Annotated in this window: 95 protein-coding genes, 2 tRNA genes and 1 rRNA gene; 45 read left to right on the top strand and 53 right to left on the bottom strand. The window is 71.0% G+C overall.

Annotated features, from left to right (window positions below):
- Window positions 1-3: 3 nt before the first annotated feature.
- Window positions 4-2,040 carry a M23 family metallopeptidase gene (locus ACS5PV_RS24030; RefSeq protein ID WP_455397863.1) on the bottom strand — a complete coding sequence of 679 codons (2,037 nt, stop codon included), beginning with the start codon at window positions 2,038-2,040 and terminating at the stop codon, window positions 4-6.
- 443 nt (window positions 2,041-2,483) lie between these two features.
- Here ACS5PV_RS24030 and ACS5PV_RS24025 point away from each other — a divergent pair, with 443 nt between their 5' ends.
- Window positions 2,484-3,071: a HupE/UreJ family protein gene (locus ACS5PV_RS24025; protein WP_455397862.1), complete on the top strand. Its 588-nt coding sequence runs from the start codon at window positions 2,484-2,486 to the stop codon at window positions 3,069-3,071.
- 32 nt (window positions 3,072-3,103) lie between these two features.
- Here the strand turns inward: ACS5PV_RS24025 and ACS5PV_RS24020 are convergent, their stop codons facing one another.
- Both ACS5PV_RS24020 and ACS5PV_RS24015 read right to left on the bottom strand, forming a co-directional pair.
- Window positions 3,104-3,934: a class I SAM-dependent methyltransferase gene (locus ACS5PV_RS24020; RefSeq protein ID WP_455397861.1), complete on the bottom strand. Its 831-nt coding sequence runs from the start codon at window positions 3,932-3,934 to the stop codon at window positions 3,104-3,106.
- A 69-nt stretch (window positions 3,935-4,003) separates the two neighbouring features.
- Window positions 4,004-4,480: a MucR family transcriptional regulator gene (locus tag ACS5PV_RS24015; protein ID WP_455397860.1), complete on the bottom strand. Its 477-nt coding sequence runs from the start codon at window positions 4,478-4,480 to the stop codon at window positions 4,004-4,006.
- Between the two features lie 386 nt (window positions 4,481-4,866).
- On the opposite strand from ACS5PV_RS24015, the gene purU reads away from it, so the two are divergent.
- The 5 genes from purU to ACS5PV_RS23990 all read left to right on the top strand — a co-directional run bounded on the left by purU (window position 4,867) and on the right by ACS5PV_RS23990 (window position 10,574).
- A complete protein-coding gene (gene purU, locus ACS5PV_RS24010) occupies window positions 4,867-5,733 on the top strand; it encodes a formyltetrahydrofolate deformylase (RefSeq protein WP_455397909.1) in 867 nt (288 codons plus the stop codon).
- 189 nt (window positions 5,734-5,922) lie between these two features.
- Window positions 5,923-7,200, top strand: coding sequence for a glycine cleavage T C-terminal barrel domain-containing protein (locus tag ACS5PV_RS24005; RefSeq protein ID WP_455397859.1), 1,278 nt, complete (start codon window positions 5,923-5,925; stop codon window positions 7,198-7,200).
- Window positions 7,201-7,220: 20 nt separating this feature from the next.
- Window positions 7,221-8,114: a bifunctional methylenetetrahydrofolate dehydrogenase/methenyltetrahydrofolate cyclohydrolase FolD gene (folD, locus tag ACS5PV_RS24000; RefSeq protein ID WP_455397858.1), complete on the top strand. Its 894-nt coding sequence runs from the start codon at window positions 7,221-7,223 to the stop codon at window positions 8,112-8,114.
- 79 nt (window positions 8,115-8,193) lie between these two features.
- A complete protein-coding gene (locus tag ACS5PV_RS23995) occupies window positions 8,194-9,147 on the top strand; it encodes a LysR family transcriptional regulator (protein ID WP_455397857.1) in 954 nt (317 codons plus the stop codon).
- 59 nt (window positions 9,148-9,206) lie between these two features.
- Window positions 9,207-10,574, top strand: coding sequence for an MFS transporter (locus tag ACS5PV_RS23990; protein WP_455397856.1), 1,368 nt, complete (start codon window positions 9,207-9,209; stop codon window positions 10,572-10,574).
- Between the two features lie 14 nt (window positions 10,575-10,588).
- Here ACS5PV_RS23990 and ACS5PV_RS23985 read toward each other — a convergent pair whose 3' ends face one another.
- Window positions 10,589-14,917: a diguanylate cyclase domain-containing protein gene (locus ACS5PV_RS23985; RefSeq protein ID WP_455397855.1), complete on the bottom strand. Its 4,329-nt coding sequence runs from the start codon at window positions 14,915-14,917 to the stop codon at window positions 10,589-10,591.
- 319 nt (window positions 14,918-15,236) lie between these two features.
- Here ACS5PV_RS23985 and ACS5PV_RS23980 point away from each other — a divergent pair, with 319 nt between their 5' ends.
- Window positions 15,237-16,928 carry a methyl-accepting chemotaxis protein gene (locus tag ACS5PV_RS23980; RefSeq protein ID WP_455397854.1) on the top strand — a complete coding sequence of 564 codons (1,692 nt, stop codon included), beginning with the start codon at window positions 15,237-15,239 and terminating at the stop codon, window positions 16,926-16,928.
- 115 nt (window positions 16,929-17,043) lie between these two features.
- Complete coding sequence (locus ACS5PV_RS23975) at window positions 17,044-18,810, top strand: ATP-binding protein (protein WP_455397853.1); 1,767 nt, start codon at window positions 17,044-17,046, stop codon at window positions 18,808-18,810.
- A 53-nt stretch (window positions 18,811-18,863) separates the two neighbouring features.
- Here the strand turns inward: ACS5PV_RS23975 and ACS5PV_RS23970 are convergent.
- Window positions 18,864-18,940 (bottom strand) — tRNA-Pro (locus tag ACS5PV_RS23970).
- Between the two features lie 89 nt (window positions 18,941-19,029).
- Window positions 19,030-19,106 (bottom strand) — tRNA-Pro (locus ACS5PV_RS23965).
- 218 nt (window positions 19,107-19,324) lie between these two features.
- On the opposite strand from ACS5PV_RS23965, the gene ACS5PV_RS23960 reads away from it, so the two are divergent.
- Both ACS5PV_RS23960 and ACS5PV_RS23955 read left to right on the top strand, forming a co-directional pair.
- Window positions 19,325-20,983: a histidine kinase famiy protein gene (locus tag ACS5PV_RS23960; protein WP_455397852.1), complete on the top strand. Its 1,659-nt coding sequence runs from the start codon at window positions 19,325-19,327 to the stop codon at window positions 20,981-20,983.
- A 93-nt stretch (window positions 20,984-21,076) separates the two neighbouring features.
- Window positions 21,077-22,456, top strand: a complete 1,380-nt coding sequence (locus ACS5PV_RS23955) for an esterase-like activity of phytase family protein (protein WP_455397851.1) — start codon at window positions 21,077-21,079, stop codon at window positions 22,454-22,456.
- A gap of 180 nt (window positions 22,457-22,636) precedes the next feature.
- Here the strand turns inward: ACS5PV_RS23955 and ACS5PV_RS23950 are convergent, their stop codons facing one another.
- The 6 genes from ACS5PV_RS23950 to ACS5PV_RS23925 form a co-directional block, all read right to left on the bottom strand.
- Window positions 22,637-22,855: a DUF333 domain-containing protein gene (locus tag ACS5PV_RS23950; protein ID WP_455397850.1), complete on the bottom strand. Its 219-nt coding sequence runs from the start codon at window positions 22,853-22,855 to the stop codon at window positions 22,637-22,639.
- 87 nt (window positions 22,856-22,942) lie between these two features.
- Window positions 22,943-23,665 (bottom strand): ABC transporter ATP-binding protein, encoded by a 723-nt coding sequence (locus tag ACS5PV_RS23945; protein ID WP_455397849.1) that lies wholly within the window; start codon window positions 23,663-23,665, stop codon window positions 22,943-22,945.
- Window positions 23,666-23,669: 4 nt separating this feature from the next.
- Window positions 23,670-25,724, bottom strand: a complete 2,055-nt coding sequence (locus ACS5PV_RS23940; RefSeq protein WP_455397848.1) for a branched-chain amino acid ABC transporter ATP-binding protein/permease — start codon at window positions 25,722-25,724, stop codon at window positions 23,670-23,672.
- A gap of 77 nt (window positions 25,725-25,801) precedes the next feature.
- The gene (locus ACS5PV_RS23935) at window positions 25,802-26,674 is read right to left on the bottom strand and encodes a branched-chain amino acid ABC transporter permease (RefSeq protein ID WP_455397847.1); all 873 of its coding nucleotides are present in this window, start codon (window positions 26,672-26,674) and stop codon (window positions 25,802-25,804) included.
- Window positions 26,675-26,737: 63 nt separating this feature from the next.
- The gene (locus tag ACS5PV_RS23930) at window positions 26,738-27,952 is read right to left on the bottom strand and encodes an ABC transporter substrate-binding protein (RefSeq protein ID WP_455397846.1); all 1,215 of its coding nucleotides are present in this window, start codon (window positions 27,950-27,952) and stop codon (window positions 26,738-26,740) included.
- 292 nt (window positions 27,953-28,244) lie between these two features.
- Window positions 28,245-29,237, bottom strand: coding sequence for a hypothetical protein (locus tag ACS5PV_RS23925; protein ID WP_455397845.1), 993 nt, complete (start codon window positions 29,235-29,237; stop codon window positions 28,245-28,247).
- 184 nt (window positions 29,238-29,421) lie between these two features.
- On the opposite strand from ACS5PV_RS23925, the gene ACS5PV_RS23920 reads away from it, so the two are divergent.
- Complete coding sequence (locus tag ACS5PV_RS23920) at window positions 29,422-30,072, top strand: carboxymuconolactone decarboxylase family protein (RefSeq protein WP_455397844.1); 651 nt, start codon at window positions 29,422-29,424, stop codon at window positions 30,070-30,072.
- A gap of 119 nt (window positions 30,073-30,191) precedes the next feature.
- Here the strand turns inward: ACS5PV_RS23920 and bcsN are convergent, their stop codons facing one another.
- The 12 genes from bcsN to ACS5PV_RS23860 all read right to left on the bottom strand — a co-directional run bounded on the left by bcsN (window position 30,192) and on the right by ACS5PV_RS23860 (window position 47,402).
- Window positions 30,192-31,190 (bottom strand): cellulose biosynthesis protein BcsN, encoded by a 999-nt coding sequence (bcsN, locus tag ACS5PV_RS23915; RefSeq protein WP_455397843.1) that lies wholly within the window; start codon window positions 31,188-31,190, stop codon window positions 30,192-30,194.
- Window positions 31,187-33,130 (bottom strand): hypothetical protein, encoded by a 1,944-nt coding sequence (locus ACS5PV_RS23910; RefSeq protein ID WP_455397842.1) that lies wholly within the window; start codon window positions 33,128-33,130, stop codon window positions 31,187-31,189. Before ACS5PV_RS23910 ends, bcsN begins: the two co-directional genes overlap by 4 nt.
- Window positions 33,115-34,341, bottom strand: coding sequence for a glycosyl hydrolase family 8 (locus ACS5PV_RS23905; protein WP_455397841.1), 1,227 nt, complete (start codon window positions 34,339-34,341; stop codon window positions 33,115-33,117). Before ACS5PV_RS23905 ends, ACS5PV_RS23910 begins: the two co-directional genes overlap by 16 nt.
- A complete protein-coding gene (locus ACS5PV_RS23900) occupies window positions 34,338-36,983 on the bottom strand; it encodes a cellulose biosynthesis cyclic di-GMP-binding regulatory protein BcsB (protein ID WP_455397908.1) in 2,646 nt (881 codons plus the stop codon). Before ACS5PV_RS23900 ends, ACS5PV_RS23905 begins: the two co-directional genes overlap by 4 nt.
- The gene (bcsA, locus tag ACS5PV_RS23895) at window positions 36,973-39,408 is read right to left on the bottom strand and encodes a UDP-forming cellulose synthase catalytic subunit (RefSeq protein WP_455397840.1); all 2,436 of its coding nucleotides are present in this window, start codon (window positions 39,406-39,408) and stop codon (window positions 36,973-36,975) included. The genes ACS5PV_RS23900 and bcsA overlap by 11 nt, the downstream gene beginning before the upstream one ends.
- A gap of 745 nt (window positions 39,409-40,153) precedes the next feature.
- Complete coding sequence (ssb, locus tag ACS5PV_RS23890) at window positions 40,154-40,735, bottom strand: single-stranded DNA-binding protein (RefSeq protein WP_455397839.1); 582 nt, start codon at window positions 40,733-40,735, stop codon at window positions 40,154-40,156.
- A 297-nt stretch (window positions 40,736-41,032) separates the two neighbouring features.
- Window positions 41,033-42,322 carry an O-acetylhomoserine aminocarboxypropyltransferase/cysteine synthase family protein gene (locus ACS5PV_RS23885; protein WP_455397838.1) on the bottom strand — a complete coding sequence of 430 codons (1,290 nt, stop codon included), beginning with the start codon at window positions 42,320-42,322 and terminating at the stop codon, window positions 41,033-41,035.
- A gap of 25 nt (window positions 42,323-42,347) precedes the next feature.
- Window positions 42,348-42,707, bottom strand: a complete 360-nt coding sequence (locus tag ACS5PV_RS23880) for a response regulator (RefSeq protein WP_048449488.1) — start codon at window positions 42,705-42,707, stop codon at window positions 42,348-42,350.
- 268 nt (window positions 42,708-42,975) lie between these two features.
- Entirely contained in the window at window positions 42,976-44,148 is a 1,173-nt protein-coding gene (locus ACS5PV_RS23875; RefSeq protein ID WP_455397837.1) for a sensor histidine kinase, read from the bottom strand.
- 244 nt (window positions 44,149-44,392) lie between these two features.
- Window positions 44,393-45,670, bottom strand: coding sequence for an O-acetylhomoserine aminocarboxypropyltransferase (locus tag ACS5PV_RS23870; protein WP_455397836.1), 1,278 nt, complete (start codon window positions 45,668-45,670; stop codon window positions 44,393-44,395).
- A gap of 242 nt (window positions 45,671-45,912) precedes the next feature.
- Window positions 45,913-46,185, bottom strand: a complete 273-nt coding sequence (locus tag ACS5PV_RS23865) for a hypothetical protein (RefSeq protein WP_455397835.1) — start codon at window positions 46,183-46,185, stop codon at window positions 45,913-45,915.
- Window positions 46,186-46,406: 221 nt separating this feature from the next.
- A complete protein-coding gene (locus tag ACS5PV_RS23860) occupies window positions 46,407-47,402 on the bottom strand; it encodes a Gfo/Idh/MocA family protein (RefSeq protein WP_455397834.1) in 996 nt (331 codons plus the stop codon).
- Window positions 47,403-47,536: 134 nt separating this feature from the next.
- Between ACS5PV_RS23860 and ACS5PV_RS23855 the strand changes: the two genes are divergently transcribed.
- Entirely contained in the window at window positions 47,537-47,782 is a 246-nt protein-coding gene (locus ACS5PV_RS23855) for a hypothetical protein (RefSeq protein ID WP_455397833.1), read from the top strand.
- Window positions 47,783-47,835: 53 nt separating this feature from the next.
- On the opposite strand, the gene ACS5PV_RS23850 is transcribed toward ACS5PV_RS23855, so the two are convergent.
- Complete coding sequence (locus tag ACS5PV_RS23850) at window positions 47,836-48,279, bottom strand: DMT family transporter (protein ID WP_455397832.1); 444 nt, start codon at window positions 48,277-48,279, stop codon at window positions 47,836-47,838.
- A gap of 169 nt (window positions 48,280-48,448) precedes the next feature.
- Window positions 48,449-50,323 (bottom strand): adenylate/guanylate cyclase domain-containing protein, encoded by a 1,875-nt coding sequence (locus ACS5PV_RS23845; RefSeq protein WP_455397831.1) that lies wholly within the window; start codon window positions 50,321-50,323, stop codon window positions 48,449-48,451.
- Window positions 50,324-51,117: 794 nt separating this feature from the next.
- Between ACS5PV_RS23845 and ACS5PV_RS23840 the strand changes: the two genes are divergently transcribed.
- A complete protein-coding gene (locus ACS5PV_RS23840) occupies window positions 51,118-52,806 on the top strand; it encodes a methyl-accepting chemotaxis protein (RefSeq protein WP_455397830.1) in 1,689 nt (562 codons plus the stop codon).
- Window positions 52,807-52,848: 42 nt separating this feature from the next.
- Here the strand turns inward: ACS5PV_RS23840 and ACS5PV_RS23835 are convergent, their stop codons facing one another.
- The 9 genes from ACS5PV_RS23835 to ACS5PV_RS23795 all read right to left on the bottom strand — a co-directional run bounded on the left by ACS5PV_RS23835 (window position 52,849) and on the right by ACS5PV_RS23795 (window position 62,461).
- Entirely contained in the window at window positions 52,849-53,436 is a 588-nt protein-coding gene (locus ACS5PV_RS23835; protein ID WP_455397829.1) for a hypothetical protein, read from the bottom strand.
- 156 nt (window positions 53,437-53,592) lie between these two features.
- Window positions 53,593-53,862, bottom strand: a complete 270-nt coding sequence (gene minE, locus ACS5PV_RS23830; protein ID WP_455397828.1) for a cell division topological specificity factor MinE — start codon at window positions 53,860-53,862, stop codon at window positions 53,593-53,595.
- Complete coding sequence (minD, locus tag ACS5PV_RS23825) at window positions 53,859-54,674, bottom strand: septum site-determining protein MinD (RefSeq protein WP_455397827.1); 816 nt, start codon at window positions 54,672-54,674, stop codon at window positions 53,859-53,861. The genes minE and minD overlap by 4 nt, the downstream gene beginning before the upstream one ends.
- Window positions 54,675-54,793: 119 nt before the next feature.
- Window positions 54,794-55,498 carry a septum site-determining protein MinC gene (gene minC, locus ACS5PV_RS23820; protein ID WP_455397826.1) on the bottom strand — a complete coding sequence of 235 codons (705 nt, stop codon included), beginning with the start codon at window positions 55,496-55,498 and terminating at the stop codon, window positions 54,794-54,796.
- A gap of 74 nt (window positions 55,499-55,572) precedes the next feature.
- Window positions 55,573-56,400: a tellurite resistance TerB family protein gene (locus ACS5PV_RS23815; RefSeq protein WP_455397825.1), complete on the bottom strand. Its 828-nt coding sequence runs from the start codon at window positions 56,398-56,400 to the stop codon at window positions 55,573-55,575.
- A gap of 397 nt (window positions 56,401-56,797) precedes the next feature.
- Window positions 56,798-58,651, bottom strand: a complete 1,854-nt coding sequence (locus ACS5PV_RS23810; protein WP_455397824.1) for an ABC transporter ATP-binding protein — start codon at window positions 58,649-58,651, stop codon at window positions 56,798-56,800.
- Between the two features lie 121 nt (window positions 58,652-58,772).
- Window positions 58,773-59,702: an ABC transporter permease gene (locus ACS5PV_RS23805; RefSeq protein ID WP_455397823.1), complete on the bottom strand. Its 930-nt coding sequence runs from the start codon at window positions 59,700-59,702 to the stop codon at window positions 58,773-58,775.
- Window positions 59,668-60,627 (bottom strand): ABC transporter permease, encoded by a 960-nt coding sequence (locus ACS5PV_RS23800; protein WP_455397822.1) that lies wholly within the window; start codon window positions 60,625-60,627, stop codon window positions 59,668-59,670. Before ACS5PV_RS23800 ends, ACS5PV_RS23805 begins: the two co-directional genes overlap by 35 nt.
- Window positions 60,628-60,637: 10 nt before the next feature.
- Window positions 60,638-62,461 (bottom strand): peptide ABC transporter substrate-binding protein, encoded by a 1,824-nt coding sequence (locus ACS5PV_RS23795; RefSeq protein WP_455397821.1) that lies wholly within the window; start codon window positions 62,459-62,461, stop codon window positions 60,638-60,640.
- A gap of 297 nt (window positions 62,462-62,758) precedes the next feature.
- Between ACS5PV_RS23795 and ACS5PV_RS23790 the strand changes: the two genes are divergently transcribed.
- The 10 genes from ACS5PV_RS23790 to ACS5PV_RS23745 all read left to right on the top strand — a co-directional run bounded on the left by ACS5PV_RS23790 (window position 62,759) and on the right by ACS5PV_RS23745 (window position 72,349).
- Window positions 62,759-64,177 (top strand): M20 family metallopeptidase, encoded by a 1,419-nt coding sequence (locus tag ACS5PV_RS23790; RefSeq protein WP_455397820.1) that lies wholly within the window; start codon window positions 62,759-62,761, stop codon window positions 64,175-64,177.
- A gap of 114 nt (window positions 64,178-64,291) precedes the next feature.
- On the top strand, window positions 64,292-64,525 hold the full coding sequence (locus ACS5PV_RS23785) for a DUF4160 domain-containing protein (protein ID WP_455397907.1): 234 nt from the start codon (window positions 64,292-64,294) through the stop codon (window positions 64,523-64,525).
- Window positions 64,512-65,024: a DUF2442 domain-containing protein gene (locus ACS5PV_RS23780; protein ID WP_455397819.1), complete on the top strand. Its 513-nt coding sequence runs from the start codon at window positions 64,512-64,514 to the stop codon at window positions 65,022-65,024. Before ACS5PV_RS23785 ends, ACS5PV_RS23780 begins: the two co-directional genes overlap by 14 nt.
- 84 nt (window positions 65,025-65,108) lie before the next feature.
- On the top strand, window positions 65,109-65,465 hold the full coding sequence (locus tag ACS5PV_RS23775; RefSeq protein ID WP_455397818.1) for a tRNA-binding protein: 357 nt from the start codon (window positions 65,109-65,111) through the stop codon (window positions 65,463-65,465).
- Window positions 65,466-65,589: 124 nt separating this feature from the next.
- Window positions 65,590-66,216 (top strand): urease accessory protein UreG, encoded by a 627-nt coding sequence (gene ureG, locus ACS5PV_RS23770; protein WP_455397817.1) that lies wholly within the window; start codon window positions 65,590-65,592, stop codon window positions 66,214-66,216.
- Between the two features lie 42 nt (window positions 66,217-66,258).
- Window positions 66,259-66,999 (top strand): hypothetical protein, encoded by a 741-nt coding sequence (locus ACS5PV_RS23765; RefSeq protein WP_455397906.1) that lies wholly within the window; start codon window positions 66,259-66,261, stop codon window positions 66,997-66,999.
- A gap of 383 nt (window positions 67,000-67,382) precedes the next feature.
- Window positions 67,383-68,609, top strand: a complete 1,227-nt coding sequence (locus tag ACS5PV_RS23760) for an MFS transporter (RefSeq protein ID WP_455397816.1) — start codon at window positions 67,383-67,385, stop codon at window positions 68,607-68,609.
- A complete protein-coding gene (locus ACS5PV_RS23755) occupies window positions 68,606-69,442 on the top strand; it encodes an alpha/beta fold hydrolase (RefSeq protein ID WP_455397815.1) in 837 nt (278 codons plus the stop codon). The genes ACS5PV_RS23760 and ACS5PV_RS23755 overlap by 4 nt, the downstream gene beginning before the upstream one ends.
- Before the next feature lie 167 nt (window positions 69,443-69,609).
- On the top strand, window positions 69,610-71,043 hold the full coding sequence (locus ACS5PV_RS23750; RefSeq protein ID WP_455397814.1) for a hypothetical protein: 1,434 nt from the start codon (window positions 69,610-69,612) through the stop codon (window positions 71,041-71,043).
- Between the two features lie 118 nt (window positions 71,044-71,161).
- Window positions 71,162-72,349 carry a TAXI family TRAP transporter solute-binding subunit gene (locus tag ACS5PV_RS23745; RefSeq protein ID WP_455397813.1) on the top strand — a complete coding sequence of 396 codons (1,188 nt, stop codon included), beginning with the start codon at window positions 71,162-71,164 and terminating at the stop codon, window positions 72,347-72,349.
- Between the two features lie 177 nt (window positions 72,350-72,526).
- On the opposite strand, the gene ACS5PV_RS23740 is transcribed toward ACS5PV_RS23745, so the two are convergent.
- The 7 genes from ACS5PV_RS23740 to ACS5PV_RS23710 all read right to left on the bottom strand — a co-directional run bounded on the left by ACS5PV_RS23740 (window position 72,527) and on the right by ACS5PV_RS23710 (window position 79,920).
- Window positions 72,527-73,516 carry a branched-chain amino acid ABC transporter permease gene (locus tag ACS5PV_RS23740; protein ID WP_355285731.1) on the bottom strand — a complete coding sequence of 330 codons (990 nt, stop codon included), beginning with the start codon at window positions 73,514-73,516 and terminating at the stop codon, window positions 72,527-72,529.
- Between the two features lie 25 nt (window positions 73,517-73,541).
- Window positions 73,542-74,429, bottom strand: a complete 888-nt coding sequence (locus tag ACS5PV_RS23735) for a branched-chain amino acid ABC transporter permease (protein WP_455397812.1) — start codon at window positions 74,427-74,429, stop codon at window positions 73,542-73,544.
- 81 nt (window positions 74,430-74,510) lie between these two features.
- The gene (locus ACS5PV_RS23730; protein ID WP_455397811.1) at window positions 74,511-75,716 is read right to left on the bottom strand and encodes an ABC transporter substrate-binding protein; all 1,206 of its coding nucleotides are present in this window, start codon (window positions 75,714-75,716) and stop codon (window positions 74,511-74,513) included.
- Between the two features lie 210 nt (window positions 75,717-75,926).
- Window positions 75,927-77,159: an ABC transporter substrate-binding protein gene (locus tag ACS5PV_RS23725; RefSeq protein WP_455397810.1), complete on the bottom strand. Its 1,233-nt coding sequence runs from the start codon at window positions 77,157-77,159 to the stop codon at window positions 75,927-75,929.
- On the bottom strand, window positions 77,159-77,908 hold the full coding sequence (locus ACS5PV_RS23720; protein WP_455397809.1) for an ABC transporter ATP-binding protein: 750 nt from the start codon (window positions 77,906-77,908) through the stop codon (window positions 77,159-77,161). Before ACS5PV_RS23720 ends, ACS5PV_RS23725 begins: the two co-directional genes overlap by 1 nt.
- Complete coding sequence (locus ACS5PV_RS23715) at window positions 77,901-78,707, bottom strand: ABC transporter ATP-binding protein (RefSeq protein WP_455397808.1); 807 nt, start codon at window positions 78,705-78,707, stop codon at window positions 77,901-77,903. Before ACS5PV_RS23715 ends, ACS5PV_RS23720 begins: the two co-directional genes overlap by 8 nt.
- Before the next feature lie 130 nt (window positions 78,708-78,837).
- Window positions 78,838-79,920 (bottom strand): acyltransferase family protein, encoded by a 1,083-nt coding sequence (locus ACS5PV_RS23710; RefSeq protein WP_455397807.1) that lies wholly within the window; start codon window positions 79,918-79,920, stop codon window positions 78,838-78,840.
- Between the two features lie 255 nt (window positions 79,921-80,175).
- Between ACS5PV_RS23710 and ACS5PV_RS23705 the strand changes: the two genes are divergently transcribed.
- Window positions 80,176-80,889, top strand: a complete 714-nt coding sequence (locus ACS5PV_RS23705; protein ID WP_455397806.1) for a DUF4142 domain-containing protein — start codon at window positions 80,176-80,178, stop codon at window positions 80,887-80,889.
- 501 nt (window positions 80,890-81,390) lie between these two features.
- On the opposite strand, the gene modC is transcribed toward ACS5PV_RS23705, so the two are convergent.
- Window positions 81,391-82,485, bottom strand: coding sequence for a molybdenum ABC transporter ATP-binding protein (modC, locus tag ACS5PV_RS23700; RefSeq protein WP_455397805.1), 1,095 nt, complete (start codon window positions 82,483-82,485; stop codon window positions 81,391-81,393).
- Between the two features lie 13 nt (window positions 82,486-82,498).
- A complete protein-coding gene (gene modB, locus ACS5PV_RS23695) occupies window positions 82,499-83,188 on the bottom strand; it encodes a molybdate ABC transporter permease subunit (RefSeq protein ID WP_455397905.1) in 690 nt (229 codons plus the stop codon).
- Window positions 83,189-83,344: 156 nt separating this feature from the next.
- Between modB and ACS5PV_RS23690 the strand changes: the two genes are divergently transcribed.
- The 4 genes from ACS5PV_RS23690 (at window position 83,345) to ACS5PV_RS23675 (ending at window position 86,639) form a co-directional block, all read left to right on the top strand.
- A complete protein-coding gene (locus ACS5PV_RS23690) occupies window positions 83,345-84,022 on the top strand; it encodes a glutathione S-transferase family protein (protein ID WP_455397804.1) in 678 nt (225 codons plus the stop codon).
- Window positions 84,023-84,252: 230 nt separating this feature from the next.
- Entirely contained in the window at window positions 84,253-85,017 is a 765-nt protein-coding gene (locus tag ACS5PV_RS23685; protein ID WP_455397803.1) for an HpcH/HpaI aldolase family protein, read from the top strand.
- Between the two features lie 22 nt (window positions 85,018-85,039).
- Window positions 85,040-85,654 (top strand): alpha/beta hydrolase, encoded by a 615-nt coding sequence (locus tag ACS5PV_RS23680; RefSeq protein ID WP_455397802.1) that lies wholly within the window; start codon window positions 85,040-85,042, stop codon window positions 85,652-85,654.
- Window positions 85,655-86,177: 523 nt separating this feature from the next.
- Window positions 86,178-86,639, top strand: a complete 462-nt coding sequence (locus ACS5PV_RS23675; protein ID WP_455397801.1) for a hypothetical protein — start codon at window positions 86,178-86,180, stop codon at window positions 86,637-86,639.
- 117 nt (window positions 86,640-86,756) lie between these two features.
- Here ACS5PV_RS23675 and ACS5PV_RS23670 read toward each other — a convergent pair whose 3' ends face one another.
- On the bottom strand, window positions 86,757-87,077 hold the full coding sequence (locus ACS5PV_RS23670; RefSeq protein ID WP_455397800.1) for a hypothetical protein: 321 nt from the start codon (window positions 87,075-87,077) through the stop codon (window positions 86,757-86,759).
- Window positions 87,078-88,338: 1,261 nt separating this feature from the next.
- On the bottom strand, window positions 88,339-88,803 hold the full coding sequence (locus ACS5PV_RS23665) for an outer membrane protein assembly factor BamE (RefSeq protein ID WP_455397799.1): 465 nt from the start codon (window positions 88,801-88,803) through the stop codon (window positions 88,339-88,341).
- A 291-nt stretch (window positions 88,804-89,094) separates the two neighbouring features.
- On the opposite strand from ACS5PV_RS23665, the gene ACS5PV_RS23660 reads away from it, so the two are divergent.
- From ACS5PV_RS23660 to ACS5PV_RS23610, 11 genes are all read left to right on the top strand, one after another.
- Window positions 89,095-89,646, top strand: coding sequence for a ubiquinol-cytochrome C chaperone family protein (locus ACS5PV_RS23660; protein WP_455397798.1), 552 nt, complete (start codon window positions 89,095-89,097; stop codon window positions 89,644-89,646).
- A gap of 159 nt (window positions 89,647-89,805) precedes the next feature.
- A complete protein-coding gene (locus ACS5PV_RS23655; protein WP_455397797.1) occupies window positions 89,806-90,327 on the top strand; it encodes a YceD family protein in 522 nt (173 codons plus the stop codon).
- 141 nt (window positions 90,328-90,468) lie between these two features.
- Window positions 90,469-91,503, top strand: a complete 1,035-nt coding sequence (gene plsX / locus ACS5PV_RS23650) for a phosphate acyltransferase PlsX (RefSeq protein WP_455397796.1) — start codon at window positions 90,469-90,471, stop codon at window positions 91,501-91,503.
- 30 nt (window positions 91,504-91,533) lie between these two features.
- Window positions 91,534-92,511 (top strand): beta-ketoacyl-ACP synthase III, encoded by a 978-nt coding sequence (locus ACS5PV_RS23645; RefSeq protein WP_455397795.1) that lies wholly within the window; start codon window positions 91,534-91,536, stop codon window positions 92,509-92,511.
- Window positions 92,512-92,642: 131 nt separating this feature from the next.
- On the top strand, window positions 92,643-92,960 hold the full coding sequence (locus ACS5PV_RS23640; RefSeq protein WP_099954785.1) for an integration host factor subunit alpha: 318 nt from the start codon (window positions 92,643-92,645) through the stop codon (window positions 92,958-92,960).
- 41 nt (window positions 92,961-93,001) lie between these two features.
- Window positions 93,002-93,547, top strand: coding sequence for a MerR family transcriptional regulator (locus tag ACS5PV_RS23635; RefSeq protein WP_455397794.1), 546 nt, complete (start codon window positions 93,002-93,004; stop codon window positions 93,545-93,547).
- A 353-nt stretch (window positions 93,548-93,900) separates the two neighbouring features.
- The gene (locus ACS5PV_RS23630; protein ID WP_455397793.1) at window positions 93,901-94,350 is read left to right on the top strand and encodes a hypothetical protein; all 450 of its coding nucleotides are present in this window, start codon (window positions 93,901-93,903) and stop codon (window positions 94,348-94,350) included.
- 199 nt (window positions 94,351-94,549) lie between these two features.
- A complete protein-coding gene (locus tag ACS5PV_RS23625; protein WP_455397792.1) occupies window positions 94,550-95,041 on the top strand; it encodes a 4-aminobutyrate aminotransferase in 492 nt (163 codons plus the stop codon).
- Between the two features lie 368 nt (window positions 95,042-95,409).
- Window positions 95,410-97,362 (top strand): PrkA family serine protein kinase, encoded by a 1,953-nt coding sequence (locus ACS5PV_RS23620; RefSeq protein WP_455397791.1) that lies wholly within the window; start codon window positions 95,410-95,412, stop codon window positions 97,360-97,362.
- A gap of 114 nt (window positions 97,363-97,476) precedes the next feature.
- Window positions 97,477-98,793 carry a YeaH/YhbH family protein gene (locus tag ACS5PV_RS23615; RefSeq protein ID WP_455397790.1) on the top strand — a complete coding sequence of 439 codons (1,317 nt, stop codon included), beginning with the start codon at window positions 97,477-97,479 and terminating at the stop codon, window positions 98,791-98,793.
- 140 nt (window positions 98,794-98,933) lie between these two features.
- The gene (locus tag ACS5PV_RS23610; protein WP_455397789.1) at window positions 98,934-100,514 is read left to right on the top strand and encodes a SpoVR family protein; all 1,581 of its coding nucleotides are present in this window, start codon (window positions 98,934-98,936) and stop codon (window positions 100,512-100,514) included.
- A 14-nt stretch (window positions 100,515-100,528) separates the two neighbouring features.
- On the opposite strand, the gene ACS5PV_RS23605 is transcribed toward ACS5PV_RS23610, so the two are convergent.
- Entirely contained in the window at window positions 100,529-100,879 is a 351-nt protein-coding gene (locus ACS5PV_RS23605) for an ATPase inhibitor subunit zeta (RefSeq protein WP_455397788.1), read from the bottom strand.
- A 156-nt stretch (window positions 100,880-101,035) separates the two neighbouring features.
- Between ACS5PV_RS23605 and ACS5PV_RS23600 the strand changes: the two genes are divergently transcribed.
- Window positions 101,036-101,527 (top strand): YciE/YciF ferroxidase family protein, encoded by a 492-nt coding sequence (locus tag ACS5PV_RS23600; protein ID WP_455397787.1) that lies wholly within the window; start codon window positions 101,036-101,038, stop codon window positions 101,525-101,527.
- A gap of 43 nt (window positions 101,528-101,570) precedes the next feature.
- Window positions 101,571-101,984: a VOC family protein gene (locus ACS5PV_RS23595; protein ID WP_455397786.1), complete on the top strand. Its 414-nt coding sequence runs from the start codon at window positions 101,571-101,573 to the stop codon at window positions 101,982-101,984.
- On the opposite strand, the gene ACS5PV_RS23590 is transcribed toward ACS5PV_RS23595, so the two are convergent.
- The 5 genes from ACS5PV_RS23590 to ACS5PV_RS23570 form a co-directional block, all read right to left on the bottom strand.
- A complete protein-coding gene (locus ACS5PV_RS23590) occupies window positions 101,981-102,988 on the bottom strand; it encodes a glucokinase (protein WP_455397785.1) in 1,008 nt (335 codons plus the stop codon). The genes ACS5PV_RS23595 and ACS5PV_RS23590 overlap by 4 nt on opposite strands.
- Before the next feature lie 69 nt (window positions 102,989-103,057).
- Entirely contained in the window at window positions 103,058-104,020 is a 963-nt protein-coding gene (locus ACS5PV_RS23585; protein WP_455397784.1) for a 3-hydroxyacyl-CoA dehydrogenase family protein, read from the bottom strand.
- Window positions 104,021-104,096: 76 nt separating this feature from the next.
- Complete coding sequence (locus ACS5PV_RS23580; protein WP_455397783.1) at window positions 104,097-105,125, bottom strand: cyclase family protein; 1,029 nt, start codon at window positions 105,123-105,125, stop codon at window positions 104,097-104,099.
- A complete protein-coding gene (locus ACS5PV_RS23575; protein WP_455397782.1) occupies window positions 105,122-106,366 on the bottom strand; it encodes an ABC transporter substrate-binding protein in 1,245 nt (414 codons plus the stop codon). Before ACS5PV_RS23575 ends, ACS5PV_RS23580 begins: the two co-directional genes overlap by 4 nt.
- A gap of 138 nt (window positions 106,367-106,504) precedes the next feature.
- Window positions 106,505-107,188: a histidine phosphatase family protein gene (locus ACS5PV_RS23570; protein ID WP_455397781.1), complete on the bottom strand. Its 684-nt coding sequence runs from the start codon at window positions 107,186-107,188 to the stop codon at window positions 106,505-106,507.
- A gap of 74 nt (window positions 107,189-107,262) precedes the next feature.
- Here ACS5PV_RS23570 and ACS5PV_RS23565 point away from each other — a divergent pair, with 74 nt between their 5' ends.
- Both ACS5PV_RS23565 and ACS5PV_RS23560 read left to right on the top strand, forming a co-directional pair.
- On the top strand, window positions 107,263-107,664 hold the full coding sequence (locus ACS5PV_RS23565; protein WP_455397780.1) for a PaaI family thioesterase: 402 nt from the start codon (window positions 107,263-107,265) through the stop codon (window positions 107,662-107,664).
- A gap of 94 nt (window positions 107,665-107,758) precedes the next feature.
- Entirely contained in the window at window positions 107,759-109,210 is a 1,452-nt protein-coding gene (locus tag ACS5PV_RS23560; RefSeq protein WP_455397779.1) for an MFS transporter, read from the top strand.
- Between the two features lie 4 nt (window positions 109,211-109,214).
- Here the strand turns inward: ACS5PV_RS23560 and ACS5PV_RS23555 are convergent, their stop codons facing one another.
- Window positions 109,215-110,288, bottom strand: a complete 1,074-nt coding sequence (locus tag ACS5PV_RS23555) for an NAD(P)H-dependent flavin oxidoreductase (RefSeq protein ID WP_455397778.1) — start codon at window positions 110,286-110,288, stop codon at window positions 109,215-109,217.
- Window positions 110,289-110,643: 355 nt separating this feature from the next.
- On the opposite strand from ACS5PV_RS23555, the gene ACS5PV_RS23550 reads away from it, so the two are divergent.
- Together ACS5PV_RS23550 and ACS5PV_RS23545 are read left to right on the top strand one after the other, a co-directional pair.
- Window positions 110,644-112,164 (top strand): DEAD/DEAH box helicase, encoded by a 1,521-nt coding sequence (locus ACS5PV_RS23550; RefSeq protein WP_455397777.1) that lies wholly within the window; start codon window positions 110,644-110,646, stop codon window positions 112,162-112,164.
- Between the two features lie 557 nt (window positions 112,165-112,721).
- Window positions 112,722-113,066, top strand: a 16S ribosomal RNA gene (locus ACS5PV_RS23545); the annotation flags it as partial.

Genomic DNA, 113,066 nt, shown 5'->3' with positions numbered 1-113,066 from the left:
CCCTCAGCGCATCGCTTCGCGCTGCGCCAGGGTCGTCGGCGCGCCCGACTTCTGGATCAGCCCGTCGATCTGGTCGCGCTGGCGGCGGAACTCGGCGAGCAGCCGGCCGTCGAGCTCGCGGCCGCGGGGCACGCGGATCTTCATCGGATCGACGAAGTGGCCGTTGATGATCACCTCGTAGTGCAGGTGCGCGCCGGTCGAGAGGCCGGTCGAGCCGACATAGCCGATGATTTGGCCCTGGCGCGCCTTGGCCCCGGCGCTGACGCCGCGACCGAACCGGGACATGTGGTTGTAGGTGGTGACGTAGCCGTTGGCGTGCTGGATCTCGACCCGGCGCCCGTAGCCCGAATCCCACTCCGCCTTGATGACGGTGCCGTTGCCGGCCGCGAAGATCGGGGTGCCGATGCGGATCGACCAGTCGACGCCGGTATGGAGCTTGGCGTAGCCGAGCACCGGGTGGCGGCGATAACCGAAGCCGGAACTCATGTTGCCGTCGGCGACCGGCTTGCGCAGCAGGAACTTCTTCAGCGAACGGCCGGCCTCGTCGAGGTAGTCGACGCTGCCGTCGTCGGGCGACTGGAAGCGGTAGATCCGTCGCGACTCGCCGCCGAGGTTGAGGGCCGCGAACAGGATGTCGGGCCGCTCGGCCGAGCCGCCGGATTCCTCGTCGTAGGTGTAGAACAGCTCGATGCCGTCGCCGGTGGCGACGCGGCGCTGGAAATCGACGTCGTAGCCGAAGATCCGCACCAGGTCCTCGACCGTCGAGCGCGGCAGGTCGTAGCGCGCCGCGGTCTCGTAGAGGCTGGCATAGAGGCGCGCGCCCGTGCCCTCGTCGTCGTCGTCGGCCTCGGGCTTCGCCGCCGGCTTCTGGGCCACGCCCTCCGGCACCGGGGGGGCCACCGACACGAAGGCGCCGCGGTCGTTCATCGCGGCGATCGCCTCGACGCCGGACTCGCCGTAGAGGATCACCCGGGTGAGCTGGCGCGGGTCGCCGGCCCGGGGCCCGGGGCCGACCTGGAGCCGCATCTGCTGGCCCTCGCCGATGCCGGCCCGGACCCGGGTGCCGAGCGCCGCCAGGATCGGGCGGATCTGCTCGTCGAGCCCGCCATTGGCCCGCAGCACGCCCTCCAGGGTCTCGCCGCGCTTGATCGCGACGTCGCGCTCGTCGACCAGCGGTGCGTCGCGCTCGCGCTCCATCTTGGCGAGGTCGGTGACGTTCTCGCGCATCACCCGGACCTCGATCGACTTGAACGGGCCGGACGCGCCGCCGAAATCGCCGCCGCCGTCGAGGCCCGGCAGGGCCGCCATGCTGCGCAGCGTCCGCGAGAGCATCAGCTGCGGGGCGATGGGCAGCGCGGCGCGCCGCCCGGCCTCGGCGGCGAGCCGCCGCTCCTCCTCGATCTGCGCCGCCACGTCCTCGTCCGAGAGGGCGGGAGCACTCGCCGGCACCGCGAGGTCGCCGAGGTCGCGCTTGACCACCGACACCTCGGCGTCGGGTGCCTCGGCGGCACCTTGCGCCTCCGGGGCGCGGTCGGTGCCCGGATCGGTGAAGAACCGCATCGGGTCGAACGAGGGGATGTCGGTCGCCGCCATGCCGGCGGTGGCCGAGAGCGCGGTGGCGATCCGCACGAAGGGCCGGACCTTGATGATCTCGCGCTCGCCCGCCCGGAGCGTCACGGGAGCCTTGAAGCTCTGCTTGGCCAGCGCCACCATCGGGTTGCGCACCAGCCGGTCGCCCTTGCGGGCGAGGTTGGTGCCGCCCTCGCTCGCCACCGGCCGGGGCGCCACGGTCACCGCCTGGGGCAGTTCGGCGAAGGTGACCTCGCCCTGGAGCGAGACCCAGATCGCCGAGCCGATCAGGGCGGCGCCGGTCATCCCGGTGAGCACGCAGGCGGTGAGCCAGCGCAGGTTGACGTCGCGCCGGTCGGACCGCGGTGAGGCGGCGCCCGACAGGTCGAGCGGCGGCTCCCGGCCCGGATCGGCGGACCGGCCGCGGGGCGCCTGCTGGGATCCGACCGGGTCGAGCCGCGCGCGCTTCACCGTCTCTCCTTCGCTCAACCGTGCCAGAGCCGCCGCGGCGATGCCACGACGGCGAAGAGGACGCTTCGGCTCGCTTGTCCTTGAGCCCCGCGACCATGCGTGGCGCAGGCAGGGAAATCAACGGCGGGCAGGAGGCGCATCCCCAACCGGCCGTGCGCGTCTGGACGCCCGGCCCGTCGGATCTCGCTCCCGTGTCTCCGGCGCCAGCATGTCAGGATTGAGGCGTGTCAGGATCGAGGGGTGGGCCCGGCTCCGCGCGGCGCTCGATTTGCCGCATGGCCGGCGCCGGGACCCGGACCACTTCTCGGGAGGAGGGCGCAAAACGTCGATCCGCGGGCGTTTCCGGCAGCGCGGCGGTTTCCTCGGCGGCGCCTCTTGCACTAGGGTTTCCTGTACCACGGTTTCCCACGCCACGGTTCGCTGCCCCTTTCCGGGAGTTCCCCATGACGCGTCGTCACGCCGGCCTCGCCGCCGCCCTGCTGCTCCTCTCCTCGCAAGCCGCCTTCGCGCATCCCGGCCACGGCGACGCCGCCGGTCTGGCGCACGGCTTCGCCCATCCCTTGAGCGGGGCGGACCACCTGCTCGCCATGGTGGCGGTCGGGCTGCTCGCGGCGGCCCGGGGCGGGCGGGCGCTCTGGGCGGTGCCGCTGGCCTTCCTCGGCATGATGGCGGTCGGCGGGGCGCTCGGCGCCGCCGGGATCGCGGTGCCCTTCGTCGAGGCCGGGATCGGCCTGTCGGTGGTGGCCTTCGGCCTCGCGGCGGCCCTCGGCGCCGGCCTGCCGCTCGCCGCGGCGATGGCCCTCGTTGGCGCCTTCGCGGTGTTCCACGGCTACGCCCACGGCGCCGAGATGCCCGAGACCGCCTCGGGCCTGACCTACGGCATCGGCTTCCTGGCGGCGAGCGCCCTGCTGCACCTCGCCGGCATCGGGCTCGGGCTCGCCACCGGCCGCGTGGCACAAGGGCGCGCGCTGCCCTTCGCCGGGGCCGCGGTGGCGGTGGCGGGCGTGGCGGTTCTGGCCGGAACCCTCTGAGAGCCTTATGACCGGGGCCGCGAAGGCTCCGGTCACCCCGGGTTGACGGCCGTCGCGAGCCAGCAGGCGCCGTCGAGGCGCACCGGTCCCCGCGCCGGCATCGCCGCGCGCAGGGCCGCCAGGGCCCGTTCGCGCAGGCGCGGATCCTCGATCTCGCGCAGGAGCCCGGCGATCGGCCCGACGGTGGCGGAGAAGCGCGCGGCCTCCTCCCCGTCGGCGCCGATCTCCAGGGGGCGGTCGACGGGCACGACCGCGGCCTTCGCGAAGCCGGCCCCCTCGAGCAGGGCGACCAGGGCCCCGCCATCGGCGAAGCGGAACGGTCCCGGGCCGCCCGGGGGCGAGGGCGTGGGCTCGGGCACCACGCTCAGCACCGCGGCGCGGGGTACGCCGACCCACGGATTCTCGGCGAGCGCGCGCCAGCACAGGATCGCCAGCCGTCCTCCCGGCCGCAGGGCCCGGCGGATGTTGGCGAAGGCCGCCCGCGAATCCTCGAAGAACATCACTCCGAAGCGCGACAGCGCAACGTCGTGCTCCGGGGCGAACGGATGGGTCTGGGCGTCGGCCTCGGTCCAGGCGACGGGAGCGCCGGCGGCCGGCCGGGCGCGGGCCCGGGCCAGCATCGGCCGGGACACGTCGACCGCCGTGACCGCGCCGCCGGATCCGGTGCGCGCGGCGGCCAGCAGGGCGGTCTCGCCGCAGCCGCAGCCGATGTCGAGCACCCGCTCGCCGGGCCGCAGGGCGGCACCGTCGAGCAGGGCCGAGGTCAGCGGCGCGAAGACCCGGTCGAGCTCCGCCTGCATGTCGGCCCAGCGCGTGCCGACATCGCCGTTCCAGTACTCCGTCTGGGTGATCGGCTCCGGCATCGGCGCGCCCTCGTCCCGTGGTCTCGTCCCGACGCTACAGCCTGCGCGAGACCGGGGACAAGGGGGCTTTCAGGTCGCCTTCCGCGGCCGTCCGCGCCGCGCGGGAGGCGCGTCCGGGGCGTCGTCGTCCTCCGCTCCGCGCAGGCGGCGCCGGCCGAGGCCGCTGTTCTTGGCCAGCTCCGAGCGCTGCGAGGCGTAGTTCGACGCGACCATCGGGTAGTCGCGCGGCAAGCCCCATTTCTCGCGGTACTGGTCCGGCGTGAGGCCGCGGCCGGCGAGATGGCGCTTGAGCGTCTTGTAGGGCTTGCCGTCCTCCAGGGAGATGATGTGGTCCGGCGTCACCGTGCGGCGGATCGGGATCGGCGGCTCGGGCTTCGGCGGCTCGGGCGCGGGCGGCGCCATCAGCTGGGTCAGGGTCGAGTGGACCGCGCCGATCATCGGCGGCAGCTCGTTCGGCGGCACCGCATTGTTGGACACGTAAGCCGTGATGATCGCGGCGCAAAGATCGACGACGCGGTCACCAGAGCCATTCTCCTCGACATTCATCGCCCAACCCCGTCTGCATTCGTGTTGAAGAATGCATGATGACGACCAAACGTCAAACAGACTGCGCATCGACCGCGGCTAATCCTGTGGGCGTAATCTGTGTTGCTCAGTCAGTTGGGAGGAGGGCAAGCTAACTTATGTTTATGAGGCGGGCTACGCTCTTCGATGTAGGAGGGCGCCGCGGCGCCTGCGGGCGCGTGTCCCTGCGTGCCACGTCCTCGGCTCCGCCGCTGCGATATCCGATTCCAGAATAATGCGTATCTGAAAATAGCTACTGGCCAATATCGCCGTCGTCGATATCCTGGGTCAATCAAGAAGCATAAATCCAGATGAAGGCATTGCAATCTGCGAAGCCGCAGGTTGCGGGAGGACGGTCCGTGTCAAATATAAGTCGATTTGACTCAGCGCGTTATATTCTGACATTATCATGCCGTGACAAATCCGGCATTGTCGCCCGAGTCTCGGCCTGCTTATACGATCAGGGCGCAAACATCGTCGAGGCAGAGCAATTCGAAGATGCGGAAAGCGGTCGTTTCTTCATGCGTATCGAATTTACGGCCGACATCGATGCCGTCATGACGTTGAGGCGTGCTTTCGCGCCGGTCGCCGCGCATTTCGACATGCACTGGCTGCTTCGCGACAAGACGGAGCGCAAGAAAGTCGTATTGTGCGTCTCCAAATTCGATCACTGCCTCGGCGACCTGCTTTACCGGCACAGGCTCGGCGAACTTGCCATGGATGTGGTTGGAATCGTCTGCAACCACCCGCGCGACGCCCTGAGCGTGAGCTTGATCGGGGAGATCCCGTTCCACCACCTGCCGATCGACAGGGGCAACAAGCCGGAGCAGGAGGCCAGGATCAAGGCCATCGTGACCGAGGCCGGGGCCGACCTCGTGGTTCTCGCCCGCTACATGCAGATCCTGTCCGACGACCTGTCCGCCTTCCTCTCGGGCCGGTGCATCAACATCCATCACAGCTTCCTGCCCGGCTTCAAGGGCGCCAAGCCCTATCATCAGGCCCATGCCCGGGGCGTGAAGCTGATCGGCGCGACGGCCCACTTCGTCACCGCCGACCTCGACGAGGGCCCGATCATCGAGCAGGACGTCGAGCGCGTCACCCACAGGGACACGCCCCACGATCTCGTGCGCAAGGGCCGGGACATCGAGCGCCGCGTCCTCTCCCGGGCCGTGAGCCTGTTCTTGCAGGACCGCGTGATGCTCAACGGCGAACGGACCGTCGTCTTCGCCAACTGAGTGTCTCTCACGAAACTCCCGGTCACCGGCGCCGCTCGACGTGGCGGCGCCGGCGCAGCGGGAGTTTCGTGAGGTGCACTGAGCGTCGCGCCAAGGTCACCCCGACCGGCCCGCCTGTGATCTGCCGCCGACCAGGTGAGATCCCCGGCAGCTTAGAGCCGGCAATTCCAAAAACCCCGAGGAAACACCATGCTGCCGCCCGACCTGCGCAAGGTACCCGAAGGCTATTTCACCAGCCGCTGGGGGATGCCCGAATACACCGACTGGATCGACGAGAGCATGTCCTGGAAGGAGACCTGCTCGATCGGCGACTGGTCGTTCCTGTGGGAGCGCCGCTTCAAGGGGCCGGATGCCCTCAAGCTGTTCAGCGACACGTCGATCAACAGCTTCGCCAAGTTCGACGTGCTCCAGTCGAAGCACGTCACGCACACCAACCAGGATGGCAAGGTCATCGCCGAAGGCATCCTGACGCGCCTGTCCGACGACGAGTACATGCTGTTCGGGCGTGGGACGTTCTGGGTCGATCACGTCCGGCGGAACGGCAACTACGACGTCACCTCGGAGGCGGACGACTGGTTCAATTTCCAGGTCGCCGGGCCGACGTCGCTGGCACTGCTCGAGACGGCATCCGGCGCCAACCTGCGCGACATCAAGTTCATGCGCTCCGGCGAGATCGAGATCGCCGGCTGCCGGATGCTGGCCCTGCGCCAGGGCATGTCCGGTGAGATCGGCTTCGAGCTCCAGGGGCCGATCGCCGACGCGCCACGGGTGTACGAGCACCTGATCTCGGTCGGCCAGGAGTTCGGTCTCAAGAAGCTCGGCGGCAGGGCGGCGTTCATCAATCACCTGGAAGCCTGCTTCCCGACGATCGTCACCGATTACCTGCCCGGCATCTTCGGGCCCGAGATGGCGGGCTACCTGGCCGAGTTCCGGGCCGCCATGCCGGCCTTCGCCTCGACGTTCAACGTGGCCGGCAGCTTCGAGGCCGACGACATCAGCGCCTGGTATCGCAGCCCGGTCGAGCTCGGCTGGGGCAAGAACATCAAGTTCGATCACGACTTCATCGGGCGCAAGGCGCTCGAGGACGAGGTCGCCCACCCGCGCCGCGTGATGCGGACGCTGGTCTGGAACGGCGACGACGTCGCCGATGTCTATGCCTCCCTGTTCCGCAAGGATCAGAAACCGTATCAGTTCATGGAGATGCCCCGCGACCAGCGCGGGTTCATGTACGCCGACAAGGTGCTTCTGGGCGACCGTGAAGTCGGCGTCGCAACCTCGCGCGGCTACAGCTACTACTTCAAGGAGATGCTCTCCCTCTGCGTGATCGACGTCGCTCATGCGGAGATCGGCACGGATGTCGCGGTGGTCTGGGGCAATCCCGGCGACCGCCAGAAGGTGATCCGCGCCAAGGTGGCTCCCGCCCCCTACAAGCAGGACAACCGGCGCGCCGACCTGTCCAAAGTCTAGATCCCACGTCTGGTTCGATCATGCCTGCCCACATCATCGACGGGACGGCGCTTGCCGCCGCACTTCGCCAGGACGTCGCCGACGGCGTGGAGGCCCTCCTCGCCCAGGGTGGTTCCCGCCCCGGTCTCGCGGTCGTGTTGGTCGGCGACGATCCGGCCAGCCACGTCTACGTCGCCAGCAAGGTCCGCCAGACCGAAGCGGTGGGGATGCGTTCGATCCGGCACGATCTGCCGGCCGACATCGACGAGGGCACGGTGCTCGCCCTCGTGAGGAACCTGAACCGGGACCCCGCCATCGACGGGATCCTGGTCCAGTTTCCCCTGCCGGCCCAGATCGATCCGGCCAGGATCGTCGATGCGATCGCGCCTGAGAAGGACGTCGACGGCTTCAACCCGCTCAATGTCGGGCGCGTCGCGAGCGGTGCTGCCAACGGCCTCGTGCCCTGCACGCCGCTCGGCGTCATGCGCCTGATCCGCTCGGTGCGCGAGGATCTCGCCGGTCTGGGAGCGCTGGTGGTGGGTGCGTCGAACGTGGTCGGGCGTCCGATGGCGCGGCTCCTGCTGCAGGCGGGCTGCACCGTCTCGATCGCGCACCATCTGACGACGGATCTCGCCCGGCGGACGCGCGAGGCCGACATCCTGGTGGTGGCGACCGGCGTGCCCGGCCTGATCCGCGGCGAGGCGATCAAGCCCGGCAGCGTCGTCATCGATGTCGGGATCACCCGGGTCGCGCTCCCGTCCGGCAAGACCCGCCTCGTCGGCGACGTGGTCTTCGACGAAGCCGTGGAGGTTGCCGGCGCCATCACGCCGGTTCCCGGCGGCGTCGGCCCGATGACGATCGCCCAGCTGCTGGCGAACACCCTGACGGCGGCGCGGAGGCTCCGGACCCATGTGGGATCACGCTCTTGCGCCTGACGCCCTGGCGGCGGGCGCTCCCCCGTCCGTCCGCGTGCTAGCCTCCCGGGGCACCATCCCTGATAGCAGGATCGGCTCGATGGATATCCGGCGGCTGGATCTCAACCTCCTGCTGATGCTGGACGTGCTCGAACGGGAGAGAAATCTCTCGGCCGCGGCCCGCCGCCTCGGCATGAGCCAGCCGGTGGCCAGCGCCAGTCTCGCCAAGCTGCGCGCCTTCTTCGGCGATCAGCTGTTTCTCAGGACGGGACGCGGCATGCGGCCGACGCCGTTCCTGGAGGAGATCATCGGTCCGGTCAGGGCCGTCCTGGAAGCCATCGATCGGGACATCCTGCGCAAGCCGACCTTCGACGCCGCCCGCAGCGAGCGCGTGTTCACGGTCACGACGTCGGATATCGGCGTGCTCGTCTTCGTTCCGCCGCTCCTGCGCTGCCTGCGGGCGCAGGCCCCGAAGGCCAGCCTGCGCTGCGTGACCATGCATCACCGCGAGCTCGGCGACGCCCTGGATCGGGGCGACGTCGACGTCGCCATCGGTTACTTTCCCGACCTGTCGTCGCCGAGCATCGCCGAGGACGATCTCGTCGAGCATCCGTTCACCTGCATCGTGCGTCGGGATCACCCGACGATCGGCTCGACCCTGAGCCTGGAGCAGTTCCTGGCGGCCGATCACCTGGTGGTCAACGAACAGGGTCGCAGCCAGGAGATCGTCGAGCGCCGGATGCGCGAGTTGCGGCTCGAACGGCGCGTGCTGCTGCAGATGAACCACTTCATGAGCGTGCCGCAGCTGATCGCCAACAGCGACATGGTGGCGATCGTGCCCGCCTCGCTCGGGGCCTGGTACGCCGGAGCCGGCCTGAAGATGGTCCCGCCTCCGTTCGCGGTTCCCGATATCCGGCTCAAGCAGTTCTGGCACAGACGGCGCGAGAACGACCCAGCAATTCGCTGGTTGCGCGGCATCATCAACCAGCAGCTGCGCGGCCGGGATCCCCTGCTCGCGATGACGCCCGACTATGCCGGACTGATCGACGACTGATCGCATGCTCCCGTCGAGCAGGTTCTGCGGCGCAAAAAATTCACCTGGGAGGAAAAATCATGAATGCTGCACCTGTCACGTCGGGCACCGGCCCGGCGGTCGATCTCGGCTTGCTCGTCGACGACGGGGCGTGGACCCGTTCGCGCAAGCAGGTCCTGCTGCTCTGCGCGCTCGCCATCATTCTCGACGGGCTCGACAACCAGATCCTCGGCTTCGCCATCCCGTCGATGATGGCGGAATGGGGCGTGACCCGGGGTGATTTCGCCCCGGCGCTCGCCCTCGGCTACGTCGGCATGACGGTCGGCACGCCGCTGGGCGGCGTTCTCGGCGACCGGATCGGCCGCAAGATCGCGCTGGTCGGGTCCGTCATCCTCTTCGGGCTTGCAACAGCCGCGATCGCGCTGGCGCATGGTCCTTCCGACATCAGCCTGTACCGCTTCATCGCCGGCCTCGGCCTCGGCGGAGCCCTGCCGGCCGCGACCACGCTGATCGCCGAGTTCACGCCGAAGCGCCGGCGCAGCCTGTCGGTGATGCTCGGCATCGTCTGCATCCCGATCGGCGGCATGATCGGAGGCCTTCTCGCGGCGCAGTTGCTGCCCGCTTACGGCTGGCGCAGCCTGTTCGTGGTCAGCGGGCTGGCGCCGATGCTGGTCGCCGTGATCCTGGCTTTCGCCCTGCCGGAATCGCCGCAATACCTCCTGCGCCGGGGTGCCGACCGGCGGCGGCTGGAGGCGTCGGTGCGCGCGCTCGGCGTCGCCGTGCCGGCGGGAAGCGATTTCGTCGACCAGCGTGACGCGGCCGTCGCCCGGGCGTCGTTCGGAGCCTTGTTCGAGAGGGATTACCGGCGCAGCACGTTCGCGCTGTGGGTGGCGTTCTTCTTCTGCCTTCTGCCGGTCTACGTCCTCTATGCCTGGGCCCCGACGCTGCTGACCAGCAAGGGGATCGACGTCAAGCTGGCGAGCCTCGGCCTGTCGCTCTTCAACTTCGGTGGCGTCGCGGGCTGCATCGCCGCGGCGTGGGCGATCGCGCGATACGGCTCCCGGATCGGGATCCTGACCATGGCGGGCGCCGCGGCCCTCGGGGCCGCGATCCTCTCCCTGGTCCCGCTCTCCGCCTCCAGCCAATCCGTGCTGATGCCGCTTCTCTTCGTCGAAGGGTTCTTCCTCCTGGGCGCGCAGGGCTCGTTGTATGCCCTGGCCACGCATGTCTATCCGACATCGATCCGCTCGACGGGGGTCGGGGCCGCGGCCGGCTTCGGGCGGGCCGGTGCGATCGTCAGCGCCTATATCGGCTCGGCGGCCCTCGGTTACGGGTCGGCGGCCTTCTTCGGCGTGATCGTGACCTGTCTGGTTCTGACCTTCATCGCCGTCGGCGTCGTCAACCTGCACGCTGCATCGCTGCGGCGGCACGGCTACGGCCATGCCTGACGACTCGTGAACAGTCACGCGTTCTTCCGGACCCGCCCGCCGTCGACCGTTGCGGCCCCCGCTTCCCCGGGGGCTGCGCCACGGGCACCCGCCTCCGGTGACCACGTCGAGAGGAGCCGCGGCACCCGCGATCCGGCCATCGGCCTCGCATACAGGTAGCCCTGGGCGTAGTCGCATCGCATCGCCCGCAGCCGCCGCGCCTGCGCCTCGGTCTCCACCCCCTCGGCCGTCACCTGCATCCCGAGGCTGCGGCCGAGGCCGATGACGGCAGCCACGATCGCCGCGTCGTCCTCGTCCCGCTCCAGGTCGCGCACGAAGCTCTGATCGACCTTGATGTGGCTGACCGGGAACTGCTTCAGGTGGGTGAGGGAGGCGAAGCCGGTGCCGAAATCGTCGAGCGTCACCATCACGCCCTGGTCGTGCAGGCGCCGGAGCGTGCCCGGGACGCTCTCCGAGCCGTGGCCGAGGAACACCGTCTCGGTCACCTCCGCCTCGAACAGCGCGGCGGGCACGCCGAACGACGCCAGCGCCTCCAGCATGCTGCCGGCGAGATCCGGCTTCTGGAACTCCGCCGAGGAGACGTTCACCGCGACGCGGCCGAAATCCAGGCCATCGTCGCGCCACGTGCGCATGTCGCGCAGGATCTGCCGGAGCAGGCTGTCGCTGAGCGCCGTCGCGATCTCGGGGTCCTCAAAGACGCTCCCGAAGTAGCCGGGCGTCAGCAGGCCCTTGTCGGGATGCTGCCAGCGCGCGAGCGCCTCGAACCCGGCGATCCGACCGGTCCCGAGGCACACCTTCGGCTGGTAGAAGGGCACGATCCGGCCTTCTGCGAGCGCGGATCTGACCTCGTCGGCGATGGCGATGCGCGTCTCCGTCGCGGCGCGCAGGCCGAGATCGAACACCACGGCGCGCGAGCGGCCGAGCATCTTCGCCCGGTGGAGCGCCATGTCGGCCGCCTTCAGCATCTCGGGCGCATCGCGATGGTGATCGGGGTAGCCCGCAAGACCGATGCTGGCCCTGCACGAGAGCGTGCGCCCGCGGTGCTCGAACGGCTGGCGCAGGCGCTCGATCAGGACCTGCGCGTGGTTGGCCGCGTGCTCCAGCCGCAGCGGCTCGGTCAGCAGGATCGCGAACTCGTCGCCGCCGAGCCGGGCCACGAGGTCGGCCGCCCGCAGCCCGTCGCCGAGCCGCCGCGCGGTCTCGCACAGCACGGCGTCGCCCGCATCGTGACCGTGCGTCTCGTTCACGTCCCGCAGCCGGTCGAGGTCCACCAGCAGCAGGCTGACGCAAGACCCGCCCTCCTCGGCGGCGGAGACGGCCTGCTCGAAGCGCTGGTGGAACAACTTCCGGTTCGGCAGTCCGGTCAGCGCGTCGTGGTTTGCGGCGCGCCAGGCCTTCTCCTCGGCGAGCTTGCGCTCCGTGATGTCGAGGGTGATCCCGACGATGCGCTCCTGGCCGACCCACTCGGCCCAGCCGCTGAGCCAGATCGTGCGGCCCGCGGCCGTGACGTAGCGGTACTCCAGGTGCTCGTGATGCTTGCCGCCCTCGAAGAAGGCCTTCACCGCCGCCCGGTCCTCGGGATGGACGCGGTCGAGGAAGACCGAGAACGGCTCGGTTCCAAGGCCGAGGAGCTTCACGCCGTTCTCCGATCGGTCGGCCGGGTCCGGGCAGGAACTCCGCTCCCAGGCCACCATGCGGCCGGCCCGCAACGCGAGCCGAAGCCGCTCCTCGCTGGCGCGCAGCGCCAGGTCGGCGCGCCGCTGCTCGGTCATGTCGTGCATCGCACCGACCACGCGCACGACGCGGCCGTGCGCGTCCCGGATCATGAAGCCGCGGTCGAGCACGTCCGCGAAGCTGCCGTCCCCCCGGGCGAACCGGTAGGTGTCGCTCCACAGGTCGCCCTGCCCGTCGACGACCTCCCGCAGCGAGGCCGTCACCCGCCGGCGGTCCTCCGGGTGGATGGCGTTCCTCCACCACGCGCCCGTCCGGTCGATCTGCGCCTCGCCGTAGCCGAACAACGCCTGCGCCCTCTCGCTCCAGGTGATCGTGTCCGTGGACAGGTCGTGGTCCCAGGCCGCGTCCTGCGTGGCCATGAGGGCGAGCCGGTAGCGCTCCTCCTGCGAGCGGATCAGCTCGCCGGCCCGCCTGCCGTCGTGGATGTCCGTGGTCGTCCCGACCCATTCCTGGATCTTTCCGGCCGCATCCGTCAGCGGCACCACTCTGGCGAGGAACCAGCGGTACTCCCCGTCCGAGCGCCGCACCCGGAACTCGCAGGTGCCGGGCGAGCGCGAGGCGACGATCTCCCGCCAGCGCGCCGACACGCGATCGAGGTCCTCGGGATGGAGGCACCCGGCCCAGCCGAAACCCCGGGAGGCGCCGGGCGCCTGGCCGGTATAGGTCTCCCATCCGCTGATCTCGATCAGCGCGCCGTCCGGCTCGGCGCGCCACACCATGGTGGCGGTCGCGTCGATCAGGGCCTTGTAGCGCCGGGCCGTCGTCTGCAGGTCCGTCTCCAGCCCCACCTGCGCGGTGACGTCGCGCGAGATGATCAGCATCAGCCCCCGGGTGCTGCCGTGGTCGCGGAGCCGGTTCAGGCTCACGTCCCACCATTTCGGCTCGCCCCTGGCGGTCCGGCAGAAACCCCGGAACCGGGCCGAGCCGGCCTCCCGCGCCTCCTCGACGGCGCTCAGGGCCGCCGCGTGGTGCTCGCCCTGCCAGAGGTCGACCCAGGCCCGGCCGAGATACGGCGAGACGTCGTCGATCTGCATCGCGCGCAGCCCGCCCGTGCTGAGGAACAGCAGGCCGCCGCCCTGGTCGATCAGCGTCACGCAATCCGTGCAGGTCTCCAGGATGTCCCTGAGAAGCTCGCTGACGAAGAGCGGCTCGGGCCGGATCAGGCCCATCGGCTGATCCGGGGCCGGCGGCGGCTTGCGGTCGGCGACGAGCGCGACGCGGGCGTCGCCGTTCGCGTGGAACCGGAAGGTGTTCCGTCCGTCGGCCTTGGCCCGGTACAAGGCCTGGTCGGCACGGGCGAAGAGCTGGTCGGGGTCGTCGCCGTCCTGCGGCGCCAGCGCGATGCCGACGCTGACCCCGATGCCGGCCGGATAGCCGTTGAGGTCGACGGGCGGGACCATGGCGGCGATCAGCCGTTCGGCCAGCCGCTGCGCGTCCGCCGCACGCCCTTCCCCGGTCTGGACGATCACGAACTCGTCGCCGCCCAGGCGCGCCACCGTGTCCTCGGCGCGCAGGACGGCCTTCAGCCTCTCGGCCACCACGCAGAGCAGCGCATCGCCGGCCTGGTGCCCGAGCGTGTCGTTCACCAGCTTGAAGCGATCGAGATCGAGGCACAGGAGCGCGAACCCGCCCGCGTTGCGCCGGCAGCGGGCGATCTCCCGCTCCAGGCTCTCGCGAAAGTGCAGGCGGTTGGGAAGGCCGGTGAGCGGGTCGTGACGGGCCAGCAGCACGGCCTTCTCCTCGGCCGCCTTGCGCTCCGAGATGTCGCGCAGCACCGCGACGTATCCGTCGGGCCGGCCCGTGCTCCTGGAGCGGGTGAGGCAGAACGAGATCTCGACCCAGACCCAGGACCCGTCCCGCCGGCGGTAGCGCTGCTGCGTGAGGGCCTGGGACGAGAGACCCTGCCGCAATTCGCCGAGCAGACGCGCGTATCCGTCCGCGTCGTCCGGGTGCACGAAATCGAGCGGTCTCGTGCCGACGAGCTCCTCGGGCGCGTAGCCGAGCAGCCGCTCGCAGGCGGGCGAGACGTAGCGGCGCGTCCCGTCGAGATCCGAGCGGACGATCATGTCGGTCGTGTTGTCGGCCAGGAGCCGGTACTCCGCCTCCCTCAGGCGCGCGTCGCGCTCCGCCCGGTTGAGGCGAAGCTGGGCGACGACGACCTGGGCGAGGTCGGAGAGCTGGCGGGCCTGCTCGGGCGAGAAGGCGCGCGTCGCCGTGTCGATGATGCACAGGGTGCCGACGCGGATGCCCGGGCTGAGCACCAGGGGAGCGCCGGCGTAGAAGCGGATTCGCGGCTCATCCGTGACGAGCGGGCTTTCCGAGAACCGGTGGTCGCGCGCGGCGTCCTCCACCACCATCACGTCGTCGCGCAGGATGGCGTAGGTGCAGAACGAGATCGCCCGCGGCGTACCCTCGGCCTGCCACCCGCACCTCGCCTTGAACCATTGCTCGCTCTCCCCGACGAGGGAGACGAGCGCGATCGGCACGCCGAAGAGCGCCTGGGCCGTGCGGCAGATCGCGTCGAACTGCGGCTCGGGCGGCGAGTGCAGCACGTCGAGGTCGTGCAGGGCCGTCAGCCGTTCGGCGTCGTTCGGGGGCAGCGGGTACATTCTCGCCTCATCGCGCCCATTCGAGGGCCGGATTGCCGGCAGGCTACAATCCGGATCTTAACAGGCGCTGCTCGCCCAAGCAGGAATTCGGCGCTCACCGAGGATGTAACAGTATGATCTGTCTCGTTCGAGCATAAAATGTGTACGCGAGACAATGCGGCTCGTTTCTGGCACTTAACGGTGAGGTGGGCTCGTTTTTAACTGCCTAACGCATAGGCATCATTAACGTGCCTTTAATCGCGGACGGGCGCCTATCGGACGGACCACTGTGCTCGGGGGCAGTACAGGGTCTCATTCCCCGGTCCCGTCCAGGTGCGCGATGCGCGTATTCAACAACCTCAACCTGCTGGCGAAGCTTGCAATCCCGGCCGTGCTGCTCGTCGTGGTGTCCGCCGGCCTCGTGGTGCTCGCGCGCGCCAGCCTCGCGACGCTGGAGCGGAACACGCAGCGCATCGTCGATGTGAGCGCGGCGCGTCTCGTCACCGCCCTGGACCTGGGAGCGGCCATCGACGAGGCGACGATCCACGAGAAGAACGTCATCATCGAGACCGACGAATCCCGGATGGCCGACCAGCACGCCGGCTACCAGGAGGCGAAGCGGTCCGCCTTCGCGCAGATCGACCGGCTGATCGCGATGGCCGACACCGCGGAGCGCCGGTCGGCGAACGAGGCCATCAGGGGCCTGTTGCAGACCTTCTTCTCGGCGTCGGAGCGTGCCGTCGCCCATGGACTGAAGAACGAGAACACGGTGGCTGCGCGGATCTCGAACGGTGAGGGGCGGGTCGTTCGCGTCGATCTCGCGAAGGCCGTGAGGAACCGCGTCGAGGCGAACCGGCGCGACCTGGATCTCGCCAAAGGCAATGCGGCGCAGGTCGCGGCCGCGGCGTCGCAGACGCTCACCCTCGTGGCGACCGTCGGGTTGCTGCTCGCGATCGGGGCGCTCGGATCGGTCGCGGTGTTCGGCGTCGCACGGCCGCTGACCGCGATGGCCGGCACGATGGAGCGCCTCGCGGCCGGTGACCTCGACGTCGCGGTGACCGGCATTGCGCGCCGGGACGAGGTCGGCACGCTGGCCCGCTCGCTCCAGGTATTCAAGGACAACGCCGTCCAGGCCCGCGCGATGGCGGCGGACCAGGAAGCGGAGAACGCGGCCAAGATGCGCCGGGCCGAGGCGCTCGACGGCCTCACCAAGGGGTTCGAGCGCAGCGTCTCGGCGCTCACGCACGGCCTGTCCGCGGCGGCCACCGAGATGGAGGCGACCGCGACCGCGATGGCCGGGACGGCGGACCAGACGACCCAGCAGAGCATGAGCGTCGCCGGAGCCGCCCAGCAGACATCGACCAACGTCCAGACGGTGGCGGCCGCGAGCGAGGAGATGGCGGCTTCGGTGCAGGAGATCGTCCAGCAGGTCAGCCAATCGGCCCGGATCGCCGACGCGGCCGTCGCCAAGGCGGCCCACACGGACACCACCGTGCAGCGCCTGACCGCCACCGCCGATCGCATCAGCACGATCGTGTCGGTGATCTCCGGCATCGCCGCGCAGACCAACCTGCTCGCGCTCAACGCGACGATCGAGGCGGCCCGCGCCGGTGCCGCGGGGCGAGGCTTCGCGGTGGTGGCGAGCGAGGTGAAGGAACTCGCCGGGCAGACGGCGAAGGCCACCGACGAGATCGGGGTGCGGATCGGGGAGATCCAGGGTGCGACCCAGGAAGCCGTTCGCGACATCCAGGAGGTCGGCAAGATCATCGGCGAGATGTCCAGCTACACGGCCAGCATAGCTGCGGCCATGGAGGAGCAGGGAACCGCCTCCCGGGAGATCACCCGCAACGTGCAACAGGCGGCCTGCGGCACGGAGCAGGTCACCGCCAGCATCTCCGGGGTGCGCGAGGGGGCCGGCCAGACCAGTGCGGCGGCCTCGCAGGTCCTGAGCGCCGCCCAGGAGCTCGCCCGCCACTCCGACAGCCTCAGCCAGGAGGTCGCCTCCTTCCTGATGCGGGTCAAGGCAGCCTGACCCGTCACGGGGCGGCCCTCGCCGCGAGCGCCGCCTCGACGGCGGCCAGACGAACCTCGCGGCGTTCCAGGACCTCGCGGAGAGATTCAGGACGCAGCTGCCTCTCTGGCACCGGGTGATCCTCGTCGACACCGAAGGCCACGTGGTCGTCCGCACCGGCATGCCGCTCGGATCGCCGGTCCCGCCGGTGACCGACGCGACGAGCTACCGCCGGGTCCTCGCGACCGGCGAGCCCGTCATCGGCAACCTCGCCGGGCCGGGGCCGGCGGATAACGGCGGCCCGCCCCGGGCGAGCTTCCGGGTGCCGGTCCTGCGCGACGGCAAGATCCGTTTCGTCCTGACGGGGGTGGTGTCGATCGAGCGCCTGTCGGCGCTCCTCGACTATCCCGGCCTCGACCCTGCGTGGCGCCCCTATCTCGTGGACGGCTCCGACAGGGTCGCGGCGAACCTGCGGATGCCGGCGAGGGTCGGAAGCTCCGCGATGCCGCCCACCATCGCGGCGCGCGAGGCCGGTTCGGTCGGTGTCTACGATGCGACCGGCCCCGATGGCGAGCCGCTGGTCACGGCCTTCCGCAAGTCCGATCGGACCGGCTGGTCGGTGCACCTCGCCATCCCACTCGCGCTCTACACCCGGCCCCAGACCCGCGCCGTCGCGATGGTCGGCGTCGCCGCCGTGACGGCCCTCGGCCTGAGCGGCCTCTTCGCCCTCCTTCTGCGGCGGGAATTGCGATCACAACGCCGGAAGACGCTCCAGCAGGAGCGGGCCATACGCATGGATGCGCTCGGGCGGATGACCGGCGGCGTGGCGCACGACTTCAACAACCTGTTGATGGTGATCTCGGGCAACCTGGAGATGCTGGGTCGCCGCCTGTCCGAGCCGCGATTCGCCGAGCCGAGACTCGAGCGCTACGTGACGGCGATCCGCAAGGCGGCCGAGCGCGGGACCGGCCTCACTCGCGACCTCCTGGCCTTCTCGCGCGGGCAGGGCACGCAGGCCGAGATCGTGGACCTGAACGGCCGCCTCGGTGCCGCCCTCCCGATGATCCAGCAATCCGTCGGCGGCGAGATCCGTGTCGAGACCGATCTCTCGCCTGGACGGCACGCCGTGAGGCTCGATCTGCTTCAGTTCGACCTCGCTCTGCTGAACATCGCCGCGAACGCGCGCGACGCGATGCCGGATGGAGGACGCCTGCGGATCGCGACCCGCCTTGTCCCGGTTCCCGGCTCGACGCGCGCGGGCATCGCGCTGTCGATGACTGACACGGGGAGCGGCATTCCAAAGGAGGCGCTCCCGCACGTGTTCGAGCCGTTCTTCACGACCAAGGAGGTGGGCAAGGGGACCGGCCTGGGGCTTTCCCAGGTCTACGGCTTCGTCAAGGCCGCCGGCGGCGTCGCCGACATCGAGAGCCGGACGGGACAGGGAACGACCGTCACGCTCGTCCTGCCGCTTGCCCCCGAGGGCGTGCCGGTGCCGACCCCCTCCGCGGACGTGTCGGCCCCGATCGGCACGGCGTCCGGATCGATCCGCGTCGTCCTGGTGGACGACAACGAGGAGGTGAGGGGTGTCACGGCCGCGTTCCTGGAAGAGGCCGGCATGCGGGTCGAGCAGGCGAGCAGCGCTCAGGCGGGACTGGCGTTGCTGGATGAGACCGCCGCCGACGTCCTGGTCAGCGATCTGGTGATGCCCGGCACGATGGACGGCCTCGCCCTGGCCAACGAGGTGCGGCGGCGCTGGCCGGCCCTGCCGATCATCCTGGTGTCGGGTTACAGCACGTCCGCTGCGGCCGCCACGGAACAGGGATACACCCTGTACATGAAGCCGTTCGACGTCATCGAGCTCGTGCGAGCAATTCGAGGAAAGCTCGATGTCGTTCGGCGATGACGGAGCCTGAAGCCGAAGGATTCTCGGGAAGACGCCCTCTCCCGAGGGAGAAATGGTCGGAGTGGCAGGATTTGAACCTGCGACCCCCACGTCCCGAACGTGGTGCGCTACCAGACTGCGCTACACTCCGACGCGCCCGAAGGCACGGGTCTCATATCGATCAAACATCCTGGGTTAGATGCTCGATGCTCTCGGGATGACTCAGGCTCGCGAGAGCGCTGGTCGGAGTGGCAGGATTTGAACCTGCGACCCCCACGTCCCGAACGTGGTGCGCTACCAGACTGCGCTACACTCCGAACGGCCGGCCGTGGCCGACGACCGGGCTTATAGCGAGGGCATCCGGGGGCCGCAAGGCCGTTCGTGCGTGATGGCCGAGTTTCTTGAGCCGGCCCGGTTCGGCGCCCCGGGCGGGGGAGGCGGGATAGGTCTTGCGCGATTCGCTCCCGCCCCCCATTGTCCCGCCATCAGGACGGTCGACACCGGCGGGGTGGCGTATGGCGAGCCGGGTGGCGGCGTGAGCGAGGACGATCAGGCCGGGGTGCCGGAGCCGGGGGTGAGCCACTCCGCGGAGGCGCCGTCCCTGGCGCACCTGAAATCCGCGACGATCCGCAAGCCCGGTCTCGACGACCGCGGCAGCGTGTTCTTCGCGGCGATCGAGATGACCCGGATGCCGATGATCCTGACCGATCCGCGGCAGCCCGACAATCCGATCGTGTTCGCCAACCGGGCGTTCCAGGACCTCACCGGCTACACGCAGGCGGAGCTCGTCGGCCGCAACTGCCGCTTCCTGCAAGGGCCGGAGACCAGCCGCGAGACGGTGGGCGAGCTGCGCCAGGCCGTGGAGGAGCGCCGGGCGATCGCGACCGAGATCCTCAACTACAAGCGCGACGGTTCGCCGTTCTGGAACGGCATCTTCATCGGCCCGGTCTTCGACGAGGCCGGCGAGATCGTCTACTTCTTCGCCTCGCAGCTCGACGTGACCCGGCGGCGGGTGTCGGAGCAGGCCTTCCGCCAGTCCCAGAAGATGGAGGCGATCGGCCAGCTCACCGCCGGCCTCGCCCACGACTTCAACAACCTGCTCCAGGTCGTTTCCGGCAACCTCGAACTTGCGCGCAACGGCGTGACGAGCGAGCGGGCGCAGCGCCAGCTCGCCAACGCCGCCGGCGCGGCGGAGCGGGGCGCCAAGCTGACGAAGCAGCTCCTGTCCTTCGCCCGCAAGGCGCGGCTGGAGCCGCGCTCGCTCAACCTCAACGCCCTGGTGCTCGCCTTCGCGGAGGTGGCCGAGAGCACGCTCGGCAGCACCGTCTCGGTGCGCCTCGACCTGACGCCGCGCCTGCCGGCGATCACGATCGACCGCACCAACCTCGAGATGGCGCTCCTCAACGTGCTCATCAACGCCCGCGACGCGATGCCGGCGGGCGGCACGGTGACGATCTCGACCGCCTCGGTGCATCTCAACGGCAACGGCCGGGCCCGCGCCCTGCCGCCCGGCGACTACGTGGCGCTGCGGGTGCGCGACGAGGGGGAGGGGATGCCGCCCCACGTCGCCGAGCGGGCGACCGAGCCGTTCTTCTCGACCAAGGGCCCCGGCAAGGGCACCGGCCTCGGGCTCGCGATGGCGCACGGCTTCGTGCAGCAATCGCGCGGGCGGCTGGAGATCGAGAGCCGGCCGAATGGCGGCACCACCATCACGATGCTATTTCCGGCCGGCCACGGCGCAGCGGTCGAGGAGAAGCCGGCCGAGCACAAGTCGGTGCTGCGGGGCGGCGACGAGACCGTGCTCGTCGTCGAGGACAGCGACGACGTGCGGGCGCTCGCCCGCGAATACCTCGAGAGCCTGGGCTATCAGGTGCTCGCCGCCCGCGACGGCGAGGAGGCGCTCGGCATCCTGGAGCGCGAGGAGCGGATCGACCTCCTGTTCTCCGACATCGTCATGCCGGGCGGCGTCAACGGCCTGATCCTGGCCGACCGGGCCCGGAGGATGCGGCCGGACCTGCCGGTGCTGCTGACCACCGGCTACAACGAGGACCTGGTCGCGGAGGGACCGGCGACCCCGACCATGGACGTGCTCGGCAAGCCCTACCGCAAGGCCGAGCTCGCCGACCGGATCCGCGCCGCCCTCGACCGCGGCGCGAGGCCGATGCCGGCCCCGGGCGAGCCGCATCACGGTTGACGGCCCGGGGGGCGATCTCCCGGCGGCACTGTCGTCACTTCGCTGACATGGGTCCTGCGCCAGAACGGCCGCGCCCCTTCCCGCGAGGACCCTATGCCGCGCCGTTCCCTGCTCGCCCTCACGCTGCTCCTGTCGGCCGCACCCGCCGCCTTCGCCCAGGCGCCCCAACCGTCGCAGGCGGAGACCGCCCCGCGGACCTTCCCGGCGACGCTCGCCGGCCACGCCGTCCTGCCGGCGGAGAGCTACCTGCCGACGCCGGAGGACGCGCCGAAGGACCTCGCGACGCCCGGCAAGTTCACCACCGGCCGGCGGGTCGAGGCGGTCGGCACCGTCGAGGTCCTGTCGATGGGACGCCCGACCAGCCTCAAGCTGCCGCTCAAGGGCCAGCCGCTCCAGGGCCATTCCGGCATCAAGCATAGGCCCGACGGCACCTACTGGGTGCTGACCGACAACGGCTTCGGCACCAAGGCCGGCTCGCCCGACGCGATGCTCTACCTCAACCACTACCGGATCGACTTCGGAGCCGGCGGCGTCGAGCGGCTGGAGACGATCTTTCTGCGCGATCCCGACCGGAAGGTGCCGTTCCGCATCGTCAACGAGGCGACGGACAGCCGCTACCTCACCGGCAGCGATTTCGACCCCGAGAGCTTCCAGTTCGTCGGCGACCAGATCTGGATCGGCGAGGAGTTCGGCCCGTTCCTGATCAAGGCCGACCGCACCGGCAAGGTCGAGGCGGTGATCGAGACCCTGGCCGACGGCAAGCCGGTCCGCTCCCCCGACAACCCGGCGGTGACGACGCCGGCGGCGCCCGGCGGCGCGATGGTCTTCAACGCGCGCCGCTCCAAGGGCTTCGAGGGCATGGCGGCGTCGCCCGACGGCAGCCGGCTCTACGCGCTCCTCGAAGGCCCGCTCTGGGACGTCGACGCCAAGGCGTTCGAGACCCGCGACGGGCGAGACGTGCTGCGCATCCTCGAATTCGACACCAAGGCCGAGACATGGACCGGCCGCTCGTGGCTCTACCCGCTGGAGCAGGCCGGCAACGCCATCGGCGACTTCAACATGATCGATGCCACTACCGGCCTGATCATCGAGCGCGACGACGGCGAGGGCACCGCCGACCGCGCCTGCCCGGCGGGCGAGAAGAGGCCGGACTGCTTCTCGGTCCCGGCGAAGTTCAAGCGCGTCTTCAAGATCGAGATGACCGACGCCAACCAGGGCGGCCCGGTGCGCAAGATCGGCTCCATCGACCTGATGCGCATCGCCGATCCGAACAAGAAGGCGCGCAAGCCGCTCACCGACGGGGCGCTTGCCTTCCCCTTCTGGACCATCGAGAACGTCGACAAGGTCGACGACACCCACATCGTCGTCGGCAACGACAACAACCTGCCGTACTCGGCGAGCCGCGACCCGCACCAGGCCGACGACAACGAGTTCGTGCTGCTGGAGGTGGGCGAGTTCCTGAAGGCGAAGTAGCGGGAAGGCGCCCCGCATCTCGCGAAAGGTGCGGGGCGACCGGCTGACAACATCCGATGTCGCCTTGGTTCCTGTCAGAGTTGCGACGCCAGACTCGATGCCCTGCCGGTCACTCCGCTGCGCGGCCCCGGAATAACCAGCAGGGACGTCAAACCGTTCGGGGGTGAAACGAACGCGCTTTCAGCGCTTCGCCTTGTTCGCCTCGCGAAACAGCTGCCACTCCTCGACCACGCGCCCGTCGGGCAGGTGGCAGTAGCCCGCCTCGCCCTTGGCCTCCTTGCGCATCTCCAGGCGGCCGCCGACGGAGGTGCAATAGGCCGAAGCCGGGTTTCCGAGAGCCCGGGCCTGTGGAATCGCCGCGGTCACGGTGAGCAGTGCGGCGGCGAACAGCGACCTCATGGTACTCTCCCGAACCCGTCCGCGGTGGAGGATGGGAGCGCGCGATGAACCGACGGTGACGCAAGGGCGCCCCGCCGGTCCGAGGCTTCAGTGACCGCCACCCAGATACGCCGCCCGCACCTGCGGATCGTTGCGCAGCTGCGCCGCCGGGCCCTGGAAGCGGATGCGGCCGTTCTCCAGCACGTAGGCGTGGTCGGCCACGCCCAAAGCCGCCATGGCGAACTGCTCGACGAGGAGCATCGTCACCTGCTCCTCCTTCAGCCGGCGGATGATGCGGAACACCTCCTCGACGAGCTTCGGCGCCAGGCCCATCGAGGGCTCGTCGAGGAGCAGGATCTCGGGGCGCAGCATCAGGGCCCGGCCCATGGCGAGCATCTGCTGCTCGCCGCCCGACAGGGTGCCGGCGAGCTGGGTCCGGCGCTCGCGCAGGCGCGGGAACAGGGTGTAGGCCCGCTCCCGGTCGGCGTTGACGTCGCCCTTCGGCCGTGAGCCGGTGAGGCGCGGGAAGGCGCCGAGCGTCAGGTTGTCCTCGACCGAGAGGGTCGGGAAGACGCGCCTACCCTCGGGCGAGTGGGCGAGCCCGGTGCGGGCGACGTCGTGGCTCTCCAGGCCGCCGATCTCGCGCCCGTTGAGCTTGATCGAGCCGGCGCGCGGTCGGATCATGCCCGACAGCGCCCGCATCGTGGTGGTCTTGCCGGCTCCGTTGGAGCCGATCAGGGTGACGACTTGGCCCTTCGGCACCGTGAAGGTGAGGCCGTGCAGGACCTCGATCTGGCCGTAGCCGGCCGACAGGCCGCTGACGTCGAGCATCTCTCTACTCCGCGGCGTCGGCAACCGGGCTGCCGAGATAGGCTTCGATGACCTTGGGGTCGGACTGGACCTCGCGGGCGCCGCCCTCCGCGATCTTGTGGCCGAAATCGAGCACGCTGACGCGGTCGCACAGGCCCATCACCACGTCCATGTGGTGCTCGATCAGGATCACCGTGATGCCGGCGTCGCGGATCTTGCGGATGATGAGGGTGAGCTCGGCGATGTCGGGCGCCGTGAGGCCGGCGGCCGGCTCGTCGAGGAGGAGGAGCACCGGATCGAGCGCGAGCGCCCGGCCGATCTCGAGGAGCCGCTGCTTGCCGTAGGGAAGGTTGCGCGCCTCGACCTGGGCGAGCGAGCCCAGGCCCACGAAGTCCAGGATCGCCATCGCGCGGGCCCGGGCCTCGCGCTCCTCGCGCCGGCGGCGCGGGGTGCCGAGGATCGCGTCGAACAGCGTGCCCTGGAAGCTGTGGTGCAGGCCGACGAGCACGTTCTCGAGCGCCGTCATCTCGCGGAAGAGCTGGACGTTCTGGAAGGTGCGGGCGACGCCCGACAATGCGATCTCGGACGGCGTGCGGCCGTCGAGGCGCTTTGCGGCATCCGTGCCGGTCGCGAGCGAGACGCCGCCGGCGGTCGGCTTGTAGATGCCGGTGAGCACGTTCATCATCGTGCTCTTGCCCGAGCCGTTGGGGCCGATCAGCCCGTGGATCGTGCCCGGCCGCACCGCGAGGTCGACCTCGTTGAGGGCCTTGAGGCCGCCGAACTGCATCACCGCGCGCTCGACCCTGAGCAGCGGGTCGGCGCCGGAGCGGCCGCCCTGGCGGATCAGCGCCTCGCCCGACGCCGTGAGCTCCTGGGTCGCCCCGGTATGGTGCGGGCGCAGGAAGGGCAGCTTTTCGCGCAAGAAGCCGACGATGCCGTCCGGCAGGTAGTAGACCACGAACAGGATCAGCAGGCCGAAGACGGTGAGGCGGAAATCGGTGACCGATTCCATCGCCAGCGTCGCCGGGAAGAAGGCGAGGCACAGCGCGCCCGGGATGAGCAGCGTCATCCGGTTGTCCTTGCGGCGGATAAAGGCGAGGCCGACCACGATCACGGCGAGCGCGGCGATGATCCCGGCCATGATCCGCACGAGGCCGATATCGGCCAGGATGTTCGGCATCATCACGATGATCGCGGCGCCGATCAGGGGACCTGCGCGCGACTTGCGCCCGCCCATGGTGACGGCGAGGAGGAACAGCACCGTCAATTCGAAGCCGTAGGAGTTCGGCGCGACGTAGCGCTCCGACCAGGCGAACAGCGCGCCGGCGAGCCCCGCGAGCGCCGCCGAGATCACGAAGGCGTAGACCTTGTAGCGGTAGACGCTGACGCCCATGCAGTCGCAGGCGATCGGCGAATCGCGAAGCGCCTCGAAGGCGCGGCCGAAGGGCGAGCGCACCACCCGGTTGACCACCAGGATCGTCGCGAGCAGGCAGGCGCAGACGAGGTAGTAGAATTCGAGCTTGCGGCCGGCGGCGCCCCAGGGCGCCTGCATGCCGATGAGCGAGAAGTCGAGGACGCGGGCCGGCGGCAGGGTGATGCCGAGCGGGCCGTTGGTCAGATCGGTCATCTCGTTGATGAAGATCTGGATGATGGTGCCGAAGGCGAGCGTCACCATGGCGAGGTAGGGCCCGCTGACCCGCAAGGCCGGAATCGCCAGCAGCAAGCCGAAGGCCGCGGTGACGCCGATGCCGGCGAGGAGCCCGACCCAGAGCCCGAGCTTGAACTTGAGGAACAAGACGGCGGCCGCGTAGGCGCCGATGCCGAACAGGCCGGCATGTCCCAGCGAGACCTGGCCGGTATAGCCGACGACGATGTCGAGGCCGAGGATCAGGATCGCGTAGATCGCGATCACCACCAGCAGGTGGATGTAGTACTGGCTGGTGACGACGTGCGGAAAGGCCGCCAGGAAGACGACGAGGCACACGGCCCCGAGGAGGCCGACGTAGCGGCCGAGCCCGGCTTGAGGGACCGGCGGGGCGGTTTGCCGGGCAAGGGCCGGCGCGGAGGCGGACTGCGCCATGATGGAGAAGGACCCTGGATGGAACGGGAAGCGTGAAGACCGCTCCCGCAACCGGGAGCGGCGCTAGGCGAAGAGACTCAGACCTTCTTGATCACGGCCTTGCCGAACAGGCCGACCGGGCGCACCGCCAGCACGGCGAGGAGCAGGATCAGGCCGGGCACGTCCTTGTAGCCGGTCGAGATGTAGAAGCCGGTCAGCGTCTCGGCGACGCCGAGGATCAGCCCGCCGACGATCACGCCGAGGCCGGATTCGAGGCCGCCGATGATCGCGACCGCGAAGGCCTTGAGCGCCAGCACCGAGCCCATCGTGGCGCCGGTGAGCGTCACGGGCGCCACGAGCACGCCGGCGAAGGCGGCGGTCATCGCGCTGATCGAGTAGGACAGGGTAATGACCTTCTGGGTGTTGATGCCCATCAGCCCGGCGGCGTCGATGTCGTTCGAGGTCGCCACCACCGCCTTGCCCCAGATCGAGCGGCGGTTGAACAACTCGACCGCGAGCATCATCAGGAGCGCGCCGGCGACGATCATCAGCTCCATCGGCAGGATGCGGACGCCACCGAGCGTCAGCGCCTGCTCCGGCAGCGGCGAGGGAAACTTGAGGTCGTCGCGGCCCCAGATGTTCTCGGCGACGTTCTTGAAGATGATGCCGAGCGCGATGGTGGCCATGATCCACCCGTACTCGGACTTGATCTTCACGGCCGGCCGCACGCCGAGGCGCTCGACGATCGCGCCGAGGGCGAAGCCGAAGACGAGGACGAGCGGCAGCATCAGCCAGTAGCCGGTGAACGGCACCAGCGTCAGGCCGAACAGGGCGCCGAGCATCAAGGCCTCGCCCTGGCCGAAATTCAGGGTCTTCGAGGTCGCGAAGGTGAGCTGGTAGCCGAAGGCGATCGCGGCGTAGATCATGCCGACGGCGACGCCGCTCGCCACGAGCTGAAGGAAGATCTGCATGAGGGGAAGGCTCGTCTCGACGGGCAAGCCCCGCGCGTCATGCGCGGGGCTCAGGTTGCGGCCTCAGTTCGAGGCCTTCTCCTTGACGCGGACGACGCCGGCGTTCTTGGCGTCCTCGTCCTTGGCGTAGACGATCTTGCCGTCCTGCACCTTGCCGAATACCACCATGTTGCGGCTGATCGCGTTGTGGTCCTTGGCCGTGAACGGCTTGTCGTAGGTGGTGACCACGCCCTCGACCTTGGTGTTCAGGTTCTCGAGCGCGGCGCGCACCTTCGCGCCGTCGGTGGAGCCGGCCTGCTTGATCGCGGCGGCGAGCAGGTAGACCGAGTCGTAGCCCTGCGCGCCCGCCACCGGGGTCGGGATCTTGTTGACCTTGAAGGTGGCGTAGTACCCGTCGAGGAAGGACTTGCGCTTGGGCAGCGTCTTATCCTCGATGAAGGTCTGGGGCATGATCACGCCGTTGCCGTTCGTCCCGGCGATATCGATGAAGCTCTGCATCGAGGCCGGCCACGAGGTGATCATCGGCACCTTCCAGCCGAGCTTGGCCATGCCGTTGGCGATCTGGGCCAGTTCCGGGCCGATGCCGTAGGCGAGGATCACGTCGGCGCCCGCCTGCTGCGACTTCAACAGCTGGGGCGTCATGTCGACGTCCTTGATGTTGAACTTTTCCACCGCGACCGGCTTCACGCCCTTCGCCTTGAGGTACTTCTCGAGGTCCTCGCGGCCGAGCTGACCGTAATTGGTCGAGTCGGCAAGGATCGCGATCTTCTTGAAGCCCTGTGCGATCGCCTCGTCGGCCATCATGCCGGCCTGCAGCACGTCGTAGGCCGAATTCCGGAACACGTAGTTGTTGTCGTAGTCCGGCGGGTTGAACTGCTCGGTGATGACCGTCCCGGTGGCGACGTTGTTGATCACCGGGATCTCGGCTTCCTGGTAGAAGCGCTGGGCGGCAAGCGCCACGCCGGTGTTGATGAAGCCGAGGGTGGCGACCACCTTCTCCTTGTTGATCAGCTCCTGGGCAACCTGGGCGCCGACCTCGTTCTTGGCCTCGTCGTCGCGCTCGACGAGCTGGATCTGCCGCCCGAGCACGCCGCCGTTCTTGTTGATCTCGTCGGCGGCGAGCCGCACGCCGTCGCGCATCGACACGCCCATCGACGAGGAGCCGCCGGTATAGGGGCCGGTCACCCCGATCTTGATCGGGTCGGCCGCCAGGGCCGGGGCCGCGAAGGCGGTCGCGCAGGCGAGCGCCGCCGCGAGCGCGGTCAGGGATGAGCGCATCTGGATTCCTCCGGGGACCGTTTCTTGCCGTCCCGCCCTTGGCGGGCGCGGATCGGGGTGCCGGATAGAACCGGGATCGGCAGCGCTTGTCGAGCGCGTCTTTCGATCTAGAGGGCGGGCCGGAGGTGGGGTGGAGTGCCGAGGCCTCGGATTTTCGAACCGAGACAAGCGCGATCGAGGCCGCTACCGACCACACCCTCACGTCATCCCGGGTTCTCGCCTTCGGCGAGCCCGGGATGACGTGAGGGTGTGAAATCCGTCAGCGGCTCGACAGGTCCGGGGCGCGTCGCCCTCAATCCTTCGCCGGCTCGTCCTTGCCCGGCACCTGCGTGATCCCGCCGATCACCCGCACCGGGCGGTTGCCGTCTGGCGGGGTCTTCCAGCCGCCATCCTTGGTCTCGGGGGCCTTGGGCGGCGCGGCCTCGGCCGCCTTGGCGGGCGAAGCCTCCTTGGCGGGCGGGGCCTTGGGTTCGGCCTTGGGCGCCAGGGGCGGGACGAGGGCCGCGGGCGCCTCAGTCTCGGCCGGCTTGCTGCGCGCGGCGGTCCGGCGCGGCGCTTCGGGCTTTGCACCCTCGGGTGCGGTCTCGCGGCGCGGCGCGGCGCCGGTGCGGCCGGCCGGGCTGTCGGGGTTCATGCCGAGCGGGTTCGGCCCGGCGGTGCGGGGCGCCGGCGCGGTGCGGGCGGGCGCCTCGTAGGAGGGCGCGCCCGGCGGGGAGGCGGGTTGCGGCAGCGGGCGGGCGGCGACGCGGCGTTCCTCCGGGCGCTCGCCCACCGGCGGCAGCGGCTCGCCGCGGGAGAGCGGCACGGGGGCGTAGGTCCCGCCGTCGCGCCAGCCGTTGTCCCGCGGCGCGCGCTCGCGGAACGCCTCCTCGCGCGGCCAGGAGGGGCGGGCCTCGGACTCGGTCCAGCCGTAGCCGGGGCGACGGCCGCCAGGGATGCTTCCGGGGGGAATCAGCGGCGCCTCCAGGCGCTCGCGGTCGAGGATGCGGCCGGTGCGGGCGTCGACGACGAGCTGCACCCGGTTGCCCCACGGGCTGTCGGCCTCGACCCGGTAGGTCTCGCCGTCGAAGCGCGGATGGCTCATGCCGGTGAAGCCGGCCCGGCCGAGGCGGAACACCACCGCCCGCGGCGGCAGGATGGCATCGTCCTCGTCCTCGATGACGACCCGGTAGCCCTGCGCCCGCGCGGGCGCGACCGCCCCCGCCAGCAGCGTGGCGGCGAGCGCAGCCAGCAGGGCCGCGCCCGTCACGGACCGCGGTCCCGTCTTCGACGGCAGTGCAGTCATCGTCCCGCATTCCCTTGTTTCCGGGGTCGTGCCGGGTGCGTGCACCCCGCATTCCCCTCGTGCTCGGACGAGAATCTGTTAACCGCGGGATTGAGGCGGGATTGCGGGAGCGCGGCCGTCGCAGGCAACCGCCTTTCGGGTAAGGATCGACCGGCGAGCGATCGCCAATCCCGGAGGAAACCCCATGCCGCGCCAGAACCTCAAGCCGCGCCTGCTGCCCGCGCTTCTCGTCGCCCTCCTGCCGGGCACCGCGTTCCTGGCGGGCGCTGCCTTCGCCGGGGACCGCCTGCCGACGATCCCGCCCGCCCAGTACTCCCCCGAGCAGAAGCAGGCGGGGGACGCCTTCGAGACCGCCCGCAAGACCCCGGTCTTCGGCCCGTTCGAGCCGCTGATGCACTCGCCCGAGGTGATGACCCTGGCGCGCGCGATGGGCGACTACCTGCGCTACAAGCCGAAGATCGGCACCACGCTCTCGGAGCTGGTGATCCTGGTCAATGCCCGCCACTGGACGCAGGACTACGAGTGGTACGTCCACGCGCCGATCGCCCGGAAGGTCGGCATCGCGGAGGAGACGATCGCGGCGATCCGCGACGGCCGTCGCCCGGCCGGCCTGCCGCAGGACCAGGAGACCGCCTACGACTTCACCAGCGAGCTGTTGCAGAACAAGCGCGTCTCGGACGCGACCTTCGCGCGGGCGGAGACGCTGTTCGGCAAACCGGGCGTGGTCGATCTGACGGCGGTCAGCGGCTACTACACCTTCCTGGCGATGGAGCTGAACGTCGCCCGCTACCCGCTGCCGAAGGACGGCACGCCGCTGCCGCGGTTGCCGGAGTAGGGCTTCCGTCCGCCCGGTCCGGATCCCGGGTCACGGGCTCCTGCCCTCCCGGGCGAGCCCGGGATCCGGCGGGAGAGGGGGCTTGCGGTGCCGTCTCCCCGTCGTCCGACGATCCCGCCTCATCGTCCCGGGCCGCGATCCGGCGGCGGCCGGTAGGCTTCTGGCGGCAGGTCGCGCGACAGGGTCTCGCCGGCGCCGCGGCCCGGGGCCGGGCTCGGCGTCGGGGTGGCGCCCGGCGGCTCGGGGGCTTGGGGGCCGTCGGTGATGTAGCGCTGCGACCCGCTGCGGGGCGCGGCCTCGGGCGGCGGAGCCTCGGGTGGACGCGCCTCGGGGGTGCGGGGCGCGAGGTAGCGGCGCCCGCCCTCGGCCGGCGGGACCGGGACGGTCGGGCGAGGCGGGACGGGCTCCGCCCGGGGCTGCGGCTGCGGGCGCTCCGGCGGGGGCGCCGGACGGGCCTCCGGCGCAGGCGCGGGAGCGGGGCGGGGTGCGGGCTTTGCCACCCGACGACGCGGAACCGGGCGCGGTGCGGCGACCGCCCGGACCGCGCCGTCGCCCGGCAGCGCGATCGTCAGGTGCTGGACCGCCGCCACGAGGTCGTCGAGGCTCGCCTGCGCGGTGCGGCAGAGCCGGATCCGCAGCGACAGGGCGCGGCGCCCGGCACCGGGCTCGGCGGTGCCGAACGCCCCGTCGCGGGACGCCATTTGCGCCCCTCGCCGCGGCCGCTCGAACCATTGCCAGGCGTAGAGGCAATCGGCCCCGAGCGCGAGGCCGATCGGACCGTAGGCGTTGCGGCGCGGCACTGCCTGCACCCGCATGACCTCGCCGGGAAAGCGCACGGCGATCTCGCCGGCGATGCCGAACTCGCTCGGCTTGGCGAGCCGCGGCGGGAAGGCGAGGAGCAGGTCCCCGGTCTCGTTGCGCAGGGCGATCTCGGCGTGGTTGCGCCCGTCGCCGCCCTCGTAGGTGATGCGCTGGTCGAAGCCGTCGCGGTGGCGCGTTTCGATCACCGCGGCGACCCGGCCGGCACCCGGGAGCCGCAGGGCCGGTGCGGGCTGCGCCAGGGCGCTGCCCGCGCCTACGACCAGCGCGAGGAGGGCGATGCAGAGGCGGGTGTTCACGGATAGCCCTTCTCGGCGGGAACCGCCCGTTCCGAAGTCGTGCGGGCCGGCACCGAGAAGCGGACGCTCTCGGGGGCGACGGAGCGGGTGCGCTCGCCCTCCTGGTCCTGCCACAGCGTTCCGGGCGGCGGTCCGGTCAGGCCCTCGGGCTTGTCGAGGCCGTTATAGCCCGGCAGCAGCGTGTAGCCGTAGCGCTCGTAGGGCATCGCCCCGGCGCCGGGCACCCGGCGGGCGACCAGCGGCGGCGCCGGCACCACCGGCTCGCGGGCGTAAGCTCCCGCGGGTGCCTGACCGACCCCGGCCGCGGGATAGCGCAGGGGATTGTCGAGGGGCACCGCCAGGGGGAACTCGCCGCGCTGGACCGCCGGCGGCACCGCCTCGGTCCGGCCGCCGGCGCCCGGGGCGTCGGGCCGCGGCACCCGGCCGTAGGAGGGCGGCGGCTCGGGCCGCACGGTGTTGGCCGCCGCGGGCGCGGCCCGGCCGGTCCCCGCAGTCGTCGCCTGCGCGGCGCAGGGCAGCGGCGGGCCGCCCTGGCTCTCGCGGAACAGGAGCTCGACCACCTTCGGAAACAGGCCGTCGTAGCGGTTGACCACCTCGAGGTAGGGGCGCTGGCGCCGCAGGCGCTGGAGCGTCAGGGCGTAGCCGAACACCGTGCTCTCGCTCGGCATCCAGGCCACCGCGCGCTGGAACCATTCGAGGGCGGCGTCGAACTGGCAGGAATTGTAGGCGTACCAGGCCAGGCCCTGCGCGCCCTCGCCCGACGTCGTGGCGTTGACGACGCGCGCGTAGCGCTCGATCCGCGCCGGCTCGATGTAGGGCGGGCTCGCCAGCGTCAGCTTGCGCTCCAGGAGGTCGACGAACAGGAGTTCGTTGCCGACGAAGCGCTCGCGCCAGGCATACGCCACCTCCTCGGCCTCGCGCATCATGTTGAGCTCGCGCAGCGTGTGGGCGAGGCCGTGCGCCACCATCGCGTCGCCGCCGCGGGCGATCGCCATCTTGAACCACTCCAGCGCCTCGCGGAACTGGCGCCGCTTGTAGGCGTACCAGCCGAGCAGCCCGGTCTGGCTCGGCTCGGCGATCTTGCGGGCATAGGCCTGGAAGGCGGTGAGGTCGGGCAGCGTCGGGGTCTGGGCCGGCTCGTCGTGCAGGAAGGCGGCGATCCGTGCCCGGGTGATGTCGAGGCGGATCGGCTCGAACTCGGAGGCGCCGGATGGGTCCTGCCTCCCCATGGCGATCAGGCGCTCGGCCTGCTCCATCTTGATGTGGGCCATCGCCTTCTGGATCGTGGCGAGGCGCGCGCCGGTATCGGCGTTGCCGTCCAGTACCGACTTGTAGAGGTTGAACGCGTCCTCGCCCGCCCCCGTGGCGGCGAGGTCGTCGGCGATGGTCCAGATGCTCTCGACGTCGGCCGGATCGAGGGCGCCCGGATCGGCGCGGTAGAGCGCCACCACCTCCTCCGGGTTCCGGCCTGCCGCCGCCGCGATGCTGGAACGGAACTCCGCCCGGCGCAGCTTGCGCCCGAGCTCCTCCGAGGGCTGCCAGGACGGGTCGATCGAGCGGCGGGCATTGATCGCGGCGCGCAGGTCCTGGAGGCGGCCTGCGGTGAACAGGTCCCAGAGCGGCGCCTCCTCGGGCGGGCTCGGCTGGAGGCTGTCGAGGTCCGGCGGCTCGGTCCAGCCCGGATAGAGCCGCTTGAGGCGGGCGATCTCGGCCCGCATCCGGGCGGTCTGCTTCTGCGAGGCGTAGTAGCGCAGCGCGCTCTCGTCGACCATGCCGGGGGTGCGGGAGGTCTCGGGATCGACCATGATCGCCGGCGCGCGCACCCCGTCGCCGTAGACGACCCGCGGGATTGCGGTCTCGGGCGCCTGGGCAAGCGCGGGGCCCGCGGACAGGAGGAGCGCCGCGACGAGGGGCAGGATCTGTCTCACGACTTGAGGCATGACGGGGTGCGCATCCGGGCCGCGACCAGGGCGAGGAGGTGGAGCGTCGTCGGGTAGTAGTTCTGCCCGTCCTGCACGCGGCGCAGGGCGTCGGGGAAGGGCGTGCCGTCCTGCGCGCAGGCGACGAGGGCGGGGAGCGCGGTGTAGCCCGGCTCGGTCAGCCACTCGACCGGGCGGCCGTCGCGGGTGTCGACGATCGGCAGGCGCTCGCGGTCGATCCCGCCCCACAGGGTTCGGAACGCGGCAAAGTCCTCCGGCCGGCCGACGCCCGCCCAGGCGAGGTAGAGCGGGATCCGGATGGCGTTGTAGGAGAACAGCGGCGGGAAGCCGTCGGCAGGGCGCAAGCTCTCGTCCTTGGCGGAGATCCACTCGGTCGGCAGGCCGCTCGGGCCGAAGCGCGAGCGGCGCAGGACCTCGACGCCGCTGCGGATCACCGCGGCCCAGTCGTATTCGGGCGCCACGAGGCCGAGACGCTGGAAGGCCGGGAAGACCCAGTACGACAGGTTGACGAGCGGCCCGTCGGCCCGGTCGCGGGCGGCGAAGCCTGCGACCGCCGGCAGCACTAGGGGGCCGGGGCCGGCGCGAAACAGGATCGTCTTGCGCCCGAACTCGACGGCGAGCCGCCGCGCCGCCGTGCGGTAGGACGGCTCGCCCCAGGCCTCCGCCGCCTCGGTGAGCGCCCAGGCGACGAGGATGTCGCCGTCGGTGGCGTTGTTCATGTCGGCGACCGCCGGGCGGTGGTCCGGCGCCCAGCGCCAGGCCAGCAACTCGTCGGAGCGCACCATGAGGTTGGCGCGGGTCCAGCCCCAGATCCGCTCGAAGGTGGCCCGGTCATTGGCCGCCACGGCGAGCAGCATGCCGTAGCCCTGGCCCTCGCTGTGGCTGATGAAGCCGTTGGCGGTGTCGACGACCCGGCCCTTCTCGGTCACGAACCGGGCCCGGTAGGCGCGCCAGCCGGGATCGTCGCCGAGGCTGCCGGCGAGCGCCGGCCCGGCGGCGCGGCCCGGCGCCTCGTCGGGGGTGGCCGGCGGCAGGCTCGGCACGGCGGTGGCGGGGGGCACGGGGGTCGGCTCCTGTCCTTGCGCGACCGAATCCGGCGCGCCCTCGGACGCCGGAACGGATTGCGGCGCCCGCGGCGCCTGCGCCCAGGCGGGCATCGCCGCGAGCAGCAGGGCCGCGACGGCGAGGGCGGGGAGGGTCCGGCGGCTCATCGGTTCCTCCGGCCGAGCTGGCGCACGAGGCTCGTCGTCGCGAGCCCGAGGCAGAGCGCCATCGCGAGCGTCATCGCCACGTAGGCGCCGGGATTGAGGGAGAGCCAGGCCGCCGAGACCAGCCGCAGGTTCGAGAGGGCTCGCGCTTGCGTCTCGATCAGCCCGACGCGCTTCGGCTGCACGGTGGTGAGGCTGCCGTCCGAGGCGTCGAGGAAGGCGGCCTGGCCGGAGAGGGCGGTCCACACCACCGGATCGACGAGGCACGAGACGGACGCCCTGAGGATCGAGGCGTTCGGGGCGGTCACCAGCACGGTGCCGTCCCGGACCTGCCCGCCGGCGCCCTGCGCGATGATGAGCGAGGCGCGGGGATTGAGCGGCACCGCCTCCGGCGCCGGCCCGCCGGCGAGGCTGAGCGCGAGGTCGCGGGTCTCCGCCGCCCGCTGGACCAGGCCGGTCCAGGCATTGGCGAGCACCGCCGGGACGACGTTGAGGCCGCGCGCCGACTCGTCCCAGCGCGCGACGAGGTCGGCCTCGCTGTCGGCGGGCGCCTCGGCGGGATCGGGCGTGGGCGCCTGCGGCGTGGCTTGCGCGGCGACTTGGACTGGCTGCGCGGACCCTTGGACCGGTTGCGCGGAGGCGGTGCGCAGGGGCGTGGTGAGGGCCGGCAGGGCGCAGCGCATCGGCAGGTTGCGACGCAGGCGGTCGAGGGTGACGACGCCCTCGGCCCCGAACGGGCCGGGGGTGGCGACGGTCTCGGCCCGGCCCTCCCAGATCCCCCGGACCTGCGCCGGATCGAGGCCGACGGCCTCGAGGGCGGCCGGGGTGAGCGCCCGGACCGGGGCGACGATCAGGTGGGCGCCGCCCGCCTCGCGCTCGTCGCCGCCGACCTCGAAGTCGATCACCCGGCCGGCCGCGATGGCGAGGCGCGCCGCCAGGGTCGCGGCCGCCGAGGCCGAGTCGCGGTCGGGAGTGGGCAGGACGAGGCGCGGGCGCGGGGCGCCGGTCGGGAGGTTCGGCGCCAGGAACGGCACCGCGCCGGCCTTCACGGCGGCGAGATCGGGGCTGCGCACCGCGCGGGCGAGCGCCGGGACGTCGATCCGGGTGCGGTCGAGGAACAGGAAGCGGGCGCGCTTGGCCCCCGGGGCCAGGGTGTCGCAGGTGCGGTCGGCGGCGGTGGGCAGCTGCGCGCTGATCTCGACCCGGTTCAGCCCCGGCCGCCACAGGCTCAAGGGCAGCGGGATCGCGCTGTCGGTGAACACCTCGCCGCGGCTGTAGGGCAGGGGGACGCTGGCGGCGTTGCGGCCGTTGATGTCGACGACGATCCGGGCGCTCGGCTCCAGCCCGGCGGCGTAGCCGCCGGCGAGGTGCAGCATCACCTTGCCGTAATCGGCCGGGACGAAATCGGCGGGAAACCGCACCGCGAAGCCGACCCGCAGCAGCCGGCCGCTGAACTCGCGGCTCGCGACCCCGAGCTGCTCCAGGGTCAGGCTCTCGCCGCCCTGGACGGGGTAGCCCCGGGTCAGCTCGACGAGCCGCGTCCCCGCCGGCGTGCCGGATTCGTCGCCCGCGGCGGCGAGCATCGCGGTCGCCTGGCGCACGTCGGCCGCGCTCGTGCCGGTGACGACGAGGACGGGGGCGCGGCTGCCGCGCGGCGCCAGCACGGCGACCCGCGGGCCGGTGATCGGGCCCAGCTCCTCCAGCCCCTCGGTGCTGCGGATCTCGGCGGCGGTGCCGACGACGAGGGTGAGGCCGGTGCGGCCGGAGAGGGCGGAGCCGAAGCTCACCGCCGGGCGGGCGAGGCGCCCGACCAGGGCGACCGCCTGCACCGCGCCGATCATCCGCTCGAGCCGCTCCGGGCTCGGCCGCTCGGTGAGGAGCACGCCGATCGGCAGCGCCCCGCTCTCGTCGGGCTCGAGCGCCGCCAGGGTCCTGAGGTCGAGGTCGGCCGCCTGGCCCACGACGAGGCCGGAGCGCGACGGGTCGATCTGGGTCCACAGCTCGTAGGTGGCCTCGGTCGAGCAATCGACCCGGTGGCGCTGGCTCGCGGCGAGGGCCACCGCGTTGTAGCCGGGCCTGAGCACGCCCTCGGGGAGGGGAAACTCCACCACCTTCACGGCGCCGGGGGCCTGGATCCGGGTCCAGCCGACCCGGGTGCCGTTGACGCTGCCCGACAGCTCGGAGGATTCCGGCGCCACCGAGATCGCCGAGAGGTAGGAGACGCGCAGCTTCGCGGCTCCCCGCGCCTGCGCCTCGGTCACGTAGACGGGAAATTGCAGCGACGCTTCCTCGCCGGCGAGGCGGTAGCCGCCCGTGCCAGCGGGAAACCGCCGCGCCGCCTCGATGGCCGCCACCACCGCCACGCCGCGGCGGGCGGGGTTGGGCTCGGATTGGGCCTGCGGCGCTTGCTGGGCCTGCGGCGCTTGCACCCCCTGTCCTGTCGAGCGCGGCGGGGCCGGGCGCAGGGGCTCGCCGGCAGGCGGCAGGGTCAGGCGCTCGCTCGGGCCGGTGCCGAGGAAGCTCTGGGCGAGGGTTGGGGTGGCGGACAGGCACAGGACGAGTGCCGCCACGGCGCCCGCCTCGGCGAGAGCCCGGCTGGTGAAAGCGGCGATGCGGTGCAGGATCATCGCCGCCTCACGCCGCATCGGTGCGCCGGCCGCGGGCGGCCAGTGCACGATCGTTCTCGAAGTCGAGCATCAGGCGCACCCAGTCGCCGTCGGCCTCCGCCTCGTCCTCGGTCCGGGCGTGAGGCTGTGCCTGGGCCTGGGCATTGGCTTGCGCCTGGGTCCGGACCGGGATCGTCGGCCGCGCGGGCGGCGCGAAGGGCAGGTCGACCGGCGGGGGCGGCGCGGCCGGTTCGTCGTAGGGAGGAGCCGCCTCCGGTGCCTCGACCGGAACCGGCCGGCGCACCTCCCCGGCGAGCGCGTAGCGCAGGGCGCGGACCGGCTCGGCAAAGCCCCACCAGACGAATTGCAGCGTGCCGGTGAACAGGTCCTTGTGGCGCCGCCGGCGCAGCTGGAACCGGCGCATCGCCTCGGCGTCGCCGTACATCAGCCCGGCGAGCGCGACGTAGTCCTGCGGGCGCAGGGTCGCGAAGGCGAGACGGCAGACCGCGTCGGCACCGGAGCGCGTGACCGGCCCGAGCACCACCGGCAGGGCGCCGGCGGGGCGGGCGCCCGCCACCGGCACCACCGCGAGCGTGCCGGGGACCGGGCGGTGGCCCGCGCCGGCGGCGAGGAGGGCCGCCGGCATCCGCACCGTGCAGGCCTCCGCCGAGACCCGCTCGATCGCCACGTCCACGGCGCGTCCCCCGAGGGTGAGCTGGCCGCGCCGGGCGATCGCCAGGGACGGCGTGCGCTCGATCTGGCGGCGCTCGGCGCAGACCCCGAGCGCCGCCCCGGCGGTGAGCAGGTTGAACAGGTTCCACAGCCCGACGACCAGCATCAGGTTGGTGACGCCCGGCTCGAACAGGTAGCGCCAGGCCGCGACCGCGCAGCCGGTCAGGAGCAGGCCGTAGACGGCGAAGAACGGCAGCGCCAGCGCCGACAGGTGGTCGTGGTCGAGCGTCGCGCCCTTGTTGGTGACGTTGAAGGTGGGTTTGCGCGGCGACCACATCACCGAGACGATCGCCTTCGACAGGTACAGGCCCTGGACGTACTCGTACAGCTCGGAGACGAACGGCCAGCGGAACTTGCCGTAGACGTAGTTCTGCATCATCAGGTTGATGACGATGTAGGTCGCCGTGTAGGCGATCGACTCGTCGACGCTGGCGACGAAGATCTTCAGGTCGAAGAAGATGTGCAGGAGCGGCGCGAACATGAAGGCGAGCCGCGGGATCGGAAAGAACCAGAACGTCATGCTCGACAGGTAGGCGAGCTTCTGGATCGGCTTGAGGCCGCGCTTCAGGGCCGGGTTCTTCAGGATCAGGATCTGGAACATGCCCTGGCACCAGCGCGAGCGCTGGCCGATGAAGTCGGCGAGCGTGTCGGGCTGGAGGCCGGCGATCAGCGGCTTGTCGACGTAGGCGCTGGTCCAGCCGCGGGAATGCAGCTCGAAGGCGGTCTCGCAATCCTCCGTGATGGTGATGCCGGCGAAACCCCCGGCCTCGTCGAGGGCGGTGCGGCGCAGGAGCGCCGCCGAGCCACAGAAGAACGAGCCGTTCCACTTGTCGAGCCCGGCCTGCGTCACCGCGTAGAACATCTCGTTCTCCGACGGCATCCGCTCGAAGGTCTTGAGGTTGCGCTCGATCGGGTCCGGGTTGAGGAAGGCGTGGGGGGTCTGGACCAGGAAGAGCTTCGGATCCTCGGAGAAGTAGCCGACGGTCTCGGCGAGCAGCGAGCGGAACGGCACGTGGTCGGCGTCGAGCACCAGGACGAGGTCGCCGGTCGCGGCGGAAAGCCCGTTGTTGAGGTTGCCCGCCTTGGCGTGCTCGTTGCGGGCCCGCGTCAGGTAGCGGGCGTCGAGGTCGCGGCAGAGCGCCTGCAATTCGCCCCGGCGGTCCTGCGCCGCCCGCGCCTTCTCGGGGTCCGGGTCGGCGCATTTCTGGTCGGTGCCGCCGTCGTCGAGGAGCCAGACGGTCAGCTTCTCGGCCGGGTAGTTCATCTGGCGCGCGGCGGCCAGCGTCATCGCGAGGATCGCCGCATCCTCGTTGTAGCTCGGCACGAACACGTCGACGGAGGGCAGGTCGGCCGCCGGCACGGCGGCGGGCGGGCGGCGGCGCAACGGCTCGGCGTTGATGATCAGGCTGACGAACAGCACGAAGACGCAGTACAGCTCGCACAGGAGCAGCAGCAGGCCGAAGCCGAAGCTGACCGGGTCGCCCGGCGAGGGCAGCGTGTCGGTCACCCGCCACAGGATGTAGCGCAGCACCACCAGGCTGCCCATCGCCAGGAAGACGAAGCGCGTCCGCGGCCCGTCGAAGACCAGCCACAGCCCGGCCATCGCCGCCATCGCGGCGAGGCTCATCGCGAGCTGGTTCTGGGTGCCGACGGGCTGGCTCAGGAGGACGAGGCCGGCCGCCGTCGTCCCCATCCAGGCCAGCCATCGCAACACACGCACCACGCCCGCCACCTCAGAATCGCCGTATCACCTACGCCATAGGAATATGTCGGTTTCTCGTTACGAGAACCTGCTTTTTTTCGATGGCGGTAGATCGATCGGGCGGCGAAGATCGCATCATCCCCGTCTCAAAATGCCACACTTGATTATGGATTGGCTCGACAAGGTTTCGAATTCTTGCGCTGACCTGAAACGATAAGGCCAAGTTTCCTAGGAATATTTTGTCATAACGTGGCGCAGAGAGCGGAAATCGCTCAGTCGTGATTGCCCGCTGGGGACGGCGTGGCGCAGATGTCGACAGCGTCATCCCCGTTGAATGCCGCCGGTGACATGATGCGGGAGCGACGAGCGACTGCCGTGCGGGGATGGGACGAACGGGAGATTGCGCTTTCTCAAGGTCATCCCGGCGGTGCCGTGCGCAACCCGGAATTGGAAAGGTGTTCAGGGTGTGGATCGGCACCGCCGGCTTCCGGAGGCCGTTCCGAGAGCCTGTCTGATCGGCTCTTGCAGGATTGCCACTCTCCGCGTCATTCCGGGCTCCGGTTTCGCGGCCCCGGAATGACGCGGAGAGTATCAAGACTGTCGAGACAACAGGCACAGGCGCTCACCACCGTACGCGCCGAGCCGGTGATCGGTCCAAGTCGACCGATAGCTCGCCCCGACAGCCCGCTCCTCAAAACGCCGGCACCGCCCGATCGCATGGCGACCGGACGGTGCTCCCTGGTCTCAACCCTTCGCCGTATCGCCGGCGAGCGCCCTAGAACGGGATGTCGTCGTCCAGGTCGTCATAGCGCTTCTGGTTGCCGCCGCCGCCGGAGGAGGCCGGGCGCCGCTCGCCGCCGGAGGACGAGGAACGTCCGCCGCTGCTACGACCACCGCCGCCACCGCCACCGCCGTAATCGCCGCCGCGGCTGATCTGGCCGCCGCCCATTCCGCCGCCCATGTCGTCGGCGCCCATCTCGGCCATGCCGCCCTCGGACCCGCCGCCGCGGCCGTCGAGGATCGTCAGCTCGCCGCGGAAGCGCTGGAGCACGATCTCGGTCGTGTACTTCTCGACGCCGGACTGGTCCTGCCACTTGCGGGTCTGGAGCTGGCCCTCGACGTAGACCTTCGAGCCCTTGCGCAGGTACTGCTCGGCGACGCGGGCCAGGTTCTCGTTGTAGATCACGACCGAGTGCCACTCGGTCTTCTCCTTGCGCTCGCCGGACGCCTTGTCCTTCCAGGACTCGGACGTCGCGAGGCGCAGGTTCACCACCGGATCGCCGGAGGCCAGCCGGCGGGTCTCGGGGTCGCGCCCGAGATTGCCCACCAGGATCACCTTGTTCACGCTGCCCGCCATCACGCTCTCCTCTCGTTCCATCTCACTCGGGCGCATGCCCGGCCGACGCCGCGGAACCGCTTCGGTCGCGCGAGTTGGGCCGAACAGGCCGGGACCGGCAAGGGGAGGGGGCCGCTTGTGCCCGAAACACACATCGCCGGGGCCGGGGCGTGTTCTACATTTGTTCGGGCCATGAGGCAAGCGCCGCCCGGGATCGGTCCGGACGGCGCGGGGGCTCGGTGTCTCTCGTAAAATTCCCGATCACCGGCGTCGCCCGACATGGCAGCGCCAGCGCAGAGGGAGTCCTGTGAGGTGCGCTCAGCCGAGCGCGTCGAGCGACTGCGCCACGTCGGCGATGAGATCCTCGACCGATTCGAGCCCGATCGACAGGCGCACGGTGTCGGGGCCGACCCGGGCGGCCTCCTTGTCGGCGGCGGGGAGCTGGCGGTGGGTCGTGGTCGCCGGGTGGATCGCCAGGGACTTGATCTCGCCGATGTTGACGAGGTGCGAGATCAGGTTGAGCCCGGTGATGAATGTCTGCGCCGCCGCCTCGCCGCCCTTGAAGCCCACCGTGAAGATCGAGCCCGCGCCCATCGGCGCGTAGTGGTTCGCCACCGCTTCGCCAGGCTGGCCCGGCAGCGACGGGTAGCTCACCCAGGCCACCTTCGGATGGTCCTTGAGGAAGGCCGCGACGGCTCGCGCGTTCGCGCAGTGGCGTTCCATGCGCAGGGGCAGGGTCTCGGTGCCGGTGAGCGTCAGGAAGGCGTTCATCGGCGACAGGCCGGGGCCGAGGTCGCGCAGGCCGAACAGCCGGCAGGCGGTGGCGAAGGAGGTCTCGGGGAAGCGCTCGGAGACGACCAGGCCCTCGTAGTCGGGCCAGGGCTCGTTGATGAGGTTGTAGCGACCGGTCGCCTTCCAGTCGAAGCGGCCGGCATCGCAGACGATGCCGCCGATCACCGTGCCGGAGCCCGACAGGAACTTCGAGGTCGAGTGGACGACGATGTCGGCGCCGTGCTCGATCGGCCGGATCAGGGCCGGGGAGGCGAGCGTGTTGTCGACGACGAGCGGCAGGCCGTGCCGGTGCGCCACCGCGGCGACGCCCTCGAGGTCGATGACGGTGCCGCACGGGTTGACGATCGATTCGCAGACGATCGCCCGGGTCTTGTCGGTGATCGCGGACTCGAAGTCCTCGGGCGTCAGGCCGCGGGTGAATTGCGGCACGAGGTCGTAGCGCCCCTCCAGCCGGCGCATCAGCCCGAGCGAGCCGCCGAACAGCCGCGAGGAGGCGACGTAGGCGTCGCCCGACTGCATCAGGGTCATCAGCACGAGCAGCATCGCCGACTGGCCGGAGGCCACCGCCACCGCGGCCTTGGCGCCCTCCAGCGACGCGACCCGGCGCTCCAAAGCCGCCACGGTCGGGTTCGAGCCGCGGGAATAGGAGAAGCCCGTCGCCCGCATGGCGAAGATGTCGGCGGCCTGCTCGTTCGATTCGAACACGAAGCCGTTGGTGAAGTAGATCGGCTGCGCCCGGGCGCCGGTGGCCGGATCGGGGGCGGTGCCGGCATGGACCGCCCGGGTGGCGAAGTGCAGCTTGGTCGGATCGGTCATCGGGGTCGTCCGTGGAAGGGTCGGCTCAGGCGGCGCGGCGCACGGTGTCGTGGAGGGTGCGCACCAGGGCCGAGGGCGCGTAGGGCTTGGGGATGAAGCGCGCGCCCGGCGGCATGTCGTGCGGGCCGGGGCTGCCCATGCCGGAGACCACCAGCACCGGGATGCGCGGCCAGCGCCGGGAGACCAGGCGCGCGAGGGCAAAGCCGTTCATCGAGCCGAGCGGCATGTCGACGTCGGTCATCAGCACTTCGACGTCTGGCCGGCTCTCCAGCACCTTCAGCGCCTGGTCGGCGTGGGGCGCCTCCAGCACGGTGAAGCCGGCCTCCGCCAGGGTGTCGGCGGCCTCCATCAGCAGGAGGCCGTCATCCTCGACGAGGAGCACCACCGGCGCAGCGTCGCAAGACGCGTCCTGTGCGTCCTGTCGGGAGTCGTCCTGACGGGACGCCTGATCGTATCGGTCCAGGTCGGATGTCATCGCGGGCAATGCGGGCGGGAGCCAATGGTTGCGGCCGAAGCGTGCTGCCTATGGGTCCGCATCCCGTGGGTCAAGCGTGGCCGGGGAACGGCCGGGACGGCCGCGCGGTCGCATCCGGAGGACCATTCACGCCGTCTCGTCCAGGGGATTGCTCACGCCGTCCCGTCCAGGGGACCGCTCACGCGGTCCCGTCCTGCATCGCCGCGAGCGGCGCTTCGAGCTCCATCACCGCGCCCCCGGGGGGAAAGCGCAGGCTGACGCGGCCGCCGAAGCTGTGCACCAGGCTGCGCTCGATCAGCCGCGAGCCGAACCCGCCCCGGACCGGCGGCGCGACGGCTGGACCGCCGCTCTCGCGCCAGCACAGGCGCAGGACGGCCTGCGCGTCGTCCCCGGCGAGCTCCCAGGTGACGGCGACCCGGCCCGCCGGGCTCGACAGGGCGCCGTACTTCGCCGCGTTGGTGGCGAGCTCGTGCAGCATCAGGGACAGGGTCAGGACCGGGCGCGGCCCGAGGCTGACGGGGGGGCCGGCGGCGGAAAAGCGGCCGGTCACGGCGTCGAGGTGCGGCGCCATCGCGGCCTCGACCACCGCTGCGAGGTCTGCCTCCGCCCAGGCGCCGCGGATCAGCACGTCGTGCGCGTCGGACAGCGCCATCAGGCGGCCGTTGAACGCCTCCATCGCCGTGTCGATCGAGGTGGCGCTGCGCAGGGTCTGGGCTGCGACCGCCTGGACCAGTGCCAGGGTGTTCTTCAGCCGATGCGCCATCTCCTGCATCAGCAGCGCCTGCTGCTCCTCGGCGCGGTGCGCCTCGGTCACGTCGCGGGCGACCGCCAGCAGGCGCTCCGGCGCCCCGTCGAGCCCCTGGATCGGCGACACTACCACGTCCCACCAGCGCGGATCCTGGCCGCCCGAGGGGGCGCGGAAGCGGCCGGTACGCCCGGCCCGCGCGGCGGCGAGCGCCACCTCGGCGGCGGTCCGGTCGCCGGGCTCGGCCCAGGACGCCGCCCAGATCGTGCCGATCACGGCCTCGTCGGGCCGGCCCGCCGCGGCGCGGCCGCCCTCGCTCAGCCACTGCACCGTGCCGTCGAGGGCGAGGACCTGGATGCTGTCGCGGCTCGCCGCGAGCAGCCGGGCGGTGAAGGCCTCGCTCGCCCGCAGCCGCGCGTTCAGCTCCTCGGCGGTGGCGAGGCGCGCCTCCCATTCGGCGGCGGGGGCGGCCCCGGCCGGCCGACCGGGCGCGGCGTGGACGGCGCGCAGCAGGGCGCGCAGCCGGGCGGTCTCCTCGCGGATCGCGCGCTGGCGCGCGGTCTCCTCGCAGGAGGCGCGTTCGGCGTTGCCGTCGTGGGCGACCATCGCACCAGCCTCCAGACCCGTCCGGGCGGCATCCGTTCCGGCCGGCGCGAGTCGGCTCGCCCGGCGCCGAAACTGGACGAGGCCAGTAGATCACGGGAGCAGGCTTGGCTGCAATGCTTGGAGAAATTTTTCCCTGTCCGCCCTGCCACAGCGGCAGGTCGGCCGGCCGCGCGGATCGTCGCGGCCGCCAAGGGCGTCTAGATTATTCTCGTCGCCGAAGCGGCGACCGCTTCGGCGGGAGGCTTCAGGACAGGGCCTGGTCGAGGTCGGCGATCAGGTCGCGCGGGTCCTCGATGCCGATCGACAGGCGTACCACCTCCGGCCCGGCGCCGGCCCGGGTCTTCTGCTCGTCGGTGAGCTGGCGGTGAGTGGTCGAGGCCGGATGGATCACCAGCGAGCGCGTGTCGCCGATATTGGCGAGGTGCGAGAACAGCTTGAGGTTCGACACCAGGGCCACGCCGGCCTCGTAGCCGCCCTTGAGACCGAAGGTGAACACCGCGCCGGCGCCGTGCGGGCAGTAGCGCTTGTGCAGCTGATGGTAGCGGTCGGTCTCGAGGCCGGGATAGCTCACCCAGGCCACCGCCGGATGGCGGCTGAGGTGCTCGGCCACGGTCTTGGCGTTGTCGGAGTGGCGCTGCATCCGCAGCGGCAGGGTCTCGATGCCGTTGATGATGAGGAACGCGTTGAACGGCGACAAGGCCGGCCCGAGGTCGCGCAGGCCGAGCACCCGCACGGCGATGGCGAAGCCGAAATTCCCGAAGGTCTCGGAGAGCACCATGCCGGCATATTCCGGCCGCGGCTGCGACAGCATGGGGTAGCGCGCGTCGCCGGCCCAGTTGAACGAGCCGCCGTCGACGATGAGGCCGCCGATCGAGTTGCCGTGGCCGCCGAGGAACTTGGTGGCCGAGTGGACGACGATGTCGGCGCCGTGCTCGAACGGGCGGATCAGGTACGGCGTCGCCATGGTGTTGTCGACGACGAGCGGGATGTTGTGGCGCTTGGCCACCTGGGCGATCGCCGCGATGTCGGTGATGACGCCGCCCGGATTGGCGATCGACTCGATGAAGATCGCCTTGGTGCGCGGGGTGATCGCCGCCTCGAACGAGGCCGGATCGTCGGTGTCGGCCCACACCACGTTCCAGCCGAAGTTCTTGTACGAGTGGTTGAACTGGTTGATCGAGCCGCCGTACAGCTTGTTGGCCGCGATGAACTCGTCGCCCGGCTGCATCAGGGCGTGCATCACCAGGAATTCGGCGGCGTGGCCGGACGCCACCGCGACGGCGGCGGTGCCGCCCTCGAGCGCGGCGATGCGCTCCTCCAGCACCGCGTTGGTCGGGTTGGTGATGCGGCTGTAGATGTTGCCGAAGGCCTGGAGACCGAACAGCGAGGCGGCGTGGTCGACGTCGTCGAACACGAACGAGGTGGTCTGATAGATCGGCGTCGCCCGCGCGCCGGTGGCGGCGTCCGGCGCCGCGCCGGCATGGATCGCGAGGGTGTTGAAGCCGGGCTGGCGGTCGGTCATGGCGTCCTCGTGGCGTCCTCGGGCGTCGGTCTCTTGCCGACGTGCTTAGGACCCGCGGGGGCCGAGGGTCAAGCAGGGACGCCCGTCGATCGCCACAGTACAGACCGGCGATTCGCTGCGCCGCCGTGGCTGTGATCCGGGCCGGAGAAGCAACGGCTACGAGACGGCCCGAACCGACAAGATCGTTCTACCGGATCAGCAGAACAGACGGACGACGAAACCTCGCCCGCGTGGCCACGACCTCAGCGGTAATGGCGGTGCCGACGGTGATGGTAATGGCGGCGGCCCGGCAGGCCGGTGCGGTAGGCGCGCCGGCCCGGATCGATGCCGAGCACGCCGTTGACCCCGCCCACGGCCCCGCCGACCGCGCCGCCGACGATGCCGCCGATCGGCCCGCCGACCCGGTTGCCCTCGCGGGCGCCGCGGTCGATGCCGCCGGGAATGCCCTGAGCCTCGGCGGCGCCGGCGAGCGTCAGGGTAGAGAGCGCGAGGGCGGCGATCAGGGAAAGTCGCATGGGGCGATGGGGGTCCTCTGCCGGGCGCGCCGCGGAGTGTCCGGCGGCTTGCGCGATGCCTCTCAACGCTCCGCTTCGCCGAAGGATCCGGCTCGCACGGGCGCCGGGGAGAGCGCGCCTCTAAGCAGATTTCGCAAAAGTGGCCGCCGGTTTTGCGACAAAAATCTGCGACAAATCACGAAGCTAAGCAGACTTGCGTTGGCCTGCCAACGCAAGTCTGCTTAGCAGCCGGCGAGGACCGCCTCGACGATCTCCTGCACCTCCAGCGCCTCCGCCAGGGTGGCGAGGGCGTGGGGCTCGCCGCGGGTCATCCGCACCACGCCCTCGAGCTGGCGCCGCAGGGCGATCGGGCGGGCGCGCTCGTTGGGGATCGCGTCGGGCGCGGGCGCGAAGCTGCCGTCGGGGCCTTGCCGCTCGGCGATCGCCCAGTCGCGCAGGCGGACGGTGCCGGCCTCGCCCTCCAGCGTCCAGGTGTTGTGGTCGTCGAGCGCGGTCTCGCCGACCCGGCCGCGCAGCACCACCGGCACGGCGCCGGCCTGGAAGACGGCATCGAGCGCCCGCTCGGACCGGCCGGGCTCGGGAAACCGCGCCTGTCCGCTGAGCCCGTGCAGGGGGCCGAGCAGGCGGCGGCTGAGGAACAGGAAGTGCGACACCACCTCGCGGGTGAAGCCGCCCTCCCGCGGTCCGTCGAGCCAGCCCGCGGCGTCGGCCTGCCATCCCCGCGGCCAGCGCGCGAAGGCGACCTCGATGGTGAGGCGGCGGGGCGTGCCGACCGCGCCCTCGGCGATCCAGCGTGCCAGGGTGGCGACCCCGAGCGAGGAGGCGAACGGGAAGTTCACCGCCCCGCGCGAGCCGGCCATCGCCACGAAGGCGCGCGCCTCGTCGAGATCGACGGCGAGCGGCTTCTCGCAGAACACGCTCCGCCCCTCGGCGAGAGCAACCCGGGCGTGGCCGAGATGCGAGGCGGGCGGGGAGGCGATGTAGACGCACTCGCTCGCGGCCACGACCGCGGCGGCGTCCGCCACCACGGGCAGGGTGGGGAAGCGCGCGGCGATGCGCGCCCGCGCCGCCGGGTCCGGATCCCACAGGGCCGCGACGCGGACCGGGGCCTCGTCCTGTCCCAAAATGTCCTGTCCCATGACGGCGTCGAGCATGCGCTCGCCCATGATGCCGGCGCCGATGATGCCGAGGGCGAGGGGTTGGGTGGGCTGGGGCATCGGGGATCCCTGGAGAGCGACAGGCGCCCGTCATAAGGCCGAACAGGGCCCGGGGGAAACGCAGGCCGGCACGCCGCTCGCAGCCTCACCTCGCGCGGGGGGAAGAGTGTCCCGCCCCGGGAGAGATCGTTCACATGTGGCACAGTGCCGTCGGCTTCCTCGCCGTCGCGACCGCGGTCGCGCTGATCGTCCGGCATTTCGGCGCGCCGCGCGCCGTGATCTACGGCTTCCTGATCACTGGGCTCGGCGCCTCCGCGGCGACGGTGCTGCTCGCCGACATCAACACCGTCGACCCGGGCGCCAGCCGCGCGCCGGCCTTCACCGCGCAGACGCCGCCGGTTCCGGGCCGCGACGCGCGCGACCCGCGCGGCTGGCGCTGAAGGCCCCAAGCGGATCTCGCGAACGCGGTTGCCGGCTCTGCGAGAAGGTCGGCTCAGTTGAGCGAGATCAGCGCCACCCCGGCGATCATCAGGCCGCAGCCGAGGATGCGCCCGAGCCCGGCCGGGTGCTGGGCGAAGCCGACCCAGCCGTAATGGTCGAGCAGCACCGAGGTGACGAGGCCGGCGGTGACGGTGAGCCCGGTGAAGAGCGCGGCCCCGAGCCGCCCGGCGAGGAAGATCATCGCCAGCACGTAGGCGCCGCCCATCGCGCCGCCGAGCCAGGCCCACCACGGCGCCTGGGCGAGCCGCGACGCCCCGGGCCAGCCGAGCCCGACGAAGGGCGCGGCGGCGAGGTAGACCACCGCGTTAGCGGCCGAGACCGTGAGGGCGACCAGCACCGGCTGGCCCAGCGTCCTGTCGAGCGTAGCGTTCGCTCCCGCCTGGACGGTGTTGAGCGCGCCGGCGAGGATGGCGATCAGGCTGATGAGGGCTGGCATGGGCGGAGGGCTCCGTGGGAGCCTCGTCAACATCTCGGAACGGGCATCGGTCCCACGGGCCGCGTCATACGAAATCCGATCGATCGCTTCGCGATGCGGATTTCGGCTTCGCTCAGGCGCCGCGCTGGCGTGCCGATACGAGTTCCGAACGGATCGTCCGGAGCTCGTATCACCGCTCCGGCAGGCCGGCGCGCCGCAGGCCGTCGTAGATCCGCTCGCGCTGGGCGAGGAAGGTCGGGTCGGTCGAGGTCAGGCTGCGGTAGCGCGCGACGGTGTAGCCGGGCCGCAGCTCCAGGAACCGGGCGAGGGCCGCCCGCGCCTCCCCGTCCCGGCCGAGCCGCGCGAAGGCGCAGGCGAGATAGAGGTGGGGAAAGTCGAAGAGCGGGTTCACCGCCGCGGCGCGCTGCAACGGGGCGATCGCCGCCTCGTCCCGGCCGAGATGGAGCTTGGCGAGGCCGTCCCGTGCCAGCCAGGCGCCGAGCAGCGGATCCTTCGGGCTCAGGCGGATCGCGGCCGCGATGTCGGCTTCCGTTTCCTGCGCCTGGCCGAGGAAGATGTGGATCAGGCCGCGATAGGCATGCGCCCGGGCAAAGCTCGGGTTGAGGGCGAGCACCCGGTCGAAGGCGGCCAGTGCCTCGTCGTAGCGGGCCCGGGCGCGCAGGGTCTCGCCGCGCAGGTAATGCGCGAAGGGATGAGTCGGATCGCCCTGGAGCACGGAGGTGACGGCCTGCTCGGCGGTGTCGAGGTCGGCTTTTCGCTCCGTCGTCCAGCCGTTCAGCACCCCGTCGACCAGCACCTCGGCGAGGCCGAGCCGGGCGTGGATATTGCCCGGATCGAGGGCGAGCGCGCGCTCGAACAGCGGCCGGGCGCCGGCGTGGTTCTCCCGCGCGAAGGGCCGGTTGAGCAGGGCCTGGCCGCGCATGACGAGGTCGACCGCGTCCGCCGGGTGGCCGGCGCGCGCTTGCGTCTCGGCCTCCAGCAGGCGGATGCCGAGCGTCCGCCCCACCTGCGCGACCAGGGCGTCCTGCGCGGCGGCGAGGTCGGCGCGGGCCCCGTCGTAGCGGTCGGCCCACAGGGCGGCCCCGGTCTCGACGTCGGTGAGCTGCACGGCGAAGCGGACCTGCTCGGCGCTCTGGCGCAGGCTGCCCTGGACCACGTAGCGCACGCCGAGCTCCCGGCCGACCGCCCGCGGCTCGACCGGGCGCCCGCGATAGGACTGGGCGGTGCCGTGGGCGATGACGAAGGTGCCGGGCGCGCGGGCGAGGTCGGCGGAGAGGTCCTCGGCGAGCTGCTCGGCGAGGTAGTCCTGCTCCGCGTCGCCGCTCTGGTTGGCGAATGGCAGGACGACGAGCGACAGCCGCGGCCGCGCCGAGGGCGCGTCCTCTCCGCGCTCGGAGGCCAGGTATGGCCAGGCGAGGGCGAGGCCCGCGAGGACCAGGGCGGCGAGCGCCCCGAGGGCGGGCCGGAGGACGCGGGCCAGTCGGGGCGCGCGCGCTTCCGGCGACGGCACGGCGTAGACCCGGATCGGCCGGGCGATGTTCTTGAGCCGCTGGGTGCCGAGATCGACGAAGCGCAGGCCCGCCATGTCGCGCACCTGCCGGTAGGCGGCCTCCGACAGCCGCAGCGCACCGGGCTCGGCCGCCGCCTGGAGGCGGGCCGCGATGTTGACGCCGTCGCCGAACAGGTCGCCCTCGTGCACCATCACGTCGCCGAGATGGATGCCGATGCGCAGGCGGAACCGCCCGGCATCGCCCTCGGCCTCGGCCAGCGCCTGCTGGATCGCCACCGCGCAGGCGACCGCATCCGTCACGCACGCGAACTCGGCGAGCACGCTGTCCCCGGCGGTGTTGGCGATCCGGCCGCGTCGCGCCGAGATCAGGCGGTCGACGATCCGCCGGGTGGCCTGGAGCGCCCGCATCGCGCCGCTCTCGTCGGCATGCATCGCCTTGGAATAGCCGGCGATGTCCGCCGCGACGATCGCGGCGAACCGGCGTTCCGGAACCGGCCACTCCGTCGCGGCGGATCGTTGCCTGCGCTCGGTCATGACCACCCGTCCATGCCGGCCCGGTCCGACGGCCGCCCCGCGTGGGCGGACGGCGTCCGGCGAGGGGGCAGGCGAGGGAAGAGGCAAGTCGAAGCGTCTTGCGAGACGATATCAATCATTCCGACGATCATCGAAAACGACCTCCATTGACGTCTCCGAGCCCGTTCGACCCGAAATCCTAAGGCAGCCCCGACGATTCGGACGGTCCCGACCGACACCGGCGACGCGAGCCGAGCCAGCCGCATCGATCGCGACCCCGTCCGGCATGGGGCGCGGCGCATCGGCCAGGTGGGCGGTTAGCAAACCGGTAATTCAGGAAGATTGCTTCCCGGAAACACGTCGCGCCGACCGGCGACATGGCGAAAGCTTGCCGCGGTGGCGCGCCGGAGCATCATCCCGGGACTCACCGGAGGCGGGAACCCGGGATGACATCGAGGGTGTCAGTGCGGTCTGCGCGCACGCGGAAGCGGCCCTGACGGCACTGCCGCGAACCGTGATCGCAGGGCGATCGGGGGGGCGCGCCCGGTCAGCGTTGGCGCGACCTGTGACGCACTCCGAAAGCAACCGCGAGCCCGTCCTGCGGGGCCCCTCGGGGCCGCCCAGCAGATACACCCCCGATCCGGAATATCGTCCTACGCGCCGACCGATCGTGGTGCAGGTCGACCGTTGGTTCCCTTGGTGCAGAGAAACATCTCGCCTGTCTCTCTTGTGCACGACAAATCTTTCTTAACGCGCTGACCCTACGTCTCTGAGCGTTCCAGTCTTCGGTCTCCCTGGGGGAAACGAGTCCCAAGATGTTCAGGTTCAGCATCGGAAGCAAGCTCGCCTTGGCGTCCACGGTGACCGCGCTGTTCGCCGCCGGCGCCATCGGCAACCAGTGGTCCAGCAACGTCGAGGTCCGCGGCGCGAACGAGGCGGTGGCGCGCGAGGCGACGATCCTGCGCGGCATCTCGCAGGCGCAGCTCGCGGTCACCCGGATCCAGCTGAGTCACAAGACCGTCGAGCTGGCACGCAACGCCGCGGCGGCCGACGCGGCCGTGATCGCGGCGCGCGACGCGGCCGAGGCCGCCGCGGCGGGCCTCGAGCGGCCGATCGCGATCGCCCTCAAGCCGGAGGTCCTGCGCGAGAGCGAGCGCAACCTCGGCGACCTCGCGGCTGCGGTGAGCAAGTATGCGCAGGTCGGCCGGGCCGACCTCTACGGCCGGCCGGTCGACGCCGCGGCGGCGGGCGCCGCCCGCGACGAGATCGCCGCCCTGACGCGGCGCGCCGAGTCGGCGATCGGCGAATCGGTGGCGAATGCCAACCGCTTCACCCAGGAGGCGATGGAAGCGGCCTCCGAGCGGATCGCCGCGGCGACGCGGGTCGGCCTGCTCGTCGGGGCGGCGATGCTGCTGAGCCTGCTCGGCGCGGCGGTCGCGCTGATGCTCAACATCCGGCGGCCGATCACCCGGCTGGTCTCGGTGCTGGAGCGGATGGCCTCCGGCGAGATCGACGCCGAGATCGCCGAGAGCCGGCGCGGCGACGAGATCGGGGCGCTCGGCCGCGCCGTCGACAGCATCAAGGCGATGGTGGCGCGCAAGGCGGCCGAGGATGCCGAGCGCCGCCAGATCGCCGATGCGGCCGCGGCCGCTTCCCGCCAGCGCGCCATGATGGAGCTCGCCGACAGCTTCGAGGCCGAGATCGGCGGCATCGTCGGCTCGGTCTCGGCCTCCGCGACCGAGCTTCAGGTCACCGCACGCTCGATGAGCGCGACCGCATCCGAGACGGCGGCGCAATCGTCGAGCGTCGCCGCGGCGGCCGAGGAGGCGGCGGCGAATGTCGGCACGGTGGCGGCGGCGGCCGAGGAGCTCGGCGCCTCGATCTCCGAGATCGGCCGCCAGGTGTCCGGATCCGCCGGCCTCGCCCAGCGCGCGGTGGCGGAGGCCGACCAGACCACGCTCTTCGTGCAGGCCCTGAGCCAGACCTCGGCCAAGATCGGCGACATGGTCGGCCTGATCTCCAACATCGCCAGCCAGACCAACCTCCTGGGCTTGAACGCCACGATCGAGGCGGCGCGCGCCGGCGAGGCGGGCCGCGGCTTCGCGGTCGTCGCCGCGGAGGTCAAGGAACTCGCCAACCAGACGGCCCGGGCGACGGAGGAGATCGCGCGTCAGATCGGCGAGGTCCAGGGCGTGACGACGCAGACCGTGGGGGCGATCGGCGCGATCACCTCCCTGATCCGCGTGATCGACGGGGTCGCCGCCTCGATCGCCGCGGCGGTGGAGCAGCAGGGGAGCGCCACCCAGGAGATCGTCCGCAACGTCTCGCAGGCCTCGATCGGCACGAGCGCGGTGACCGGCAACGTCGCGGGGGTGGCCCAGGCCTCCGAGACGACCGGCCTGGCGGCGACCCAGGTGCTCGCCTCGGCGTCCGACCTGTCGCGCCAGTCGGTGCACCTCTCGGGCGAGGTCCGCCGCTTCCTGGCGACGGTCCGGGCGGCCTGACCGACTTCGGGTGTGAGCGGCGAACGGAGCGCGCCCGACGCGTCAGGCCTTCGGCTCGCCGTCCCCGGGCGGGGTCTCCGGCGGCGCGTCGGGCGACGGGGCGTCTGGCGGGGGCGCCTCGGGGGAGGACGGGGGCGCGGGCGGGACGTGGTCCTTGCGCCACTGGGCGAACAGGCTCTGGAGCACCGCGACGGTGTCGCGCACCGCCTTGGCCTCGTCGTCGACCGAGACGCCCTCCGAGACGGAGTTGCGCGTGGTCAGCACGGCGCGCTCCTCGATCTCGCTCAGGCGCTCGAGGAAGTCGGGGCGCGACGCCAGGAGGTCGAGGGCGTCGCCCATGGCGGTGGCGAGCGTCGTGGCGAGGAGCCCCGCGGTCGCGACGTCGCCGACCGAGGCCTCGTAGGGCTCGGGCGCCTCGTCGTCCTCGTCCTCCTCGGCGGCGGCCTGGAGGCCCTCGACCAGGGCCTCGACCAGCTCGACCGCGGTGTCCTCCGGCACGGCGAGCCGCACCGCGACCTCGATGTCCTCGCCGCTGAAGCCGGCGGTGCCGAGGGTCACCTGGAGGATGCCCGGCCGGCGCAGGCTGAGTGCCATCAGGGTGTTGGCGTAGATGGTGGGCGCGTCCGGCATGACCTCGACCTCTTCCGGGCAGGCGCTGGGATCCCGCCGCCTGCCCGGGCTATATCGTGCCCTGGGGCATTGTCCGACGAAATGGGTACCGGTTCGTCGGAAGAAAATGCGGCCACCGAAGGTCTGAGCACCAGGGGCGACCGCGGGAGGATGCGGTCACGCGCTGGCGAGCCGGACGACCTTGTTGTCGGGTAGTTCGATGTCGACGCCGAGGGTCGAGACGGCGTCGCCCCGCTCCATCGTCACCTTCACCTTGTCCTGGTCGATGGCGACGTGCTTGGCGATCACCGCCAGGATCTCCTCGCGCAGGATCGCCACCAGGTCGGAGCGGCCGAACGCCGTGCGCTCGTGCGCCAGCAGGATCTGGAGCCGCTCGCGCGCTATCGGCGCCGTGCCGCGCCGCGACAGGAAGTTCAGCAGGTTCATGCCGCCCTCCGGGTGAACAGCTTGCCAAGCAGCGAGCGCTTCTCGCTCGGCACGGTCATCGCCACGGTCTCGCCCTTGAGGCGGCGCACGGCGTCGGCATAGGCCCGAGCCGGCGCGCTCTGGGGCGCGTTCAGCGTCACCGGGCTGCCGAGGTTCGAGGCCTTCAGAACCTCCTCGCTCTCCGGGATCACGGCGAGCAGCGGGATCGACAGGATCTCCAGCACGTCGTCGATCTTCAGCATCTCGCCGCGCTCGGCCCGGTTGGGGTCGTAGCGGGTCAGGATCAGGTGCTTCTCCAGCCGCTCGCCCTTCTCGGCGCGCTCGGTCTTGGAATCGAGGAGCCCGATGATGCGGTCCGAATCGCGTACCGAGGAGACCTCGGGGTTCGTCACCACGACCGCGATGTCGGCGTGGCGCATGGCCAGCGTGGCGCCGCGCTCGATGCCGGCCGGGCTGTCGCAGATCACCCAGTCGAACTTCTCGCGCAGCTCGCCGACGACGCGGGCGACGCCCTCGTCGGTGAGCGCGTCCTTGTCGCGGGTCTGCGAGGCGGGGAGCAGCGACAGGGTGTCGAGGCGCTTGTCGCGGATGAGGGCCTGGGGCAGCTTGGCGTCGCCCTGGACGACGTTGATGAGGTCGTAGACGACCCGGCGCTCGGCGCCCATGATGAGGTCGAGGTTGCGCAAGCCGACGTCGAAATCGACGACGCAGACTGTCTGTCCGGTCCGGGCCAGGGCCGCGCCCAGGGCCGCCGTCGTGGTGGTCTTGCCCACCCCTCCCTTGCCGGATGTCACCACGATGACTTTGGCCATTGGTCCCCCTTAACCACGATGCTTGGAAGTCGCGGCCGGCGCGGCCGCTGCGTGTGTTTTCTCTGTTCTCGCCCCGACCGCGGATCGTTGCCGCGGGGCCCCCGGGGCGGAAAGGGCGGTCAATCGAGGGCGGCGGTGCGCATCGCGTCGCCGTCGAGCCAGACCTGGACGGCGCGGCCGCGCAAGCTCGGGTCGATGTCGTCGGCGATGCGGTAGAGGCCGTCGATCGCGAGCAGTTCGGGCTCGAACTTGCGGCAGAAGATGCGCGCCCCAGGCGAGCCGGCGGCCCCCGCGATGGCGCGGCCGCGCAACGCCCCGTAGATGTGGATCGAGCCGCCGGCGATGATCTCGGCGCCGGAGGCCACCGAGCCCATCACGGTCACGTCGCCCTCGGGGAAGAGGATCGCCTGGCCGGAGCGCACCGGGCTCTCCAGCATCAGCGACTTCGCGCCCGTCACCCGCTCGACCGGGGCGGCGGCCGGCGCCTCGCCGGGCATCGCCACCTCGCCGGAGGGCCGGCCGCCGTTCAGCGGCGGCGGCATCCCGGGCCCGAGCGCACCCGCCCCGGCGCCCTCGATCCCCATGATGGGAATCTCGCGCTGGTTGAGGGCGGCCACCAGCTCCTGGAGCCCGTCCCGGCTCGGGGCGAGCGCCGTCACGTCGAGGATCACGGCGCGGCCGGCGAAGAACGCCGGAGAGCGCTTGGCAAGGGCGTCGAGGTCGGCGAGCCAATCCTCGATCGGCGCCTCCGGGGCCAACACGATCGCCAGGAACGAGCGGCCACGGAAGCGAATCGGCGGGCGGGTTTGGGTCTGGCTGGTCACGTCTTTACGACTCGTTACCAGCCCATCAGGCGCGCCGGATGGTTAGCGAATGGTTAACGAGCGTAACGAAGTCTTCATCTTTGCGAAGACGCCGCCGCGAGCGTGGCTTCGATGTGGCGCGCGTATCCCGGATCGAGCCCGAGCCGGCGGGCGAGGTGGTCGAGATAGGCCCGCTCCTGCGGCGTGTCGACGGTGACCGCCATCAGGGAGGCGGCGTAGATCTCGCTCGCCTGCTCTGGGCCGCGAGCGAGCCGCGCCACCGCCTCGACGTCGACCGGCGCGCGCAAGGCGTCCATCAGGAAGGCCTTGTCGTCGGCATCGAGCGCGTGGCGGTCCATCTCGCCGAAGATGCGGCCCTGCTCGTCCGCGTCGATATGGCCGTCGGCCTTGGCGGCGGTGATCATCGCGATCAGGAGGGCGCGGGCCCGGTCCTGCTCGTCGGCCGGGGAGGACGGGGCGAAGCGCGTGCCGCCGAGCATCCGGGCCGCCTCGTCGGCGGAGGGGATGAAGCCGCTGGCGCGGGGCGGGGCGGCACTCTGGCTCCGATTCGTCTGGGCTTGGTTCGCCTGCCAGCTCTGGTAGGCCTGATAGGCGAGGGTGCCGATCAGGGCGAGGCCGCCGAGACGGCCGGTGGAGCCCAGGCCCGAGCCCATGCCCGACCCCATGCCCGGCGCGCCGAAGCCGGAGCCGAACCCGCCATGGCCGCGGCGCCCGCCGAGGACCAGCGAGGCGAGGCCGCCGAGGATCGCCGCCTTGCCGCCCCCGCCGCCCAGCGAGCGGGCGACCTGCTCAAGGGGAGAGGGCGCGTGGCCGTGCGGGGCCTGGCCGGGATAGCCGCCGGAAGATCCGCCTCTGGGGCCGCCGCCGAGGAACTGGTCGAGCAGGCGCTTGGCGTCGAACATCGGGGCTCCCTCCGGCACGAGCCGACGAGATGGGGCGTGCGCGCCCTCCCGCAAGGGCAGAGGCGGCGGAGCGGCAGCTGCAAACGCTCCATGCACAGGGCTGCCCGTGGGAAAGAGAGTGACGCGGGTCTCCCCTCTCCCCGCGGGCGGGGAGAGGGCTGCTGACCCCTTGTCGGGTCAGCAGCGAGCCCGGAGGGGCGAGGGTGAGGGGGTGCTTCCGACAGAGTCTCACTCGTCGAGACCCCCTCACCCTCGCTTCGGCTTCGCCTTCGCTTGCCGTGTCCCCTGAACGGCGACACGGCCCTCTCCCCGCCCGCGGGGAGAGGGGATTTTCCGCGCTATTTCTTTCCCCGGACGCCATTCGCCATGCGGGGCATCAAGAAGGCTGCGCCGGGGTTCACGCCACCGCTGCCATCCCGCCGGCCGGCGCCTCCCATTCCGGCCCCCAGACCTGCACCACGTGGCCGGGTGAGACCTCGCGGTAGAGGCGCTCGGGCGGCACGTAGTCGACCGGACGGATCGGGCTCTTGATCTCGTCGCTGCGCACCGCGTGGAGCTGGCGCCGGCGGCCGGGATCCGGGACCGGCACGGCGGCGATCAGCTTCTTGGTGTAGGGGTGCTGGGGCGCGCCGAAGATCGCCGCGCGCGGGCCGATCTCGACGATCTCGCCGAGATACATCACGGCGACCCGGTGGCTCACCCGCTCGACCACCGCCATGTCGTGCGAGATGAACAGGTAGGCCAGGCCGAGCGAGGCCTGGAGGTCGAGCATCAGGTTCACCACCTGCGCCTTCACCGACACGTCGAGGGCCGAGACCGACTCGTCGGCCACGATCAGCCGCGGCTCCAGCGCCAGCGTGCGGGCGATGCAGATGCGCTGCCTCTGGCCGCCGGAGAATTCATGCGGGAAGCGGCTCGCCATCTCGGGCTTCAGCCCGACCCGGCGCAGGAGGTCGGCGGCGCGCTCGCGGGCCTGCGCCCGGGAGCACAGGCGGTTGATGAGCAGCGGCTCGGCGATGGCCGCGCCCACGCTCATGCGCGGATCGAGGCTCGCGAAGGGGTCCTGGAAGATCATCTGCATCCGCCGGCGGCAGGCGCGCAGGTCGGCGGGCGAGAGGCCGAGCACGTCCTCGCCGTCGAGGAGCACCTTGCCGGCGACCGGCTCGATCAGCCGCAGCACCGAGCGGCCTGTCGTCGACTTGCCGCAGCCCGATTCGCCGACGAGGGCCAGGGTCTCGCCGGCGCGCACCGCGAAGGAGACGTTCTCGACCGCGTGGACCCGGCCGCGCACCCGCGAGAGCAGGCCGCCGCGGATGTCGAAGCGGGTGGTCAGGCCCTTCACCTCCAGCACCGGCCGCTCGCCCTCGCGCACGGTGTCGGGGAGCGGCAGGGCGGCTTCCGGCTCGCCGGTGGCGCGGTCGACGATCGGGAAGCGGGCGGGATGCGGCTGCCCCTTCATCGCCCCGAGAGTCGGCACGGCGGCGAGCAGCGCCCGGCTGTAGGGGTGGGCCGGGCGACGGAAGATCTGCTCGGTGGCCCCCGTCTCGACGGCGCGCCCGTCGACCATCACCACGGTGCGGTCCGCGATCTCGGCCACCACCCCCATGTCGTGGGTGATGAACAGGACCGACATGCCTTCCTCCTCCTGGAGGAGCTTGATGAGGTCGAGGATCTGGGCCTGGATCGTGACGTCGAGCGCGGTCGTCGGCTCGTCGGCGATGAGGAGCTTGGGCCGGCACGCCAGCGCCATCGCGATCATCACCCGCTGGCGCATGCCGCCGGAGAAGCGGTGGGGGTAGTCGTGCACCCGCGAGGCGGCGGCGGGGATGCGCACCTTGTCGAAGAGGCGCACGGTCTCGGCCTCGGCCGCCGCGCGCGACAGGCCGCGATGCAGCCGCAAGGCCTCGCCGATCTGGAAGCCGACCGTGAGCACCGGGTTGAGGCTCGTCATCGGCTCCTGGAAGATCATCGCGACGTCGTCGCCGCGGATCCGGCGCATCTCGGCGTCCGGCAGGCGCAGGAGGTCGCGGCCCTCGAGCAGCACCCGGCCGCCGGTGCGCGTCGCGTCGCGGGGCGTGAGCCGCATGATCGACATCGCGGTGACGCTCTTGCCCGATCCGGACTCGCCGACCAGCGCCACCGTCTCCTTGGGGCCGATCTCGAACGAGACGCCGTGCACCACCGGGCGCCAGGCCTGCTCGGAGCGGAACGCGACGGTGAGGTCCTGGACCGAGAGGATCGGGGTGGTCATGGGCGTCCCTGATTGGATGTCGGTCGAAAGGTGGGCTCGGGCCTTCGCACACGCTCCCCTTTCCCGGATCTCCTTCCGCTGGCGCTTCAGTCGTCCGGGAAAGGGTGGAGAGGTGCGGGGGTCAGAGCACCCGCCGCGGGTCGAGGGCGTCGCGAAGCCCGTCGCCGATGAAGTTGATCGACAGGACGGTCAGGAAGATCGCCGCACCCGGAAACAGCGCCCAGTGCGGCGCCACGTCGAGGTGGTCCTTGGCGTCGTAGAGCAGCCGGCCCCAGGTCGGGATGTCGGGCGGGAAGCCCAATCCGAGGAACGACAGCGTCGATTCGGCGATGATCGCGGACGACACCTCGATCGTCGCCGCGACGATCACCGGGCCGATCGCGTTCGGCAGGATGTGGCGGGTGACGAGGTGCCAGGCGGTCGCCCCCTGCGAGCGCGCGGCCTCGACGAACTCCTTCTCGCGCAGGGACAGGAACTGCGCCCGCACCAGCCGCGCCACCGGCATCCAGCGCAGGCCCCCGATGACCGCGACAATCATCACGAACACGCCGCCCTCGACCCCGAAGACCTGCTTCAGCTGATCGCGAAAGAGGTAGATGACGAGGAGCAGGAGCGGCAGCTGCGGCAGCGACAGGAACAGGTCGGTCAGCCACATCAGGAACGGGTCGAGGAAGCGGCGCGACATGCCGGCGAGCGCCCCCACCACCACGCCGACGAAGGTCGCGACGACCATCGCGGCAAAGCCGACGGCGAGCGAGATGCGGCCGCCATAGATCATCCGCGCCAGCAGATCCTGGCCGAGGTCGTCGGTGCCGAGCGGGTGGGCCCAGGACGGGCCCTGGAGCGTCGCCGCGAAGTCGATCTCGTCGATCGCCACCGGCCAGACCCAGCCGCCGACGAGGACGGCCAGCACCAGGAAACCCAGCACGCCGACGCTGACGACCGCGAGGCGGTGGCGGCGGAAGCGCCGCCAGGTGTCCCGCCCCGAGGCCGCCGGAGCCGGCGCCGGGGCCGCCTCAGCGGTAGGAGATGCGAGGGTCGAGCCAGCCATAGAGGAGGTCCGCGACGAGGTTGAACAGGACGACGAGGCAGGCGAACACGAAGGTGACGGCCATCACCACCGGCGTGTCGTTGGCGAGCATCGCGTTGATGAGGAGCGAGCCGATGCCGGGGATGCGGAAGATCTGCTCGGTGACGATGGCGCCGCCGAACACCGCCGGGATCTGGAGCGCGACGAGCGTCACGACCGGGATCAAGGCGTTGCGGGCGATGTGGCGGACCGTGACGGTGCCGTCCGACAGGCCCTTGGCCCGGGCGGTGGTGACGTAGTCGAGGCGGGCGACGTCGAGCACCGAGGCGCGGACGTAGCGGGTGTAGGAGGCGGCCTGGAAGAAGCCGAGCACGCAGACCGGCATGATCGCCTGCCGGACGTGCTCCCAGTACCAGCGCCAGCCCGTCGCCGCGACGTCGGCCTGGTAGACGAAGGGCAGCCAGTCGAGGGTGAGGCTGAACAGCAGGATGAACAGCAGGCCGGTGAAGAAGGTCGGCAGCGAGAAGCCGATGAAGGCGAGCGTGTTCGCCACCTGGTCGAAGACCGAGTAGGGCCTGAGCGCCGCCAGGATGCCGACCGGCACGGCGATCAGCAGCGCCAGGACCTGCGACGAGCCGACCACGAACAGGGTGGTCGGCAGGCGTTGCAGGATCAGCTCGTCGACGTTGACGCGGCTGGCGAAGGAGAAGCCCCAGTCGCCCTGGAGCATCGCCGTCAGCCAGTGCAGGTAGCGCACCAGGATCGGGTCATCGAGGCCGAACTTCAGCCGCAGCGCCTCGCGCACCTCCGGCGGCACGTTGGGGTTGGTGGCCAGTTCCCCGAACGGATCGCCCGGCGCCAGCGCCAGCACGGTGAACAGGATCAGGCTGATCCCGATGAGGCTCGGGATCGCGATCAGCAGGCGGCGGAGGAGGTAGGCGCCCATCAGGTGACCTTTACGCCTGCTTGTACCACTCGGCCAGGAAGGTCAGCGAGTTGTCCCAGCCGGTCGAGGGCGCCTGGAGCTTGCCGGTGATGGCCGAGACCTGGGCGCGGTGGAGGAGGGGCAGGACGTAGTCGGCCACCGTCAGGTCGTTCATCTTGATGAACCAGGCGGCCCGCTTGACGAGGTCGAGCTCTCCTTGCGCCGCGCGGTAGGCGGCATCGACGTCCGGGTTCTGCATCCGGCAGATGTTGCGGCCCTGCCACTTGTTGGCCTTGGTGGCGGCCTCCCAGGAGACGTATTGCAGGGCAAACACCGCCGGGTCGGCCTGCGTCATGTTCCAGGTGTACATCTCCATGTCGGCGTAGAAATGCGGATAGGTATCCGGGTTCGCGACATCCGAGGAGAAGAACACCGAGCCCGGAACCGACTTCAGCTCCATGTCGATGCCGGCCTTCTGCGCGGCCTGCTTGATGATGGCCTGGGTCTTCTGGCGCGGCGCGTTGATCGAGGTCTGGAAGACGAATTTCAGCTTCTTGCCGTCCTTGGCACGGATGCCGTCGCCGCCCTTCTTCCAGCCGGCGTCTTCGAGGATCTGCGCCGCCTTGTCGGGCTCGAAGGCGAACGAGGTGTTCTTCGACACGAAGGGCGCCGGGCCGTTGAACACGTTGGCGGTGGCCCGCCCGGTGCGGCCGTAGATGTATTGCTGGATCGCCGCCCGGTTGACGAGCAGGTTCATCGCCTTGCGCACCGCCGGATCCGAGAAGGCCGGGTGCTTGGTCTTGAGCGAGGCGCGCTCGCCGTCGACCTCGACGTTCGGGTCGGTGGCGTTCAGCAGCAGGAATTCGAGGTTGCCGCCGTAATCCATCTTGACCCGGCCCTTGCCCTCGGCCTCGAGCCGCTTGAGGATCTCGTCCTCGACCTGCATGTTCCAGGCATAGTCGTACTCGCCGGTCTGGAGCACCGCGCGGGCGGCCGAGACCGCGTCGCCGCCGCCCTTCATCTCGATCGAGTCGAAGAACGGCCGGTTCGGCACGTGGTAGTCCGGGTTGCGCACGCCGCGCAGGATGTCGCCGGGGCGGAACTCGCTGAACTTGTAGGGCCCGGTGCCGACCGGCGCGAGGTTGGCCGGCGCGTCGCGCGACTTGTCGCCGGTGTAATCCGCGAAGACGTGCTTGGGGATGACCATCCCGGCGCTCGACACGAAGGCGTCGGCCCAGAACGGCGTCGGCTGCTTGAACAGGATCTTGACGGTGAGGTCGTCGACCTTCTCGACCTTGATGTCGTTGTAGCTGCCGCCGGTGGTCGCGGCGGTCGCCGGGTTGGCGGCATACTCGGCGGTGAACACGACGTCGTCGGCGGTGAAGGGCTTGCCGTCGTGCCACTTCACGTTCGGCTTCAGCTTCCAGGTCACCGAGCGGCCGTCGGACGCGACGCCGCCATTCTCCTTCGACGGGATCTCGGCCGCGAGGATCGGGAAGAGGTTGCCGTCGGCGTCCCAGGCCGCGAGCGGCTCGTAGAAGATGCGCGAACCCTCCTGGTCCTTGGTGCCGATGGCGAAGTGCGGGTTGATCAGGGTGGCGGCCTGCCAGAACAGCAGCTTCAGAGGCCCGCCGCCGCCCGCCTTGCCAGGCGCGTAGGCGTCGCGCAGGGGGTTGGCCGCGAAGGCGACGCCGTTCTGCGCCAACATCATCCCGGCCATCGGGGCGGTGAGGCCGAGCGCCAGCATCCGCCCGACGAAGCCGCGCCGCGACAGGCGCCCGTCCTTCACCTCGCCGATCAGGGTGCGCAGCTCGTGCTCGGTGGTGTCATGCTCGGTCACGCCACGCTCGGTCATCGACAAACACCCTTCTGGCTGGCCTCTCACGGCCGTCAGCATCGCGCCCGCCGCAGATCGTTACAAGCGGTCCGGCGAAAATCGGCACCGGACGGAGACCCGGCGCGGCGATCAAAGCAAGGCGTGGGCCATTCGTGCACGAACGAGACGGCGCGCGAGCCATTCCCGCCGAGCCATTCCCGCCATGCGCGCCCCATCCGCTCCCGCCGCGCTTGAGCCGGCAAGCCTCCTGCATGAGGCTCGCGTGCAAGGCGGCCCGCCGGAGGGCCGCACGGGAAGGAATCCCGGGAGGAGCCCATGGACAACCGCAACGCCGTCTGGCGCCAGGTCGACGCCCACAAGGACCGGCTGATCGCCCTCTCGGACGAGGTCTGGGGCACGCCGGAGGTCTGCTACACGGAGGAACGCTCGGCCGCGGCGCACGCCGCCGAGCTGCACCACCAGGGTTTTCGCGTCACGCAGGGCGCCGCCGGCATCCCGACCGCGGTGATCGGCGAGGCCGGTGAGGGCGGGCCGGTCATCGCCTTCCTCGGCGAGTACGACGCGCTGCCGGGCCTGAGCCAGGAGGCGGGCGTCGCCTCCCATGCGCCCATCGAGCAGGGCGGCCACGGCCACGGCTGCGGGCACAACCTGCTCGGTTCGGCGGCACTGCTCGCCGCGACTGCGGTAAAGGACTGGCTGGTGGAATCCGGCCTGCCGGGCCGCGTGCGCTATTACGGCTGCCCGGCGGAGGAGGGCGGCGCCGCCAAGGCCTTCATGGTGCGCGAGGGCCTGTTCGAGGATGCCGACGCCGCCGTGACCTGGCACCCGTCGAGCTTCTGGGAGGTCTCACCGCCGCTCTCGCTCGCCAACACCCGGGCCGACTTCGTGTTCACCGGCCGGGCCTCGCACGCGGCGGCCGCCCCGCATCTCGGGCGCTCGGCCCTCGACGCGGTCGAGCTGATGAATGTCGGCGTCAACTATATGCGCGAGCACATGCCGAGCGACGCGCGGGTGCACTACGCGCTCCTCGACACCGGCGGCATCGCGCCGAACGTCGTCCAGGCCCATGCCCGGGTGCGCTACTCGATCCGCGCCCGCGACCTGCCCGGCATGCGCGACCTCGTCGCCCGCGTGCGCAAGATCGCCGAAGGCGCCGCGCTGATGACCGAGACCCGGATGGAGATGCGCATCGTCAGCGCGGTCTCGAACCTCGTCGGCAACACCCCGCTGGAGGAGGCCCTGCACGGGGTGATGGAGGATCTGGGCACGCCGCACTTCGACGAGGCCGACCGCGCCTTCGCCCGCGAGATCCAGGGCACGCTGACGCCGCAGGACATCGCGGCGGTCTACCGCACCATCGGGCTGCCGGTGACCGACGCCCCGCTCGCCGATTTCCTGGTGCCGCTCGATGCCCGCCGCAACCCGGCGATCGGCTCGACCGACGTCGGCGACGTGAGCTGGGTCGTGCCGACGGTGCAGGCCCACGCCCCGACGGTGGCGGTCGGCACGCCGTTCCACACCTGGCAGGTGGTGGCGCAGGGCAAGACCCCCGCGGCCCACAAGGCGATGGTCCAGGTGGCCAAGGCCATGGCGGCTCTGGGTGCGCGGCTCGCCACCGACGCATCCTTGCGCGAGGCCGCCAAGGCGGATCTCAAGGCCCGCACCGGGCCGGAGGGCTACGTCTCGCCGCTGCCGGCGGAGGTGCAGCCGCCGCTGACGATGTCGGTGGGGTGAGGAGGTCGGCTCGCCGGGCAGCTCGACGTCGAACTGGAAGGCCGCAAATGCATGCTGGCCCTTGCGTGAGTGCATCATGTGCACTAAACCTCTCTTGCGCAAGGAAGGCGACGCCTGCCGACCTTCCACCGGTTCGACGGCTTCCGGATCGAGGTGAGATCCCGGGACCACGACCCGCCGCACTTTCACTTGATCGGCCCGGATTTCCACGCTCTCGTCGATATCCGGACCCTTCGGGTGATCGAGGGGCCCTATTCTCGTCCGGCTCTCGCTGAAGCCGTCGCTTGGGTCGCGGGGCGGACTGAGGCGCTGCTCGCCGAATGGAGGCGTCTCAATGAGCGAGACTGAGATCGTTACGGTCGGCCGGCGCCTGCCGAAGCTGGCCACCGTCGCGCCCACGGGCAAGCCGTTCACCGTGAGCGTCACCTGGGTCGAGGGCGAGCGCGTCGGCCGGACCGACAGCGTGGACCTCGCTCCGGTGATCGTCACCTTCAAAGTCTTCCGGCCCCTGCGCGACGGTACGGTGCCCTTCGAGACCGTCGAGGTCGGCGAGTGGGGGGCGACGCTTGCCTGGGCAGGGTATCCTGACCTTGAGATCGGCGCAGAGTCCGTCGAGGAACTGGCGGCCGAGACCATGACGAACCACGACTTCGCCGCCTTCCTGAAGCGGAACCGGCTGACCCTCGACGCCGCGGCCGCCCATCTCGGCATCGCGCGCCGTCTCGTCGCCTACTACGCCAAGGAGCGCGAGATTCCCCGCTACATCGCCCTGGCCTGCCGCTACCTCGACGGGCAGATCGACAGGGGCCCGGGCGATGGCGGCAGGGCCGTGAGCGAGGCGGCCTGACACCTCGACGTTCGGATCGTCGCCGAGCCCTCCCTCATCACCGCTCGCACGAGCGTCGTTCCCGCTCTCCAGCCCGGACACCCCATGGACGAGACCCCACCGCCGGCCCCGATCGCCATCGACGACTTCCTGAAGCTCGACGTGCGGGTCGGCACCATCGTCGAGGCGGCGCCGATCCCGCAGGCGCGCCGGCCGGCCTACCGCCTCGTCATCGATCTCGGCGAGGCGCTCGGCTTGAGAAAATCCTCCGCCCAGGTGACGGTGCATTACGCGCCCGAGGCCCTGATCGGCCGGCAGGTGCTCTGCGTCGTCAACCTGCCGCCGCGCCAGGTCGGACCGGTGCGCTCCGAGGTCCTGACCCTCGGGGTGCCGGACGGGGAGGGTGCGGTGGTGCTGATTGCCCCCGAGCGGCCGGTGCCGAACGGCGGGCGGCTGTACTAGAGCGCTTCACGATCGCGTTGCAATCGCGAAGCTCTCTAGGTCTTTGATTGTGCCGCATACCCGCGACGAACCGGTATTCATTGCGTCAGAAAACGCTCCAAGCTTCACGGAGACCGAGCACACCATGACATCCAGCCACGGGCCCCTGCGGGTCGGCATCGGCGGCCCGGTCGGGTCGGGCAAGACCGCCCTGATGGAGGGCCTGTGCAAGGCCCTGCGCGAGCGCTACGACCTCTGCGCCATCACCAACGACATCTACACCAAGGAGGATGCGCGCCTCCTCACGGTGGCCGGCGCCCTGGCCGAGGAGCGCATCATGGGCGTCGAGACCGGCGGCTGCCCGCACACGGCGATCCGCGAGGACGCCTCGATCAACCTCGCGGCGGTGGCCGAGATGCGCCGGCGCTTCCCGGCCCTCGACCTGGTGCTGCTCGAATCCGGCGGCGACAACCTTGCTGCCACCTTCTCGCCGGAGCTCGCCGACCTGACGATCTACGTGATCGATGTCGCCGGCGGCGAGAAGATCCCGCGCAAGGGCGGGCCCGGCATCACCCGCTCCGACCTCCTCGTCATCAACAAGACCGACCTCGCGCCCCTCGTCGGCGCCGATCTGGGGGTGATGGAGGAGGACACCAAGCGCATGCGGGGCCAGCGTCCCTACGTGTTCGCATCCCTGCGCCACGGCGACGGCGTCGAGGCGGTGGCGCGCTTCGTGGTGGAGGCAGGAGGTCTAGAGGCAAGCGGGCTGTAAGTGCTCCTCGATCTCCTGCACTAGCTCGTCCAGCCGGCCTCGCTGCCGGCGCGGCGCCTCGGCTATGCCGGCGACAGCGTGCGGCTCGCCGCGCGCTCGCGGCGCTGTCGGGCCGCCTGGGCGCCGCACCTGGCGCAGGCGAAGGACGGGGTGCGGGCGGCGATGGCGGATCTGCCCAGGCAGGACACCGCCGTGGTGCTGGGTTCGGGCCTCCTCGACGACGTGCCGATCGACGACCTCGCCCGCGCGTTCCGGCGGGTGGTGCTGGTCGATGCGGTGCATCCCTGGCGCGGGCGGCTCCGGGCGCGCGGCCGCCCCAACGTCGTACGCCTCGTCCACGACCTGAGCGGCACGCAGGACCTGCTGCTCGGCCGCGGCCGGGATTTTTGCCCGGTGCTGCCGCCGGTCTGCCGCGAGGCCGACCTCGTGATCTCGGCCAACCTCCTGTCGCAGCTGCCGATCCTGCCGGTGGCGCGGCTCGAGGCGGCGGGCCGGCTCGGGTCCTGGATCGACCCGGACGCCTTCGGGGCCCGCATCGTGGCGGCCCATCTCGACGCGCTCGCGGGGCTGCCCGGGCGCATCTGCCTGGTGACCGACCGCGACGAGGCGGAGGAGGACCGGGACGGACGGGTGCTGGAGCGGATCGATCTTCTCTACGGCGTCGATCTGGGGCCGGCGGTGCGGGAATGGGAGTGGGTGCTGGCGCCGTTCGGCGAGGCGGCGCGGGACCGCCGGCTGGTGCACCGCGTCGCGGCCTGGCCGGACTGGCGGCCGGGGGCATGACACCAGGGCATGACGGCGCGCGGCCAAGGCGGCTTCGCGCCGGGCGGCGAGGCGTCTACGGTCGGACCTTCGAAGTGCTCGAGCGGCGCGGGCCTCTGCGCCGGGAAGGCCTGTCGCTTCAACACGCCGGGTCGCGCGCATCGCCTCTCCCCGCGGGCGGGAGAGGGCCGTGCCCCCGTTCAGGGGGTGCGGCGAGGCGGTAGCCGACGGTGAGGGGGTGGTGCCGGCTGTGGCTCCTCCTGAAACACCCCCTCACCGTCGCTCCGGCTTCGCCTCCGCTAGCCGTGTTCCCTGGACGGGAACACAGCCCTCTCCCCGCCCGCGGGGAGAGGGGGGAAGTGTGCGCCTCGATGGCGATCCTTATGAGGGGGAGGAAACCCAGGATGACCCGCGACGGCAGCGCGGCGACCGCCGACGAAGCACCGGCCGAGGCCCATTGGCGGCGCAACCTCGCGGTCTGCGTGTTCGGCTCCTTCACCACCATCGTGGCGATGACCCTCCTCCTGCCGTTCCTGCCGCTCTACGTCGAGGAGCTGGGCGTCAAGGATCAGGCGGCGATCGTGCAATGGTCCGGCGTCGCGTTCGGGGCGACCTTCTTCAGCGCCGCGCTCGTCGCGCCGCTCTGGGGACGGCTCGCCGATCTTTACGGCCGCAAGCTGATGCTGATCCGGGCGAGCCTCGGCATGGCGGTGGCGATGTCGCTGATCGGGCTCGCCGGCAACGTCTGGCAGCTCGTGGGCCTGCGGCTGCTCGCGGGGCTGCTGGGCGGCTACGCCTCGGGCTCGACGGTGCTGGTGGCCACCCAGACGCCGAAGGACCGCTCGGCCTGGGCGCTCGGCACGCTGGCCTCCGGCATCATGGCGGGCAACCTCGTCGGGCCGCTCGTCGGCGGGGTGCTGCCGCCGGTCATCGGCATCCGCGCCACGTTCTTTGCCGCCGGCGCGGTGATCTTCCTCGCCTTCCTGGCGACGCTCTTCCTGATCCGCGAGGAGCCGCGCCCGCCGAGATCCGCGCGGGGCGGCGGGGGCTTCTCCAGCATCCCCGACAAGGGCCCGGCGCTCGCCATGCTGGCGACCGGCATGCTCCTGATGCTCGCCGTGATGTCGGTCGAGCCGATCATCACCGTCTACGTCGCCGAGCTGACGCCCGATCCGGCCCGCGTCACCCTGATCGCGGGGCTCGCGATGTCGGCGACCGCCCTGGGGAGCATCCTGTCGGCGCCGCGTCTCGGGCGCCTCGCCGACCGGATCGGCCCCTGGACCGTGATTACCGCGAGCCTGACCGCCTCGGCGGTGCTCCTCGTGCCGCAGGCCCTGGTGACGAGCGAGTGGCAGCTCGTGGCCTTGCGCTTCCTGATGGGCCTGGCGCTCGGCGGCCTCCTGCCCTGCATCGCCAGCGTGATCCGCCACTCGGTGCCCGACCGGGTAGCCGGGACGATGCTGGGCTATTCGACCTCGTCGCAATATGTCGGGCAGGTGGTGGGGCCACTGCTCGGCGGATTCATCGGCGGGCATGTCGGCATGCGGGCGGTCTTCCTCGGTACGGCGGTGCTGATGGCGCTGGGTGCGGCCGGCACCGCCCTGGCGCGACCGAAGGGGATGAGGGCGTGAGCGACAGCGACTTCGTGCGGCGGACGATCGACATCGGCGACCCCGCCGAGGGGCACCTCGCCGCCCTCGACTTCGGGCCGGCCGACCGGTCCCTCGACGCGCTGCTGCTCCACGCCAACGGCTTCAACGCCCGCACCTACCGCAGCCTGCTGGCGCCGCTCGCCGACCTGCACGTGCTGGCCTACGACCATCGCGGCCACGGCCGCACCACCCTGCCGGCGGAGCCCGCCGGACGGAGCGACTGGCAGGACGTCACCGACGACCTTCTCGCCCTGATGGACCGGCTCGACGCGCCGCCGCTCGTGCTGATCGGCCACTCGATGGGTGGCACCGCCGCTTTGCTCGCCGCCGCGGCGCGGCCGGGGCGAGTGCGACGCCTCGTGCTCCTCGATCCGGTGATCCAGCCGCCGGAGCGCCGCGGCCAGGGCCATGCCGGCCTCGCCGAAGGAGCCCTGAAGCGGCGCAGCGACTTCCCGTCCCGGGAGGCGGCGCTCGCCGCCTATCGCGGGCGCGGCGCGTTCCGCACCTGGCCCGAGGCGCCGCTCGCCGACTACGTCGCGGACGGGTTCCGGGAGGTGCCGGGCGGCGTCACCCTCGCTTGCACCGGGGCCTGGGAGGCGTCGAGCTATATGGCGCAGGGCCACGACCCCTGGGCGGCGCTCGCCCGCCTGTCCTGCCCGGCTGAAATCCTGCGGGGCGAGACCGGCAGCACCTGCGCGCTCACCGAGGATCGCGGGTCGGTGACGGTCGAGACCGTGCCGGGCACCACCCATTTCCTCCCCTTCGAGACCCCCGAGCGGGTTCGGGCGGCGATCCGGCGGGCACTCGCCTGACCCGAAAGGGGAGGGCTTCCCTTACGCCTCTCGGAGAGGGTGCGCCGCGCCGGGCACCCCCATCGCCCAGATAGCTCCCGGGTGCCCCGACGGCCCAATGTCGGCCGCAAGGAGACGGTGCGGCTTTCCTCGCGGAGACCCGCCCGCTCGTGCCGGAGGGGCGCGTCATGAAATTCTGGCTCGGCCTGGCAGGATGCCTGGCACTGGGAGGGGTCGGCGCGACGCTGACGATGGAGAGCGGCCCGCCGCCTGCGGGGCCGGCGCCGGTAACGCCTCCGCCGGCCACCCCGGCCTGGACCGATGTCAGCGACGCCGACCGGGCCGGCGTGCCGCGCCAGATGCAGGCGCGCGTCATCCTGGCCCGGCAGGCGGGCGATCCGGCGCGGCCGGCGGCGGACGACCAGGCCATTCAGGCCCCGACACCGAAAGCGCCCGAGCCCACGCGGGCCGGCGCGGACACCCGGGCCCTCGACGAGGTCCGGCGACGGGCCGAGGGGCGGGTGCGGCAGGCCGAGGCCGAGGCGGACACCGCCCGGCGGCGCCTGGAGCAGGAGGAGGCGCGCGCCAACGCCCTGTCCGACGCCGCGATGACGGCCCGCCGCGACCTGATCGCCGCCCGGGCCGAGGTCGAGGAGTTGCGGGCGCGGACGGCCCAGGCGCCCGAGCCGGACGGCGCCATGCAGGCCAGGACTGCCGCCGAGGAGGCGCGCCGGGCCGCCGAGGAGGTCGCCGACGAGCGCCGGCAGGCGCTGGCGGAGGAGCGGGCGCGATCCGAGCAGATGGCCGCGGCGCTCGCCGAGGCGCGCCGGCGCGTCGCCGTGCTGGAGACCGCGGCCGAGGCCGCGCAGTTCGCCCACCAGGCGCAGGCCCAGGCCGCGTCGCGGGAGCGGGCGATGATGCGGGCGGGGCTGCGCCGCCTGGCCGTCGCCCTGCGCGCCGCCCAGGTCGCCGAGGCCGAGGCGGTCGCCCGCGAGGCGCAGACCGCCGGCGCCCGCGACCGGGCCGAGCAGGGCCGGCTCGCCGCCGAGCGCCTGGCCGCCGAGACGCGCGGGCGCCTCGCTCGCCTCAGAGCCGGCCGCGACCGCGCCGACGAGGCCGGTCTGGAGGCCAGGGCTGCGAAGGCACCGCAACCCGCGCTCGCGCTCCAGGCCCGCCCCGGCCCGGCGGCGCGGATGGAGCCGCCCGCCGCACCGATGCCGGTGGGCGCCGCGGAGACGCCCGACGAGGAGCGCCTGCTGGCGCGGGTCGCGATCCTGCTCGGGCGCGGCGACATCAGCGGCGCGCGGCTCTTTCTCACGTTCGGCGTGCGCAGCGGCAGCGCCAAGGCCACGGCGCTCCTCGCCGAGACCTACGACCCCGACACGCTCGCGGCCCTGAAGGTCCGCGGCCTGCGCGGCGACCCCGAGCGGGCGAGCGCCCTGTACCGCCAGGCGCGAGGCACCCCCGGACCGGCGAACCCGGACGTCGCCGGGCGGGATCCCGCGGAGACGCCGGCTGCCCCTGCGCATCGCGGGCCGCCGGGCTGGATCAGCCCGGTCCGGCAGGCCGGCCTGCCGGTTCCCTTCGTGCCCTCGCTCGCTGCTCCCTGGGGCGGCGAGTGACCCGCGTCCCGAGCGGAGCGGCATGGCGCCGCTCCGCTCGGTTTCGTGCCTTCGCGTCATTCTCACCGCCGAACCGGCGCCCAGTTCGGCGAACGATGCCTGGACGGGGAGACCCCGCATGACCCGCCGCGCCGCGCTCTGGCTCGCCCTTCTCTTGCCCTGGACCGCCCCGGAGGCCGTCGCGCAGCCCGCCGATTCCCCGCCCGCTGCCGCGCCGGCGCCGGCCCGGCCGGCCGCCGTCGCCCGTCCCAGGCCGCGGGCACCGGCCTCCGCCCCGCGGGAGAGCGCCGAGGACCTGGCGCTCGGCAACCATCTCAACGCCAACACCGTGGCGGTGATCTCGGGCACGCCGGGCGGCACCTATTTCCGCATGGCGAGCGACCTCGCCTTCGTGCTCGACGGCGTGAAGGACCTGCGGGTGCTGCCGGTGATGGGCAAGGGCGCGGGGCAGAACGCCTACGATTTGCGCTACCTGCGCGGGATCGACATCGCCTTCGTGCGCACCGATTCCCTCGACCAGCTGCGCAAGGACAAGCGGGTCGGCGACGCCCGGTCGCACATCGCCGCCATCGCCCGGCTGTTCAACGACGAGCTGCACGTCGTCGCCGCGCGAGAGATCGCCGACATCCGCCAGCTCGCCGGCCGCAAGGTGAGCTTCGACGTGCGCGGCAGCGGCACCGACGTGTCCGGCCGGGCGATGTTCGCCGGCATCGGCCTCGCGGTCGATCCGGTCAACGTCGACCAGCCGACTGCGCTCGGCCTGCTGGAGCGTGGCGAGATCGCCGCAATGGTCTCGGTGGCGGCCAAGCCCGTGGCGGTGCTGGCGGAGTTCCAGGCCGGCGACCGCTTCCACCTGCTCGACGTGCCCTTCGCCGGGGCCGCCGCCGAGAGCTACATGCCGGCGGAGCTGAGCCACGCCGACTACCCGCTCCTGGCGGCGGAGGGGCGTGTCGTGCGCACGCTGGCCGTCGGCTCGATCCTGGCGGCCTACAACTGGCCGCGGGGCAGCGAGCGCTACAACCGCATCGCCCGCTTCGTCGACGCGTTCTTCAGCCAGTACGACAGCTTCCTCAAGGCCCCCCGGCACCCGAAATGGCGCGAGGTGAACCTCACCGCCGAGGTCGCCGACTGGCCCCGCTTCCCGGCGGCCCGGGACTGGCTGGAGCACCGCACCCCGGCCCCTCGGGCCGCGGCAGCGCCCGGCGAGGTGGCGCAGTTCCTGGGCCAGCGCCGGAGCGGTGGCGAGGTCGACCGCGACCAGCTTTACCAGGAGTTCCTGAAGTGGCGGGAGGGACGGGGGCGGTGAGGGGGCGGACACCCTCGGATGTCATCCCGGGTTCCGCTGCGCGGCCCCGGGATGACGTGGAGGGTATCAGCCTCTGTCTTAAGAACAGCGCTCAGCGAGCCGGAGCGGGAGACCAAAACGAAGGCGGCGCCGGCCCCTCGCGGGACCGGCGCCGCCTCCATTCCAGCCCGGACGCAGCTAGAGCGGCCGCTTCAGCGTCCGCGCCACCAGCCCCAGGATCCCCTCGCGGAATACCAGCACGCAGATCACGAAGACGAAGCCCTGGATGATCGTCACCCAGGCGCCGAACTGCGCCAGGTAGTTCTCCATCGCGATGATGACGAAGGAGCCGAGGATCGGGCCGAAGACCGTGCCCATGCCGCCGACCAGCGTCATCAGCACCACCTCGCCCGACATCGACCAGTGCACGTCGGTGAGCGAGGCGAGCTGGAACACGATCGCCTTGGTCGAGCCGGCGAGCCCCGCGAGCGTGGTCGAGAGCACGAACACCGCGAGCTTGTACTGGTTGGCGCGGTAGCCGAGCGAGATCGCGCGGGGCTCGTTGTCGCGGATCGCCTTCAGCACCTGGCCGAACGGCGAGTGGATGATGCGGTAGATCAGCAAGAGCCCGAGGAAGAAGATCACCGCCACGAGCGCGTAGAGCACCCGGTCGTCGGCGAGGCTGATGACCCCGAACAGGTGGCCGCGCGGCACCGCCTGGATGCCGTCCTCGCCGCCGGTGAACTTCGCCTGGAGCGAGAAGAAGAACACCATCTGGGCGAGCGCCAGGGTGATCATCGAGAAGTAGATGCCCTGGCGCCGGATGGCCAGCGCCCCGAAGACGAGGCCGAGAAGCGCCGCCATCAGCGTGCCGCCGAGGATCGCGAGTTCCGGGGTCAGGCCCCAGACCTTGGCGGTGTAGGCGGTGACGTAGCTCGCCATGCCGAAATAGGCGGCGTGGCCGAAGGACAGGAGGCCGCCATAGCCCAGCAGCAGGTTGAAGGCCAGCGCGAACAGCGCGAAGCACAGCACCTTCATCAGGAAGACGGGGTAGAGCACGAAGGGCAGCACCGCGAGCAGGACCGCGATGATGACGAAGACGAGGCGGTGGAACGCCTTGGCGTCCCGGCCCTCGGGCAGGGCGGTGGCGATCGGGGTGGCGTCGGTGGACGCCGCGGCGGAGGACATTGTCGCGTTCCTTCAGGCGAGGCGGTCAGGCGGTGCGGCCGAACAGGCCGGCGGGCTTCACCAGCAGCACCAGCACCATGATGACGAAGATCACGGTCGAGGAGGCTTCCGGGTAGAACACCTTGGTCAGGCCCTCGATCAGCCCGAGGGTGAAGCCGGTGACGATCGAGCCGAGGATCGATCCCATGCCGCCGATCACCACGACCGCGAACACCACGATGATGATGTCGGCGCCCATGTTCGGGTTCACCGAGTAGACCGGCGCGGCGAGCACGCCCGCGAAGGCGGCGAGCGCGACGCCGAAGCCGTAGGTGAGGGTGAGCAGCAGGGGCACGTTGACGCCGAAGGCCTGGACCAGCGTCGGGTTCTCGGTCGCGGCCCGCAAGTAGGCGCCGAGCTTGGTCTTCTCGATCACCAGCCAGGTGGCGATGCAGACGACGAGCGAGGCGACGACGACCCAGCCGCGGTAGTTCGGCAGGAACATGAACGGCAGGCGCTGGCCGCCCGACAGTTCCGAGGGGATCGCGTAGGGCAGGCCCGACACGCCGTACTCGTTGCGGAACAGGCCCTGGATGATCAAGGCGAGGCCGAAGGTGAGCAGCAGGCCGTAGAGGTGATCGAGCTTGTAGAGCCGCGAGATCAGCAACCGTTCGAGGATCACCCCGAACAGGCCGACGATGATCGGCGCCAGGAGCAGCGCCCACCAGTAGCCGAGGCCGACGTAGTTCAGCAGCATCCAGGCGACGAAGGCGCCCATCATGTACTGCGCGCCGTGGGTGAAGTTGATGATGTTCAACAGCCCGAAGATGATCGCCAGCCCGAGCGACAGGATGGCGTAGAACGAGCCGTTGATGAGGCCGAGCAGGAGCTGGCCGAAGAGCGCCTGCATGGGGACGCCGAGGATCGTGGGCATGGGGTCTGGCGACTCGCGTGGGGACCGGGCCGGGTTCGGGAGAGGCCGGCGGCGCGAAGGCGCCGCCGGCCGGACGTTAGGTCAGCTCTTGTTCACCAGCGGGCAGTTGCCCTGGCTGAGCGGGCGGAAGGCGTCGGCGCCGGGGATCGTCGCCAGGGTCTTGTAGAGGTCCCACGGGCCCTTCGATTCGGCCGGCTTCTTGACCTCGAACAGGTACATGTCGTGGATCTTGCGGCCGTCGGCCCGGATCGTGCCCTTGCCGAACAGCGGGTCGTCGGTCGGGATCTCCTTCATCTTCGCCACGACCTTGGCCCCGTCGGAGGCCGACTTCGTCGCCTCGACCGCCTTGAGGTAGTGGATCACGCTGGCATAGACCCCGGCCTGGACCGCGGTCGGCTTCTTGCCGCCGGCCTGCTTGGCGAAGCGGTCCGAGAAGGCGCGGGTGCCGTCGTTGAGGTCCCAGTAGAACGGCTCGGTCAGGACCAGCCCCTGCGCGATCTTCGTCGTCAGGGCGTGGATGTCGGAGGAGAAGATCAGCAGGCCGGCGATGGCCTGGCCGCCCTCGGTGATGCCGAATTCAGCCGCCTGCTTGATGGCGTTGATGGTGTCGCCGCCGGCATTGGCGAGCCCGATCACCTTGGCGCCCGAGCCTTGGGCCTGGAGCAGGAAGGACGAGAAGTCGGCGGTCGGGAACGGGGTCTTGACCGCGCCGATCACCTTGCCGCCGTTCTTGGTGACGACCTCGGTGGTGTCGCGCTGCAGGGCCTGGCCGAAGGCGTAGTCGGCGGTAAGGAAGAACCAGGTGGTGCCGCCGCGCTTGACCATCGCGCCGCCGGTGCCGTTGCCGAGGGCCACGGTGTCGTAGGTCCAGTGCACGGTGTTGGGCGAGCATTGCGGCCCGGTGAGGTCGGCGGTGCCGGCGCCCGAGTTGACGAAGGCCTTGTTCTTCTCGCGGGTGACCTGGTTGATGGCGAGCGCCACCGAGGAGGTCGGCACGTCGAAGATCGCGTCGACGCCGTCGCGGTCGTACCACTGACGGGCGATCGAGGCGCCGACGTCGGGCTTGTTCTGGTGGTCGGCGGCGACGATCTCGACCTTGAGACCCTTCTCGGCGGCCTTGAAGTCCTCGACCGCCATGCGGGCGGCGACGACCGAGCCCTCGCCCGAGATATCGGCGTAGACGCCCGAGCGGTCGTTCAGCACGCCGATCTTCACCGGCGTCTGCGCCAGCGCCTGGACCGTGGCTGCGGCGCAGAGCGCGCTGGCGAGCAACAACCGTTTCAGCATCAAACATCCTCCCTGATGGCGCCGCCCGTTTGCGACGGCATTCGACTTTCGGCCGTCCGGCGGGTTCGCGTCGCTCGTTCGAGCGCCGCGCCCGCTTCTCGCTGCGGGGCTTGTCCGGCCCCGGCTCGGTGAGACCGCGTGGCGCGGTCCCGTCCAACTCGTCCATGCCCCCGCCCCACGGTCGCCGCCGCTCCGGCCGGCGACCGCACGTCAGGGCCTCGCTCCTTCCGCCTGCGCCGCCTTGACGGCGAGGGGGCAGCCGCCCTGGTCGAGGGGCCGGAACGCCTCGCTGCCGGGGATCGTGGCGAGCACCCGGTAGAGGTCCCACTCGCCTTTCGACTCGGCGGGCTTCTTGACCTCGAACAGGTACATGTCGTGGATCTTGCGGCCGTCGGCGCGGATCGCGCCCTTGCCGAACAGCGGGTCGTCGGTCGGCAGCTCCTTCATCTTCGCCACCACCCGGCGGCCGTCGTCGCCCGAGCGCAGGGCCGCCACCGCCTTGAGGTAGTGGAGCACCCCGGCATAGACCCCGGCCTGGGCGGCGGTGGGCTTGCGGCCGCCGAACCGGCGGGCGAACCGCTCGGAGAAGGCGCGGGTGGCGTCGTTGAGGTCCCAGTAGAACGGCTCGGTGAGCACCAGCCCCTGCGCCACCTTCGGGGTGAGGGCGTGGATGTCGGAGGAGAAGATCAGGAGGCCGGCGAGCGCCTGGCCGCCCTCGGTCACCTTCAGCCGCGCCGCCTCGCGCACCGCCCCGATCGTGTCGCCGCCGGCATTGGCCAGCCCGATCACCTTGGCGCCCGAGCCTTGCGCCTGACGCAAGAACGGCGCGAAGTCCGAGGCCGGGAACGGCGTCTTGACGCTGCCGAGCACCTTGCCGCCGTTGCGCAGGATCAGCGCCGTGGTGTCGCGCTGCACCGCCTCGCCGAAGGCGTAGTCGGCGGTGACGAAGAACCAGGTGTCGCCGCCGCGCTTGACCATGGCGCCGCCGGTGCCGTTCGCCAGCGCCACGGTGTCGAAGGTCCAGTGCACGGTGTTGGGCGAGCAATCCGGCCCGGTGAGGTCGGCGGTGCCGGCGCCGGAATCGACGAAGACCTTGTTCCTCTCGCGGGTGACCTGGTGGACGGCGAGCGCCACCGAGGAGGTCGGCACGTCGAAGATCGCGTTCACCCCCTCCCGGTCGTACCAGGCGCGAGCAAGCGCCGCGCCGACGCCGGGCTTGTTCTGGTGGTCGCCCGCCACGATCTCGACCCCGAGGTCGGGGCCGAGGGAGCGGAAATCCTCCGCCGCCATGCGGGCGGCGACGACCGAGCCCTCGCCCGAGATGTCGGCGTAGACGCCCGAGCGGTCGTTCAGCACGCCGATCTTCACCGGCGTTCCCGCAAGCGCTGCCACATCGGGCGCAAGGCCCATCAGCAGGGCCGTGAGGAGGACCCGCGCCCGCATCACACGCCGAGATAGGTGTGCAGCTTGTCGATGTTGGCGTCGAGCTCGGCGTTCGGGATCATGTCGATCACCCGGCCCTGCTCGACCACGAAGTGCCGGTCGGCCACGGTCTGGGCGAAGCGGAAGTTCTGCTCCACCAGGACGATCGTGTAGCCCTCGGTCTTCAGCCGGGCGATGGTGCGGCCGATCTGCTGCACGATGACCGGGGCGAGGCCCTCGGTCGGCTCGTCGAGCAGGATCAGCTTGGCCCCCGTGCGCAGGATGCGGCCGATGGCGAGCATCTGCTGCTCGCCGCCCGAGAGCTTGGTGCCCTGGCTGCCCGCGCGCTCCTTGAGGTTCGGGAACAGGGTGTAGATCTGCTCGACCGTCATCCCGCCGGGCTTCACCCGCGGCGGCAGCATCAGGTTCTCGTAGACCGACAGGCTCGAGAAGATGCCGCGCTCCTCCGGCACGTAGCCGAGGCCGAGCTTGGCGATGTTGCGCGAGGCCATGCCGATGGTCTCGGTGCCGTCGTAGCGGATCGAGCCCTTGCGCTTGCCCAAGATGCCGATGATGGCGCGCAAGGTCGTGGTCTTGCCGGCGCCGTTGCGGCCCAGCAGCGTCACCACCTCGCCGGGCTTCACGTCGAAGGTGATGCCGTGCAGCACGTGGCTCTCGCCGTACCAACCCTCGAGGCCCTCGATCGCCAGCAGCGGGGCGGCGCCCGCACCCGCCTGCGCGACCGGCTTCGTCATCACCGCCTCAGCCATGACCGGCTCCGATATACGCCTCGACCACGCGGGGATCCTTCGACACGGTGGCGTAGTCGCCCTCCGCCAGCACCTGGCCGCGCGCCAGCACGGTGATGCGGTCGGAGAGCGAGGCGACGACCGACAGGTTGTGCTCGACCATCAGGATGGTGCGGTTCTTCGAGACCCGGCGGATCAGCGCCGCGGTCCGGTCGACGTCCTCGTGGCCCATGCCGGCCATCGGCTCGTCGAGGAGCAGCATCTCGGGCTCGAGCGCGAGCGTGGTGGCGATCTCGAGCGCCCGCTTGCGGCCGTAGGAGAGCTCCACCGCCGGGATGTCGGCGAAGTCGGACAGGCCGACCGCCTCGACGAGCTGCAGGGCCTCCTGGTTGAGGGCGCGCAGCACCGTCTCGGAGCGCCAGAAATCGAACGAGTCGCCGCGCTTGCGCCTTTGCAGGGCGATGCGGACGTTCTCCTTGACCGTCAGGTGCGGGAAGACCGCCGAGATCTGGAACGAGCGCACCAAGCCGAGCCGGGCGACGTCCGCCGGCTTCATTCCGGTGATGTCGCGGCCGTTGTAGCGGATCGAGCCCGCCGACGGCACCAGGAACTTCGTCAGCAGGTTGAAGCAGGTCGTCTTGCCGGCGCCGTTCGGGCCGATCAGCGCGTGGATGGTGCCGCGCGTCACCTCGAGCGTCACGCCGTTGACGGCGCGAAAGCCCTTGAACTCCTTGGTCAACCCCTCGGTGGACAGGACGATGTCCTGAGCCGTGTTACCGGCCCGGGGCCGTTCCTCGACGTGGGTGGTCGGTTGGGCCATGTCGGCGCGTCACCCCTGCGTTTCCTCGCTCGCGCTTATGCGCGTATCGCATGGCGAAACAGCATGCCACCGATGGAGTGTCAACGGGTTCACGCTGCCCTCGCAAGGGGGCATCCGGGCTTGTCAGCCCTTAATTCGCGGCCGGCGCCCGCTGCCGGGCCGGTTCGAGCAGCGCCCGCGCGGCCCGGGTGAGGGGCCGCTCGACGGTGCGGTGCAGCACCAGCGCCGCGAGACACGCCAGGACCAGCATCAGGATCGTCAGCAGCCCGGGTGCCGCCGCGAGGCCGATGGCCTCGGCGATCACGCGCGTCCCCCGTACGACGAAGGGATGAGCCAGATAGAGTGCGTAGGACGCGTCCCCCAGCATCACCGCCGGGCGCAGGCGCAGGCGCAGGCGCGGGGGCGCGATACCCGACGGTCCCAGAGCCGCGGCCGCGACCAGCAGCGCGGCCGGCCCGCCCCAGGCGAGGCAGCGGGGGAGAGCCGGCGCCGCGCCGGCGAGCGACAGGAGGGCGAGGCCGGCCACGGCGAGCGCGAGGCGCGCCGGGCCCGGCAGGCGCAAGCCGTGCTGCCGCGCGAGGGCGAGCGCGGCGCCGCAGGCGAATTCGAGCACGATCGGGTCGCTCCAGAACGCCGGCGCCACCGGCATCGACCCCGCCGCCTGCCCGAGGACGACGAAGCCGCCGAGGAGCGCGACCACGGCGAGCACCGCCCGGCGCCCGCCGAGGGGCAGCACGAGGGCGAAGACTACGTAGAACGCCATCTCGTAGTTGAGCGTCCAGCCGAGGGAATAGAGCGGCTGCACCGCTCCGTCGGCCCGCGCCATCGGCCAGAACAGGTAGGAGGCAGCGAGGTAGGCCGGCCCTCCCGCATCGGCGCCGAGGAGGCCCGGCCGCATCCAGGCGAGGGCGAGGTAGAGGGTGGTGGCGAGCCAGTAGAGCGGCACCACCCGGGCGATCCTGTGGGCGAGGAAGGTTCTTCGCGCATCCGCCCGGCCGTGCAGAGGGGCCGCCGCGTGCACGATGATGAAGCCCGAGATGACGAAGAACACGTCGACCCCCGCCGGCCAGGGCAGCCAGGCCGTTGGCGCGTAAGGGAGGCCCGCCCGGGCCGCGAGGCCCGCAACCTCGAACTGCGCGTGGCCGGCCGCGACCATCACGGCGGCGAGCGCCCGCAGGACCTGGATCAGCGGCAGGGAGGTGGGGCGTGTCACGGGGGGGCGCATCGCGTCCGCCCCGGACCGCCCGGGGCATCGAGGCGCCGTCATACCGGAGACGGCCGGCTTCCGGCCAGGGGCGGTCATTCAGATTGGTGACGCAGCGGCGGGAACAATGTCCGCGAAAGCCGGTTGTCCAGCCCGAAAGCGTCCTGCCAAGAATGATCTTGCCAAGCCGAGCCGCCAAGATGGCTCGATGTCCGGCCGTCGATTGACCGTGACGCTCAAGAACAGAGATTCAGGAGATCAGACATGAAGAAGCTCGTTGCCTTGACCGGCCTTGCCGTTGCTCTCGCGACCCCCGCTTTCGCCCAGGTCGGCGGCTTCAACGAGTTCCGCTCGATGGCGCTGATGTCGAACGCGTTCGAGGTCAAGTCGAGCCAGATCGCCCTCGACAAGTCGCGCAACCCGCGCATCCGCGAGTATGCCCGCGAGATGATCCGCGACCACCGCGCCGCCAACGTCGCCCTGCTCGGCGGCCGTGAGAACGTGGCCCGCGGCACCGGCGCCGGCATCGGCGGTCTGATCGAGGCGCCCTTCGCCATCGCCGGCGGCGCGGTCGGCGCGGCCACCGGTGCGGCGGCCGGCGTGGTCGGCGGCACCCTCCAGGGTGGCCCGGTCGGCGGCCTCCAGGGCCTCGGCACCGGCGCGGCCCAGGGCGCCCAGGTCGGCGCGAACGCGGTCGATTTCGACGGCGACGTGACCACCACGGCGGCCACCCGCGCCATCCCGCTCAGCCCGCAGCAGCAGGCGATGCTCGCCGAGCTCGCCGACACCCCGGCCGGCCCGGCCTTCGACCGCACCTACGCTCGCATGCAGGTGCAGGCCCACGGCATGACCGTCGCCAGCTACCAGGCCTACGCCCAGTCGGGCCCGAACCCGGCCCTGCGCTCCTACGTCCAGCAGGCCCTGCCGGTGATGCAGCAGCACCTGGCGATGGCCCAGCGGCTGCCGGGCGCCCGCTGAAGCGTCGCGCCACGCTCGAGTGCGTGACACGCTGAGGTAACGGAGCGGCGGGCCGGAAGGCCCGCCGTTTCCGCGTGAACAGCAGCGTCATCCCGAAGGGATCGATCGGACTCTATTGATCGGCCGGCCCGCCGGCCTTAGATCTCAGGTGAGAGCCCCCGGGTGGCCGCCTGCGAGCCCTCTTGTCAGATGACTTGACTCGCGACGTGAGCCCGATCGTGATGGTCACGGACCATCCGGTCGGGCTTTTCGCGATGGTGATGGTGAGCATCGGGAAGCCGATCACATCCTTCACCTCCTTTCCAGCCGTGCCTGCTCAGCCCTCTCGGGTTTCGACGGTGGCCGGCGATGTCCACCGCAAGCCCCACGCGCCAGGGAGCCTTCGCAGCCGAAAAGGTGCCGACTGACGTAAGGGAGATGGCGGGTGCCAGGCCGGTTGTCTCCATCTGATCTCGCGATCGTGGAGGGTCGACTTGGAGGCTCGACGTGCGCGGGACCACCTCAGATCTCCACAGCCCCGATCGTCTCCTCGTCGAAGGCGACGCTCTTGACGATCGCCAGCACCGAGAGCCCCGGCGCGAGGGCGAGTTCGTGGACCGCGAGCCGCGTCACCTCGGCCACCAGGTTCGCCGTCCCGCAGGCGATCTCGACCCGGGCATGGGGCCCGTCGCCCGGCGTCACGGCGGTGATCGTGCCCGACAGCACGTTGCGGGCGCTCAAGGCGCGCGGCGCCTCACGCGCCACCAGCACGTCGCGGGCCCGCACCCGCACCCGCACGCCGGCCCCCACCGGAAGCTCCAGGCGCGGCACGGTCAGGCGGCCGGGCGGACCGTCGAGGCGGGTGAGGCCGAAGGCGTCGTCGTGGGCGGCGACGCGCAGGTGCAGGAGCGCGCCGGTCTCAGCCGTCTCGCTGCCGGGGAAGAGGGTGCCCCGACGCAGGATCTCGGCGGCGGGGCCGCAGGCCGCGACCTTGCCCTGATCCAGCACCACCACCGTGTCGGCGAGGCGCGCCACCTCGGCGACCGCGTGGCTGACATAGACGATCGGCACCCGCGCCTCGTCGCGCAGCCGCGCCACGTAGGGCAGGATCTCGGCCTTGCGCGCCTCGTCGAGGGCCGAGAGCGGCTCGTCCATCAGCAGAAGCCGCGGGCGCGTGAGGAGGGCCCGGCCGATCGCGACGCGCTGGCGCTCCCCGCCCGACAGCCCGGCCGGACGCCGGTCGAGCAAGGGGGAAATGCCCAGGAGATCGGCCACCGCCTCCAGGGACGGACCGCCCGAGCGGTGGCGGGAGAACCAGCGCCCGAACAGCAGGTTCTGGCGCACGCTCAGATGCGGCAGCAGCCGCGCCTCCTGGAACACGTAGCCGACGCGGCGCCGGTGCACCGGCACCCGCACGCCGCTCGCCGTGTCGAGGAGGGTGACGCCGTCGACCACCACCCGCCCGTGATCGGGCCGCACGAGCCCGGCGATCACGTCGACGAGGGTCGACTTGCCGGAGCCGGAACGGCCGAACAGGGCGGTGACCGGGCCCTGCGACGCGAAGGAGGCGTCGAGCGCGAAGGCGCCGCGGGCGTGCCGGACCGCGACCTCGATCATGCCGGGATCCCGATCATGCCCCGAGCCGCCGCCGGGCCCGCCGGGCCAGCCACTCCGAGGCGAGGAGCGCCACCATCGACAGGGCGACCGAGACCAGGGTGAGGCGCAGCGCCCCGGCTTCGCCCCCCGGCACCTGCGTCAGGGTGTAGATCGCGGAGGGAAGGGTCTGGGTCTCGCCCGGGATGTTCGACACGAAGGTGATGGTGGCGCCGAATTCCCCCATCGCCTTGGCGAAGGCCAGTACCGCGCCGGCCAGGATCCCCGGCAGGGCGAGCGGCAGGGTGACGACGAGGAACACCGAAGCGGGCGAGGCCCCGAGCGTGCCGGCGGCCTGTTCGAGCTTGCCGTCGACCGCCTCGAGGGAGAGACGCATCGCCCGCACCATCAGCGGAAAGCCCATCACCGCGCAGGCGAGCGCCGCCCCGGTCCAGCGGAACGAGAACACGATACCCACCTCCGACAGCGCCGCCCCGAACCATCCGCGGCGCCCGAAGGCGAGGAGCAGCAGGTAGCCGGTCACCACCGGCGGCAGGATCAGCGGCAGGTGGACCAGCCCGTCGAGGAGCGCCCGGCCGCGGAACTCGCGGCGGGCCAGCAGATACGCCACGGCGAGGCCCGGCAGCAGGCTTGCCAGCGTCGCCACGCTCGCCACCAGCAGGCTGAGCCGGAGCGCGCTCCACTCGTCGGGGGTGAGGAACAGGATGCAGGCTTCCCGGGGATCCGATCCCGCACCATGGCGGATCGGCGCCCGGAGTCCAGGCCCCGCACGGCAACGCTGGGTTTCGGACCTTACGATTGATCCGTCGCCCTATCTGGGGCCCTGTGGCGCACGGCTCGACGCCGCTGCCCGGAGGCCCGGATGATCACCTTCTACTTCAACGGTTCGCCCAACCCCACCAAGGTCGCGCTCTTCCTGGAGGAGGCGGGCCTTCCTTACGAGCCGGTGGCGGTCGATACCCGCAAGGGCGAGCAGTTCGCGCCGGACTTCTTGAAGCTCAACCCGAACGGCAAGGTGCCGGCGATCGTCGACGACGGCACGGTGGTGTTCGATTCGAACGCGATCCTGCTCTACCTCGCCGAGAAGACCGGGCGCTTCCTGGCCCCGGCCGACGAGCGCGGCGCGCTCCTGTCCTGGCTGATGTTCGTGGCGACCGGCATCGGGCCGTTCTCGGGCCAGGCGGTGCATTTCCGCCATTTCGCCCCCGAGAAGGTTCCGTACGCCCACGACCGCTACCAGTACGAGGTGCGACGCCATTACGGCGTCCTCGACGGTCACCTCGCCGGGCGCGAGTGGATGGTGGGCGCGGAGTACGGCATCGTCGACATGGCGGTCTGGGGCTGGTCCCGGATGTTGCCCTTCGTGCTGGGGGAGGGCGCCTTCGAGACGTTCCCGAACGTGAAGCGCCATCACGATGCGATCGCGGCGCGCCCCGCCGCCGCCAGGGCCGCCGCGCTCAAGGATCGCTTCACCTTCAAGGCCGAGCTGGATGCCGAGGCGCGCGGGCACATGTTCAAGCACCTGACGCCGGCGGCGTGAGAGCTGGCGACGACAAGAGACAATTCCACACCCGTCCACATATCGCAGGGTCGTCCCGGGGCTCGCCGCAAGCGGGAGCCCGGGATCCAGAAACTCGGATGGTGCAGGATGGGGCGGAATCAGCTCCGCTTTATTCTGGAGACCATGAGATTCCAGATTTTCGGCTCCGCTGCGCGGCCCCGGAATGACCCTTTGAGCGTGAGAACGGTCGAGAGAGGGGAGAATACGCCATGAGATCCTTCGACAACCCGTTCAAGCGCGGCCTCGCCGAGGGGCGCCGCCAGGCGGGGCTGTGGATGACCACCGGCTCGCCCGGCATCACCGAGCTTGCCGCCGGCGCGGGCTTCGCCTGGATGCTGATCGACATGGAGCACTCGCCCAACGACCTGATCCAGGTCGTCGATCACCTGCGGGCGGCCGAAGGCGGCACCGCCGAGCCGGTGGTGCGGGTACCGTGGAACGAACCGGTCACGGTCAAGCGCCTGCTCGACCAGGGCGCCCGCTCGCTGATGTTCCCGTTCGTGCAGAGCGCCGAGGAGGCGCGCCGGGCGGTCGCGGCGACGCGCTATCCCCCGCACGGCATCCGGGGATTCGCCGGCACCTCCCGGGCCACCGGCTACGGCTTGCGGCCCGACTACCACGCCCGCTCTGGCGACGAGGTCTGCGTCGTGGTGCAGGTGGAGACCAAGGAGGCACTGGAGGCCGCCGGCGAGATCGCGGCTGTCGAGGGCGTCGACGGCGTGTTCATCGGCCCGAACGATCTGGCCGCCAGCATGGGCCATCTCGGAGAGCCCGGCGCGGCCCCGGTGCGTGCGGCGATCGCTGCCGCCCTGCCGCGGATCCGCGGGGCCGGCAAGGCGGCGGGGCTGCTCAACTTCAGCGAGGCCGGCGCCAGGGCCGATTTCGAGGCCGGATTCGGCTTCGTGGCGGTGGCCGGCGACGCGCACCTCCTCGCCCGCGAGACGCAGCGGGTCGCCAAGCTCTTCAATACCTGACCCGTTGTTCCGGGGGATGCCGATGGCCGACCTGTCGTTCCAGCACCGCTTCGAGCCTGCCGCCGATCCCGGCGCGGTGCCGCTCCTGCTCCTGCACGGCACCGGGGGCGACGAGGACGACCTCCTGCCCCTCGGCCGGGCGCTGGCGCCCGGGGCGGCCCTGCTCTCGCCCCGCGGCCAGGTGCTGGAAGGCGGTGCGCCGCGCTTCTTCCGCCGCCTCGCCGAGGGCGTGTTCGACGAGGCCGACCTGGTGCGCCGGGCCGGCGATCTCGCGGGTTTCGTGGCGGCCGCGCGGGACGCCTACGGCCTCGCCGCGCCGCTCGCCGTCGGCTTTTCGAACGGCGCCAACATCGCCGCCGCCGTGATGCTGCTGCATCCGGGCGTGCTCGCCGGCGCGGTGCTGCTGCGGGCGATGGTGCCGCTCGCCACCCCGCCGTCTGCGCGCCTCGCGGGGGAGCCGGTGCTGATCCTGTCGGGCCGGATGGACCCGATCGTGCCCGCCGACAACGCCGCGCGCCTCGCCGCGATGCTGAAGGACGCGGGCGCCGCCGTCACCCACGAGGTGCTGCCTGCCGGCCACGGGCTGTCGCAGGCGGACCTCGTGCGGGCGAAGACGTGGCTCACCGGGCGCCCTTGATCGCCGGCCACTCCACATCCGTCAGGTGACGGTCGCTCCGGCGGCGCGGCGCACCGAGGACCGCCGTGCCGCCTGAGTCGCGGCATGGGGCCGTCTTCCAGGCTCGTCATGATAGACATGTGGCCGCAAGACGAGTCCCAGTCTTCGCGGCTTTCGTTCACGGAGGCTTCGCCGGATCATGAAGTGGCGGCGAGACTCGGTCCAGACCGCGCCGCCGCTCGCGTTCGCGGGCCGCATCGTGTTGCTGTTTCCGCGGCTTGGGCGATGAGCTTGGCATCGATGCCGATCCGGGCTCCGCCTCGGCCGATGTCGAGCGGCCCGCCTCGGACGCTCGGGTAAGGATCGGCGGCAGCATCCGCCGGGATGACGCAGCGATCCCGAACTGTGCAGGCGCGCGAGTGCCACGCCAAGCGGCCACCATTGACGAAAAATTTACCACGTCGTCCCGGGTCCGTCGGTTCATCATTTGAGAACCAGGCACGTCTATTCTGGTGATGTTCCCACGGCACCTTGCGGGCAAGCCATGTCGCCTCGGCTCCTTCGCGCCAGATTCGCCGCCCCGGTCCTCGTCGCGGCGAGCCTTGGTCCCGCTTGTGCCGAAGAATTGCTGCTCAACGTGAAGGCGCCGGTTGCGGAACCCACGGCCGAGGCCGTCCCGGCGAGTATCAACCTGGGCGGCGGCTTCATCGAATTCCTGCTGACCGGCCGGATCGCCCCTGCGCCGCGCATCGATCCCGCTCCGATTCAACCCGCGACGGTGCCGGCAGCCGCCGTTCGACCCGCGGGGCCGGCCGTGGCGGAGGCCCCGGACGGCGACGTCACCATCGTCGATTACAGCGGCCCGTTCGAGCCCGGTTCGGTCATCCTGAACGTAACCAAGAAGCAGGTCTACCGCATCCTCGCGGGGGGGAAGTTGGCCATCTACACCAACGACCAGAGCCAGATCAGGCTGGCGCGGGCCATCCTCAAGCAGACCGGCCGATAAGCGTCCAATGAAGACGCGGAACGACGCCCGACCACTTCTGCGATCGGACGCCGCCCCGGATTCTCTCGTCGATCGGCCTGTCGCCGCGTCGCCCTGCGATGCTTCGGCGGCCGTGCTTCAGCGCGGGCAGGCCACGGGGACGAGGGTGTAGTGCTCCCGCTCCACGACGCGCTGGGTCTTGACGTACATCGCCGGTTCGACACCGGTCCGCACCACCCCGCCGCTGACGCGTCCACCGGCACCCGGATCGAAGAAGCCTTGCGGCCCGCGCACGAGACGGCCCCGGGTATTCTCCACCACCAGATTCGGGATATACTGCTTGCTGTAGCAGACATCCTCCCCGTCACGGTCGACCGTATAAGTTCTTGCCGAAGCTTCACCAGCGATTACGCTCATCGCGATAGCACTGAAAGCCACGGCTGCAACTTTAATTTTCATTATCGTGCCTCCACTTGGTGCCGAGCACCGACCAATCTTTAACATGTTTTAACATGAGTACAACGGTGGTTAACTACTGAGTCGGCGGAGTCTTAACAGGGTAGGCGGAATAAAATCATGATCCGACGCTCATATCTATCAATAATATCAATATTGCATCGCGCCCCGCATTTCAGAAAAATTCACGGATCAATAACGATTTCGGGGCGTGACTGGATCATATCTCAAGCTCGTCACGAAACATTTCACACCATACGTAGGCATCGAAGATGATTTGTAATCAACGGCACCGATCTCGGCGGGCCGAATTTTACTCGCTCGTGGCACCAAAAGATCGAGCGGGCCTACATGCAAGTACATCGGCCGCGTCAGCCTGCGAGGCGGGGTGAAAGCGGACCGTCCGCAAGCCGATGCACCCGCCGTTGCGCGCGCTCCGGTCGTCTCGCCACGAAGGAACGACGGAGGGGTAGGGGCGCCGCTACGATCGATGGCCGGCGACGGGACCGGCCGGCCCGGAGCCTGTTCGATGCGTTCCCTCCGGTGACGACGGCCGGCATGTCGTACCGAAGTGGCGCAGCAACGCGCGGTGTCCGGAAACTCAGGTGGTGCCGAGTGCGGCGAATCGCACACCGATCCATCCTGAAGCATGCGAGGTTCTGGGCGTGCCTGCGGCACTCCGGGCTCCGCTGCGCGGCTCCGCGACGACGCGCAGCATGACGAGTCTGTGGAGGCCGGCAAACCAGCTCTCAGGCTGCGGCGGAACACGCGACCCCCGGCCCTTAGCGCGGAACCATCCCGCAGCCGGATCCCCGGAGCCCCGAATGCGTCGCGGCTCCCGGCTCATGCGGGGATAAGGATCACGGGGCCGTTTCGGTGGCGCACGTGCGACCGACGGCTCCTTCAGGCGATCGGCAGCTTCGGCGGGAAGTCCTGATCGGCGCGGGGGGTCGACACGCCTCGCAGGCGTTCCGAGGGCGAATCCGAGACCGGTCGCGAGACCGAGGCGCGCGCTCCATCGCACACGCCGTCAGCGGTTGCCCTTCCGGGTTTCCGCGTTCGCGGCGCCGCCCGCGGACACGAACCAGGTCGGGCTCCCGGGGGAGCGGGTGGGGACCGGCGCGCCCGGTCCGGCCCGTCGCCGGGCATGCCGCGATACGAACGGGCACCGGCGTCGCGCGCGACGCCGGTGCCCGGGATTCATCTGACCAAGCTTTCCACCACGCGTTTCCGCAAGGTGCGCCTCGCTCGCCAGGCGCGCCCGTCAGCGCGCGTTGCGGAACGGCTCGAACTTGGTCAGGCCGCGCATCAGCTGGCCGAGGAAGGCCTGCTCGCCGCCGCTGGTCGGGGTGGTACGGGAGATGAAGTCGAACACCTTGCCGTCCTGCTCGCCGTAGAGCGCCACGCGCTCGACCTTGAAGCCGGCGTTGAAGTACACCGCCAGGACGCGCTGGTCCTTCGGGCGCTCGCCCATGAACATCACGGTGCGCTGGGTGTTCTGGCTGATGTAGTACCAGGACTTGTTGCCGACCGTCGAGACGGTGGTCGGCGTGCCGAGGAGCTGGAGCACCTGCTCGGCGCTGGCGCCGGGGCGGACCTGGGCGACGGCGGCATCGTCGATGATGTAGCCGTGCCGGAACTCTTCGCCGATCACGCAGCCCGCGGCCGACAGACCGATCAGGCCGGCCGCGGCGAGGCGGAGGAGCGACGGTGTGAAGCGGCGCGGCATCGAGACCTCGGAAACAGGTGCGGGACAGTGTGTCGGCCGACCGAACGGCAGCCTTGCGCGAGAAGCGACCGCTGCCGTACCCCGGGGTTGTGGCGTTGGCAAGGCACGGCCAAGGTTGGTCGACTTGATCCGCGCCGACGGATGGCAAGCCCCGGCGCGGGGCGTCTAGAGCACGTCACGATCGCGCTGCAATCGCGAAGCTCTCTAAGTCTTTGTTTTGTCGCATTTTATCCGACGAACCGGTATCCACTTCGTCGGAAAATGCTCTGGGGGAAGGCGAGACACCGCACGATGATTCGAAACCCCTTCCGCCGCGACGATGCCCGCCGGCGCGCCATCGAGGCCCTGCATACGCGCATCAATGCCGGGGCCCGGGTGCCGGCGCTCTACCTCGATCTCGGCGTGCCCGACACGGTGGAGGGCCGGTTCGAGGCCCTGTGCCTGCACGTCGTGCTGGTGCTGCGCCACCTGCGCCGGCTGCCGGCTCCCGCGGCGGACATCGCCCAGGACCTCGTCAACTCGGTGTTCGAGCAGCTCGATTCCTCCCTGCGCGAGCTCGGCGTCGGCGACATGGGCGTCTCGAAGCGGATGAAGAAGCTGGCCCAGGCCTTCTACGGCCGCGCGAGCGCCTACGACGCCGCCCTCGATGCCGGCGACCGCGACGCGCTGGCGGCATCGCTCGCCCGCAACGTCCTGGCGCGCGAGGAGCCCGGAGCCGCCCGAGGTCTCGCCGCCTACGTCGCGGCAGCCGATGCCGGCCTGGCCGCCACCGACCTCGACGCCCTGATGGCCACGGGCCCGAGCCTGCCCGATCCCGCGGCCTTCGCCGCCGGCCCGGCCTGAAGGAAGGCCTGCACCGGGACGGACTTCGCGTCGCGGCCAGCCCTTGCGCCGGGGCGGCGGGCGGCGCATCTCCCGGGGATCCGGGCCCGATCGCGCGCGTCCCTCAAAGCTGCGACGCCCGTCCCCGCTCAACCCCCAGACTCCGAGAAGGAGCCCCCGATGACCCCCGACAGCGTCGGCCCGTTCTCCCGCCCGATCCTGGTCGAGCGCACCCTGAAGACCGGCCAGCCGGTCACGGTCGAGGCCAGCGAGGAGGAGCGCGCCGCGCTCGCGCGCGATTTCGGCTTGGCCGGTATCGCGCGGCTCACCGGCACGTTCCGGCTCTCGGGCTCGCTGCACCGGCTCCAGGTCACCGGCACCGTCGAGGCGGCGCTGACCCAGACCTGCGTCGTCACCCTCGAGCCGTTCGACGGCACGGTGACGGAGGAGGTCGACGTCGATTTCGCCGACCAGGACGCCTTCGCGGGCACCCCGGCCGAGGATGCCGACATCCCCGACCCGATCGTCAACGGCCGCATCGACCTCGGCAGCCTCGCCGCCGAGTTCCTGGCGCTCGGCCTCGATCCCTACCCGCGCAAGCCCGGCGTCGCCTTCGAGGCGCCGGCGGCGGAAGCGGAGGAGACGCCCTTCGCGGCGCTCCAGGGCCTGAAGGGGCAGGATAACGGCGGCAAGGGCGACTGAGCGACGGCCGGGAAGACGCCGCATCGTGAAAAGTCTTCAGAATTCGTTTGCGGCGTGGCGCCGGGTCGCTATTTTCCGCCGCGCCGCGGACCCCCTTGTTCGCGTGTTCCCGGCGGATCCGAGAGGCTGTTCGACTCCCCCATGTCCCAGAGAGTGCGCATCTCGCTCGACGCGATGGGCGGCGATCACGGCCCCTCGACGGTCGTGCCCGGTGCGGGGCTCGCCCGCGAGCGCCACCCCGAGACGACCTTCCTGATGTTCGGCGACGAGGCGGTGCTCACTCCCCTGGTCGCGGCCGAGCCGCGCCTGAAGGGCGCGGTCGAGATCCGCCACACCACCGTGGCGGTCGCCATGGACGAGAAGCCGAGCCAGGCGGTCCGCTCGGGCCGCGGTAAGTCGTCGATGTGGAAGGCGATCCAGGCGGTGCGCGACGGCGAGGCCGACGCCGCGGTCTCGGCCGGCAACACCGGCGCGCTGATGGCGATGTCGAAGATCTGCCTCAAGACGATGTCGCATATCGAGCGGCCGGCCATCGCCTGCCTGTGGCCCACCGTGCGCGGCGAGAGCGTGGTGCTCGACGTCGGCGCCACCATCGGTACCGACGCCAACCACCTCGTCGACATGGCGGTGATGGGCGCCGCCATGGCCCGCATCGTGTTCGACCTCGACCGGCCGACGGTGGGGCTCCTCAACGTCGGCACCGAGGAGATGAAGGGCAACGAGGCGGTCAAGGAAGCCGCCCGCATGCTGCGCGAATCCGACTTGTCCGGCCTTGCCTATCACGGCTTCGTCGAGGGGACGGACCTCGGCCGCGGTACCGTCGACGTCGTGGTGACGGAGGGTTTTACCGGCAACATCGCGCTCAAGACCGCCGAAGGGACCGCCAAGCAGATCTCCGCGTACCTGAAGGGCGCGATGGGCCGCACCCTGATGGCGAAGATCGGCTACCTGTTCGCCCGCGGCGCCTTCCGGGCCCTGCGCGAGAAGATGAATCCGAGCCGGGCCAATGGCGGCGTGTTCCTCGGGCTCGAGGGCATCGTCATCAAGAGCCACGGCGCCGCCGACGCCGAGGGCTTCGCCGCGGCGGTCGACCTCGCCTACGACATGGCCCGCCACGACCTGATGCGGACGATCCGGGAGCGCCTCGACGCGACTCCGGCCCAGGCATCGGCATGAAGACCGCCTCGGCATAAGGGAGGACGCATCATGACCCGCCTTCGCTCGGTGGTGCGGGGCTGCGGCTCCTACCTGCCGCGGACGACCGTCACCAACGACGACCTCGCCGCCCGGGTCGAGACCTCGGACGACTGGATCATCCAGCGCACCGGCATCCGCCAGCGCCACATCTCCGAGCCCGACGAGACCACCTCGGTGCTCGGCATCAAGGCGGCCGAGGCCGCGTTGCGCGACGCCGACATCGACCCGTCGACGATCGACCTCGTGATCTGCGCCACCTCGACGCCGGACCACACCTTCCCGTCGACCGCGACGCAGATCCAGGCCGGGCTCGGCATTCACGCCGGGGCCGCCTTCGACCTCCAGGCGGTCTGCGCCGGCTTCGTCTACGCGGTCGCCACCGCCGACAAGTTTCTGACCACGGGGGCGGCCACCCGCGCCCTCGTCGTCGGCGCCGAGACCTTTTCGCGGCTGCTCGACTGGGAGGACCGCACCACCTGCGTGCTGTTCGGCGACGGCGCCGGCGCCCTGGTGCTGGAGGCCCAGCCCGGCGAGGGCCATTCCGGCGACCGCGGCGTGCTGACGAGCCAGCTGCGGGCCGACGGCCGCCACCGGGAAAAGCTCTACGTCGACGGCGGGCCCGGCTCGACCGGCACGACCGGCAAGCTGCGCATGGTCGGCAAGGAGGTGTTTCGCTTCGCCGTCGGCTCGGTCACCGACGTGATCGCGCAGGCGTTCGAGGCCACCGGCACCACCGCCGACGACCTCGACTGGTTCGTGCCGCACCAGGCCAACCGGCGGATCATCGAGGCCTCGGCCGACAAGCTCGGCATCGCCCGCGAGAAGGTGGTGCTGACGGTCGACCGCCACGGCAACACCTCGGCCGCCTCGATCCCGCTGGCGCTCGACACGGCCTGCCGCGACGGCCGGATCAAGCGCGGCGACCTCGTGATGATCGAGGCGATCGGCGGCGGCTTCACCTGGGGCAGCGCGCTGATCCGCTGGTAGTCGGCCAAGGAACCCGGCAAACTACCGAGGAAGCCGCCCGACGCCCGGTTGACCCGGCGCGCAACGCCGATTAGCGTGCGCGATCATAGACATACGTTAGTTCGTGAATCAGCCGCCGGGGGAGCAGCACGATGGCAGGCAAGACGGTCACGCGGGCCGATCTGAGCGAGGCCGTCTACCAGCGGGTCGGCCTGTCGCGGACGGAATCCGCCGCCCTGGTGGAGACCGTCCTGTCGGAGATCTGCGGCTGCCTGTCCTCCGGCGAGACCGTGAAGCTGTCCTCGTTCGGCTCCTTCGTGGTGCGCGACAAGGGCAAGCGGGTCGGGCGCAACCCGAAGACCGGCGTCGAGGTGGCGATCGAGCCGCGCCGGGTCATGGTGTTCAAGCCCTCGAACGTCCTCAAGGCCCGGATCAACGGCGATGCGGCGCCGGACGATGACGACAGCTGAGGCCGCCCGGGCGCCGAACGGGCTGACGCGGGATCGGGCCGATGACCGGGACGCCGATCAAGGACGAGGATCTCCCGGAGCCCGGCGGGACCGACGCGCCGGGCCGCGCGCTCCCGCCCGAGAAGGCGCTTCTGCCCGAGAAGGAGCCCGGCGCCTTCCGCACCATCAGCGAGGTCGCCGAGGATCTCGACCTGCCCCAGCACGTGCTGCGCTTCTGGGAGACCCGATTCACCCAGGTCCGCCCGCTCAAGCGCGGCGGCAACCGGCGCTACTACCGCCCCGACGACGTCGACCTCCTGCGCGGCATCCGCCGCCTGCTCTACGGCCAGGGCTACACGATCCGCGGCGCCCAGCGCGTCCTGCGCGAGCGGGGCATGCGCTTCGTCCAGGCGGTCGGCCGCGGCGAGCAGGTGGCGCCCGCCTTCGTCGAATCCGACCACGAGCCGGAGCCAGAGGCCGCCCCGCCGCCGCTCGGGCGGGCGGACCGGGCGAGCCTGAACGCCGCGCTCGACGAGTTGCGGGCATGTCGGCGGCTTTTGGCTGGATTGGGGATGGCGGCTGGAGATTGCGACCGCGCGCGCGAATGACGGCGGTGCCGATGGCCCGGAAATCACGGCGATCCGGCGCCATTCCTTTGATCCTCGCCTGTTCTGCGCATCGAAAATTGCATTCTCGGTCTCATTCCGGGGCCGCATAGCGGAACCCGGAACCCGGACGCTCAAGTGTTGCAGACCGGGGCGGCACTCTCTCCGCTTTATCCGGAACGATCCGAGGTTCTGGATTCCGGGCCTCGCGGTGCGGCCCCGGATTGACCCCGAAGACATCATGAAGGTCGCTGCAACGAGCGGCTTCAGCTCTCCCTCGCGACGCTCCCGGTTCCGGTGTGATTATTTTCTAGTCCGTTTCAGAACCGAATGCGCCGACCCTGCGTTACGCGCACATGGTCGAGCCCCGCCGCCACGTTTCTCCGACGACCGAGCTGATCGCACGGCTGATGCGCGTCGTGCGCACCTGCCCGGAGGCGACGGCCGACGTGCTCGAACTGGTGCTGCTGGTGAGCCAGATCGAGGCGATCCCCGTCGTCGACCGCGACTACCGCGACGCCAAGCGGGTGATCGCGCGGCTGCGCCAGCCGCTCTGGGACATGACGCCCGACCAGCGCCAGGTGCTGCGCCGGGCCGCCGACACGATCCGCGACGCCTGCCGCCTGCGCGAGAGCGACATCCCGGCCGACCCGATCGGGGATGCCGGCGAGCGGGCGCGCATCGAGCGCGGGCTCGCCTCGGCCCTTGCGGGCGAGTTCACGCCGGCCCAGATCGCCCGGGTGACCGGGGCGACCCTGGCGGTGCTCCAGGCGGCCGGCGACGGGCCGGGGGAGGGGACGGAATGATCGGCGATTATCCAGTCGAGGGCAGGGGCTACTGGATCTGGCTCGGCGGCGTGGCCCTGCTCGGGCTGTTCAACCTGTTCGTGATGCTGGTCCTGCACTGAGGGCGGTTTCCGTCACGGAACCCGTGCCCCGGCCCTCGACGGCGCCGGGAGCACTCCCCACATGCGGCCGGCATCCCCCTCGGAGAGCTTAGAGCCCCATGCCCCGCCTTTCTCGGACCAGCCCATTCCGCCCGACACTGGCGCTCGCCGTCCTGATGGCCGCCGGGCCCGTGCTGGCCGCCGGCCCCGCTCTGGCGCAGGCCGCCAAGGTGCGCGAGCATTCCGTCGCCTCCGGCAAGCAGGTCCGGCTCGTGATGGTGCCGAACCTGAAGAAGGATTGCTCGCTCGGGCCGCAGCCCGAGCTGAAGGTGACGGGCGCGCCCAAGAACGGCGCCCTGATCCAGCGCGCCGGCAAGGTGAAGACCCCGGCCACCTACCGCTGCCCGAACGTCGAGGCCAACGTCCAGGCCCTGTTCTACGAGAGCAAGGCCGGCTTCACCGGCAACGACGAGGTCACCGTCGAGATCAAGGGCACCGACGGCAACGTCAGCACCCAGACGATCAAGCTGACCGTCGGGGGCGCCGGCACCAAGGAAGGCCCCAAGGACGGGGGTAAGGACGGCGCGAAGAAGGACTCCGTCGACCTCTGAGCGCCGGTCGGCCCTGCGCCCGGCGCAGGGAAGTCCGGCCTTCAGGCGAAACGAAGCGGGAACGGCGGTCCCACGGCCGGCGTTCCCTCCTGTCCCGCGGGTCTGCCGATGGCGCTCCGGGGGGTGTGGAAAAACCGGAACGGGCGTGTCCTTTACGGCACAGCGCCGGTGGGTCACCGGCTTTCGCATTGGCGGATCTGCAACTTTCCCGGCCGCCGCGGCACGCGCCTTGCCCGCAGCCGGCCTGCATACAGGCTCCTGGCCGTCTCCGCACCCCTCCCACCGTCGCCGCGCTGCGACAAACATGGGGATATCGATTGCATCCGAGGCGGGACAGGATGATCCTGGCGATGTCGTGAGGGTCCGGAATGCCAATGCCGTCAGCGAGCGACCTCTTTCAAACTTTCGCGCGCAGCTACGAGTCCCGTCGGGACGCGGAGCTGTCGCTCTCCGAATATCTCGAAGCCTGCCGTGACAATCCCCTGATGTACGCGAGTGCGCCGGAGCGCATTCTCGACGCGATCGGCAAGCCCGAGTTCATCGACACGGCGCGGGATCCGCGCCTGGGCCGGATCTTCATGAACCGGACCATTCGCACCTATCCCGCCTTCTCCGAGTTCTACGGCATGGAGGAGACGATCGAGCGCATCGTCTCGTTCTTCCGCCATGCCGCGCAGGGCTTGGAGGAGCGCAAGCAGATCCTCTACCTGCTGGGTCCGGTCGGCGGCGGCAAGTCGTCGCTCGCCGAGCGGCTGAAGGCCCTGATGGAGGTGCACCCGATCTACGTGCTCAAGGCCGGCAACGAGATGAGCCCGGTTTTCGAGAGCCCGCTGGTGCTGTTCGACCCCGAGACGATGGGGCCGATGATCGAGGAACGCTACGGCGTGCCGCGGCGGCGCCTGACCGGGCTGATGAGCCCGTGGTGCCTCAAGCGCCTCGACGAGTTCGGCGGTGACATCTCGAAGTTCAAGGTCGTCAAGGTCAACCCGTCGCGCCTGCGCCAGATCGGCATCGCCAAGACCGAGCCGGGCGACGAGAACAACCAGGACATCTCGTCCCTCGTCGGCAAGGTCGACATCCGCAAGCTCGAGACCCTGAGCCAGGCCGATCCCGACGCCTACTCGTACTCGGGCGGCCTCAACCGGGCGAACCAGGGCATCCTCGAATTCGTCGAGATGTTCAAGGCGCCGATCAAGATGCTGCACCCCCTGCTCACCGCGACGCAGGAGGGCAACTACGTCGGCACCGAGAATATCGGGGCGATCCCGTTCACCGGAATCATCCTCGCCCACTCGAACGAGGCCGAGTGGCAGAGCTTCAAGACCAACAAGAACAACGAAGCCTTCATCGACCGCATCTACGTCATCAAGGTGCCGTACTGCCTGCGCGTCACCGAGGAGCAGCGGATCTACGAGAAGCTGGTCTCGGGCTCCGAACTGGCGAATGCCCGCTGCGCCCCCGGCACGCTGGAGATGCTGGCCCGGTTCTCGGTGCTCTCGCGCCTGCGCGAGCACGCGAACTCGAACGTCTTCTCCAAGATGCGAGTCTATGACGGCGAGTCCTTGCGCGAGGTCGATCCCCGCGCCCGCTCGATGCAGGAATACAAGGACACCGCCGGCGTCGACGAGGGCATGGACGGGATCTCGACCCGCTTCGCCTTCAAGGTGATGGCCGCCACCTTCAACCACGACACCACCGAGGTCTCGGCCGACCCGGTCCATCTGATGTACGTCCTCGAGCAGTCGCTGCGCCGCGAGCAGCTGCCGCCTGAGACCGAGAAGCGCTACCTCGAATTCATCAAGGGCGAGCTGGCGCCGCGCTACGCCGAGTTCATCGGCCACGAGATCCAGAAGGCCTACCTCGAATCCTACCACGATTACGGCCAGAACCTGTTCGACCGCTATATCGACTATGCGGACGCCTGGATCGAGGACCAGGACTTCAAGGACCCCGAGACCGGGCAGCTGCTCAACCGTGAGCTCCTGAACCAGGAGCTCACCAAGATCGAGAAGCCGGCGGGCATCGCCAACCCGAAGGATTTCCGCAACGAGGTGGTTAAGTTCGCGCTTCGCTCGCGGGCCCAGCACGGCGGGCGCAACCCGTCCTGGACCTCCTACGAGAAGATCCGCGAGGTGATCGAGCGGCGGATGTTCAGCCAGGTCGAGGAATTGCTGCCGGTGATCTCCTTCGGCTCGAAGAAGGACAGCGAGACCGAGAAGAAGCACGGCGAGTTCGTCGAGCGGATGAAGGACCGCGGCTACACCGAGCGCCAGGTCCGGCGCCTGGTCGAGTGGTACATGCGCGTGAAGCAGGCGGGCTGACCTTCGCGGCCCGCGGGACGTCTCCCGCGGGCCGTCCGGCCTCCCCCGCAGGAGAGCGGTGGCGGGGACCAGGCCCGATACGGTATGGTGGCGTGATCGGAGAGCGCGAAGCGGATGCACATCATCGATCGACGCCTCAATCCCGGCGGCAAGAGCCTGGCGAACCGGCAGCGCTTCCTGCGCCGCGTCCGCGACGTGGCCCAGCGAGCCGTGCGCGAGGCGGCCCGGGAGAAGGACATCAAGGACCTCGGCAAGGACGGCAACGTCACCGTCCCGGTCGACGGCGTGCGCGAGCCGAAATTCACCCGCAACCCCTCGACCGGGATCAACGACCACATCCTGCCCGGCAACAAGACCTACATCGAGGGTGACCTGATCGAGCGCCCGCCGGGCGGCGGCGGGGGAGGCGGCGGCAGCGGCGAGGGCAGCGACGGCGGGGCGGACGGCGAGGACACGTTCCGCTTCGTCCTCACCCGCGAGGAGTTCCTGGAGCTGTTCCTCGAGGACCTGGAACTGCCCGACCTCGCCAAGCGCCGCCTCGCGGTGGTCGAGACCGCGACCCTGCGCCGGGCCGGCTACACGGTATCGGGCTCGCCGGCGAACCTCGCGCTCGGGCGCACCCTCCGCAACTCGCTGTCGCGGCGCATCGCCCTCAAGCGGCCCAAGGCCGCCGAGATGGAGGTGCTGGAGGAGGAGATCCGGGCGCTGGAGGAGAGCCAGCCCGACGCGGTGATCCTCGACGAGCTGAAGGCGGAGCTTGAGCGCCTGCGCACCCGCTCGCAGCGCATCCCCTACGTCGACCCGATCGACCTGCGCTACCGGCGCTTCGAGCCCTATCCGCGGCCCGTGGCCCAGGCGGTGATGTTCTGCCTGATGGACGTCTCGGGCTCGATGACCGAGCACATGAAGGACCTCGCCAAGCGGTTCTACATCCTGCTGCACATCTTCCTGACCCGCCGCTACAAGCACGTCGAGATCGTCTTCATCCGCCACACCGACCACGCCAAGGAGGTCGACGAGGAGACGTTCTTCGGCTCGCGCGAGACCGGCGGCACCCTGGTTTCCTCGGCGCTGGTCGAGATGAAGCGGATCATCGCCGAGCGCTACAGCCCCGAGGACTGGAACATCTACGCGGCGCAGGCCTCGGACGGCGACAACGTGTCGAGCGACGGCGCCACCTCGCAGGACCTGCTGCGCTCGTCGATCCTGCCGGCCTGCCAGTACTTCGCCTACCTGGAGGTCGGCGACGAGGGCGGGCCGCGGGCGGGCTTCGTCGAGCACCGCACCACGCTCTGGCGCACCTACGAGCCGGTCTCGAAGGCCAACTCGGTGCTGGCCATGCGCAAGGTCAACCACCGCCGCGACATCTACCCGGTCTTCCGCGAGCTGTTCGCCCGCAGCAAGGCCGGACAGGAGAACGCGGCACCCTGACGGGGCCGCGCGACGAGACGTACAGGATCGCGTCCCCGCCGGGGGGACGCTCCAGATTCAGTTTAGCCGCATTTTCTTCGACGAACCGGTACCCACTTCGTCGGAAAATGCTCTAGAGGCACCGGGAGGTCCGACGCCCGATGAGTTCCGCCACCTTCGGCGCGCGGCCCGCCGGCCCGGCCGTGATCGCCAAGAACGCCCCGCTCTTCACCGGCAACGACTGGGACTTCGACACCATCCGGCGCATCCATGACGCCTGCGAGGCGATCGCCGGACCCGAACTCGGCCTGAGCTGGTACCCGAACCAGATCGAGATCATCACCGCAGAGCAGATGCTGGACGCCTACGCGTCGATCGGCATGCCGCTGTTCTACAAGCACTGGTCGTTCGGCAAGCACTTCGCCCAGCACGAGGCCGGCTACCGCCGCGGCCTGATGGGGCTCGCCTACGAGATCGTCATCAATTCCGACCCGTGCATCTCCTACATCATGGAGGAGAACACGGCGACGATGCAGACGCTGGTCATCGCCCACGCCGCCTTCGGCCACAACCACTTCTTCAAGAACAACTACCTCTTCCGGCAGTGGACCGACGCCGAGGGCATCCTCGACTACCTCGACTTCGCCAAGACCTTCATCACCCGGTGCGAGGAGCGCTACGGCCACAGCGCTGTCGAGGCGGTGCTCGATGCGGCCCACGCGCTGATGAACCAGGGCGTCCACCGCTACCCGCGCAAGAAGCGCCCCGACCTCTCCTCCGAGCAGCGCCGCGAGCGCGAGCGCCAGGAGCACCAAGAGAGGATGTACAACGACCTCTGGCGCACCCTGCCGGCCAAGGTCCAGTCCGGCAAGCCCGACCCCCACGCCGAGCGCCGCCGGGCGCTGCTGGAGCTGCCCCAGGAGAACATCCTCTACTTCCTGGAGAAGGCGGCACCCCGGCTCCAGCCCTGGCAGCGCGAGATCCTGCGCATCGTCCGCCACGTCGCGCAGTATTTCTACCCGCAGCGCCAGACCAAGGTGATGAACGAGGGCTGCGCCACCTACAATCACTACCGGATCATGACCCGGCTGTCGGAGACCGGGCAGATCAACGAGGCGGCCTACCTCGAATTCCTGCAATCGCACACCAACGTGATCCGCCAGCCAACCTACGACGACCGGCATTACGGCGGCCACAACCCCTACGCCATCGGCTTTGCCATGATGACGGACATCGCCCGCATCTGCACCGAGCCGACCGAGGAGGACCGGGCCTGGTTCCCCGACATCGCCGGCAGCGGCGACGCGATGGGGGTCCTGCGCGACGTCTGGGCGAACTACCGGGACGAGAGCTTCATCGCGCAGTTCCTGAGCCCGAAGCTGATGCGCCAGCTGCGGCTGTTCCACGTCACCGACGATCCGGACAAGCCGGAACTGCGGGTCGAGGCGATCCACGACGAGCGCGGCTACCGGAAGTTGCGCCGGGCCTTCGCGCGCCAATACGACGTCGCCTGGCTCGATCCCGACATCGAGGTGGTCGACGTCGACCTGGAGGGCGACCGCAAGCTGATCCTGCACCATAAGGTGCTCAACCGCGTCCTGCTCAACAAGGACGACGCGATGCGGGTGCTCCAGCACCTCGCCGACCTGTGGGGCTACGACGTCCTGATGAAGGAGGTCGACACCGCCACCGGCGCCGTGCTCAAGGAGCACACCGCCAGCGCGCGGCCGACCTTCTTCTGATTCAGCTCGCTTGATCAGCTCTCCCGGGCCTGCTCGCGCACGGTCCGGGCCGCCTCGGCGCCGTAGCGGGCGATCAGCCCCGGCAACGCGTCGGCCTCCGCCGCGGCGCCCTTGGCCGCGAGGTCGGCCCGCAGCCGCTCGACCAGGGCCTCGTCGGCGGTGCGGCCGGGGGCCGGCGAGGTGCCGCTCGTCTCGACCAGGCGGCTCTTGTAGGCCTCGGCCTCGCGACCGGCGAGGTTCAGGCGCTCGCACATCCAGGCGCCGAGCATCTTGTTGCGCCGGGCGAGCGCGAGGAAGCGCAGTTCCTCGTCGAGGGCGAACAACGCCTCGGCGGCCCGTTCCCGCTCCTCGAACATCGTGGTCATGGCGTCGTCTCCCGTGGATCCCACGCCCCCTCCACTGACAATGGCGACGATCGCCGCCCGCGACCAGGGCCCGTCGCAAGCCCGTGATCCGGGCAGGAACGAAGCGGGCCGCCCACGAGTTGCCCGGGGCACATCGGTACCCCACGGGAGCATCTCATGGCCGACGACAAGAACCTCCGGGCGCTCTTCCTGCACCAGCTCAAGGATACCTATTTCGCCGAGAATGCGATCCTGAAGGCGCTGCCGAAGATGGCCCAGGCCGCCCGCACGGAGGAGCTGCGCGGCGCGCTCAGCGTCCACATCGAGGAGACCCGCGAGCAGGTGAAGCGCCTCGATCAGGTCTTTCGCAGCGTCGGCGAGAAGCCCGAGGGCGTCACCTGCCAGGCGATCCAGGGCATCATCGCCGAGGGCGAGGAGGTGATGCAGGAATTCTCCGGCAGCGAGGCGCTCGATGCCGGGCTGATCGCCGCCGCGCAGGCGGTCGAGCACTACGAGATCACCCGCTACGGCACCCTGCTGGCCTGGGCCAAGCAACTCGGCTTCAGCGAGGCCGAGGGCCTGATCAAGGAGACCCTGGTCGAGGAGGAGAACACCGACGAGCTCCTGTCGGAACTCGCCGAGGAGGCCGTCAACCCGGCCGCGGCGTAACCCTTAGGGCCGCCCGCGCGTTCATCCGGCAGGAGGTGGCGCCATGCCGGAGATCGCCGGGATCCTCGAGACGGTCCTCTACGTCGACGACCTCGCGCGGGCGGCCGCGTTCTGGGGCGGTCCGATGGGCCTGCCCTGCCTCCACGAGGACCACCGGATGCGGGCCTACGACGTCGCCGGGGGCGGCGTCCTGCTGCTGTTTCCCCGCGGCGGCTCGCTGCGCCCGGTGCCGACCCCCGGCGGCACCATCCCGCCCCATGACGGCTCGGGTCCGCTGCACCTCGCGCTGTCGATCCCGGCCGGTGCGCTGGAGGCGTGGGAGCGGCACCTGCCCACGCACGGCATCGCGATCGAGGGCCGGACGACGTGGCCGCGCGGCGGCGTCAGCCTGTATTTCCGCGATCCGGACGGGCACCTGGTGGAGCTGGCGACGCCGGGATTGTGGAAGGGGTACTAGGACGAGCCTGTCTCCGTCGCCGTCCAGTGCTGCCCGTCATAGGCGAACCGGTCCGGCTGGCAGGCGAGTGCCGAGAGGCCCGTCAGCGCCGGGTCGGCGATGGTGATGACGCAGGTCGGAATCTGCTTCATGCGGTCGGCGAAGGGCGGCTTGTGCTCGAAGGCCTGCCGGAAATCGCCCTCGTTGAGCAGGTCGAGGATCCGCGGGACGATGCCGCCGCCGATATAGACCCCGCCGGTCGCCAGGAAGGTGAGGGCGAGGTCGCCGCAGACGCGCCCGAGCAGCCGGGAGAACACCCGCAGCGTGCGCCGTGCCGCCGGGTCCTCGCCCGACATCCCCCGCTCGGTGATGTCCTTCGCGTCGAGGTCGCCGCCGCCGAGGCCGGCATGGAGCCGGGACAGGCCGGGACCGGAGAGCAGCGACTCGACGGTGATGCGGCCCTCGATCCGGGCGAGTCGCGGCCAGAACGCGAACTCGTCCGGGTCGCTCGGCCCGAAATCGGTGTGGCCGGCCTCGGTCGACACGATGGCGAGCTGGTTGCCGTAGGGCACGAGGCCGGCGGCGCCGAAGCCGGTGCCGGGGCCGAGCACGAGGCGCGCGCCGCCGTCGGGGCAGAGCGTCGGGCCGATCTGCTCCAGGATCGAGCGGTCGCGGCCGGCCGGGTCGAGGGCGGCGGCGCCGGCCGCCACCGGCACGTAGTCGTTGACGATCCGGCAGCTGGACAATCCGAAATCGCGGCCGATCCGCTCGCCCTCGATCACCCAGTGGGCGTTGGTGAGGTGGACCGCCGGCCCGTCCACCCGGGCGGCCACCGCCAGGATCGCGGAGCGGGGCGGGGCGACCGTGCTCTTTTGCAGGGCGGCGCGGATCGCCGCGCTCGGATCCGGGTAGGCGGCGGTCTTGTCGTGGGCGAGCACGACCGGCTCGGCCCCCGGCTTCTCCTGCACGGCGAAGCGCGCGTTGGTGCCACCGATATCGCCGAACAGGACCGGGAACTCGAACATGGGCCGCCGCCTCGCCTCCGGAGCACTCACGCTTCCGGTTATAGCGCCGCGGCGGCTCCGGTCGACCGGCTACTCGACCGGCGACTCGCCTTCCATCCGTCCGACCTGCTTCATCGCCTGCTTGAGGGCGAGGAGCCGGCGGTCGCGGTCGCGGAACAGCTCGGCCGGGTCGCGCCCGCCCCAGTCGAAGAAGCCCTTGCCGGCCATCACGCCGGTGCGGCCCTGCGCCACCAGGTCGTCGATCGCGTTCGAGCGGGTGCGGGCCGGCGGCGGGCTGTAGCTCGCGTTGGCGAGCGCGTGGCGCAACAGCTCGATGCCGGTGAAATCCGCCTTGGCGAGGTGGCCGAGGATCGGGATGCGCAGCGCGAGGCCGTGGACGATCGCGTCGTCGATCTCGCGCGCCGAGGCCACGCCCTCGTCGAGCAGGTGGTAGACCTCGGCCGAGATCGCCGACTGGATCCGGTTGGCGACGTAGCCCGGGATGAAGCGCTTGAGCACGATCGGCACCTGGCCCAGGCCCAGCACCAGCTGGCGCGCCTCCTCGATCACGCCCGGGTCGGTGCGGGGCCCCGGCACCACGTCGACGAGGTCGACGATGTAGGGCGGGGTGTACCAGTGCATCACCAGGGCGCGCGTCTGGCGCGCCTCCGGGATCAGCGGGAAGACGTCGAGGTAGCTGGTGTTGCTGGCGATTCTCGTCTCGGGACCGCAGAGCCGGTCGAGCTCGGCAAACAGCGTCCGCTTCGCCTCCGGGTTCTCGGTGATCGCCTCGATGACGAGGTGGGCCCCGGCGACGGTGGCGCCGAGGTCGGGTTCGAGGCGGATCGCTTCCGCCGCCCGCTCCGGCGTCCAGTCGACCGAGACGGCTCCGGCCTCGCGCAGGGTGTCGAGGGCCGAGGCGATCAGGCCCGGCACCCGCTCCAGGGTCTCCGGCCGGCTGTCGGTCAGCCGCACCCGGTGCCCGCCGAGCGCCAGGACCAGGGCGATGCCGTGCCCCATCAGCCCGGCGCCTACGACCGCGATCTCGCTCATGGTGTCCTCCCGTCGATGAATGTTCTTGCGGTCGTTCCGGCGCCCTGCGGCCCTCCGGTCCCCGAAATGGTCCCGGTCAGACGGTGGCGATCGGCGTCGTCGGCGAGCCGACGGCGCCCGGCAGCCGCAGGGGCGGCGCGGTGAGGAGGAAGCGGTGGCGGCCATGCGCCCGCAGCCAGGTCGCGAGCGGGGTGAGGTGCCACAGCTCGCCGAGATTGACCCCAAGGCGGAACAGGCAGTGCTCGTGCAGAGGCAGCGTCGCGCAGCACCCCTCCGCCGGCATCGCCGGATGGACCTCGACGGCGTAGTTGTCGGCGATCAGCGCCACGAGCCCCGAATCGGTGATCCAGTTCAGGAGCCTGCGGTCGCGCCCGTCGAGGCCGGCGCAGAGGTCGTGGACCACAGCCGGATCGGGGTTGCGGTTCATGCCGAGCAGCCGCTCGGCAAAGCCCGTGTGCAGGCAGACCATGTCGCCGGGCTCGACCACGACCCCGTCGGCGTCGAGGATGCGCCGCAAGCCGTCGTAGCCGACCGCCACCCGGGCGTCGCCGAGATGGGCGTAGAGGTCGATCATCACGCCGCGGCCCTGCATGCCGCGCTCGGCCAGCCGCTCGATGCCGAGGGACTTGGCGCGGGAGGGGGCCCCCGCCTCTTCCGGCGTCGTCGGTCCGGTGATGTCGGAGCCGGCGCGAAAGCCGTTGTAGTAGACCGGGCGCGGGGTGCCGTCGCCCTCGACGTCGAACAGCGAGCCGACATGGGCGAGGCTGTCCCACTGCGTCGAGTATTGCAGGTGGAGCACCGCGAGGTCGTCGCTGATGACGTCGGTCGCGTCGGGCACCTCCTCGCACACCGGGAAGTTCATGTTGGGCCGGCCGCTCGCCCGCACCGTCGGGCGGATCTGCGGCGGGTGGCGGCGGGGATTGAGGACGTTCCCACCCGGAAAGTCGAGGGGCAGGCTGAGGCAGAAGGTCAGGCCCTCCCGCACCTCGGCCGCGCCCTGGCGCACCTTCTCGGGGGTCAGCAGGTTCAGCCGGCCGAGCTCGTCGTCGGGGCCGAAATCGCCCCAGGTCGAGCCCTCCGGGCGGCGGCGCCAGCGCATCGTCATTTCTTCACCAGGGGACAGCGGGAGGCGGACAGGGGCTGGAACGCCTGCTCGCCGGGAACCGTCGCGACGAGCTTGTACAGGTCCCAGGGACCCTTCGACTCTTCCGGCGTCTTGACCTCGAACAGGTACATGTCGTGGACCATGCGGCCGTCCTCCCGGATGCGCCCGCCGCGGGCGTAGAAGTCGTCCACCGGCGTCTCGCGCATCGCCTTCATGACCGCCGCGGTCTCGTCGGTGCCGGCTTTCCGCACGGCCTTCAGGTAGTGCATCACCGTCGAGTAGACGCCGGCCTGGGACATGTTCGGCATCTTGCCGACGCGGTCGAAGTAGCGCTTCGACCAGGCCCGCGTCTCGTCGTTGAGGTCCCAGTAGAACCCTTCGGTCAGCAGCATCCCCTGCGTCGCCTTGAGGCCCAGGCCGTGGACGTCGCTGATGTAGACGAGGAGGCCCGCGAGCTTCTGCCCACCTTGCGTCAGGCCGAACTCGGCGGCCTGCTTGATCGCGTTGGTGGTGTCGGCGCCCGCATTGGCGAGGCCGACGACCTTGGCGCCCGACCCTTGCGCCTGGAGCAGGAAGGACGAGAAATCGGGCGTGTTGAGCGGCACCCGCACCGCGCCGAGGACCTTGCCGCCGTTGGCCTTGACCACCGCGCCCGCGTCGCGCTCCAGGTCCTGGCCGAAGGCGTAGTCGGCGGTGACGAAGAACCAGGAATCGCCGCCCGCCTTCACGGTGGCCTGCGCGGTGGAATTGGCCAGCGCGTAGGTGTCGTAGGCCCAGTGCACCGAGACCGGCGAGCAGGCCTCGTTGGTGAGCCGCACCGCGCCGGGACCGTTGAACACGATCACCTTGTTCTTGGCCTTCGCGATGTCGGCGGCGGCGAGCGCGGTGGCGGAGGCCGCGACGTCGAGGATCGCGTCGACCTCACCGGTGTCGAACCAGGCTCGCGCCGTGGCCGCTGCGATGTCCGGCTTGTTCTGGTGGTCGGCGACGACGACCTCGACGGGGGCGCCGAGCACCGTGCCGCCGAAATCCTCCACCGCCATCCGGGCCGCCGCGGCGCTGCCGGGCCCGGTCACGTCGGCGTAGAGCCCCGACATGTCGAGCAGGAAGCCGAGGCGCACCACCCCATCGGAGATCTTTTGCGGAGCCACGGCCGGCGCCGGCTGCGCGCAGGCCACCCCCTGCCAAGCCATGCCCGGCACCGCGACGGCCAGCGCCGCCGCCAGAAGCGTTGTCCTCACCCGGTCCGTCCTTCGTCGAAGACGTTCGTTCGTGCGGTACGCCGTCGAGGGCGCCCGGGTGCATGGTCCGGACAAGGGGGCCCGGTTGTCAACCGCCGCCGGAGCGGGGCGGCGCTGAAAAACCGGTATGGCCGCGCTTCAGGCGGCCGGCCCGCTCTCCGCCGCCCCGAGCCAGGGCTGGGCGTTCACCATCCCGACGCGCCAGCCCGTCCCGTCGGGGCCGGCATAGTGGTCGAGGCGGGTGAGCGAGCAATTCTCGATCGCGAAGGCGAGGCCGCCCTGGGGCGAGAGGTTCAGCGCCTGGGCGATCGCCGCCCGGATCGTGCCGCCATGGGCCACCGCCACGATATCGCGGCCGCTATGCTCGGCGGTGAGCTCGTCGACCGCCGCGGTCACCCGGGCGTACAGCTCCGAGAAGCTCTCGCCGCCCGGCGGGCGCTCGTCGGCGGGGGCGAACCAGTAGCTTGCCGCCGAGGGCTGGCGCTCGGCGAAGAAGCGCGTCCGGTCCTGGCCCTGCCAGTCGCCGAGGTTCTGCTCGGCGAGGGCGGGCAGGGCGGTGAGGCGCGGCACCCGCCCGTCCACCGTGAAGTCGCCGGCCTGCCACAGCGCCTCCGCCGTCTGGCGGGTGCGGCCGAGATGGCTCGCGACCCAGACCGCGCCGCGGGGCAGCACCGGCGCGAGGCCGGAGAACACGTGGGCATCGCCGCAATCGCACGCGATGTCCTGGCCGCCATAGATGCGGCCGCCGTCGCCCCGCACGGGGGCGTGACGCACCCACCACCAGCGGGTGCGGACGAAGGAGGAGGGGGGCGAAGCGCTCATGATCCCCTCATAGCGCGAATTGCCAGGCCGGCGAACTCTCCGCATAGGTGCAGCAACCGGGACGGAGCGGATCGATGGACGCGGCGGACGACAGCATGATCTACGGGGCGAACATCCCGTTCGCCCGGCTCTGCGGCATCGAGGCCCTGGAGATGGTCGAGGGGCGCACCCGCCTGCGCCTCGAACTCGGGCCGCAGCACGGCAACAACCTTGGCATCGCCCATGGCGGCATCATCTGCACGCTGCTCGACATCGCCATGGGCACCGTGGCGCGCCTCACCGCCGGCCGGCCGGTGGTGACCCTCGACATGCAGACCCGCTTCCTCTCGCCCGGACACGGCGTGCTCCTGGCGGAAGGCCGGATGGCGCGGGCCGGGCAGTCGATCCTCTTTTGCGACGCCGAGATCCGCGACGAGGCCGGGCGGGTGGTGGCGACCGCGACCGGCGTGTTCAAGCCGGTCGGCGCCAAAGGATAAGGCGCGCGAAGGTTTCCGGCGTGTTGCGGGTTCCCGGCGCGGATCGGGGTGCCATCTTGTCGGGACAGGCCCCGCCCCGCCGGAACAGTTCCCGATGACGCCCTCTCCCGCGACCCGCACCGCCCCCGGCGGCGTGATCGAGACCGACGTCTCGGCCCGGCTCGACCGGCTGCCCTGGGGCCGGTTCCACACCCTGGTGGTGCTGGCGCTCGGCATCACCTGGGTGCTCGACGGGCTTGAGGTGACGCTCGCCGGGGCGCTCGCCGGCGCCCTCAAGGCGAGCCCGACGCTCCGGTTCTCCAACGCCGAGATCGGGCTCGCCACGTCGAGCTACCTCGCCGGCGCGGTGCTGGGGGCGGTGGGGTTCGGCTGGCTCACCGACCGTCTGGGGCGGAAGAAGCTCTTCTTCATCACCCTGGCGGTGTATCTCGCGGCCACCGCCGCCACCGGCCTGTCCTGGAATCTGTGGAGCTTCTGCCTCTTCCGCTTCCTCACCGGGGCCGGAATCGGCGGCGAGTACACGGCGATCAACTCGACGATCCAGGAGCTGATCCCGGCCCGCGCCCGCGGCTGGACCGACCTCGTCATCAACGGCAGCTTCTGGCTTGGCGCGGTGCTCGGCGCCGGCACTTCGCTCATCGTGCTCGATCCGGCCCTGTTCGGGCCCGATACCGGCTGGCGCGTCGCCTTCGGGCTCGGCGCCTTCCTCGGCCTCGTCATCCTGTTCCTTCGCACCTGGATCCCCGAGAGCCCGCGCTGGCTGATGACCCATGGGCGCCACGAGGAGGCCGAGGCGCTGGTCGCCGGGATCGAGGCGCGCTTCCGGGCCGAGGGCCACGCCCTGAGCGACGGCCCGTTCCCGAAGGCGCGCCTGCGCCAGCGCAGCCACACGCCGCTCGCCGAGGTGTTTGCCGCCCTCAAGGCCTACCGGCAACGGGCCTGGGTGGGGCTGGCGCTTATGTCGGCGCAAGCGTTCTTCTACAACGCGATCTTCTTCACCTATGCGCTGATCCTGATCGATTTCTACGGGGTGCCGGCGGACGGGGTCGGCTGGTACATCCTGCCCTTCGCCGCCGGCAATTTTTTTGGTCCGGTGCTGCTCGGGCGGCTATTCGATACGCTCGGCCGCAAACCGATGATCGCCTTCACCTACGGGATGTCGGGCGTGCTGCTGGCGCTCAGCGGGTGGGCCTTCCAGCAGGAGATCGTCACCGCGACGACCCTGACCGTCTGCTGGATGGCGGTGTTCTTCTTTGCCTCCGCCGCGGCGAGTTCGGCCTACCTGACGGTGAGCGAGGTGTTTCCCCTGGAGATCCGGGCGCTTGCCATCGCGCTGTTCTACGCCGTCGGTACCTCGGTCGGGGCGGTGGGGCCGGCCCTGTTCGGGGTGCTGATCGAGGGCCACTCCCGCGACGCGATCCTCGGCGGCTACCTGCTGGCGTCCGTGCTGATGATCGCGGCCGGGGCGGTCGCGGGGATCTGGGGCGTGGCGGCGGAGCGGAAGTCGCTGGAGGATGTGGCCAAGCCCCTGGCGGCGGAGGAGTAGGGGCTCAAGCCAGGAGCCCCTGCACCCCCTCCCAGATCTCCCCGACCATTTCACCCGCCGGCATCGCCCGCGCCAATCCCGCCGCCTGCCCGGCCCAGGCCTGCATCCGGCCGAGATCGCCCTCCTTCACCGCCGCCTCGCGCATCGCCTGCGTCAGGCCGCGCTGGACCGGGTAGGGGGCGGGCGCCGGCGCCTCCGGCCCGGCGGCGGCCGCGACGTAGTCCGTCGCGAGGCTACGACCGGTGCGGCCGCTGAAGGCGCGGGTGAGCCGTGTGTCCTCGGGGCGTGCCCGCCCGAGGCCCTCGGCCCATGCCGCGGGAATTCCGGCCTCGGGGCAGCGCAGGAAGCCGGTGCCGACCTGCACGGCGCTGGCCCCGAGGAGTAGCGCCGCCGCGGCCCCGCGCGCATCGGCGATGCCGCCGGTGGCGATGACCGGCACCCGCACCGCATCGACCACCGCCGGCAGCAGCGCCATCAGGCCGACCGCCCCGGCCTCGGCTCGTGCCGCATCGAACGCGCCGCGATGGCCGCCGGCCTCGGCGCCCTGCGCCACCACCGCGTCGGCCCCGGCCTCCTCAGCGGCCAGCGCCTCCGCCACCGTCGTGACGGTGGCCCACCAGGCGATGCCGCGCGCCTTGAGACGGCTGACGAAGTCCGGCGGGTAGAGCCCCATGATCGAGGAGACGACTCGCGGCCGGGCCTCGATCAGCGCCTCGACTTGCGCGGCGAAGTCGGGCGGCGCGGCGTCCGCGGCCTCCGGCGGCACCGCCGGGCCGAAACGGCCGAGGAAGGCGCGCAACCGCGCCTCGTGGGCGGGGTCGCGGGCCGGGGCGGGATCGGGGATCCAGAGGTTGATCTGGAAGGGCCCCGCCTCGCGCACCGCATCGGCCCAGGCCAGGATCGCGGCCGGCTGCATGAGCAAGGCCCCGCAGGCCCCGAGGCCCCCCGCCCGCATCACCGCGACCGAGAGCGCCGGCGGGCAGGCTCCGGCCATCGGGGCGAGGACGAGCGGCCGGCGCAGGGCATAGGCGGCGGCGAAGGCTTCGGCGCGGGCGAGGGCGGGGTGGCGGGCGGACATGACGGCGGCTCCGGCTCGGGGACCTCTGCCGCCTCATCAATCACCGGGCATGCCCCGGAGCAAGCGTTCGCCGCAGGGGAGGTGCGTTCGCGACGCAGCGTCCACCAATTGACTTCGCACCCGCACAACGCCATATGGCGGATTGCAGCGTCAGCGGCCGATCGCGGTCCGCTCGAGAGGGCTGCGTGACGGATTTCGCCGCGGCACCTGCGCGGCAGGCCCGGCCCTCTCTTAATCGCTGATCCCTTCGGATCGCTCCATCACGCGGGCGGTCTCCCGACATAGGATCGCGATGAAGGCCGTGCATGGCGCGCGCCTTGCGGCGATCCCGCTGCCAAATTCCAAGAAGATTCCCTTGACCCAGTTCACCGATTTCGGCCTCGCGGCGCCGCTCTTGAAGGCGCTCGCCCAGGCCGGCTACGTCACGCCGACCCCGATCCAGGCGCAGGCGATCCCGCCGGCCATGCAGGGCAAGGACCTGTGCGGCATCGCCCAGACCGGCACCGGCAAGACAGCCTCCTTCGCGCTGCCGATCCTGCACCGCCTCGCCACCGAGAATGCCGGCCGGCCGGCGCCGCGCCGCAGCTGCCGCGTGCTGGTACTCGCCCCCACCCGCGAGCTGGCGAGCCAGATCGCCGACAGCTTCAAGGAATACGGCCAGTTCCTGAAGCTCACCACCACGGTGGTGTTCGGCGGCGTCACCATCGGCCGCCAGGAGCGGGCGCTCGCGGGCGGCGTCGACGTGCTGGTCGCCACCCCGGGCCGGCTCCTCGACCTGATCGACCGCCGCTCGCTCACCCTCGACGGCGTCGAGTACCTCGTCCTCGACGAGGCCGACCAGATGCTCGACCTCGGCTTCATCCACGCGTTGAAGCGCATCGTGAAGCTGCTGCCGGCCGAGCGCCAGAGCCTGTTCTTCTCGGCCACCATGCCGAAGAACATCGCCGGGCTCGCCGACCAGTACCTGAAGAACCCGGTCCAGGTCGCGGTGACCCCGGTCGCCACCACCGCCGAGCGGGTCGACCAGAAAGTCGTCTTCGTGCCGACCGGCTCGAAGCAGTCGCTGCTCGCCACCATCCTTCGCGACGAGTCGATCGACCGGGTGCTGGTCTTCACCCGCACCAAGCACGGCGCCGACCGCGTGGTGCGCGGCCTCGAGCGCGACGGCATCGGCTCGGCGGCGATCCACGGCAACAAGTCGCAGCCGCAGCGCGAGCGGGCGCTCGCCGCCTTCCGCGCCGGCACCTGCCGGGTGCTGGTGGCAACCGACATCGCCGCCCGCGGCATCGACGTCGACGGCGTGTCGCACGTCGTCAACTTCGACCTGCCGAACGTGCCGGAGGCCTACGTCCACCGCATTGGCCGCACCGCGCGCGCTGGCAAGGACGGGCTGGCGATCTCGTTCTGCAACGACGAGGAGAAGGCCTACCTGCGCGACATCGAGCGCCTGACCCGCCAGAAGGTGCCGGTGATGGCGATCCCCGAGGGCTTCGTGCCCCCAAGCCGCGAGGAGGCCGCCCAGGCGGTCGCCGAGGCCGAGCGCGACCGGCGCCAGCCCGGTTCGGGCCCGCGCAACCAGCGTCCCGGCGGCGGGCGCCAGGGCCAGCAGCCCGGCCAGCGCCAGGGGCGCCCCGGCGGCGGCCAGGGCCAGCCACGCCACGGCGCCGGCCGACCGCAGGAGCACCGCGAGCAGAGGGCCCATGACGGCCGCGGCGGGAACGAGGGCCGGCAGGGTCGCCCGCAGGGCCAGCAGGGCCAGCAGGGCCGTCCCCAGGGCGGCCAGCGCCCCGACGGCAACCGTCAGCAGCGCCCGGCCGGCGGCGGCGGCAACCGCGACGGCCGCTCGATCGGCTGGCTCGACCGCGCCCCGCGCTGACGGCCCGACCTGCATCGACTGATCGGAAGCCCGCGCTCCACCCGGAGCGCGGGCTTCCCGCATTCTGCGGCCGCTCGTCCCCAGCCAAAGCCTGTCTGGCCGTCCTGTCTTCGGAGCGGGGAGGGGACTCAAAGCGGAGCGCCCCGGCAAGCCAGTGGGCTTTTCCGGCTGCCGAATCGGTGCGGAGCGCGGTTCCCGCCTCGAACGAGTTGACAGGCGAGCCGGCGACCCTTAAACGACCGCTCACCGACGGGGCGCCGAGACATACGGCTCAGCCCGAAGGACTTCCTCAGAGACGGTGAAGCAAGGGCCAGGGCAACCCGGCGCTGCTTTCTGTTCTTTAGGGTACAGGATCAGGCTTCGGCCCGATCGGCTCTTTGACAAGTTCATACGAGAAAGAGAAGCGTGGACGGCGTCGTCCCTGCGGGCTGATTTCTTCGAAATCAGTCGTGAGTAGGATGATGCTGGTCTGACGTTTCGGTGCTCACACGATCAGGTGGAAACGCCGGTCGATTGTGTGCTTCCGTTTATGTTGTGATCAGCTATGGTCAGCTCTTCAACTTGAGAGTTTGATCCTGGCTCAGAGCGAACGCTGGCGGCAGGCTTAACACATGCAAGTCGAGCGGGCATCCTTGTGGTGTCAGCGGCAGACGGGTGAGTAACGCGTGGGAACGTGCCCTTCGGTTCGGAATAACTCAGGGAAACTTGAGCTAATACCGGATACGCCCTTATGGGGAAAGGCTTGACTGCCGAAGGATCGGCCCGCGTCTGATTAGCTGGTTGGTGAGGTTACGGCTCACCAAGGCGACGATCAGTAGCTGGTCTGAGAGGATGATCAGCCACACTGGGACTGAGACACGGCCCAGACTCCTACGGGAGGCAGCAGTGGGGAATATTGGACA

This window comes from Methylobacterium sp. Gmos1 (assembly GCF_053764715.1).
This window is presented reverse-complemented; position numbering and strand designations above follow the sequence as displayed.

Excerpts from the sequence above, each read along its gene's own strand:
- ACS5PV_RS24025 (WP_455397862.1), top strand. The coding sequence starts at position 2,484 with ATGACGCGTCGTCACGCCGGCCTCGCCGCCGCCCTGCTGCTCCTCTCC.
- ACS5PV_RS24020 (WP_455397861.1), bottom strand. The coding sequence starts at position 3,934 with ATGCCGGAGCCGATCACCCAGACGGAGTACTGGAACGGCGATGTCGGC.
- ACS5PV_RS24015 (WP_455397860.1), bottom strand. The coding sequence starts at position 4,480 with ATGAATGTCGAGGAGAATGGCTCTGGTGACCGCGTCGTCGATCTTTGC.
- ACS5PV_RS24005 (WP_455397859.1), top strand. The coding sequence starts at position 5,923 with ATGCTGCCGCCCGACCTGCGCAAGGTACCCGAAGGCTATTTCACCAGC.
- folD (WP_455397858.1), top strand. The coding sequence starts at position 7,221 with ATGCCTGCCCACATCATCGACGGGACGGCGCTTGCCGCCGCACTTCGC.
- ACS5PV_RS23995 (WP_455397857.1), top strand. The coding sequence starts at position 8,194 with ATGGATATCCGGCGGCTGGATCTCAACCTCCTGCTGATGCTGGACGTG.
- ACS5PV_RS23990 (WP_455397856.1), top strand. The coding sequence starts at position 9,207 with ATGAATGCTGCACCTGTCACGTCGGGCACCGGCCCGGCGGTCGATCTC.
- ACS5PV_RS23985 (WP_455397855.1), bottom strand. The coding sequence starts at position 14,917 with ATGTACCCGCTGCCCCCGAACGACGCCGAACGGCTGACGGCCCTGCAC.
- ACS5PV_RS23980 (WP_455397854.1), top strand. The coding sequence starts at position 15,237 with ATGCGCGTATTCAACAACCTCAACCTGCTGGCGAAGCTTGCAATCCCG.
- ACS5PV_RS23955 (WP_455397851.1), top strand. The coding sequence starts at position 21,077 with ATGCCGCGCCGTTCCCTGCTCGCCCTCACGCTGCTCCTGTCGGCCGCA.
- ACS5PV_RS23950 (WP_455397850.1), bottom strand. The coding sequence starts at position 22,855 with ATGAGGTCGCTGTTCGCCGCCGCACTGCTCACCGTGACCGCGGCGATT.
- ACS5PV_RS23945 (WP_455397849.1), bottom strand. The coding sequence starts at position 23,665 with ATGCTCGACGTCAGCGGCCTGTCGGCCGGCTACGGCCAGATCGAGGTC.
- ACS5PV_RS23940 (WP_455397848.1), bottom strand. The coding sequence starts at position 25,724 with ATGGCGCAGTCCGCCTCCGCGCCGGCCCTTGCCCGGCAAACCGCCCCG.
- ACS5PV_RS23935 (WP_455397847.1), bottom strand. The coding sequence starts at position 26,674 with ATGCAGATCTTCCTTCAGCTCGTGGCGAGCGGCGTCGCCGTCGGCATG.
- ACS5PV_RS23930 (WP_455397846.1), bottom strand. The coding sequence starts at position 27,952 with ATGCGCTCATCCCTGACCGCGCTCGCGGCGGCGCTCGCCTGCGCGACC.
- ACS5PV_RS23925 (WP_455397845.1), bottom strand. The coding sequence starts at position 29,237 with ATGACTGCACTGCCGTCGAAGACGGGACCGCGGTCCGTGACGGGCGCG.
- ACS5PV_RS23920 (WP_455397844.1), top strand. The coding sequence starts at position 29,422 with ATGCCGCGCCAGAACCTCAAGCCGCGCCTGCTGCCCGCGCTTCTCGTC.
- ACS5PV_RS23910 (WP_455397842.1), bottom strand. The coding sequence starts at position 33,130 with ATGCCTCAAGTCGTGAGACAGATCCTGCCCCTCGTCGCGGCGCTCCTC.
- ACS5PV_RS23905 (WP_455397841.1), bottom strand. The coding sequence starts at position 34,341 with ATGAGCCGCCGGACCCTCCCCGCCCTCGCCGTCGCGGCCCTGCTGCTC.
- ACS5PV_RS23900 (WP_455397908.1), bottom strand. The coding sequence starts at position 36,983 with ATGCGGCGTGAGGCGGCGATGATCCTGCACCGCATCGCCGCTTTCACC.
- ssb (WP_455397839.1), bottom strand. The coding sequence starts at position 40,735 with ATGGCGGGCAGCGTGAACAAGGTGATCCTGGTGGGCAATCTCGGGCGC.
- ACS5PV_RS23885 (WP_455397838.1), bottom strand. The coding sequence starts at position 42,322 with ATGACCGATCCGACCAAGCTGCACTTCGCCACCCGGGCGGTCCATGCC.
- ACS5PV_RS23875 (WP_455397837.1), bottom strand. The coding sequence starts at position 44,148 with ATGGTCGCCCACGACGGCAACGCCGAACGCGCCTCCTGCGAGGAGACC.
- ACS5PV_RS23870 (WP_455397836.1), bottom strand. The coding sequence starts at position 45,670 with ATGACCGACCGCCAGCCCGGCTTCAACACCCTCGCGATCCATGCCGGC.
- ACS5PV_RS23865 (WP_455397835.1), bottom strand. The coding sequence starts at position 46,185 with ATGCGACTTTCCCTGATCGCCGCCCTCGCGCTCTCTACCCTGACGCTC.
- ACS5PV_RS23860 (WP_455397834.1), bottom strand. The coding sequence starts at position 47,402 with ATGCCCCAGCCCACCCAACCCCTCGCCCTCGGCATCATCGGCGCCGGC.
- ACS5PV_RS23855 (WP_455397833.1), top strand. The coding sequence starts at position 47,537 with ATGTGGCACAGTGCCGTCGGCTTCCTCGCCGTCGCGACCGCGGTCGCG.
- ACS5PV_RS23850 (WP_455397832.1), bottom strand. The coding sequence starts at position 48,279 with ATGCCAGCCCTCATCAGCCTGATCGCCATCCTCGCCGGCGCGCTCAAC.
- ACS5PV_RS23845 (WP_455397831.1), bottom strand. The coding sequence starts at position 50,323 with ATGACCGAGCGCAGGCAACGATCCGCCGCGACGGAGTGGCCGGTTCCG.
- ACS5PV_RS23840 (WP_455397830.1), top strand. The coding sequence starts at position 51,118 with ATGTTCAGGTTCAGCATCGGAAGCAAGCTCGCCTTGGCGTCCACGGTG.
- ACS5PV_RS23835 (WP_455397829.1), bottom strand. The coding sequence starts at position 53,436 with ATGCCGGACGCGCCCACCATCTACGCCAACACCCTGATGGCACTCAGC.
- minE (WP_455397828.1), bottom strand. The coding sequence starts at position 53,862 with ATGAACCTGCTGAACTTCCTGTCGCGGCGCGGCACGGCGCCGATAGCG.
- minD (WP_455397827.1), bottom strand. The coding sequence starts at position 54,674 with ATGGCCAAAGTCATCGTGGTGACATCCGGCAAGGGAGGGGTGGGCAAG.
- ACS5PV_RS23815 (WP_455397825.1), bottom strand. The coding sequence starts at position 56,400 with ATGTTCGACGCCAAGCGCCTGCTCGACCAGTTCCTCGGCGGCGGCCCC.
- ACS5PV_RS23810 (WP_455397824.1), bottom strand. The coding sequence starts at position 58,651 with ATGACCACCCCGATCCTCTCGGTCCAGGACCTCACCGTCGCGTTCCGC.
- ACS5PV_RS23805 (WP_455397823.1), bottom strand. The coding sequence starts at position 59,702 with ATGGCTGGCTCGACCCTCGCATCTCCTACCGCTGAGGCGGCCCCGGCG.
- ACS5PV_RS23800 (WP_455397822.1), bottom strand. The coding sequence starts at position 60,627 with ATGGGCGCCTACCTCCTCCGCCGCCTGCTGATCGCGATCCCGAGCCTC.
- ACS5PV_RS23795 (WP_455397821.1), bottom strand. The coding sequence starts at position 62,461 with ATGACCGAGCGTGGCGTGACCGAGCATGACACCACCGAGCACGAGCTG.
- ACS5PV_RS23790 (WP_455397820.1), top strand. The coding sequence starts at position 62,759 with ATGGACAACCGCAACGCCGTCTGGCGCCAGGTCGACGCCCACAAGGAC.
- ACS5PV_RS23780 (WP_455397819.1), top strand. The coding sequence starts at position 64,512 with ATGAGCGAGACTGAGATCGTTACGGTCGGCCGGCGCCTGCCGAAGCTG.
- ACS5PV_RS23775 (WP_455397818.1), top strand. The coding sequence starts at position 65,109 with ATGGACGAGACCCCACCGCCGGCCCCGATCGCCATCGACGACTTCCTG.
- ureG (WP_455397817.1), top strand. The coding sequence starts at position 65,590 with ATGACATCCAGCCACGGGCCCCTGCGGGTCGGCATCGGCGGCCCGGTC.
- ACS5PV_RS23760 (WP_455397816.1), top strand. The coding sequence starts at position 67,383 with ATGACCCGCGACGGCAGCGCGGCGACCGCCGACGAAGCACCGGCCGAG.
- ACS5PV_RS23750 (WP_455397814.1), top strand. The coding sequence starts at position 69,610 with ATGAAATTCTGGCTCGGCCTGGCAGGATGCCTGGCACTGGGAGGGGTC.
- ACS5PV_RS23745 (WP_455397813.1), top strand. The coding sequence starts at position 71,162 with ATGACCCGCCGCGCCGCGCTCTGGCTCGCCCTTCTCTTGCCCTGGACC.
- ACS5PV_RS23740 (WP_355285731.1), bottom strand. The coding sequence starts at position 73,516 with ATGTCCTCCGCCGCGGCGTCCACCGACGCCACCCCGATCGCCACCGCC.
- ACS5PV_RS23735 (WP_455397812.1), bottom strand. The coding sequence starts at position 74,429 with ATGCCCACGATCCTCGGCGTCCCCATGCAGGCGCTCTTCGGCCAGCTC.
- ACS5PV_RS23730 (WP_455397811.1), bottom strand. The coding sequence starts at position 75,716 with ATGCTGAAACGGTTGTTGCTCGCCAGCGCGCTCTGCGCCGCAGCCACG.
- ACS5PV_RS23725 (WP_455397810.1), bottom strand. The coding sequence starts at position 77,159 with ATGCGGGCGCGGGTCCTCCTCACGGCCCTGCTGATGGGCCTTGCGCCC.
- ACS5PV_RS23720 (WP_455397809.1), bottom strand. The coding sequence starts at position 77,908 with ATGGCTGAGGCGGTGATGACGAAGCCGGTCGCGCAGGCGGGTGCGGGC.
- ACS5PV_RS23715 (WP_455397808.1), bottom strand. The coding sequence starts at position 78,707 with ATGGCCCAACCGACCACCCACGTCGAGGAACGGCCCCGGGCCGGTAAC.
- ACS5PV_RS23705 (WP_455397806.1), top strand. The coding sequence starts at position 80,176 with ATGAAGAAGCTCGTTGCCTTGACCGGCCTTGCCGTTGCTCTCGCGACC.
- modC (WP_455397805.1), bottom strand. The coding sequence starts at position 82,485 with ATGATCGAGGTCGCGGTCCGGCACGCCCGCGGCGCCTTCGCGCTCGAC.
- ACS5PV_RS23690 (WP_455397804.1), top strand. The coding sequence starts at position 83,345 with ATGATCACCTTCTACTTCAACGGTTCGCCCAACCCCACCAAGGTCGCG.
- ACS5PV_RS23685 (WP_455397803.1), top strand. The coding sequence starts at position 84,253 with ATGAGATCCTTCGACAACCCGTTCAAGCGCGGCCTCGCCGAGGGGCGC.
- ACS5PV_RS23680 (WP_455397802.1), top strand. The coding sequence starts at position 85,040 with ATGGCCGACCTGTCGTTCCAGCACCGCTTCGAGCCTGCCGCCGATCCC.
- ACS5PV_RS23675 (WP_455397801.1), top strand. The coding sequence starts at position 86,178 with ATGTCGCCTCGGCTCCTTCGCGCCAGATTCGCCGCCCCGGTCCTCGTC.
- ACS5PV_RS23670 (WP_455397800.1), bottom strand. The coding sequence starts at position 87,077 with ATGAAAATTAAAGTTGCAGCCGTGGCTTTCAGTGCTATCGCGATGAGC.
- ACS5PV_RS23665 (WP_455397799.1), bottom strand. The coding sequence starts at position 88,803 with ATGCCGCGCCGCTTCACACCGTCGCTCCTCCGCCTCGCCGCGGCCGGC.
- ACS5PV_RS23660 (WP_455397798.1), top strand. The coding sequence starts at position 89,095 with ATGATTCGAAACCCCTTCCGCCGCGACGATGCCCGCCGGCGCGCCATC.
- ACS5PV_RS23655 (WP_455397797.1), top strand. The coding sequence starts at position 89,806 with ATGACCCCCGACAGCGTCGGCCCGTTCTCCCGCCCGATCCTGGTCGAG.
- plsX (WP_455397796.1), top strand. The coding sequence starts at position 90,469 with ATGTCCCAGAGAGTGCGCATCTCGCTCGACGCGATGGGCGGCGATCAC.
- ACS5PV_RS23645 (WP_455397795.1), top strand. The coding sequence starts at position 91,534 with ATGACCCGCCTTCGCTCGGTGGTGCGGGGCTGCGGCTCCTACCTGCCG.
- ACS5PV_RS23640 (WP_099954785.1), top strand. The coding sequence starts at position 92,643 with ATGGCAGGCAAGACGGTCACGCGGGCCGATCTGAGCGAGGCCGTCTAC.
- ACS5PV_RS23635 (WP_455397794.1), top strand. The coding sequence starts at position 93,002 with ATGACCGGGACGCCGATCAAGGACGAGGATCTCCCGGAGCCCGGCGGG.
- ACS5PV_RS23630 (WP_455397793.1), top strand. The coding sequence starts at position 93,901 with ATGGTCGAGCCCCGCCGCCACGTTTCTCCGACGACCGAGCTGATCGCA.
- ACS5PV_RS23625 (WP_455397792.1), top strand. The coding sequence starts at position 94,550 with ATGCCCCGCCTTTCTCGGACCAGCCCATTCCGCCCGACACTGGCGCTC.
- ACS5PV_RS23620 (WP_455397791.1), top strand. The coding sequence starts at position 95,410 with ATGCCAATGCCGTCAGCGAGCGACCTCTTTCAAACTTTCGCGCGCAGC.
- ACS5PV_RS23615 (WP_455397790.1), top strand. The coding sequence starts at position 97,477 with ATGCACATCATCGATCGACGCCTCAATCCCGGCGGCAAGAGCCTGGCG.
- ACS5PV_RS23610 (WP_455397789.1), top strand. The coding sequence starts at position 98,934 with ATGAGTTCCGCCACCTTCGGCGCGCGGCCCGCCGGCCCGGCCGTGATC.
- ACS5PV_RS23605 (WP_455397788.1), bottom strand. The coding sequence starts at position 100,879 with ATGACCACGATGTTCGAGGAGCGGGAACGGGCCGCCGAGGCGTTGTTC.
- ACS5PV_RS23600 (WP_455397787.1), top strand. The coding sequence starts at position 101,036 with ATGGCCGACGACAAGAACCTCCGGGCGCTCTTCCTGCACCAGCTCAAG.
- ACS5PV_RS23595 (WP_455397786.1), top strand. The coding sequence starts at position 101,571 with ATGCCGGAGATCGCCGGGATCCTCGAGACGGTCCTCTACGTCGACGAC.
- ACS5PV_RS23590 (WP_455397785.1), bottom strand. The coding sequence starts at position 102,988 with ATGTTCGAGTTCCCGGTCCTGTTCGGCGATATCGGTGGCACCAACGCG.
- ACS5PV_RS23585 (WP_455397784.1), bottom strand. The coding sequence starts at position 104,020 with ATGAGCGAGATCGCGGTCGTAGGCGCCGGGCTGATGGGGCACGGCATC.
- ACS5PV_RS23580 (WP_455397783.1), bottom strand. The coding sequence starts at position 105,125 with ATGACGATGCGCTGGCGCCGCCGCCCGGAGGGCTCGACCTGGGGCGAT.
- ACS5PV_RS23570 (WP_455397781.1), bottom strand. The coding sequence starts at position 107,188 with ATGAGCGCTTCGCCCCCCTCCTCCTTCGTCCGCACCCGCTGGTGGTGG.
- ACS5PV_RS23565 (WP_455397780.1), top strand. The coding sequence starts at position 107,263 with ATGGACGCGGCGGACGACAGCATGATCTACGGGGCGAACATCCCGTTC.
- ACS5PV_RS23560 (WP_455397779.1), top strand. The coding sequence starts at position 107,759 with ATGACGCCCTCTCCCGCGACCCGCACCGCCCCCGGCGGCGTGATCGAG.
- ACS5PV_RS23555 (WP_455397778.1), bottom strand. The coding sequence starts at position 110,288 with ATGTCCGCCCGCCACCCCGCCCTCGCCCGCGCCGAAGCCTTCGCCGCC.